We start from the raw sequence: 110,674 nt of genomic DNA, 5'->3' as shown, positions 1-110,674 counted from the left end.
TTCAGCTCACCGTTGCGAGGTCCCGTATAATACGTCTTCCTCATTCAGAGTCAAGCAATTATTTTTCGCTTTTCTCTGTTGGCGTTCATCTCTGAACCCCGCTAACCCGGCGGCCTGTAAGCCGTTGTTCCGTGTCAGTGGAGGCGCATTATAGGGAGTTCTCAGACGTTGACAACCCCTCTTTTAAAAAAAACGTTCAACCGTCTCTTTTTTGCGCAAAATGGTGCTATAGCGCCAGTTTTTCGAGCGTTTCGAAGCCATAACGTTGTAAAACGGGTAAAAGTTGCTCAGTTTCTGCAGTCAATGCCATGCAGTAAGCGATATTCGCATCAGAAGATTTTGCATTTGGCGCTTCATTTTCAAGTAACCATGCTGTTCTTCGTGCAATGGCCGCTCCGGAGTCCACCAGGCGAGTCCCTTCCGGTAACGCGGCAAGCAGTTCATCTTTTAATAGCGGGAAATGAGTACAACCCAATACCACGGTATCTGGTGGTTCAGCCATACGCAGCCACGGGCGCAATATGCGCTGTAACTCTTCCAGCGGCACCGGTTGACCGTGCAGCTTCGCTTCTGCGATTTCGACCAGCTCGGCAGAACCCAGCATGGCTATCTGGCACTCATTGGCAAAGCGCTCAATCAGCTCACGCGTATAAGGACGCTTTACCGTCCCGCGCGTTGCAAGCAAGCCAACCACACCATTGGCCGTCAAACGAGCCGCTGGTTTAATCGCAGGGACCACGCCGACCACAGGGAAGGGAAACTTCTCGCGCAGGGCAGGAAGAGAGACAGTACTCGCCGTATTACAGGCAATAATTGCCAATGCCAGGGGGTAGCGTTGTTGTACGGCCGTGACGATTTCCACTACGCGCTCGACAATAAAGTCTTCGCTCTTCTCTCCGTACGGGAATGCCACGTTATCGAAAGCGTAGATGTAATGAAGGTCCGGCAGGAGATGCCGAACCTCATCATAGACCGACAGCCCACCGACGCCGGAGTCAAACACCAGCACGGTAGGGCGTGGATCAGAAGGTGTAGCTGCCAGACAAGGTGTACTCCCGTCCTGCAGTTTGATAGCCATAAACTGTCTCGTAATCTTTATCGAACAGGTTGGCTATTTTACCACGAACTGTCAGATGAGAGGTGACAGGATATGAAGCTGACAGATCTAAAAGGCTATAAGATGGCATGCGGCGCTGCACGCTCGAGAACTGATTCGAGTTGTTGTTATAGCTTTTACCGAAATATTGATAGGACAGATCCATATCAAACCCGAACATGGCCCAGTCCAGCTGATACTTATATTGCTGGCGAGAGCGGTGTGCCAGAACCTCGTTATCAGAGTCTCGACGCGGATCCAGATATTCAGCGCTCAGACGGTGCGTCACCGGGCCTGTTTCAAAGTCACCGCTCAGCTCTACGCCTTTAATCGTAGCGGACTGGGTATTGAAATAGGTCCCCGTGAAGCCAAAATCAGGGGAGTAGTAATCGATCAGATCCTTAATCTTGTTCTGGTAAGCGGCCAGGCGCCAGTTAACAGGCCCGGTTAACCCCTGAACGCCCACTTCGAACTGACCCGATTTTTCCGCTTTCAGATCTGGATTCGAGGTGATGAATAGACGGCTCTGGCCATACATCTGCCCCAGCGTCGGTGCCTGGAACCCCGTTCCGTAAGAGACAGTAAGCTGGTAGTCAGGTACAAATTCCCAGCCTGCGGCCGTCTGCCAGGTGCCATTCCAGCCAAACTGTTCGTTATCGTCCCCACGAACGGAGCCTTCCAGCGTCACCGTGTCCAGCTTCTGCTGAGCAGTCAGGTAATAGCCGGTATTGTCACGCTTATAATCATCGGAATTACTCAGATCCTCTGACGTCAACTTCTGCTGTTGCCAGTCAATGCCCGCGCTTACCGTGCCGTAGCCTACCGCCAGGCTGTTACCCCACTGGACGTTTTTCTGCGTCATATTGTCGAGCGATGTGCCGGCGTTATACATCCCTGACACGCTGGAGTAGTTGTAATCTTTGTATTTCTGATAACTCCCCGTCAGTTGGGTCGAGTAATTATCATGGCTCCATGCCAGACCGGTTTCATAGGTGTGGTTATAAACCTGGCGTTTATCACTCCCCCCCGCATAGCCCGCGTCATAGGCTGTGTTATTGCTATAGCCATAACCACGAACGAACCCGGAAATCTCCTGAGTAAAATTATGATTCAGGCCCGCCCAGAAGGTTTTGTTACGGAAACCATCGTCATCGCGGTCACCGGAGTAGGTAGAGGTGGGCTGGACATTAAATCCCTGGGTCTCGGTGAAGGAGCCCGCGATCGTCGCCAGCGTCGCTTCGCCCAGCTGTTGGCGCACAGTAGCATCGTACTGCTGATAATGATGAGACCCCATACTCGCCTGAACTTTGCCGCCAGGCTGTGAATTCTGGGTGATAATATTGACGACGCCACCAATCGCATCGGCACCATAGACTGCCGAACGTGGCCCGCGAATCAATTCAATGCGCTGAACAAGAGAGAGAGGGAGTTGGCTAAAATCAGAAATCCCCGTGATACCGGATTTTGCCAGCGGAATACCGTCAATTAAAACCAGCGTATGGCGAGCTTCCGCCCCGCGAATATAGACGTAGCTTGATTGCCCCATCCCGCCGTTCTGTGCAATTTGCACGCCGGGTAAACGACGCATCACATCAATAAGATCTTTAGACTGCCAGCGGTCGATATCCTCACGGGTTACGATATCCGTTGAGGCTAAGACAGAGTTAACAGGTTGCTCGAAACGGTTTGCCGTCACCACCATCGTGCTGGCGTTATCTTGCGCCCAGCCCGAAAATGCCGTGACGGACAGCGCCGTACACAGCGATATTTTTTTAATCATTGTATAAAGCATCCACAATATAAGAAGGATGCCGCAGGCCTCATCTATAGCACGCGATGATGAAACCAAATGCGACGTGATCCCGGCAGGTCTTCGGGCTGGGTGGCGTTATATGGATGAAGACTTCCCATTTTCACAGTGTCTACAACATTCATCCCGCCAATCCTTACCGCTGCGCGTCAGCTCCAGATTTCCACTGGATTCCCTTTTCACTCATTGAGACCGGAAACAGAATGCTACAATTAGACACGTATAGATGTCCAGATAGCTATTAGCCATTAAATCTGGACATCCCCTGCACAATCCCTACAATCCCCGCGTAATTCATTCTCACTCAGGACGCATCATGACCCCCGAACACCTCCCGACAGATCAGTACGACGCGCAACTGGCCGAGAAGGTCGTCCGCCTGCAAAGTATGATGACCCCTTTTGCAGCGCCCGTTCCCGAGGTGTTTCGTTCGCCGGTCAGCCACTATCGTATGCGCGCCGAATTTCGTATCTGGCACGATGGTGACGATCTGTATCACATCATTTTCGACCAGCAGACCAAATCCCGAATTCGCGTGGACACGTTCCCCGCAGCGAGTGAATTAATTAATCAATTAATGACGCTGATGATTGAAGGGGTACGTAATAACCCGGTGCTACGTCATAAACTGTTCCAGATTGACTATCTGACCACGCTAAGTAATCAGGCCATTGTTTCACTGCTGTATCACAAAGCGCTAAACGATGAGTGGCGTGAGCAGGCAGAAGCTCTGCGCGACGCGCTGCGGGCGCAAAACATTAACGTCCACATTATTGGCCGTGCTACCAAAACCAAAATTATGCTCGACCAGGATTACGTCGACGAACGTCTGCCGGTTGCAGGTAAAGAGATGATCTACCGCCAGGTTGAGAACAGCTTTACTCAGCCGAATGCGGCTATGAACGTACAGATGCTGGAATGGGCATTGAATGCGACGCAAGGGTCAACGGGCGATCTGCTTGAGCTTTACTGTGGTAACGGTAACTTCTCGCTGGCGCTGGCACGCAACTTTGAACGGGTGCTGGCAACCGAGATTGCTAAGCCGTCCGTGGCGGCGGCGCAGTACAACATTGCAGCGAACCATATTGATAACGTGCAGATTATCCGCATGGCCGCAGAAGAATTTACGCAGGCGATGAATGGCGTGCGTGAATTCAACCGCTTGCAGGGCATTGATCTTAAGAGCTACCAGTGCGAGACGATTTTTGTCGATCCCCCACGTAGTGGGCTGGACAGTGAAACGGAGAAGATGGTGCAGGCGTATCCGCGTATCCTCTATATCTCCTGCAACCCGGAAACCCTCTGTAAGAATCTGGAAACGTTAAGCCAGACGCACAAGGTTGAACGTCTGGCTCTGTTTGATCAATTCCCCTACACCCACCATATGGAGTGTGGTGTGTTACTGACGGCTAAATAAAACGCTTACTCCGGCAAGTGATGCTTGCGGCTACGCATTTTGATGCCAATCCAGAACACCAGCGCGACAGAGAGTACGGCCGGCAGGAAGTTAGAGCCGATGTCCGGATACTCTGCGCGCACCACGGTGCTATAGAGCAAGACGCCCAGGACAAAAAACGCCGCTGATAGCGCCGGAAGCCCGACCGGCATGGTGCGATTTTGATAACGCTGATGCAGGCAGTACACCGTGAGTACCAGCGCAATCATAGGGAAGATCGAGAATGGCACAATGGAGCTAAAAATAGCGGCAAAAGAACCATTGATAGACAAGCCAGCGATCAATGCCAGCAACAGCGTACCTTTATCCTGACCAGAATGTTTCATTACTCACCTTCGTCGATTTGATGTGCCATCTTTTCTTGTTCACGGCGATACCAGTAATACGCGCCTTTGGAGATCATCCGCAGCTGTAATACCAGTCGCTCTTCGAGTTGCTTACGTTGTTCAATACCCACATCCAGTGCTTCAGCACCTGCACTGAAAACAATCGTGACCATCGCCTCGGCCTGCGCTTCCGTGAAGGCACGCGGCATATGATTTTCGAGTTCAAGATAGTCGGCAAGTTCCGCGATGAAATGCTGAATTTCACGCGCGACGGCGGCACGGAACGCGGCCGAAGTACCGGAACGTTCACGCAACAGCAGACGAAATGCGTTGGGATTGTTGCCAATAAATTCCATAAAGGTAGAGACCGAGGTGCGAATGACACTACCGCCCTTGGCAATACGCTGGCGCGCCTGGCGCATCAGCTGACGCAGCATCAGGCCGCTCTCATCCACCATGGTCAGTCCCAGCTCATCCACATCTCGGAAATGACGATAGAAGGACGTTGGCGCAATTCCGGCCTCGCGCGCCACTTCGCGCAGGCTCAAACTGGCAAAACTCCGCTCAGCACTCAGTTGACTGAATGCCGCTTCCACCAGCGAACGCCGGGTTTTCTCTTTTTGTTGTGCTCTTACGCCCATCACGATAATTGAATCCTTCCAAAGCCCTGCTGGCACTATACCAGAGTTTAAAATTAATCGATTTGCCTGGCTTTGTTAATGATTGTTTACGCGCGGTTTGTGCTCCACTGCGCGAAAAAAGCACAACGATAATTGGGTTACTCTGGCAATGATGTTATGATTCTGTTGCTTTTATGTATAAGAACAGGTAAGCCTTGCCATGCCACATTCCTACGATTACGACGCAATAGTTATTGGTTCCGGCCCCGGCGGCGAAGGCGCTGCTATGGGACTGGTTAAACAGGGAGCCAGAGTAGCGGTGATAGAGCGCTACCATAATGTTGGCGGCGGTTGCACCCACTGGGGCACCATCCCTTCGAAAGCCCTCCGCCACGCCGTTAGCCGCATCATTGAATTCAACCAAAACCCTCTTTACAGCGACCATTCCCGACTTCTTCGCTCCTCTTTTGCCGATATCCTGAATCATGCCGATAACGTGATTAACCAGCAAACACGGATGCGTCAGGGTTTTTATGAGCGTAACCATTGCGAGATCTTGCAGGGGAATGCCCATTTTGTGGATGAACACACACTGGCGCTGGAGTGCCACGACGGCTCTGTCGAGACCCTCACAGCAGAGAAATTTATTATCGCCTGTGGCTCCCGCCCGTACCGTCCGGCAGATGTCGATTTCTCGCACCCACGCGTCTACGACAGCGACTCCATTCTCAGCCTGCATCATGAACCTCGCCACGTTATCATCTATGGCGCAGGGGTGATTGGCTGTGAATACGCGTCAATCTTCCGTGGCATGGATGTGAAAGTTGATCTCATCAACACCCGTGACCGTCTGCTGGCGTTCCTCGATCAAGAGATGTCCGACTCCCTCTCCTATCATTTCTGGAACAGTGGAGTAGTGATTCGCCACAACGAAGAGTACGAGAAAATCGAAGGCTGCGACGACGGGGTGATCATGCACCTGAAGTCCGGCAAAAAGCTGAAAGCGGATTGCCTGCTCTATGCTAACGGCCGTACCGGTAATACCGACTCTCTGGCGCTGGAAAACATCGGCCTCGAGACCGACAGCCGTGGCCAGTTGAAGGTCAACAGCATGTACCAGACCGCGCTACCGCATATCTACGCGGTTGGTGATGTCATCGGCTATCCGAGCCTGGCATCTGCGGCCTACGATCAGGGGCGCATTGCCGCTCAGGCACTGGTAAAAGGTGAAGCGACGGCGCATCTGATTGAGGATATTCCGACCGGCATTTATACCATTCCAGAAATCAGCTCTGTGGGTAAAACCGAACAGCAGCTGACCTCTATGAAGGTGCCTTACGAGGTCGGTCGTGCCCAGTTTAAACATCTGGCGCGGGCGCAGATCGTGGGGATGAGTGTGGGTACGCTGAAGATTTTGTTCCATCGCGAGACGAAAGAGATCCTCGGCATTCACTGCTTTGGTGAACGCGCCGCGGAAATCATTCATATCGGCCAGGCCATCATGGAGCAGAAAGGGGGTGGTAACACTATTGAATACTTTGTTAACACCACCTTTAACTACCCGACCATGGCAGAAGCCTATCGGGTCGCTGCACTCAACGGTTTAAACCGCCTGTTTTAACGCATTATCGAAATGGCCATCCATCGCCCCTCGGATGGCCTCTGCCAGCTGCTCATAGCGGCTGCGCAGCGGTGACCCCGGACGATATACCAGACCAATAGTGCGGCGCGGTTCAGGCTTAATGCACGGCAGATAGACCACGCCGTCACGTTTGCGCTCACGCGGTACGGCCAGCGCCGGCAGCAGTGTAATACCGCTTCCCGCCGCCACCATGTTGCGCAGCGTCTCCAGGCTGGTTGCGCGGAAGTGAGTATCTTCATCCGCCCCCGCCTCGAAACAGAAGCCCATTGCCTGATCGCGCAGGCAGTGACCGTCTTCCAGCATCAGTAGCTTTTCCCCGGCCAGATCGGCCATCGGCACGCGATCGCGGTTCGCCCACGGGTGATCTTCATAGATCGCCAGCATCATTGGCTCATCAAACAGCGGCACCTCGATAAAGGCTTCGCTCTCTTTCACCAGCGCCAGGATGGCACAGTCGAGCTTGCCACTATCCAGCTGCGCCAGCAGCTGATGGGTTTGCGCTTCGTGGAGATACATTTCGAGTTTCGGGAAGGTCTGATGCAGCAGCGGAATAATCTGCGGCAACAGGTACGGGCCAACGGTAGGGATCAGGCCAATATGCAGCGGGCCGGACATGGTTTCCCCCTGCTGGCTTGCCATTTCCTTGAGCACTTTGACCTCGCGCAGCACGGTACGCGCCTGATCCACCAGCAGAAGACCTGCCTGAGTGAACAGCACTTTACGACTGGTGCGCTCCAACAGCATCACGCCAAGCTCATCTTCCAGTTTGCGGATCTGGCCGCTCAGCGTAGGCTGGCTAACGTGGCAGGAGTCAGCCGCCCGGCGAAAATGACGATGCTCAGCTAACGCCACCAGGTATTCAAGATCACGAATATTCATTATTCATCCTCCGTCGCCACGATAGTTCATGGCGATAGATAGCATAGCAACGAACGATTATCCCTATCAAGCATTCTGTTGAATAATACACCACATAGACGAGGCGGTACGTGTTTGACCCTTGACGTCCCCGCCCGTCAAACGAGTTTCTCTCAAACTCGAACAACTAAAGCCAACGTGAACTTTTGCGGACCCCGTGGTCCGCATTTTTTTTGCGTAAAAAAGCCCGGGGATAAAAGCAAAATGGCAACCGAAGCTGCCATTTTAGTGTTTGCACCCTCTCCCCGTGGGAGAGGGCCGGGGTGAGGGCACCAGCCCGCATTAATCAGACCAGGCGGTTTTTCGCATCGGCAATGGCCTGGGCCACCTGCTTCGGCGATACGCCGCCTTTGGCCGCACGCTTATCCAGGCACGACTGCAGCGCCAGAATCGGATAAACATCCTCTCCAATCACCGCACTGAATTTTTGCAGGTCAGTCAGGGGCAGATCCTCCAGCGGTTTCCCCTGACGGATCGCTTCGACCACCGCTTCGCCCACAATGTGGTGCGCTTCACGGAAGGGTACGCCTTTCGCTACCAGGTAATCTGCCAGCTCGGTCGAGTTGGCATAACCCTGCTGAGCCGCCTCCTGGCAGCGCGGACGTTTCACCTGAATGCCGTCCAGCACCAGCGCGCCCATATGCAGGCAATCCAGCCAGGTGTCGAGCGCGTCGAACAGCCCTTCTTTGTCTTCCTGCATATCTTTGTTGTACGCCAGCGGCAGCCCTTTCAGGGTCATCATCATGCCGGTCAGCGCGCCCTGCACGCGGCCGCACTTGCCGCGGATCAGCTCCAGCGCATCCGGGTTTTTCTTCTGCGGCATCAGAGAAGAGCCGGAGGTCACGCGGTCTGACAGCTCAACAAACCCGGCTTCACCGGAGTTGAAGAAGATGAGGTCTTCGGCAAAGCGCGACAGGTGAACCATCCCGATCGAAGCATTGGAGAGCAGCTCCAGCACGTGGTCGCGGTCAGAGACGCTGTCCAGGCTATTACGGGTGGCGGAGGCAAAGCCCAGCCAGCCTGCCAGCTGTTCACGGTCAATTTCATAAGCGGTGCCAGCCAGCGCACCGCTACCCAGCGGGCTAACATCCAGACGTTTCAGCGTATCCTGCAGACGGCTTTCATCACGTGCCAGCATCTCTACGTAGGCCAGACACCAGTGAGCAAAAGTCACCGGCTGCGCGCGCTGCAGGTGGGTATAACCCGGCATCACCGCGTCCTGGTTGTTCTGCGCGGTCTCCACCAGCGCGCTCTGCAGCTGACGGGTCGCGGCCAGCAGCTCAGCGACGGTCTCTTTACACCACAGCTTCAGATCGGTCGCCACCTGGTCGTTACGGCTACGGCCGGTGTGCAGTTTTTTGCCCAACTGGCCGACTTTGTCGATCAGCTTGCCTTCCACCCAGCTGTGTATATCTTCGGCATCACTCTGGAGGATTTGCTGTGGATCCAGACGCACCTCTTCCAGCAGATTATTCAGCGCCTCTTCCAGCTGCAGCTGTTCGTCTGTGGTCAGTACGCCCACGGTGACCAGCGCTTTGGACCAGGCCACAGAGCCGACGATATCCTGTTCGGCCAGGCGGTAGTCAAAGCGCAAAGAGTCGTTGAACTGTTTGAAACGTTGATCCGCTGCCTGTGTAAAACGCCCACCCCAAAGTGCCATAACATGCTTCCTTTATTCGTTAGTTCTGCCGGGTGTCGCGTCGCGTTCCCGGCCTGCGGTAAATCAATAAATGGTTATGCCAGAATACGCGTGCCAATCGGCGTGCCATTGAACAGCGCCGGCAGTTGCTCAGCGTGGCGCCAGGAGGCGATATCTACCGGGCGGCCCAGCGTGCGGGCAGCATCCAGCGCCGCGTTCACTTTCACAATCATGCCGTCGGTGATAATGCCCTGGTCAATCAGCTGCTCGGCTTTTGCTGCGGTCATCTCCGCGATGCGCTGGCCTTTGCCGTCCAGAATGCCGCTCACGTCAGAGAGCAGGATCAGGTCTGCGCCCAATGTTGCCGCCAGCGCGGTAGCTGCCTGGTCTGCGTTGACGTTCATCAGCTCGCCCTCTTCGGTCACGCCGATAGAGCTCACCACCGGCAGGAACCCGCCTTCCAACAGAGTGTTGATCAGCTTAGGCGAACCAGGCTGCGCCAGTCCAACGTGGCCGAGCTCTTCATCGAGCTGGGTCACTTTTACGCTGTCGCCATCGCCCAGATAAAGGCCAACGGAAGCAATGTGATGCTTCTTCGCCCACGCCAGCAGCGTTTTATTGGCCGTCCCCGCCAGCGCACCGGTAATGATGTCAATCTGGTCGGCAGGGGTAACGCGCAGGCCGTTTTTCTTTTTCACCGGCAGGTTGAGCCCTTTCATCAGCTCATCCACTACGCAGCCGCCACCGTGCACGATCACCAGCGGACGCTGATGCGACTCACGGTAGTTCACCAGCGCGGTAAAAAGACGCTCCAGCGCTTCTTCACTATCCAGCAGTACGCCACCGAGTTTGATAATTAATGGATTCATCATCACACCTTAAATAAGAGACTGCGTTTCAGGGAAGCCGAAACGAATATTGGCACACTGCATGGCTTGCGCGGCAGCGCCTTTAAGTAAGTTATCCTCTGCCGCCACCACAATGAGATGCTCGCCCTGGACGGCAAAGCCGATATCGCAGAACGGCAGGCCGACGACGTTTTTCAGCGCCGGCACGCCTTTGTCATACAGACGCACCAGCGGTTTATCTGCATAGGCATGCGTAAAGGCCTCTTTCACCTGTTCTTGCGTCACGCCCGGCTGCAGGCGGCAGGTAATGGTTTCGAGGATCCCACGCGGGAAGCTGCCCAGATGCGGAGTAAAAATCACCTCTGCGCCCAGATGGGTGGTAATTTCCGGATGATGGCGATGATTGAACACGCCGTACGGTTGCAGGCTCACTTCACAGAAGCTGTTAGAGATGGCGGCTTTGCGCCCGGCTCCGCTCACGCCACTGGTGGCATTGATCACCGGCCACTGGGTCAGATCCAACAGATGCGCGTCGATCAGCGGTTTCAACGAAAGCTGTGCTGCAGTCGGATAACAGCCCGGCACGGCAATCAGATTAGCTTCTTTTACTTTCTCTGCGCTCCACTCCGCCAGACCATACACTGCTTTTTCAAGCAGATCCGGGTGCTGATGCGTGAAACCATAATATTTCTCATAGAACCCGGCGTCATTAACGCGGAACGCGCCAGAAAGGTCGAACACCACGCAGCCGGCCGCCAAAAATTGCGGTGCCAGGTCGTGGCTGACCTCATGTGCGGTGGCTAAAAACACCACGTCCACGCCGTCGGTAAATTCACTGATGTCGGACATCGGCTGCAGCGGCAGATCCACGATGCCCTTAAGCTGCGGATGCAAATCAGAAATTAATTTTCCGGCATCATTGCTTTGCGCTGACACGGTCAAAGCGGTTATGGTCATATGAGGATGGCGATTCACGTAGCTAACCAGCTCTGCGCCCGCATAGCCGCTAGCACCTACAATCAGCGTATTCAACATCGGGTTCCTTTATGCTCAACGTTAGTGTATTTTTATTCACATTTATTGCATGAATATTGATACTATCACGACCTAAGGTATGTCAACAATGAAAATGAATTTGCCACCATTTATCGAGATTTACCGCGCCCTGATTGCCACACCGTCAATCAGTGCAACGGAAGAAGCGCTGGATCAAAGTAATGAGACTTTAATCAATCTGCTTGCAGGCTGGTTCAGCGATCTCGGCTTTAAGGTGGAAGTTCAGCCCGTTCCCGGTACGCGCAACAAATTCAATCTGCTGGCCAGTACCGGCCAGGGCGCTGGTGGTTTATTACTGGCCGGGCATACCGATACCGTACCCTTTGACGATGGCCGCTGGACACGCGATCCCTTCACCCTGACCGAACATGAGAACAAACTCTACGGGCTGGGCACCGCCGACATGAAAGGCTTCTTCGCCTTTATTCTCGACGCACTGCGTGACGTGGACGTGACGACGCTTAAAAAGCCGCTCTATATTCTGGCGACCGCCGATGAAGAGACCAGCATGGCGGGGGCACGCTACTTCTCCGAAAACACCGCAATCCGCCCTGATTGCGCTATTATTGGCGAGCCCACCTCCCTGCAGCCGATTCGCGCCCATAAAGGCCATATCTCCACCGCGGTACGCGTGATGGGTCAGTCTGGCCATTCGAGCGATCCGGCGCGTGGAGTAAACGCCATTGAACTGATGCACGATGCCATTGGCCGCATCATGACGCTGCGTGATGACCTGAAGGAGCGTTATCACTATGATGCCTTCACCGTTCCTTACCCAACGCTGAATCTTGGCAGCCTGCACGGCGGCGATGCGTCTAACCGCATCTGCGCCTGCTGTGAGCTGCATATGGACATTCGTCCGCTACCGGGCATGACGCTGAGCGATCTCGACGGCCTGCTGAATGAAGCACTGGCCCCGGTAAGCGAGCGCTGGCCGGGCCGTCTGACGGTCTCTGAGCTGCATCCGCCGATCCCTGGCTACGAATGCCCGCCTGACCACCAGTTGGTTGAGGTGGTGGAAAAGCTGCTGGGTGAGAAAACCGACGTGGTGAACTACTGCACCGAAGCGCCGTTTATTCAGACCCTGTGCCCGACGCTGGTGCTTGGCCCGGGTTCCATCAACCAGGCCCACCAGCCGGATGAGTATCTGGAAACCCGCTTTATCAAACCTACCCGCGAATTAATAACCCAGGTTGTGCATCACTTCTGCTGGCATTAAAACTGCCTCTTCACCCTGCTCTCTTCCCAAAGTGACGAGGGTATTTGAATACCCTCTCCCCGTGGGAGAGGGTTAAGTGAAGGGAAATTTCCCGCGATCTCCATCACATTCTCATAAGCATCTCTTATCTGACACAAAGCGAATTAAATTTCGTAAATTGCCTGCATTTTTTCGTTTGCTGAACCGTTTTCGCAGCAATTGACGACGGGGGTTTTACGTGGCTTTATAAAGGGAGATGACAAAATAATGTCCGTCAGATTGCTGAAAGGGCATAAACAAAAATGATGGGGTGACTGGGTTTTTATGAACGAACAATATTCCGCGTTGCGTAGTAATGTCAGTATGCTCGGCAAGGTGCTGGGAGATACCATCAAGGATGCCCTGGGCGAGAACATTCTCGACCGTGTTGAAACTATCCGTAAGTTGTCGAAATCTTCCCGCGCAGGAAACGAGGCCAATCGTCAGGAGCTGCTCACAACGCTGCAGAATCTTTCTAACGATGAACTCTTGCCCGTTGCCCGCGCGTTTAGCCAGTTCCTGAACCTGGCGAACACCGCAGAGCAGTACCACAGCATTTCGCCGCATGGCGAAGCGGCCAGCAACCCGGAAGTGATTGCCCGCACGCTCAGAAAACTCAAAGACCAGCCCGATCTCAACGAAGCGACCATCAAAAAAGCGGTTGAATCACTGTCGCTGGAACTGGTGCTCACCGCCCACCCGACCGAGATCACCCGTCGTACGCTGATTCACAAAATGGTGGAAGTGAATAACTGCCTTAAGCAGCTCGATAACAAAGATATTGTCGATTACGAGCGCAACCAGCTGATGCGCCGTCTGCGCCAGCTGATTGCCCAGTCCTGGCATACCGATGAAATTCGTAAGCACCGCCCAAGCCCGGTAGACGAAGCCAAATGGGGCTTTGCGGTGGTGGAAAACAGCCTGTGGGAAGGGGTACCTAACTACCTGCGCGAGCTGAACGAACAGCTGGAAGAGAACCTCGGCTACCGCCTGCCGGTCGATTTCGTACCGGTGCGCTTTACCTCCTGGATGGGCGGCGACCGCGACGGTAACCCGAACGTCACGGCGGATATCACCCGCCACGTGCTGCTGCTGAGCCGCTGGAAAGCGACCGACCTGTTCCTGAAAGATATCCAGGTGCTTATCTCCGAACTGTCGATGGTAGAAGCCACTCCGGAACTGCGCGAGCTGGCCGGTGAAGAAGGTGCCAGCGAGCCCTATCGTTACCTGATGAAAAAACTGCGTGGACAACTCATGGCAACGCAGACCTGGCTTGAAGCGCGCCTGAAAGGCCAGCGCCTGCCGAAACCAGAAGGGCTGTTGAGCCAGAATGAACAGCTCTGGGAGCCGCTATACGCCTGTTATAAATCCCTGCAGGCCTGTGGAATGGGCATCATCGCCAACGGCGAGCTGCTCGACACCCTGCGCCGCGTGAAGTGTTTCGGCGTGCCGCTGGTACGTATCGACGTGCGTCAGGAGAGCACCCGTCATACCGAAGCGCTGGGCGAACTGACCCGCTATCTCGGCATCGGCGACTATGAAAGCTGGTCAGAAGCCGACAAACAGGCATTCCTGATCCGTGAACTGAACTCCAAGCGCCCGCTGCTGCCACGCAACTGGGAGCCAAGTAACGACACCCGCGAAGTGCTCAATACCTGTAAAGCGATCGTGGATGCACCGAAAGGATCGGTGGCCGCCTACGTGATTTCAATGGCGAAAACCCCGTCCGACGTGCTGGGTGTTCACCTCCTGCTCAAAGAAGCCGGTATCGACTATGCCCTGCCGGTGGCGCCGCTGTTTGAAACCCTCGACGACCTGAACAACGCCAACGACGTGATGACCCAGTTACTGAATATCGACTGGTATCGCGGCTTTATTCAGGGCAAGCAGATGGTGATGATTGGCTATTCCGACTCCGCAAAAGATGCGGGTGTGATGGCGGCATCCTGGGCGCAGTACCAGGCGCAAGATGCGCTGATCAAAACCTGTGAAAAAGCGGGCATTGAACTGACCCTGTTCCACGGTCGCGGTGGTTCTATCGGACGTGGCGGCGCACCTGCGCATGCGGCGCTGCTCTCTCAACCGCCAGGCAGCCTGAAAGGGGGCCTGCGCGTCACCGAGCAGGGCGAAATGATCCGCTTCAAATATGGTCTGCCAGAGGTAACCATCAGCAGCCTGTCGCTCTACACCAGCGCCATTCTGGAAGCCAACCTGCTGCCACCGCCGGAGCCGAAAGAGGCCTGGTGCCGCATCATGGACGAGCTGTCAGATATCTCCTGCGAGATGTACCGCGGCTACGTGCGAGAAAATAAAGATTTTGTGCCTTACTTCCGTTCCGCCACGCCTGAGCAGGAACTGGGCAAGCTGCCGCTGGGTTCACGTCCGGCTAAACGTCGCCCGACCGGTGGAGTCGAGTCGCTGCGTGCCATTCCGTGGATCTTCGCCTGGACGCAGAACCGCCTGATGCTTCCGGCCTGGCTGGGTGCGGGCGCGGCGCTGCAAAAAGTGGTGGAAGATGGCAAACAGAGCGAACTGGAGAGCATGTGCCGCGACTGGCCGTTCTTCTCTACCCGCCTGGGTATGCTGGAGATGGTCTTCTCGAAAGCCGATCTGTGGCTGGCAGAATACTACGACCAGCGTCTGGTAAAACCCGAGCTGTGGACGCTGGGTAAAGAGCTGCGTGAACTCCTGGAAGGCGATATCAAGGTGGTACTGGATATCGCCAACGACTCTCATCTCATGGCAGACCTGCCGTGGATTGCCGAGTCCATCCAGCTACGCAATATCTACACCGACCCGCTGAATGTGCTGCAGGCAGAGCTGTTATACCGCTCCCGTAGAGCCGAGGAAGAAGGTGCGGAACCGGATCCCCGTGTCGAGCAGGCCCTGATGGTCACCATTGCCGGCGTGGCGGCAGGCATGCGTAACACAGGCTAATCAATAACTTAGGTACCCTCGTGCTATTGTGCGAGGGTTACCTGAAATTTTTCTGTCATAAACAATTCGAATTCAATATATTTTGCCTCTCTTTTATCCCCTTAATGGGTTTCATCCGGCTTCAGGCGGTCTAAATCGCTCTGCTTCAGGTTCCCTTAAGGTTTAGTCGCTACGTTGGCGATACGTTTAAAGACAGGCAACCATCATGCAACTCTCCTCCTCCCAGACTAAACCTGCGTTTAGCTGGAAAGCCCTGGCCTGGGCGCTGCTCTATTTTTGGTTCTTTTCTACATTACTTCAGGTAACCATTTGCATCAGCGGCTACAGCGGCACCAACGGTCTGCGCGATTCGCTGCTATTCAGCTCGTTATGGCTTATCCCGGTCATACTCTTCCCGGCCCGTATTCGTGCCATTGCGGCAGTCATTGGCGTCGTGCTGTGGGCAACCTCGCTGGCGGCACTGAGTTATTACGTCATTTATGGGCAGGAGTTCTCGCAAAGCGTACTGTTCGTGATGTTTGAATCGAATGCGAACGAAGCCAGTGAATATCTGAGCCAGTACTTCAGTCTGAAAATTATTCTCGTGGCGCTGGCCTATACCGCGACGGCAATTTTCCTGTGGACACGCCTGCGCCCGGTGTATGTTCCTTCGCCATGGCGCTGGGTGGTTCCTTTTGCCTTGCTGTATGGTCTGATTCTGCACCCGATTGTGATGAATAGCGTCATCAACAATAAGCCATTTGAAAAAACGCTCAACGGCCTGGCATCCCGTATGGAGCCGGCAGCGCCGTGGCAGTTTATCTCGGGGTATTATCAGTATCGTCAGCAGTTAACGTCACTGAATAGTCTGCTCAATGAAAATGATGCCCTGCCGCCGCTGGCTAATTTTAAAGACAGCTCGGGCGATGCACCGCGCACTTTGGTGCTGGTGATTGGGGAATCCACCCAGCGTGGCCGCATGAGCTTGTATGGCTATCCGCGTGACACCACGCCGGAGCTGGATGCGCTGCACAAAAGCGATCCTGGTCTGACGGTCTTTAATAATGTGGTGACGTCTCGTCCCTACACCATTGAGATCCTGCAACAGGCGCTGACCTTTGCCAACGAGAAGCACCCGGACCTTTACCTGACCCAACCGTCGCTGATGAACATGATGAAACAGGCCGGGTATAAAACCTTCTGGATCACCAACCAGCAGACGATGACCGCCCGTAATACCATGTTGACGGTCTTCTCTAAACAGACCGACAAACAGTTCTATATGAACCAGCAACGTACCCAGAGTGCGCGTGAATACGACACCAACGTGCTGGCGCCGTTTAAAGAGGTGATGGCAGACCCGGCACCGAAGAAATTCATCATCGTGCATCTGCTTGGAACCCATATTAAGTACAAGTTCCGCTACCCGGAAGACAAAGGCTACTTTGACGGCAAAACCGATCATCTGCCGGCGGGTCTAAGCCCGGAGGAGCAAGAGTCTTATAACGATTATGATAATGCCAACCGTTATAACGACATGGTCGTCGCCAGCCTGATCAAAGATTACAAAGCGACGGATCCGAACGGCTTCCTCCTTTACTTCTCCGATCATGGTGAGGAGGTGTATGACACGCCGCCGCACAAGACACAGGGTCGTAACGAAGACAATCCAACGCGTCATATGTATACGGTACCGTTCCTGCTCTGGACGTCAGAGAAGTGGCAAGCCGCACATCCACGCGATTTCTCGCAGGATGTTAACCGTAAATACAGCAGCTCTGAGCTGATTCATACCTGGTCAGATTTAGCGGGCCTAACCTATGACGGATACGATTCTACGCGTTCCATCACCAGCCCGGCATTCAAAGAGACCACCCGCTGGATTGGCAATCCGTATAAGAAAAATGGACTGATTGACTACGATAGCCTGCCGCATGGCGATCAGGTCGGAAACCAGTAACCTGTACAAAAGGCCATCCAGTCAGGGTGGCCTTTTTTTATTCCCAATCTTTTCCCCTTTAGATGTAGCGCAACAAATGCTCGCCTCCCCGGCGGTAGAGTCAGTTTTAACTCACTGCAAAACGCGTTTGTCACCTCACTCTCTAAAGGAGACATGTTATGGACCGTATTATTCAATCGCCAGGCAAATACATTCAGGGCGCTGATGTGCTCTCCCGCCTCGGTGACTACCTGAAACCGCTGGCTCCCCGCTGGCTGGTGGTCGGCGATAAGTTTGTGCTGGCGTTTGCCGAAGAGACTATCCGTCAGAGCTTTAACGAGGCTGAACTGCAGGTTGAGATTGTGCCGTTTGGCGGCGAATGTTCGCAAAATGAAATTGATCGCCTGCGCAAGCTGGCACAAGGGGCAGAGTGCCAGGCCGTGCTGGGCATCGGCGGCGGCAAAACCCTGGATACTGCAAAAGCACTGGCCCACTTTATGGATGTGCCCGTCGCCGTCGCCCCTACCATCGCCTCAACCGATGCGCCATGCAGCGCGCTCTCCGTTATTTATACCGATGAAGGCGAGTTTGACCGCTACCTGATGCTGCCTCATAACCCCAATATCGTCATTGTGGATACCCGCGTGGTGGCCGGTGCCCCGGCACGTCTTCTGGCAGCCGGTATTGGCGATGCGCTGGCCACCTGGTTTGAGGCGCGGGCCTGTTCACGCAGCGGCGCCACCACCATGGCGGGCGGCAAATGTACGCGTGCCGCGCTGGCGCTGGCCGAACTGTGCTACAACACGCTAATTGAAGAGGGCGAAAAAGCGATGCTGGCCGCTGAACAGCACGTAGTTACGCCGGCGCTGGAGCATGTAATTGAAGCCAACACCTACCTGAGCGGCGTGGGCTTTGAAAGCGGCGGTCTGGCTGCCGCTCACGCCATCCACAACGGCTTAACGGCCCTGCCGGATGCGCATCACTATTATCACGGCGAAAAGGTGGCATTTGGGACATTGACTCAGTTGGTGCTGGAGAACGCACCGGTAGAAGAGATCGAAACCGTCGCGGCGCTGTGCCACAGCGTCGGCCTGCCCATTACCCTGGCACAGCTGGATATCAAAACCGATATCCCCGTGAAAATGCGCCTGGTGGCTGAAGCAGCCTGCGCTGAAGGCGAAACGATTCATAACATGCCTGGCGGAGCGACGTCGGATCAGGTTTATGCCGCGCTGCTGGTGGCAGACCAGTATGGCCAACGCTTCCTGCATGAGTGGGAATAAACGTCTGATATAAAAAATCCCCGCCGAAGCGGGGATTTTTTTATGACGTCGGTTTACTTCAGATCGAAACGGTCAAGGTTCATGACGCGTCCCCAGGCCGCCACGAAGTCGTTCACAAACTTCTCGTGACCATCGCTGCTGGCGTAAACTTCTGCCAGCGCGCGCAGTACGGCGTTTGAGCCGAACACCAGGTCCGCGCGAGAGGCGGTATATTTCACCTCGCCGCTGGCGCGGTCGCTGCCGGCAAACAGCTCGTTAGAATCGTCGGTCGCTTTCCACTGTGTCCCCATATCCAGCAGGTTGACGAAGAAATCATTGCTGAGCACGCCCGGACGATCGGTAAAGACACCGTTTTTGCTGCCGTCGAAGTTGGCGCCCAGCACGCGCAGGCCGCCTACCAGTGCGGTCATTTCCGGCGCCGTTAGGGTCAGCTGCTGCGCTTTATCAATCAGCAGGGACTCGGTGGTGGAAACATCAACCTGCGCACGATAGTTACGGAAGCCGTCGGCAATCGGTTCGAGCAGGTTAAACATCTCGATATCCGTCTGATCCTGACGAGCATCCACGCGGCCCGGCGTAAACGGCACAGTAACGTAAACGCCCGCCGCTTTCGCAGCCTGCTCAACGCCCACCACACCCGCCAACACGATGATATCGGCCAGCGACGCTTTATTCGCACTGCGCTGGATGGCTTCCAGCGCCGGTAAGGCACGCACCGCTGCGGCGTTCACATCCCAGTCGCGCTGCGGAGCCAGCGCCAGGCGTGCACCGTTCGCACCGCCGCGTTTATCACCACCGCGGAAGGTGGACGCAGAGGCCCAGGCCACGGAGACCAGTTCGCTCACCGGTAGACCCGCAGCGGCAATCTCTGCCTTCAGGGCGTTGATATCTTCCTGCGTCGGGTTATAGATCGGCTTCGGCAGGGGATCCTGCCAGATAAGCTCTTCTTTTGGCACTTCCGGCCCGAGATAACGTGAAATCGGCCCCATGTCGCGGTGCGTCAGTTTGAACCACGCCCGCGCGAACGCTTCGTTAAAGGCCTGCGGATCGTTCAGGAAGCGACGGGAAATTTTCTCGAATTCCGGATCAAAGCGCAGGGTCAGATCGGTTACCAGCATGGTTGGTTTGCGCTTTTTCGACGGGTCGAACGGGTCCGGCATCACATCCGGTGCGTCGACAGCTTCAAACTGGATCGCCCCTGCCGGGCTGCGGGTCTGCACCCACTCATATTTGAATAAGTTCTCGAAGAAGTAGTTGCTCCACTGGGTCGGCGTTTGTGACCAGATGACCTCCAGCCCGGAGGTAATAGCGTCTGCGCCAATACCGGTGCCGTGCGTGCTGGTCCACCCCAGGCCCTGCGCTTCGATTGGGGACGCCTCAGGATCGGTGCCCACGTGCGTGGCTTCCCCGGCGCCGTGGGTTTTACCCAGCGTGTGCCCCCCGCCGATCAGCGCGACGGTCTCTTCATCGTTCATCCCCATGTTGCCAAAGGTCGCGCGAATAGCCGCCGCCGCTGACAGCGGGTCACCGCTGGCATTTGGCCCTTCCGGGTTAACGTAAATCAGCCCCATTTCTGTCGCCGCTAACGGGCGCTTCGCCAGTGCTTCCGGGTCACGGTGCTTGAGCCAGGCCGTTTCATCACCCCAGTTCACATCCAGATCCGGCTCCCAGACGTCTTCACGCCCGGCGCCAAAACCAAAGGTACGGAAGCCGGAATTCTCCAGCGCCACGTTCCCGGCGAGGATAAAGAGATCGGCCCAGGAGATTTTCTGGCCATATTTTTGTTTGATTGGCCACAGCAGGCGGCGCGCTTTATCCAGGCTGACGTTATCCGGCCAGGAGTTCAGCGGCGCAAAGCGCTGCTGGCCACGTCCGGCGCCGCCACGTCCGTCAACAGAACGATAGGTACCTGCACCGTGCCAGGCCATGCGAATAAAGAGTCCCGCGTAGCTACCCCAGTCGGCAGGCCACCAGGGTTGGGAGTCAGTTAGCAGTGCTTTGAGATCGCCTTTCAGGGCAGAGTAATCAAGTTTGCTAAATTCTTTGCGGTAGTCGAAATCTTCACCCAAAGGGTTCGAACGACTGGAGTGCTGATTAAGAAGATCGATGCGGAGTTGTTTAGGCCACCATTCTTTATTGCCCGTGCCCGCACCCGCGCTATGGTCAACGCCGCCCTGATGGAACGGGCATTTACCCATAGATGACGCTTTATTAGTATCGTCTGACGTGCTCATCGCTGTGCTCCCTTTAGAGTGTTACCGTTACGATATACACCACCAGCGATAAGAGATAGTTGAATTGATCCACAGATTCGATAGTTAATTCCTTTTAACTTATCGCCCGCTTAAAAACCTTGCAAAATATTGGGATATTTTAAAGATTACGCCGGACGAACGCCCAGCGTGTGGCAGATGGCGTAACTCATCTCCGCACGGTTCAGGGTATAGAAGTGGAAGTCTTTCACCCCTTCCCGGCTCAAGATCTTCACCATATCCATAGCGATACTTGCCCCCACCAGCTTGCGGGTTTCTGCATCGTCATCCAGACCTTCGTACATTTTGGACATCCAGTGTGGAATGCGCACGTTGGTCATGTCGGCAAATTTCTTCGCCTGCTTAAAGTTAGAGACCGGCAGAATGCCCGGAATGATTTCAACGTCGATACCCGCAGAGACGCAGCGGTCACGAAAGCGCAAGTAACTCTCTACATCGAAAAAGAACTGAGTGATGGCACGACTGGCACCGGCATCCACTTTGCGCTTCAGATTCAGCAGGTCCGCCTGGGCGCTTTTCGCTTCCGGATGCACTTCCGGATAAGCCGCAACGGAGATATCAAAATCACCGACCTCTTTCAGTAAGGCAACCAGATCGGTCGCGTACATCTCGGGTTTACCGCTTCCCGGCGGGAGATCGCCGCGCAGGGCAACGATATGACGAATACCGTTGTTCCAGTAATCTCTGGCAATCGCACTCAGTTCTTCGCGGGTGGCGTCGATGCAGGTCAGGTGCGGAGCGGCTTCCAGACCGGTTTGCTCTTTAATGCCTTTGATGATGCTGTGCGTACGGTCACGCTCACCGGAGTTAGCCCCATAGGTTACGGAGACAAACTTAGGCTTCAGGCTGCTAAGGCGATCGATAGAGGCCCACAGGGTTTGCTCCATTTCACTGGTGCGCGGCGGGAAAAATTCAAAAGAGACATTAATCTGGCCATTTACTTCTGCCAGGCTCTGATTCAGGGCTTCCCGCTGGTTGGCGTGAAAAAAGCTCATACCTTACCTCATCAATCGCGTGTGGTTGTTTGTTATGCTTTGAACTTCTATACGTTTAGACGTCCAGATGTAAAAATGACGGAAAAGTGGAGTGGCGTCAACAGAAATAATCATCATTGACGGTGAGGAATACTCAGGGGAGATGAAGGGAGTTCATGGTGGGGTTTGGGTGCGGTCTGTCCACCCTCACCCCGGCCCTCTCCCTCAGGGAGAGGGAGAAGATGGTTCCCTCCCCTGGCGGGGAGAGAACCTGCAAGATTACAGCAGCTGCGCCAGACGGTTGATATCTGACTGAATGGCACCAGCGGTGACATCGCGCCCCGCGCCAGGCCCACGGATCACCAGTGGGTTATCGCGATACCAGCGGCTTTCAATGGCAAAGACGTTATCACATGGCAGCAGCGCCGCCAGCGGATGCTCCGGACGCACGGCTTCTACCCCGACGCGGGCTTTACCGTTGGCATCGAAGCGCGCCACGTAGCGCAGCACCAGCCCCATCTCACGCGCGGCTTCCAGACGTTGCACCATTTGCGCGTTCAGCTCGTCACCGTTCTCGAAGAAGTGATCGACAGAGCCCTCCTCGCATCCAGCAGGCACAAGCGATTCGACACGTACGGCGCTGGGTTCGATATCGTAGCCCGCTTCGCGCGCCACAATGACCAGTTTACGCATCACGTCTTTCCCGGAGAGATCGACGCGCGGATCCGGTTCGGTCAACCCCTGCTGCCATGCCTGATCCACCAGGTCCGTAAAGGGCACGGTACCGTCAAACTGCAGGAACAGCCAGGAGAGCGTACCGGAGAAGATGCCGCTGACAGCCAGGATGCTGTCGCCGCTTTCAATCAAATCACGCACCGTGTGGTTCACCGGCAAACCGGCCCCCACGGTGGCGTTATAAAGCCAGTGGCGACCCGTTTTTTCAAACGCATCGTGGATTTGGCGATATTTATCGGTATTGCTCGCCCCGGCCAGTTTGTTCGCGCTAATCACGTGGAAACCGTGGCTGGCAAAATCCAGGTACTGATCGGCCAGCTGCTCACTGGCGGTGACGTCCAGCACCACTAAATCGTCATACGGATGCGCTCGCATCCACAGGAAGAGCGACTCTTCATCCTGCTCGACCGCTTCGTCGTTGAAGAACGCGAGCGCCCGGCTGGCATCCAGCCCTTCGTAGTTCAGCAAGCTACGGCGGCTGTCCACCACCCCCGCCAGCACAAATTCGAAGCCGGTACGCGCCGACAGGGTTGTCTGCTCGCGAGCAAACAGCTCAAGCCAGCGAGAACCGATGTTACCTTTGCCGAACAGTACCAGGCCAATACGCTTTTCCGCGCGGAACAGCGAGGTGTGTAGCCCCTGAATCAGACTTTCGGTCGGCCCTTTACGCAGCACGGCAACCAGGCTAATGCCCTCTTCCGACTGCCAGGTGAACTCCACCGGCTGGCCTTTCAGTTGCTGCCAGAAACGGTGGCAGTGCAGCGGGTTGCGGGTGACGCCCGCACCGACCATCGCTACCAGCGCCAGCCCCTGGCGCAGACGAAGTTCGCCCGGCAGGCCTGCTTCATCCAGAATTTTTAAGGCGCTGTCCGCCACTTCTGCGGTATAGCAGAACTGCAGCAGCTGACGGTCGTTATGCACGCCAACGGCCAGCGGACGCACCTGGGCACGCTTCAGAACCAGATCGATATCTTTATGCGCCAGCTTAAAGTCCTGCCCCGCCGGCACCTGGAACTCAATCAGGCAGATATCATCATGGCTGGTCACAATACGTGCGCCGGTACCGGAGGCCAGCACGCGTTCGATGCGGGTAGAGCCCTGATCCGGGGTGTAGCTGCAACGGAGTTGTAGATCGATATCGCTGCCGGAAACCGGCTGCAGGGTGCGCGCATGCAGAACCGGTGCGGCCAGACGCGCCAGCTCGCTGGCTTCGTCCAGACGCAGAAGCGGCAGCAGACAGGCGTCTTTAACTTTACGCGGGTCGGCACTGTACACGCCGGCGACGTCGCTCCAGATGGTGACGCGGTTAACCCCCGCCAGCGCACCGATTTGGGTTGCCGAATAGTCAGAGCCGTTACGCCCCAGCAGCACGGTTTCGCCCGCGTTGCTGCGGCTGATAAAACCGGTCACGACGATGCGTTTACCCGGATGCTGTACCAACAACTGTTGCAGCAGCGGATAGGACAAGCCTTCATCCACCTGCGGCTGCGCAGCGCGTTCGGCGCGCAGGAAGTCACGCGCATCAAGCCAGGCGGCTTCAAGACCTTGTTGTTCCAGAACGGCCGCCATTAGCCGCGCAGACCAGACCTCGCCGTGGCCAACCACTTCAGCGTAAACCGCATCGGTCACGCCGCTATCCAGCAAGCCGGCCAGACGTTCGAGATCGTGAATGAAGGTACTGATCAGGCCATCCGCCACCTCGGCAGGCAGCAAACCGGCGATCAGTTCGCTCTGGTAACGGCGTAATGACTGTTGTACCTGATGCGCAGAGAGACGATCGGTCTGGCTTAATTTCAGCCAGCTAATCAACTGGTTGGTGGTGCTGCCCGCCGCAGAGACAACCATCATGTCCCCCGGCATCGAATATTCCGCCATGATCCCCGCGACCCGCAGGTAACATTTCACATCAGCAAGACTACTACCACCAAACTTGTGCAGTTGACGACCCTTCGCCCCTGCCTGCGCTATCACACTCATGATTACCCCTTGGCTGCGACCCGGAAGCCATTTTCCAGATCGGCAATTAAATCTTCACAATCTTCAATACCGGTTGAGATGCGTAGTAGCGTCTCAGCGATCCCGGCGGCGGCACGCGCTTCTGGCGCCATGCCAGCGTGGGTCATTGTTGCGGCGTGGGAGATTAAGCTTTCAACGCCCCCTAATGATTCCGCCAGCGTAAACAGTGACAACCCGCTCAGGAAGCGACGCAGCGTCTGCTCGTCGCCATCCAGTTCAAAACTTAACATCGCACCAAAGCCCTTTTGTTGACGGGCCGCAATCTCGTGTCCCTGATTTTCCGGCAGCGACGGGTGATAGAGCTTTTTCACCAGCGGCTGGGTCTTCAGGAAATCGACAATCGCCTGGGCATTACGCTGCGCCACTTCCATACGCGGCGACAGGGTGCGCAGTCCACGCAGCAGCAGGTAGCTGTCAAACGCACTGCCGGTGACGCCGATGTTATTCGCCCACCATGCCAGTTCGGTGACAAGCTCAGGATCCTTTGCAATCACTACCCCGGCGACCACGTCAGAGTGGCCGTTCAGGTATTTAGTACATGAATGCAATACCAGGTCCGCACCCAGCGCTAACGGATTCTGCAGCGCAGGACTGAGGAAGGTATTATCCACTACAGTTATCGCTCCCGCATCCCTTGAGAGCTGACAAATTTGTGCAATATCGACGACGCGCAACAGCGGATTGCTTGGACTTTCCACTAAAACCAGCTTTGGCTTCTCTGCCAGCGCCTGTTTTAGCGCCTGCTCATCCCCCTGATCGACAAACAAGACGCGGTAGCAACCCCGTTTTGCCAGGCTGTCAAACAGACGGTAACTGCCGCCGTAGCAGTCGTGCGGGGCCACCAGCAGATCGCCAGGTTTCAGGAACACCGTGGTGACAAGATGAATAGCCGACATGCCAGTATTGGTCAGTACCGCGCCGGCGCCGCCTTCCAGTTCTGCCAGCGCACGCTGGGTGACATCACGCGTAGGATTGCCACGACGCGAGTAGTCATGCGCGCGCGGTTCATTAAATCCGGTGAAGTTATAGGTACTGGAGAGATGAATCGGCGGGACGACGCAGCCATACTGCTCGTCGTCATTCAATCCGCTACGCACTGCAATGGTGGCCTGTTTACGCGTCATGGTGAAGGCTTCCTGGCTTAATGGATGAAAAGTCAGGCATCAGAGTAAACATTGATTATATGGACGTCAATACATCTGGACATCTAAACTTCTTTGCGTATAGATTGAGCAATACGCAAATAGCCGTTAAAATTATATGCTTTAGCGCATAACGCAGAGGCAATATCCGTGTCACAGCGGCGTCTCTACGGTAAACTACGCGGGATTATGGCCCCGGCCCCGGCAGTCGCTGCGGCATTGGCCTCATATTAATGACTTAGAGGATTAAAGGTATCTCATGGCTGAATGGAGCGGCGAATATATCAGCCCATACGCTGAGCACGGTAAGAAGAGTGAACAAGTAAAAAAAATTACGGTTTCCATTCCTCTGAAGGTGTTGAAGATCCTCACCGATGAACGTACGCGTCGTCAGGTGAATAACCTGCGTCACGCCACTAACAGTGAACTGCTGTGCGAAGCGTTCCTGCATGCGTTTACCGGTCAGCCCTTGCCTAACGATGAAGATCTGCGCAAAGAGCGCAGTGATGAAATTCCGGAAGAGGCGAAGGTGATCATGCGTGAACTGGGCATCGACCCGGATACGTGGGAATACTAAGGCAGCCAGGCTGAATCAGCCCTGACGATAAAATGCGATCCCGCTGAGCCGACTCAGCGGGATGGCTTCTTAGAAGTTGTAGCCTAAGCCCATACGAAAACGGGTTTGACGATCGTCGGTTGTCGCCGTGTTGTATCCGGACGCGACATTGCCCACCTCTGCAAAGGGCACCCAGGAATCTATTTTATAGGCCACGCGGAAGTTATATTCGTAATCCTCTTTTTTATTATTATATAGATTTTCATTATCTGCGAACTTATAGAGGCCGTTAAGTTCGAGCATGACATTATCGATATTATAACCCAACCAAATTTCTGGGCGATAAACCATACGGTCATCTCGCCCCTGCGCATTACGCCGCGTATATTCCGTACGGTAGCGAAATGCTGTCCACCAGTTCTCATTTATAGCGTACTGTACGCGTAAATAGGGTTTATAAATTGCCATGTCTTCGCCCATCTCCACGGCAATGCCCGGTTGCCAGAGTAAACCTTGCCAGCCAAACTGATAACTCGCCGTATATTCACTGCTATTACTTTCCATATTATTGAGCGCGTCGTTTGACTGCTTATTATCAGAACGTGCGACACCCTCGACCGCCACGCCAAAGCCCGTTCCAAAGCGGTGTGACATGTACACGCGGTCGTAGTTACGTCCATCATCATAATACTCGTGGCGGTAATCTACATACCCTGCCTGCGCCGCGCACGATAGAAATGGAAGCAGTAATAAAAGTGGCTTCATTTTCATAACAATTCCCTCGAAGTCTATATTCAATCCTGAATGCCATCGCTAAAAAATGGCAAAATAAAAACAAGACACGAGCGAAGTGTAGAATTACCCGAAGCGGGAAACCTTTTATATTTGGACACCCAGAATAAATGCGTGGCAAAGAGATCAAGAAAACAGAGATAAATATCACCCTCTGTTAAAGAATAAGCCAGACAAATATTTGAGTGGGAAATATAAAAAGAGAGTAATGGAAAATAATGATTTTTAATTTAAATAAAAAGAAGTTAATTATTCAGTCAGTATATTGCAGGCATAAAAAAAACCGCCCGTAGGCGGTTTCTTCTGGAAGCTTATTTCGCGCCCGGGATGCTGAAACGCTTGTTGAAGCGGTCAACACGGCCACCGGTTGCAACATCACGCTGCTTACCAGTGTAGAACGGGTGGCATTTACCGCACACGTCCAGGTTCAGATCGTGGCCCACGGTGGAGCGGATCTGGATAGCGTTACCGCAAGAGCAGTTTGCAGTAATCATTTCGTATTTCGGGTGAATATCTTTTTTCATGGGAGAACCTCAGTAAAGGCCGCGTCGCTCTTCCAGCCCTAACGCCAGACACCACGCGATGTTGAATGTAAGTTCTTTGGCGTAAAGTACACCAAAGGCGGCGAATCATACAGAATTTAACCAGGCGATGCAAACTGATCCGCACGCCGCCTTTCACTAATGTGTATACTAACGCGCCACTTTTCAAGTCAGGAAGATTCGATGCCCGTTGCTCACGTTGCCCTGCCCGTTCCGCTTCCCCGCACCTTTGATTACCTGCTGCCCGACGGCATGGTTGCTCAGGCTGGCTGCCGCGTGAACGTGCCGTTCGGTAAGCAGCAGCGGGTAGGGATTGTGGTCTCAGTCAGTGAGCAAAGTGAGCTGCCGAGAAGCGAACTGAAAAGCGTGGTCGAGGTACTGGACGACGAACCCGTCTTCTCCGCCAGCGTATGGCGGTTACTGCTCTGGGCCGCCGATTATTACCACCATCCGCTGGGCGACGTGCTCTTCCATGCGCTACCGATCCTGCTGCGACAGGGCAAAAATGCCCGCCATGCCCCTCAGTGGTACTGGTTTGCCACCGAGCAGGGTCAGGCGGTGGATATCAACAGCCTGAAGCGCTCGCCAAAACAGCAGCAGGCGTTGGCAGCATTGCGTCAGGGGCGTATCTGGCGCCATCAGGTTGAAGATCTGGAATTTAATGACGCCGCGCTGCAAGCGCTGCGTAAAAAAGGGCTGTGTGAACTGGCAAGTGAAGCCCCGGCCATTCAGGACTGGCGTAACGGCTTCTCCGTGGCGGGTGATCGACTGCGGCTTAATACCGAGCAGGCGACGGCGGTAGGCGCTATTCATAGCGCATCGGATCGCTTCTCTGCATGGCTGCTGGCAGGCGTGACCGGCTCAGGTAAAACAGAAGTTTATCTTAGCGTGCTGGAAAACGTCCTTGCTCAGGGCAAGCAGGCGCTGGTGATGGTGCCGGAGATCGGCCTGACGCCGCAAACCATCGCCCGCTTTCGCGAGCGTTTTAATGCGCCGGTTGAAGTGTTGCACTCCGGCCTGAACGACAGCGAGCGTCTCAGTGCCTGGCTGAAGGCGAAAAATGGTGAAGCGGCGATTGTTATTGGTACTCGCTCTTCTCTGTTTACCCCTTTCAAGAATCTGGGCGTCATTGTTATCGATGAAGAGCACGACAGCTCTTATAAACAGCAAGAGGGCTGGCGTTATCACGCCCGCGACCTGGCGGTGTACCGTGCCCATAGCGAGCAGATCCCGATTATTCTTGGCTCCGCCACGCCCGCGCTGGAAACCCTGCATAATGTGCGCCAGCGTAAGTACCATATGCTGCGCCTGACCCGCCGCGCGGGGAATGCCCGACCGGCAACGCAGCATGTGCTCGATTTAAAAGGTCAGCAGGTGCAGGCGGGATTAGCACCGGCGCTGATCGCGCGTATGCGTCAACATCTGCAGGCGGATAACCAGGTCATTCTGTTTCTCAACCGTCGCGGTTTTGCGCCGGCACTGCTGTGCCATGATTGCGGCTGGATCGCCGAGTGCCCGCGCTGCGACCACTATTATACTCTGCACCAGGCGCAGCATCATTTGCGCTGCCACCACTGCGATAGCCAGCGGCCAATACCACGCCAGTGCCCCTCTTGCGGCTCCACACATATGGTGCCGGTAGGGTTAGGCACCGAGCAGCTTGAGCAGGCGCTCAGCCCCTTTTTCCCGAATGTACCTATCTCACGCATTGACCGGGACACCACCAGCCGTAAGGGTGCGCTGGAGCAGCACCTGGCCGAAGTACATCGCGGCGGTGCCCGCATTTTGATCGGCACCCAGATGCTGGCGAAGGGGCACCACTTCCCGGACGTGACGCTGGTTGCGCTGCTGGACGTGGATGGCGCGCTCTTCTCGGCGGATTTCCGCTCTGCGGAGCGCTTCGCCCAGCTGTACACCCAGGTGGCGGGACGTGCAGGACGTGCGGGTAAACAGGGCGAAGTGGTGCTGCAAACTCACCATCCCGAGCATCCGCTGCTGCAAACCTTGCTGCAAAAGGGCTACGACGCCTTTGCCGAGCAGGCGCTGGCAGAGCGGCAATCGCTGCAGTTACCGCCATGGACCAGCCATGTCATTATCCGGGCAGAAGATCATAATAATCAGCAGGCTCCCCTGTTCCTGCAGCAGCTACGGAATCTGTTGCAAGCCAGCCCGCTGGTAGACAATCAGCTCTGGATCCTCGGGCCGGTACCCGCCCTGGCGCCAAAACGCGGCGGACGCTATCGCTGGCAGATTTTGCTTCAGCACCCCTCTCGTATTCGCTTACAACACATCGTCAGCGGAACCTTAGCGCTCATCAATACCTTACCTGAAGCGCGCAAAGTGAAGTGGATGCTGGACGTCGATCCCATCGAAAGCTGAACCGCAATGAGAGGGGGATCGTAAAATTCAATGTGCATCACACTTTTTATGAAAATTCTGTAACCGATTCCATAAACTATCTGATAAAAAATGGGGTAATTCAGTAGATCGGTGATGCGCCTGTGAGGAGAAGACGTTGAAGTCCAGGAAAGAGGTTGCTCCGGCGACCATGAAAGATGTTGCCATGAAGGCGAAAGTCTCGACGGCAACCGTATCCCGCGCATTAATGAACCCCGATAAAGTCTCTCAATCTACGCGTAATCGCGTAGAACAGGCGGCTCTCGAGGTAGGTTATCTGCCTCAGGCAATGGGACGTAACGTCAAACGTAACGAATCCCGCACCATTCTGGTCATCGTGCCGGATATCTGCGATCCCTTCTTTAGCGAAATCATTCGCGGTATTGAAGTCACCGCTGCGGCGAAAGGCTATCTGGTGCTGATTGGCGATTGTGCTCATCAAAATCAGCAGGAAAAGACCTTTATCGATTTGATCATTACCAAGCAGATCGACGGCATGTTACTGCTCGGCTCACGCTTGCCTTTCGATGCCAGCATCGAAGAGCAACGCAATCTGCCGCCGATGGTCATGGCTAATGAATTTGCGCCTGAACTGGAGCTGCCGACGGTTCACATTGATAACCTCACCGCCGCCTTTAATGCCGTGAATTATCTGCAAGAGCTGGGGCATAAACGCATTGGCTGCATCGCCGGGCCAGAAGAGATGCCGCTGTGTCACTACCGCCTGCAGGGATACGTCCAGGCGCTGCGCCGTGCGGGCGCAACGGTGGATCCCCACTACATCGCCCGCGGCGATTTTACCTTTGCCGCTGGCGGGCTGGCGTTAGAGACGCTGCTGGCGCTGCCGGAACCGCCAACGGCGGTCTTCTGCCATAGCGATGTGATGGCGCTGGGGGCGCTCTCCTGTGCCAAACGCCAGGGTCTGCGGGTGCCCCAGGATCTCTCCATCATTGGTTTTGATAACATCTCCTTGTCTGAGTTTTGCGATCCGCCGCTCTCAACCGTGGCCCAACCTCGCTTTGAGATTGGCCGTGAAGCGATGCTCCTGCTGCTCGATCAGCTGAATGGCCAGACGGTCAGCAGTGGATCGCGTTTACTGGATTGCGAATTGATCGTTCGCGGTTCTACGCGGGCGCTGACGTAAATCAGACTCCCTTATCTGGTCAAAGGCCCGTCGCTTAAGTAACATGACGGGCTGACAAACGAATAAATACAGCGAAACGATAGTGGCACAACGAGATTATGTACGTCGCGGCCAGCCGGCACCTTCGCGACGCAAAAAGAGTAGCCCAAAGAAACAGCAACGGAACCTGCCTGCTGTCTCGCCTGCGATGATCGCAATTGCCGCGGCTGTCGTGGTGGCTTTTATTGGCGGCCTGTACTTTATTACGCATCATAAAAAAGAAGAGACTGAGGCGCTTCAGGGCAGCAAAGTCGCCGGAAACGGCCTGCCGCCAAAACCTGAAGAGCGCTGGCGTTATATCAAAGAGCTGGAAAGTCGCCAGCCAGGCGTGCGTGCGCCAACCGAACCCTCCGCCGGAGGGGAGGTGAAGAACGCCGATCAGCTCACGAACGAACAGCGTCAGCTATTGGCTCAGATGCAGGCCGACATGCGCCAGCAGCCAACGCAGCTGAACGAAGTCCCGTGGAATGAACAAACGCCCGCGCAGCGTCAGCAAACGTTGCAGCGTCAGCGTCAGGCTCAGGTCCAGCAGCAACAACAGCAGCAGCAGTGGTCGCAAACCCAGCCGGTACAGCAGCCTCGCACGCAGCCGCGCGTGACGGAACAGCCTTATCAGCAGCCGCAGCAGCAAACGCGCACGGTACAGACGCAGCCTGCCCAGCAGCCAAAAGCGCAGCCGCAAAAGCAAGCGGCCCAGCCGTATCAGGATTTGCTGCAAACACCGGCGCATACCACCGCACAGCAGCCGAAAACGCAGCAGGCCGCACCGGTTACCAAAGAGACCGAGGCGCCGAAGCAAACGGCTGAGAAAAAAGATGAACGTCGCTGGATGGTACAGTGTGGTTCGTTTAAAGGGGCAGAGCAGGCGGAAACCGTACGTGCTCAGCTGGCGTTTGAAGGATTTGATTCACGCATCACCACCAATAACGGCTGGAATCGCGTGGTAATCGGCCCGGTGAAAGGCAAAGAAAATGCCGATGGCACCATTTCCCGTCTGAAAGTCGCGGGCCACACAAACTGTATCCGACTCGCATCCGGGGGTTGAAACCCCCAAAATCTCCCCCATCTATCATTCTATTCAGCCCTGAGCACTGGCTCAGGGCATCTGTTTCCCGAATTTGTAACCAGGGGGTCTGCTCGTGACAACAATAGTAAGTGTACGCCGTAACGGCCAGGTGGTGATTGCCGGTGATGGCCAGGCCACGCTGGGTAATACCGTCATGAAGGGCAACGTGAAAAAAGTTCGCCGTCTGTATAACGACAAAGTGATCGCCGGTTTTGCGGGCGGTACTGCGGATGCCTTCACGCTGTTCGAGCTGTTCGAACGTAAACTGGAAATGCACCAGGGTCATCTGGTGAAAGCCGCCGTTGAGCTGGCGAAAGACTGGCGTACCGATCGTATGCTGCGCAAGCTTGAAGCGCTGCTGGCAGTGGCGGATGAAAACGCGTCGCTGATCATCACCGGTAACGGTGACGTCGTGCAGCCAGAAAATGATCTGATTGCTATCGGCTCTGGCGGTCCGTATGCCCAGGCCGCAGCCCGCGCACTGTTGGAAAACACCGACATGAACGCGCGCGATATCGCTGTGAAGGCGTTGGATATTGCAGGTGATATCTGCATTTATACCAACCACAACCACACCATTGAAGAATTACCGTCTAAAGCGTAAGGATCGCCCATGTCTGAAATGACCCCACGCGAAATTGTCAGCGAACTGAACAAACACATTATTGGCCAGGACAACGCTAAGCGCTCCGTGGCGATTGCCCTGCGTAACCGCTGGCGCCGTATGCAGCTTGACGAAGATCTGCGCCACGAAGTGACCCCAAAAAACATTCTGATGATCGGCCCGACCGGTGTCGGTAAAACCGAAATCGCTCGTCGTCTGGCAAAGTTGGCCAATGCGCCGTTTATCAAAGTCGAAGCGACCAAGTTCACCGAGGTGGGCTACGTAGGTAAAGAAGTGGATTCCATCATCCGCGATCTGACCGACTCTGCGATTAAAATGGTGCGTGTGCAGTCCATCGAGAAAAACCGTTATCGCGCCGAAGAGATGGCCGAAGAGCGTATTCTCGACGTTCTGATCCCACCGGCGAAGAACAACTGGGGCCAGGCAGAACAGCCTCAGGAGCCCTCTGCAGCACGCCAGGCATTCCGTAAAAAACTGCGCGAAGGCCAGCTGGATGACAAAGAGATTGAGATCGATCTCGCTGCGGCACCGATGGGCGTTGAAATCATGTCTCCACCAGGCATGGAAGAGATGACCAGCCAGCTGCAGTCTATGTTCCAGAACCTGGGCGGCCAGAAACAAAAACCGCGTAAGCTGAAAATCAAAGACGCCATGAAGCTGCTGATTGAAGAAGAAGCGGCAAAACTGGTTAACCCGGAAGAGCTGAAGCAGGACGCGATCGACGCCGTTGAACAGCACGGTATCGTGTTTATCGATGAGATCGATAAAATCTGTAAGCGCGGCGAATCCTCCGGCCCGGATGTTTCTCGCGAAGGCGTACAGCGTGACTTGCTGCCGCTGGTGGAAGGCTGCACCGTCTCCACTAAGCACGGCATGGTGAAAACCGACCATATTCTGTTTATCGCCTCCGGCGCATTCCAGGTGGCGAAGCCCTCTGATCTGATCCCGGAACTGCAGGGTCGTCTGCCAATCCGTGTAGAACTGCAGGCGCTGACCACAGAAGATTTCGAGCGCATCCTGACCGAACCTAACGCCTCTGTAACCGTACAGTACAAGGCGCTGATGGCGACCGAAGGGGTGAATATCGAATTCACCGAAGACGGTATCAAACGTATCGCTCAGGCCGCATGGCAGGTGAACGAAACCACCGAAAACATCGGTGCACGTCGTCTGCATACCGTGCTGGAGCGTCTGATGGAAGATATCTCTTACGATGCCAGCGATCTCAATGGTCAGAGTATTACCATTGATGCCGACTATGTGAGTAAGCACCTTGATGCTTTAGTAGCAGATGAAGATCTGAGCCGTTTTATCCTATAATCGCGTTCATTGCATTTTCATCACAAACGATGGGGCTGAAAAGCCCCATTTTTATTGGCACATAATAACGATGACTGAAATCAGCCGTACGCAAGCCTGGCTAGAAAGCCTGCGCCCAAAGACTCTCCCCCTCGCCTTTGCTGCCATTGTGGTAGGCACGGCCCTCGCGTGGTGGCAGGGTCATTTTGATCCTCTTGTTGCCTTGCTGGCGTTGATTACCGCTGGCTTACTGCAAATTCTCTCTAACCTCGCCAACGACTATGGCGATGCCGTAAAAGGCAGCGACAAACCCGATCGTATCGGACCTTTGCGCGGCATGCAGAAAGGGGTCATTACTCAGGAACAGATGAAACGGGCCCTGATTATCACCGTGGTGCTGATTTGTCTGTCCGGGCTGGCGCTGGTTTCGGTTGCATCAAAAACCTTTAGCGATTTTATCGGCTTTCTGGTGTTAGGTTTGCTCGCCATTATCGCGGCCATTACCTACACGGTCGGCACCCGACCTTATGGCTACATTGGTCTGGGCGATATTTCAGTGCTGGTCTTTTTCGGCTGGCTGAGCGTAATGGGCAGCTGGTATCTGCAGGCTCATACGCTGATTCCTGCCCTGTTCTTGCCAGCGACCGCCTGCGGTCTGCTGGCGACGGCAGTGCTGAATATTAATAACTTGCGTGATATCGACAGCGACCGCGTGAACGGCAAAAACACCCTGGCGGTGCGTTTAGGCCCGGTGAATGCCCGTCGCTACCACGCCTGTCTGCTGATCGGCGCGCTGGGTTGCCTGGCGTTATTCAACCTGATTTCGCTGCAGAGCGTGTGGGGCTGGCTGTTTATTCTGGCGGCGCCGCTGCTGATTAAACAGGCGCGTTATGTCATGCGCGAACAACGTGCAGAGGCCATGCCGCCGATGCTCGAACGTACTGTAAAAGGGGCGTTGCTGACTAACCTGTTGTTCGTTATCGGTATTGTGCTCAGTCAGACGCTGAGTTAACTGACAAATATCAATTAACAATTGATGATTTTGCCAACAATGCCTTTCGCGCGATATACTGAAATCACTCGCAGCAACAGAGCGTTAAGCCTATGAAATACGATACCTCCGAGCTTTGCGACATCTATCAGGAAGATGTCAACGTCGTAGAACCTCTGTTCTCCAATTTTGGTGGACGGTCGTCATTCGGCGGTCAAATCATCACGGTGAAATGTTTCGAGGACAACGGGTTGCTGTATGATCTGCTCGAACAGAACGGCCGTGGCCGTATTCTGCTGGTCGATGGCGGTGGCTCCGTACGTCGTGCCCTGATCGATGCCGACCTGGCGCGTCTTGCTACGCAGAACGAATGGGAAGGGATTGTGGTCTACGGCTCCGTGCGCCAGGTGGACGATCTGGAAGACCTGGATATCGGCATCCAGGCTATCGCAGCCATTCCGGTGGGGGCAGCGGGTGATGGCATCGGCGAAAGCGATGTTCGCGTCAATTTCGGCGGCGTCACCTTCTTCTCTGGCGATCATCTGTATGCCGACAATACCGGGATTATCCTTTCTGAGGATGCCCTGGATATTGAGTAATTAAAGCGTCTTATCGCTTTTAACATGCTCCATAAAAAAACCGCCAACAGCAATGTGGCGGTTTTTTTTGACCCTCGGGATTCGCGGTCCGTCAGGAAGTCTTGCAGCCTTTAACCAGGAATTTTTAGCTTACCTTCCTTCGCAACACAGACAACCCCTTCGACCCTTTATAAAATCCTAATGGTTTTTTACTACTTTAACGTCACGGCTGATGCTCACTATGATGCAGCGTCCGTTACCGCATTTCGCAAATGGGCATCGGTCCAGGGAAAGGTGTACTCACGACCGTAAAGCAGCTTTTAACCGGGCTTGTGTCCACTGGCTTATCACCGGTGGTGAACAGTGGAGCGGTCAGTAGCAAGGACCGCATAATGAAACGCTATGTATGTATCGCGTTCATTGTCGCCAGCGTATTCGTTGTAAAAGTGATGAACCCAATGTGTTTGTTGCTTTTACAGCGATAGTGGAAGACAAGTAGCGTTAAGGCCGCCCTAAGGCGGCCTTTTTTATCTCTATTTCCGAGGGAATTACACTTCTTCCATACGTCCCAGAAGTGCCTGCAGACGATCCTGCCAGCCACTCTGCTGTTCGCGCAGCTGGTTGTTTTCACGCTCCAGCTCTTCACGACCGTGCTGTGCAGCCTGAACATCCTGCGCCAGCGCGTTGTTTTTTTCTTTCAGCTCTTCGATTTCCATCTGCAGCAGCGTGATGGTGTCAATCGCCTGCTGTACTTTCGATTCCAGTTTCTCAAACACTTCTAAAGACATGATCCTACCTCTCCTGAATTGCAAGGCGACGCTTCAATGTAAACGCGCAAGACATATGTTCCGATTGTATGGAGCGCCGTCGCCCCTGTCCAGCGGCAAGCCGCGTAGATCGCGGTTTGACACACTTTTCGGCCTCGTCCTGGTGCATTCGCGTCACCTACCCCTTAATTGTTAATACTTTAGTTAACAAAATGGTCCATCTCATACACCAGACTTATCCTTAAATGCGCTTCATGGCGCGAAAACGCTCATTTTATTGACGCAGCACACACATTTTAAGTTCGATATTTCTCGTTTTTGCTCGTTAACGATAAATTAACACTGTGTCTACAGGACATGGTGGTCAGCGCTAAGCTGACCGCGCTAACAATAACCATTAATTATTCTTCAGGATCCGATTATGAGTGAAACATCAACCTTAAAAGGCCAGTGCATTGCCGAGTTCCTTGGTACCGGGTTGTTGATTTTCTTCGGAGTGGGATGCGTCGCTGCACTGAAAGTGGCAGGTGCCAGTTTCGGGCAGTGGGAAGTCAGTATTATCTGGGGTCTGGGTGTGGCGATGGCCATTTACCTGACTGCAGGGGTATCTGGTGCACATCTTAATCCGGCGGTGACCATCGCGCTGTGGCTGTTTGCGTGCTTTGATGGACGCAAAGTGGCTCCGTTTATTCTTTCGCAATTTGCCGGCGCGTTTTGCGCAGCGGCATTAGTTTACGGGCTTTATTACAATCTTTTCATCGACTTCGAGCAGACGCACCACATGGTGCGCGGCAGTGCCGAAAGTCTGGATCTGGCGGGAATTTTCTCCACTTATCCGAACCCGCACATCAATTTCGTGCAGGCCTTCGCGGTTGAAATGGTGATTACCGCTATTCTGATGGGCGTCATTATGGCGCTGGGTGATGATGGCAACGGCATTCCACGCGGGCCGCTGGCACCGCTGCTGATTGGTTTGTTAATTGCGGTAATTGGTGCCTCAATGGGGCCACTGACCGGCTTCGCCATGAACCCGGCGCGCGATCTGGGACCCAAAACCTTCGCCTTCTTTGCGGGCTGGGGCAGTGTGGCCTTTACCGGTGCTAAAGACATTCCTTACTTCCTGGTGCCGCTGTTCGGCCCTATCGTCGGGGCTTCTCTTGGGGCGTTCGGCTATCGTAAGCTGATTGGCCGCCACCTGCCGTGCGACACCTGCGTAGTTGAGGAGAAAGACACCGCCTCTGCTACTGAATCAAAAGCTTCGCTGTAATCTGACTACGGGACTCTAAACATGACCGACAAAAAATATATCGTTGCGCTCGACCAGGGCACTACCAGCTCCCGCGCTGTCGTAATGGATCATGACGCGAATATCGTCAGTGTTTCACAGCGCGAATTTGAACAAATTTACCCGCGTCCAGGCTGGGTGGAACACGACCCGATGGAGATCTGGGCATCACAAAGCTCTACCCTGGTAGAAGTGCTGGCGAAAGCCGATATCAGTTCCGATGAAATTGCCGCGATCGGCATTACTAACCAGCGCGAAACCGCCATTGTCTGGGAGCGCGAGACCGGTAAGCCGATTTACAACGCCATCGTCTGGCAGTGCCGTCGTACCTCCGAGATCTGCGAAAAACTGAAGCGCGACGGCATGGAAGAGTACATCCGCAGCGCTACTGGCCTGGTGGTTGACCCTTACTTCTCTGGCACCAAGGTGAAGTGGATTCTGGATCACGTAGAAGGCTCACGCGAACGGGCAAAACGCGGTGAATTGCTGTTCGGCACCGTCGATACCTGGCTTATCTGGAAGATGACTCAGGGGCGCGTTCACGTTACCGACTACACCAACGCCTCGCGTACCATGCTGTTTAACATTCACGATCTGGACTGGGACGACAAGCTCCTGGATGCGCTGGACATCCCGCGCGCCATGCTGCCGCAGGTGCGTAAATCATCAGAAGTGTACGGCCAGACCAATATTGGCGGTAAAGGTGGCACCCGTATTCCTATCGCCGGCATTGCCGGGGACCAACAGGCGGCGCTGTTTGGCCAGCTGTGCGTCAAAGAAGGAATGGCGAAGAACACCTACGGCACCGGCTGCTTTATGCTGATGAACACCGGCGAGAAGGCGGTGAAGTCTGAGCACGGCCTGCTGACCACCATCGCCTGCGGTCCACGCGGCGAAGTGAACTACGCCCTTGAAGGGGCCGTGTTCATGGCAGGGGCATCCATTCAGTGGCTGCGCGACGAAATGAAGCTCATCAGCGATGCCTTCGACTCAGAATATTTCGCCACCAAGGTGAAAGACACCAACGGCGTGTACGTGGTGCCGGCATTTACCGGGCTGGGCGCCCCTTACTGGGACCCGTATGCCCGCGGTGCGATTTTCGGCCTGACGCGTGGCGTGAACTCGAACCACATTATTCGTGCCACGCTGGAGTCCATTGCCTACCAGACGCGCGACGTACTGGAAGCGATGCAGGCTGACTCCGGCATTCGTCTGCACGCGCTGCGTGTCGATGGCGGCGCGGTTGCCAACAACTTCCTGATGCAGTTCCAGTCCGATATCCTCGGCACCCGCGTAGAGCGCCCGGAAGTGCGTGAAGTGACTGCGCTGGGTGCGGCGTATCTGGCAGGTCTGGCCGTCGGCTTCTGGCAGAACCTCGATGAGCTGCAAGAAAAAGCGGTAATCGAACGTGAATTCCGCCCGGGTATCGAAACTACCGAGCGTAACTACCGTTACAGCGGCTGGAAAAAAGCGGTGAAACGCGCTCTGGCGTGGGAAGAGCACGACGAGTAATCCTCTATTCCCTCTCCCATGGGGAGAGGGTCAGGGTGAGGGGCGCAGACCGCACCGGTCTCCGCCCCCCTTCCCACTCTGTGATAAACTTCGTGCAATTCCTTTTGATTGTACGAGTCCCTCATGAAACGTGAACTTGCTATCGAGTTTTCCCGCGTCACCGAAGCTGCCGCGCTCGCAGGCTATAAATGGCTGGGCCGTGGCGACAAAAATACCGCCGACGGCGCTGCCGTCCACGCGATGCGCATTGTACTTAACCAGGTCAACATCGACGGCACCATCGTAATTGGCGAAGGTGAAATCGACGAAGCGCCCATGCTCTACATCGGCGAAAAGGTCGGTACCGGCAATGGCGACGCGGTTGATATCGCCGTCGACCCGATTGAAGGCACCCGCATGACCGCCATGGGGCAGGCCAATGCGCTGGCTGTGCTGGCCGTGGGGGATAAGGGCTCGTTTCTCAATGCGCCCGATATGTACATGGAAAAGCTGATTGTGGGTCCAGGGGCAAAAGGCGCCATTGACCTCAATCTGCCGCTGGAAGATAACCTGCGTAACGTCGCCGCCGCGCTGGGAAAATCTCTCAGTGAACTGACCGTTACCATCCTCGCGAAACCGCGTCACGACGCCACCATTAAGCAGCTACAGCAGCTGGGCGTGCGCGTTTTTGCCATTCCGGATGGCGATGTGGCCGCGTCGATCCTTACCTGCATGCCTGATAGCGAAGTGGATGTCATGTACGGTATTGGTGGCGCACCGGAGGGGGTCATCTCTGCAGCCGTCATTCGCGCGCTGGATGGCGATATGCAGGGCCGCCTGCTGGCACGTCATGATGTGAAGGGCGATACTGAAGAGAACCGCCGTATCGGCGAAGAGGAGCTGGCCCGCTGTGCCACAATGGGTATCCAGGCCAACGCCGTACTGCGGCTGGATGACATGGCACGCAACGACAACGTTATCTTCTCGGCAACCGGCATTACCAAAGGCGATCTGCTGGATGGCATAACGCGCAAAGGCAATATGGCCACAACCGAAACCCTGCTGATCCGCGGTAAATCACGCACCATCCGCCGGATCCAATCTATTCATTACCTCGACCGCAAAGATCCAAACGTCCAGACGCATATTCTGTAAACCGTTTGATCAAACGAGCTTTCCAGCCGCAACAGGCTGGAAATCTCCGCGATGAGGAAGGAAGATAAAGACAGATATTTGCACAGGAGAAGACCATGGCGGAGTGGGTAACAGCGAAAGTCACCAGGAACACGTTCTGGACCGATGCACTATTTAGTCTTACCGTTCATGCCCCTGTTCACCCCTTTAAGGCCGGGCAATTCGCCAAGCTGGGGCTGGAGATCGACGGCGAACGCGTGCAGCGCGCCTATTCTTACGTTAACGCGCCTGACAATCCCGACCTTGAGTTCTATCTCGTCACCGTTCCCGATGGCAAGCTAAGCCCTCGCCTCGCGGCGCTGAAACCGGGCGATGAAGTGCTGATTGTGAGTGAAGCGGCGGGTTTCTTTGTCCTCGAAGAGATCCCGGACTGCGACACGCTATGGATGCTGGCAACCGGCACGGCCATCGGCCCTTATCTCTCTATTTTGCAGTACGGCCAGGATCTGGAGCGCTTCAAAAATATCGTGCTGGTGCATGCCGCTCGCTATGCCGCAGATTTGAGCTATTTACCCCTGATGCAGGAGCTGCAAAAGCGCTACGAAGGGAAGTTATCCATTCAGACCGTCGTCAGCCGCGAAACGGTTGCAGGCTCGCTTACCGGACGCGTACCGGCGTTAATCAAGAGTGGTGAACTGGAGAACGCCGTTGGCCTGCCGATGACGGCGGAAACCAGCCATGTGATGCTGTGCGGCAATCCGCAGATGGTGCGCGACACCCAACAATTACTGAAAGAGACCCGGCAGATGGCGAAACACCTTCGCCGCCGACCGGGCCATATGACCGCAGAACACTACTGGTAATCAGCGAAACTTCACGTCCTGCGTCTCTTTACCATACTTATTCTCGCTCTGGGTGCCCACAAAGGCGCCCAGGTCGATAATGATCATGACAAAGAGAATGGTCGGTAACAGGCGCCCCACCACCCAGGGTAACATTGACGGCAGCATCGACCAGTTTCCCGCCAACAGCATCCACGCCAGTATCACCAGCAACGCCCATAGCCCAGAGCGACCGCGATCGTGCAGACGTTTTACCACCACCGATGCCGTAGGCCAGAGCAGGCACACCAGCGCAAAGGCCGCAGTCTGGGTCGTCAGCCAGGCGTTATACGCTGCGGCAAATAAGATCAGCATGGCGGCAATCCACGCGCCAATCCAGATCCAGAAATCACGGCGGCCTATCCGCCCTTTGAAGGAGAACAACCACTGCTGTAGGGTCATGTAAGATTCCTGATTATTATCGCGACGCGTAGTTTAACCTGGAGCCGCATCTTTTTGACAAGCCAGGCGGATACCGTTTTAATCGTGTGCAGTAATAATTTGGGGTTTTATCGATGAAGATGTGGTTTCACCTTGTTTGGCTCTCTTTAACGCTGCTTAGCGCGGGCTTTTCCGTAAGCGCTGCCCAAACCCCTGCGCCCGCGACTGCACCCTATGTCATGCCTGGGGCGCCCTCTTTTGATCAGTCCATTAGCCAGTTCCGCGAAACCTTTAATAGCAACAATCCTAAGCTGCCGCTCAATGAATTTCGCGCCATCGATGGTGCGCGCGATACGCCCAATCTCACCCGTGCTGCCAGCAAGATAAACGAGAACCTGTACGCTTCCACGGCGCTGGAACGCGGTACGCTGAAAATCAAAAGTATGCAGGTGACCTGGCTTCCCATTCAGGGGCCAGAGCAGAAATCGGCAAAAGCGAAAGCGCTGGAATACATGGGTGCCATACTGCGGGCCTTTACCCCGGCGCTGACCAAAATTCAGAGCCAGCAAAAGTTGCAAAAGCTACTCACCGCCGGCAAGAGCAAACGCTATTACGCCGAGACAGAGGGCGCGGTTCGCTATGTTGTGGCAGATAACGGTGAAAAAGGCCTGACCTTCGCCGTTGAACCGATTAAGCTGGCGTTATCTGAGTCACTTGGCGGGGCTAATTAATGACGAAAAGCAAAGCCTTTCGGGTGAAAATCTCTATACTGATTCACAGACCATGCTGCCCGGAAGGGTGGCCATATTCCTTAATTCGCTGACTAAGCGTGGAGAATTGAAATGCGACATCCTTTAGTGATGGGTAACTGGAAACTGAACGGCAGCCGCCACATGGTAAACGAACTGGTTGCTAACCTGCGTACAGAGCTGGCTGGCGTGACCGGCTGTGCTGTTGCAATCGCTCCGCCGGATATGTATCTGGACCTGGCTAAACGCGCTGCTGACGGCAGCCACATCGTGCTGGGCGCGCAGAACGTTGACGTTAACCTGTCTGGCGCATTCACCGGTGAAACGTCCGCTGAAATGCTGAAAGATATCGGCGCGAAATACATCATCATTGGCCACTCTGAGCGCCGTACCTATCACAAAGAGTCTGATGAGTTTATCGCTAAGAAATTCGCTGTGCTGAAAGAGCAGGGTCTGATTCCGGTTCTGTGCATCGGCGAAACCGAAGCAGAAAACGAAGCGGGCAAAACTGAAGAAGTTTGCGCACGTCAGATCGACGCGGTGTTGAAAACTCAGGGCGCAGCGGCCTTTGAAGGCGCGGTTATCGCTTACGAGCCAGTCTGGGCGATCGGTACTGGCAAATCCGCAACGCCTGCACAGGCTCAGGCAGTTCACAAATTCATTCGTGACCACATTGCCAAAGCCGATGCGAAAATCGCTGAGCAGGTAATCATTCAGTACGGCGGTTCCGTGAACGCAGCGAATGCGGCAGAGCTGTTCACCCAGCCGGATATCGACGGTGCGCTGGTTGGCGGTGCCTCTCTGAAAGCAGACGCCTTCGCAGTGATCGTGAAAGCGGCTGAAGCAGCAAAACAGGCCTAAAAGCCTTTTTCCTCTCCCCCAACGGGGAGAGGAAACCTAGATTTTCCCCAGCAGGCTAAACCACAGATAATCCAGCGGCAGCAGAATCAGCCAGGTTGCCAACGCCAGCGCAATACAGAGCAACATCCCCGCCTTTGCCGGCACTTTTCCCAGCCCCATCGCAACCACAATCGGCGACGCCTGATACGGCAGCAGCGGCGTGGAGTAGCCCAGCACCTGAATCATAATCACCGACAGCAGCGGAAAGCCGGTGGCATCTGAGAAACTCTGCGCCAGGGTGGTATAGAGCGCAGGAACGCCGTTAGCGGTCATGATAAAGTTCAACGCGGTAGTAATGCCCGTCAGCGCCAGGAAGCTGGTGAAGGGGCTCTCTTTGTCCAGCGGCATCACCTGCAATAGCGCCTCGCCGACCGCGTTGCCGATACCGGTTTGAGTGACGGTGATCGCCAGACCCAGGATACCCGCCACATAGATGCAGGTGCGCATATTCACTCCGGCAGAAAACTCTTCACCGGTGATAAAACCAACACGCGGAAGCATCACGATCACGGCCGCCGCCAGCCCGGTCCAGGCGGGCCCAATGCCGTGCCAGCTCTCGCTTACCCACATCACCAGTACAGCTGCCAGTAGCCATGCCAGCCGCTTCTCATCTCGTCCCATGGGCTCTGACGGCGCCAGATCCTGGGGCGGCTTTGGCGCACCGGGGAACAGCCAGCAAATGAGGCCGATCAGAATCACCCCTTTCAGAATCCCAAGCACCGGGGTATGCAGTAGCAGATACGGCACATAGTTGAGGTGGATGCCATACGATCCCTCCGCCGCGCCGCTCATTACCAGGTTCGGCACGTTAGCAGGCAGGATGGTCGCCGAAAGCTGGAAGGTACCAAAGCCCACCGCCAGCGCCAGGCCAAACCATGCTCGTGAACCGTCTGCAATCCCCGCGCGCTTCGCCATCGCCGCCACAATAGGCATCAGCAGCGCAATACGGCCCATGTTGGAGGGCATCACGAACGCCAGCGCATAACTTAATAGCACCACGCTCGCTACCATCAGCATCCAGGAGTCGGTCAATTTAGTCGAGAGTGCTCTCGCCGCCCTGTCTGCCAGACCGGTTTTGCGGATAGCGACACCAAGCACAAATCCGCTGAAAACCAGCCAGAAGGCCGACGAAGCGAAACCGCCAAAAATAACCTCAGGCGGCGCGATTTTGGCGGTCATCGCTGCGGTAAAGAAGAGCAGCGCGGTAATAAATTCTGGTAGAAGGGAGGTGGCCCAGAGCACGATGGTGATGCCAACAATGATCGAGGGCAGGAACAGAGGGTGAGTAAACCAGAGCGACATACCTGTCTCCTGTCGTTTTTTTCAGCAAGTCTACGGCGACAGGCAGCCAGTGACAACGCTATTTATGGTGGGGTCACTGCAGAATATCGCATTGATGATCCTGTAATTCTTCCGCGGATGCGCGGTTAAGCAGTAGCAGATTGCGTTCGGTCGCCAGCAGGACAAAGGAGCCGTCAGCCTGCTGTGCCATCGCCAGTGCAAAACGCCCCATATGGTTGCGTGCTTCCGGCACCTCTTCCGCCAGCATCAAAAAGGGGCTGCGTTTGACCAGTTCGTTTTCCGTCACCCGACGCGCCAAGTAGTCGTGCCCCGCCAGCCCGCCGGGAAAGGGAAGCCATTGAGTACTGATTTGCGCCTGATGCGTATCAAGCTTGATGCGCACGTCCGGGCGCAGGCAAGAGATATGAATATGGAAGTGGTTTTGCGTACGCCCGGTTGGCGAATTAATGGTGAGCGAGACGGCGCTGGCGGGCACCTCCGCACCGCGTTTACGGCTCATAAAATTGCGCGCCTGCCATGCCAGCCAGAAGAAATTAGGCGTATGGGGCTCCAGCAGCAGCGGGCTTTCGGTACCCTTGATGCGATATGTGGGCATCAGCAGATACTGTAAGGGACCGTTACGATCTTTGAATACCACGTAGCCTGCATCCGTTTTCACCTGCTCGCAGGGCGCGGGCTGGCGATGCTGCTGCTGATTGGGTACGCACTGCTCAAGCACGATGTGGCGAAGGGCATCCGGGTTGCCCGCCTTCATCCAGAACCCAACGCCTGCAGCGCCGACAATGACCACCAGCACCAGTAAGATAAGCCCTGCTCTTTTCATCTCGCGTTCTCTGTTTTGACCAGAAGAAGAGAGTAACGCAAAAAAGTGACCAATAAAAAACCCGGCGGATTTCTCACGCCGGGTCATCGCCTTTTCCGCCAGATCTTAGCGTTTGCTGATCTGGTCGAAGGTACCACCGTTGGAGAAGTGGTCCTTCTGCGCCTTCGCCCAGCCGCCGAACACATCGTCAATGGTGAAGAGCTTCAGTTTCGGGAAGGTGCTTTCATATTTCTTCGCCACCGCCTCATCACGCGGGCGATAGTAGTTCTTCGCCGCAATCTCCTGCCCTTCCGGGGTGTAGAGATATTTCAGATAGGCCTCCGCTACCGCTTTGGTCCCCTTCTTCTCGACCACTTTGTCGACCACAGAGACGGTCGGCTCGGCCAGAATTGACTCGCCCGGGGTCACAATTTCAAACTTGTCTTTACCCAGTTCGTTGGTCGCCAGCAGGGCTTCGTTTTCCCAGGCAATCAGCACATCGCCAATACCCCGTTCAACAAAGGTGTTGGTTGCGCCACGTGCGCCGGAGTCCAGCACTTCCACGTTTTTAAACAACGCCTTCACGAAATCCTGCGCTTTTGCCTGGTCATTGTTGTTGTGATGAAGGGCATAACCCCACGCAGCCAGGTAGTTCCAGCGTGCGCCACCGGAGCTTTTCGGATTTGGCGTGATAACAGAAACGCCCGGTTTAACCAGATCGTTCCAGTCGTGAATCTGTTTCGGGTTACCTTTGCGTACCAGGAACACGATGGTAGAGGTGTAAGGGGCGGAGTTATCCGGCAGGCGTTTGATCCAGTTCTTATCAATACGACCACGCTCTGCAATGGCGTCCACGTCATAGGCCAGCGCCAGGGTGACCACGTCGGCTTCAATACCGTTGATGACGGACGTAGCTTGCTTACCTGAGCCACCGTGAGACTGACGGATCACGACATTATCGCCAGTTTCCTGTTTCCAGTGTGCCGCGAAGGCCTTGTTGTACTGTTCGTACAGTTCACGCGTCGGGTCGTACGACACGTTCAGTAACTGGATATCCTTAGCCAGAACGCTGGTCGAAGCCAGCAATAATGTTAAACCTACGCTCCACTTATTCATCGCCCAACTCTCTAATGTGATATTTGATGAGTGAAGCGTGCCAGAAAGCGGACCATTGATTAAAGAATAAAAAAAGATTGGTTATAGCGGTGAGGAATAAAAGCCCTCTCCGGACGGAGAGGGCCAGAGGATTAATACAGTTTTTTCGCGCAGTCTAACCAGTCACCTTTGAACGGACGCTTCATATTTTCAATTGCGTCGATGATGTCATGGTGAACCAGTTTTTCGTTCTGAATACCGACGCAGCGGCCACCGTGGCCCTGCAGCAGCAGATCGATCGCATATGCGCCCATGCGGGACGCCAGGATACGGTCGTATGGCCCTGGGGAGCCGCCGCGCTGGATGTGGCCCAGTACGGTCGCACGGGTTTCGCGCTTGGTTTCGGTTTCGATGTACTTCGCCAGTTCATCTACATCACAGATGTGCTCAGTGATGGCTACGATGGCGTGCTTCTTACCTTTCGCGATACCGGCTTTGATTTCTGCTACCAGGTCTTCACGGCTGAATTCCACTTCCGGCACTACGACGAACTCACACCCCCCCGCGATGGCCGCAGCCAGCGTCAGGTCGCCACAGTAGCGGCCCATCACTTCAACGATGGAGATACGCTGGTGGGAAGAAGAGGTGTCACGCAGGCGGTCAATCGCTTCAACGACGGTGCCCAGTGCGGTGAAGAAACCGATGGTGTAGTCGGTACCTTTAATGTCGTTATCGATGGTGCCCGGCAGACCGATGCACGGGAAGCCCATTTCAGTGAGACGTTTTGCCCCCATGTAGGAGCCATCGCCCCCGATAACAACCAGTGCGTCCAGGCCGCGCTTCTTCATGTTTTCGATCGCCACTTCACGGATGCGATCATCGCGGAACTCAGGGAAACGTGCAGACCCCAGGAAGGTGCCGCCACGGTTAATCATATCGGACACGCTGTAGCGGTCGAGTTGCACCATGCGATCTTCATACAGGCCCAGATAACCATCATAGATACCAAAAACTTCCAGACCTTCCGTCAACGCTGCACGGACTACACCACGAATTGCCGCGTTCATGCCCGGCGCATCACCGCCGCTTGTCAACACACCGATTTTCTTAATCATGACTACCTCTGAACTTAGGAATGCAAAAATGAAATCTGTTGCCGGAAGACGTCTGGCGACCAATTTATACTGCAAATAGTATATCAATCACTTCCGGCTGAATTGATTCAGGTCAGACCCAATGGCGGTAATTTATCCACAAAATGCTGGCCTGGCTCACTTTTTTTACAACGAATTACGAAAGCTCAAATGGTCATTGCCTGACCTGGGTACGACTGAGCAGGGATCCTGATGAATAATGACATCTGAGCCCGGGAAACGCTGCAAAATCGCCTGCTCGACCTGCTCAGCCACCAGATGGGCCTGAACAAGCGGCAGGTTATCTTCCATTTCCAAATGAATCTGTATAAAGCGGGTCGGCCCTGACTGCCGCGTGCGAAGATCGTGCGCCCCGCTGACGCCAGGCCAGGAGATCACGATTTCAAAGATTTCTTGCCGTTCTGCGTCGGGAAGTGCCCGGTCCAGAAGCGCTTGTACCGCTTCGTAGCCCATGCGTAACGCACAATATAAAATATACACCCCGATACCTAACGCGAATATTGCATCGGCCCGGTGCCACCCGTACCAGGCGAGACCGAGTGCAATAAGAATAGCGCCATTCATCATAACATCAGACTGATAATGAAGCATATCTGCCCGTACCGCCTGGCTTTGCGTTTTTCGCACCACCCAGCGCTGGAACGTAACAAGAACCAATGTGCTAATAAGCGCGATAACCGTCACCCCAACGCCTACGCCCGGATCTTTCATCGGCGTTGGGTTGAAAAGATGCTGGATGCCGGTCAAAAAGAGAAACAGCGCCGAACCCGAAATAAACATACTTTGCGCCAGCGCGGCAAGGGATTCTGCCTTACCGTGGCCAAAGGTATGTTCTTCGTCTGCGGGTTGCAGCGAGTAGCGCACCACCAGAAGGTTGGTGAGCGAGGCGGCAATATCCACCAGCGAGTCTACCAGTGCCGCCAGAATACTGACCGAGCCGGTGTACCACCACGCGAAAATTTTTATCAGCAGTAATCCCGACGCCATAATCGTCGCTGCGATTGCCGCCCGGCTTACAAGCCGTCCATAGGATTGATTCATAAACACTCCTGTCATGACATGCCGCTAGTATAACGGATGCAGGGGAGCCAATAAGATGAATAAAAAGTTAACGCGCGCGAATTTCAGGCAAAAAAAACCCCCACATCATGTGGGGGAAGACAGGGATGGTGTCTATGGCAAGGAAAACAGGGTTTACTGGTTGCTACGGGTATTGCTACTGAAAAACGTTGAGTCGGAACTCTTCTGCATCCGTGCAACCTCACGCAACTGATCCATCCGTTGCTGATGTTTCTCGTTCAGAACCGCTTGCTGCTCGGGCGTTAGCAGATGGAACATTTGGTTGCGGACCCGGGCCATCTCGACCTGGCGAGCAACCTGCTCTTGCGCCATCTTTTCTGCCTGAACGCGCACAGCGCTTTCATCAAAATTTTCTGCGGTGACAAGGCGGTGCATTGTCTCCATTTCGCTAACATTAACAGGGGGCTGGTCATGTCTTGCCCTCTGCATCAGATCTCGCATCTGTTGACGCTGATGTTCGGTTAAACTTATGCCGTCAAACATATGGCTTTGGCTGCTGGGTTGCGTAATGCCCTCACTGGAGGACTTGTTATCGCCGGTGATGACTCCAGCCGCCTGGCTTAAAGCACTAAACGCCAGTGTTGAGGCCATGACGGCAGCGGTAACTTTGCGCATCACTTGCTCCCAAAATCTTTCGTGTCGCGATTCAACGAGAGACAGTCTACGATTCAGGCTGCAAACATGCGTCAGGGGGTGTAAAACAACGTAAAGTCATGGATTAGATAGCCTTGATGACGTAATTTCTGCCTCGGAGGTATTTAAACAATGAATAAAATCCTGTTAGTTGATGATGACCGAGAGCTGACATCCCTGTTGAAGGAGTTGCTCGACATGGAAGGCTTTGATGTACAAGTTGCCCATGACGGGGAACAGGCGCTGGGTCTCCTTGACGATAGCATTGACTTGCTTTTGCTCGACGTCATGATGCCGAAGAAAAACGGTATCGACACCCTTAAAGAGCTTCGCCAGACACACCAGACACCCGTTATTATGCTGACCGCGCGCGGCAGCGAACTTGACCGCGTCCTCGGCCTTGAGTTGGGCGCAGACGACTATCTACCGAAACCGTTCAATGACCGTGAACTGGTGGCCCGTATTCGCGCGATTCTGCGCCGTTCACACTGGAGCGAGCAGCAGCAGAATACCGATACCGGATCGCCAACTCTTGAAGTGGACTCCCTGAGCCTGAATCCAGGTCGCCAGGAAGCGAGCTTTGACGGTCAGGCGCTGGAGTTGACCGGTACCGAATTCACCCTGCTTTATCTCCTGGCGCAACATCTGGGCCAGGTGGTATCGCGTGAACATCTTAGCCAGGAAGTGCTGGGTAAACGTCTCACACCGTTCGATCGGGCCATTGATATGCACATCTCTAACCTGCGCCGTAAGTTGCCAGAGCGTAAGGATGGGCATCCGTGGTTTAAAACCCTGCGTGGCCGTGGTTATCTGATGGTCTCCGCTTCATGATAGGCAGCTTAACCGCCCGCATCTTTGCCATTTTCTGGCTGACGCTGGCACTGGTTTTGATGCTGGTCTTGATGCTGCCTAAGCTCGATTCCCGCCAGATGACGGAGCTCCTCGATAGCGAGCAACGTCAGGGCATCATGATTGAGCAGCACGTAGAAGCGGAGCTCGCTATTGATCCGCCCAATGATTTGATGTGGTGGCGCAGGCTTTTTCGCGCTATTGATAAATGGGCGCCGCCCGGCCAACGTCTTCTGCTGGTGACCAGCGAAGGGCGCGTGATCGGTGCGGAACGCAGTGAAATGCAGATCATTCGCAACTTTATTGGCCAGGCAGATAACGCCGACCATCCGCAAAAGAAAAAATATGGTCGGGTCGAGATGGTGGGGCCCTTCTCCGTACGTGACGGGGAAGATAACTACCAGCTTTACCTGATTCGTCCTGCAAGCAATTCCCAGTCCGATTTTATTAACCTGCTATTCGACCGGCCGCTTCTGCTGCTCATTGTCACGATGCTGGTCAGCTCGCCGCTGCTGTTGTGGCTGGCATGGAGTCTGGCTAAACCTGCACGTAAGTTGAAAAATGCGGCCGATGAAGTGGCGCAGGGTAACCTGCGACAGCACCCTGAACTGGAAGCGGGACCGCAAGAATTCCTGGCGGCAGGGGCCAGTTTTAACCAGATGGTGACGGCGCTTGAGCGGATGATGACCACCCAGCAACGCCTGTTATCTGACATCTCCCATGAGCTACGCACGCCGCTGACGCGCCTGCAGCTCGGAACCGCCCTGCTTCGCCGCCGTAGCGGAGAGAGCAAAGAGCTGGAGCGTATCGAAACGGAAGCGCACCGTCTGGATAGCATGATCAACGACCTGCTGGTGATGTCTCGCAATCAGCAGAAAAATGCGCTGGTGAGCGAAAAGGTGAAGGCCAATCACCTGTGGCATGAGGTGCTGGACAACGCCGCCTTTGAAGCTGAGCAGATGGGCAAGTCGTTTACCGTTAACTTCCCGCCCGGACCCTGGCCGCTGTACGGTAACCCCAACACGCTGGAAAGCGCGCTGGAGAATATCGTGCGTAACGCCCTGCGTTACTCGCATACGAAGATTGAGGTGGCCTTCTCGGTGGATAAAGACGGCATTACCATTAACGTGGATGATGACGGCCCGGGCGTCAGTCCGGAAGATCGCGAACAAATTTTCCGTCCGTTCTACCGTACCGATGAGGCGCGCGATCGCGAGTCTGGCGGCACGGGGTTGGGTCTGGCGATTGTCGAGACCGCGATGCAGCAGCACAATGGCTGGGTGAAAGCCGACGACAGCCCGCTGGGCGGTCTGCGGTTGACGCTGTGGCTGCCGCTGTATAAACGTTCGTAGCTCCCCCCTCACCCTAACCCTCTCCCCCCAGGGGAGAGGGGACTACCCGGTGCGTTTTTTTCACCTTCGCCCCCCAGGGGAGAGGGGACTGCCCGGTGCATTTTTTTTCACCTTCGCCCCCTTGGGGAGTGGGGACTGCCCGGTGCGTTTTGCTCACCTTCGCCCCCCTGGGGAGTGGGGACTACCCGGTGCGTTTTTTTCACCCTCGCCCCTTTGGGGAGAGGGCCGGGGTGAGGGGCCGTTACCTCCCCCACAATCTCCGCGAATTATCCTCGATCTTCCCGCTAATACGGCGCTTCTGCATCGTTCTGGTCCAGCTGGTGGACAATCCTGCCGCCGACAGCAGACGATGGTACTGCTCATCGTCAAACGGCATATGCCAGGCGATCGCGCAGGCATCGTACACCGACACATCACTCACGCGGGAAACGAGTTCCAGTGGGGCATCCGTCAGCACTTTCCCCGCCAGCACCACCCGGTAGAGCCAGCCGGTTTTACCGGCACTTTGCAGCCGGGCGGACATATCCTCTATGCCAAAATGGTAGTTCAGTTTGAAGCACGGCGAACGCGGCTGCGTCACCTGAATCAGGGCATCACCCCAGCGGAAGATATCGCCGATAAAGACGTTTTGTTCGGTCAGCCCTTCGGTAGAGAGGTTCTCGCCAAACGCGGGGGCGACGAAGCGCTCCGCCTGCCCGGGGAATTCGTTCATCCAGAAAGCATAATGCTCGCGCGGATAGTGGCACAGCGCGCGCTCCGGCCCGCCGTGAATTTTCTTTTCAGCCTGCTCATCACCCACGAGACCGCGCTCGGTTAAGCTCAGCTCGCCGTCCACCTGTACTTTGGCGATAGCGCTGGGGCGGCTGCCTTCGTACTCCGTTACCTTGCCTGTAAACACGTTGACCGGGTAGTGCATCTCTACTCCTTCAGATACAAAAAAAGCGAGTCATCAGACTCGCTTCTCATTCAGGTCAATGCAACCTTATTTTTTAGCAGCGAAACGCGCAGCCGCTTCGTCCCAGTTCACGACATCCCAGAAGGCTTTGATGTAGTCAGGGCGACGGTTCTGGAACTTCAGGTAGTAAGCGTGTTCCCACACGTCCAGACCCAGGATTGGGAAACCGGATGCACCAGAGATCGCTTCACCCATCAGCGGGGAGTCCTGGTTAGCAGTAGAAACTACCGCCAGTTTGTCGCCTTTCAGCACCAGCCACGCCCAGCCAGAGCCGAAACGGGTCGCAGCGGCTTTTTCAAACTCAGCTTTGAAGTTGTCCACGGAACCGAAGTCACGCTCGATAGCGGCTTTCAGGTCGCCCTGCAGGGTAGTGCCAGTTTTCAGGCCTTTCCAGAACAGGCTGTGGTTAGCGTGACCACCTGCGTTGTTACGCAGTACGGTCTTTTTGTCGGCTGGCAGCTGGTCCAGTTTGGTGATCAGCTCTTCAACCGGCAGGTTAGCGAACTCTGGCAGGCTTTCCAGCGCGGCGTTCGCGTTGTTCACGTAAGTCTGGTGGTGTTTAGTGTGATGGATTTCCATCGTCTGCTTGTCGAAATGCGGTTCCAGTGCGTCATAGGCATACGGCAGGGATGGCAGTGTATAACTCATAATCCTCTCCATTAGTGTCGGGCGGCACAGCTGTTAATGCCGCGTAAGCAGTTGGTTCATTATAGTTAATTAAATGATATTGAAAATGATTATCAATGCCGCACTCTTTGTGCGGTTATTAATTTATTATAAATGACTGAATGACGGGGCGATCATGCCGCCTTGCGGCTGCGCTGGCGCCACTGGACCGGCGTCATGCCCACTTCGCGGTTGAACACCACGGAAAAGTAGTTACTGTCCTCAAAACCGCAGCGCATCGCCACCTCACTCACCATCAGTTCCGTGTGCTGCAACAGGTATTGTGCGTGGCAGATCCGCAGCTGGCGCAGGTAATGATTAACCGTCATACCGGTCTGCGTGCGGAACTGCTGACGCAATGCCCGCTCGCTGCACTGCTCCTGCTCGCAGAACTTCTCCAGCACAAAGCTGCGGTTCAGGCTGCCCGCCAGAGCGGTGATGAGTTTGTCGAGCAGCGCTTCCTGCTCATTCGCTGAAGGGTGATCAGTGGCGTAACGAAAGCGCTTAAGCGTCATCACCAGCTGCGCGAAAAGGAGTTCAGACATTGAGTTAGCAAGGGGATCACTCTTCTGGCTCTCTTGCTCCAGTTGGGCAATCACCTGTCGAACCTGAGTCACGCCGTTACTGCTCAGTCGCCAGTGCGGTTCGCCGCGCGCCTCAGTAAAACGCGGAATAGCCGCCGCCCAGTCGACGTTGAGCTTCAGCCTTTCAGGGCAGTAGATAACGTTCTGCAACACCAGGTCGTTAACAGAAGCGTAGGAGTGTTTATCTTCGGCGCGAATGTAAAACAGGTCACCGCGGGTGATGCGATAAGGACGGTCATTAAGCACGTGAAGCCCGTTGCCTCGCCAGACCAAAACCATTTCGCAAAACTCATGGGTATGCTCGGCAAAGACATTTTGCGGGTAGCGATCCGCCACAGCAACGGCCTGGCCGGCACCGGCAAAAAAGTCGGCTTTGCGAAGGATCAACTGAGCGGCCACGGTACACCTCAACGACTAATAACCGCTTATTATCGGCCATTTACGCTGAAAAAACGGTGATTTTCCTCGCGTTACTGAAGCGGCGTATCCCGGCCCTGGCGAATGTCGCGCGGGGACCAGTTAAATTCCCGGCGAAATAGCGTTGAAAAATGGTTACTGTCGCCGAAACCGCAGCGATAAGCGATATCTGTCACGCTCTCATCGGTGTGGCGCAACAGATGACGCGCCTTAATCAGGCGTAAACGGTTGAGATAGCGCTGTGGCGTCGACCCGGTGTGCTGTTTCAGCTGGCGATGCAGGGTGCGCAGCGAAAGCGAAAAGTTATCTGCCAGCGTTTCCCAGCACACATCTTCGGCAAAATGGTCTTCCAGCCACGCCATCAGCTGATTAAGACGCTCATCGTTATTGCCCGCCTTTTCCATCAGGCTGCTACGGCGCAGCAGGACCAGCAGCTGCATAAACAGCAACTCATAACTGGCGATCGCATGGGTATCCCCGCCAGCGTCCATCCTCTCCATCTGGCTTACCAACTGCCTCACCTGCTGTAAGGTGGACTGGTTAACACGCCAGTGCGACGGATAATGGCCGTCCTGCTCCTGCGGCAACAGCTTATTCAGTCCCGACAGAAACTGGAACGCCTCTGGCGAACGGTAGAGAACATTGGTCAGGCAGAGGTTGTCGGTATGTTCATATAAATGCCGATCATGATCGCGCACAAAGCAGACGGTACCGCCGCTAATGGTGTAGGGCTGGCCGTTGAATACGTGTATGCCGGTGCCGTGTTCCACAATCACAATCTCATGAAAATCATGATGGTGTTCTGGAAACGCCGCCTGAGGAAGCCGTGGCTCGATCGCGACTGGCGAACCTCCAGAAGGGAAAAAATCCACGCTGTGCAGTACGGTCATAACGGCCCCTACGAATGAGAAATGTTCTCAAAATAGTAATTAAGCCCCTGCGAACTCACCTTAAATTTTTGACAGCAAAGTGCGCAAAGCCTGTCGGTTTTTTAAGAAACGCGCGGAAAGATCGGGAAATGCGGTCAGGGTCACATCTCCTGAATTCCCGGGGATAACTGGAAACTGTGAACTCTCTCACGTTCACCTTCGCTTTCTTGCCAGCTGCCGATTTTGCCTGTCAGTGGCAAGAAGGTCTGTTTTTCTTCCCTTTCTTACACTCTCCGCTAATGACTTAAGAAAGGATCTGACCATGACTGTTCGCCATTGCGTGGCTGTCGATTTAGGTGCCTCCAGCGGCCGCGTCATGCTGGCCCGCTATGAACCTGCTCAGCGCACACTTTCGCTACGCGAAATCCACCGCTTTGTGAACTGCCTGCAGAAGCAGGACGGTTTTGATATCTGGGATATCGATAGCCTGGAGGCGGAAATCCGTACCGGCCTGAATAAGGTATGCGATGAGGGTATGCGTATCGACAGTATCGGCATTGATACCTGGGGAGTGGATATCGTGCTGCTGGGCCACAACGGTGAGCGCGTTGGCCTGCCTGTTTCATATCGTGATGCCCGTACAGACGGCGTCATGGCTCGTGCCGTGGAGCAGTTAGGTAAAGCCGACATCTACGGCCGCAGCGGCATTCAGTTTCTCCCTTTCAACACCCTGTATCAATTGCGTGCACTGGTGGAGCAGCAGCCAGAGCTGACGGCACAGGTTGCCCATGCGCTGATGATCCCGGACTACTTCAGCTACCGGCTGACCGGGAACATGAACTGGGAGTACACCAATGCCACTACCACGCAGCTGGTGAATATCAATTCTGATACCTGGGATGAGAACCTGTTGAACTGGACGGGGGCATCTCCCCAGTGGTTTGGCACCCCGACTCACCCGGGCAACGTGATTGGCCAATGGGGCAGCCCGCAGGGCAACGCTATCCCGGTGGTGGCCGTCGCCAGCCATGATACCGCCAGCGCCGTGATTGCAGCGCCGCTGGCCGATCAGGATGCGGCGTATCTCTCTTCCGGCACCTGGTCGCTGATGGGCTTTGAGAGCAAAACCCCCTACACCTGCGAGAAGGCGCAGGCGGCCAATATCACTAACGAAGGCGGCGCCGAAGGGCGCTACCGGGTGCTGAAAAATATTATGGGGCTCTGGCTGCTTCAGCGGGTGCTGAAAGAGCAGGCCATCAGCGACCTGCCTGCGCTGATTGCAGAGACCGAAAGGCTGGCACCCTGCCGCTTCCTGATCAACCCCAATGATGATCGTTTTATCAATCCGGCAAACATGAGCAGCGAAATTCAGAGTGCCTGCCGTGAAAGCCATCAACCGGTGCCTCATCTGCCGGCTGAATTAGCGCGCTGCATCTTCGACAGCCTCGCCCTGCTCTATGCCGACGTACTGAGCGAACTGGCGGCACTACGCGGCAAACCGTTTAGCCAGTTGCACATTGTGGGCGGCGGCTGCCAGAACGCGCTGCTGAATCAGCTTTGCGCCGACGCCTGCGGGATCACGGTGATTGCCGGGCCGATTGAAGCCTCTACGCTCGGCAATATCGGTATCCAGCTCATGACCCTGGATGAGCTGCGTAGCGTCGATGAATTCCGAACGCTGGTCAGTCACAACGACAATCTCACCACGTTCACCCCTAATTCCTGCCATGAAATTGCCCGCTACCGGGCACAGTTTCAGCAAAACCGACTGACAAAGGAGCTTTGCGCATGACCACTCAATTAGAACAAGCCTGGGAACTGGCTAAACAGCGTTTCGCCGCCGTGGGCGTGGATGTCGAGGAGGCGCTCCGTCAGCTCGATCGTCTGCCGGTCTCCATGCACTGCTGGCAGGGCGACGACGTCGCAGGCTTCGAGAACCCAGGCGGCGCACTGACGGGTGGTATTCAGGCAACCGGCAACTATCCGGGTAAAGCCCGCAACGCCGGGGAGCTGCGCGCGGATCTGGAGTTGGCCCTGAGCCTCATCCCCGGGCCTAAGCGCCTTAACCTGCATGCCATCTACCTTGAATCCGACGAGCCCATCGCCCGTAACAAAATCAAGCCGGAACACTTTAAAAACTGGGTGGAGTGGGCAAAAGCAAACAAGCTGGGTCTGGATTTTAACCCCTCCTGCTTCTCCCACCCGCTCAGCGCGGATGGCTTTACCCTTGCCCATATTGATGACGAGATTCGCCAGTTCTGGATCGAGCACGTGCAGGCCTGCCGTCGTATCTCGGCTTACTTCGGCGAGCAGCTTGGCACGCCATCGGTGATGAACATCTGGGTCCCGGACGGCATGAAAGACATCACCGTCGACCGCCTCGCGCCGCGTCAGCGTCTGCTGAATGCGCTGGATGAGGCGATCAGCGAGAAACTTAACCCGGCGCACCACATCGACGCCGTAGAGAGCAAGCTGTTCGGCATTGGCGCAGAGAGCTATACCGTGGGCTCCGGCGAGTTCTACATGGGTTACGCCACCAGCCGCCAGACGGCATTGTGTCTGGATGCCGGCCACTTCCACCCAACCGAAGTGATCTCCGACAAAATTTCCGCCGCCATGCTCTACGTGCCGCGCCTGCTGCTGCATGTAAGCCGTCCGGTACGCTGGGACAGTGACCACGTCGTGCTGCTGGATGACGAGACCCAGGCCATTGCCAGCGAGATTATCCGCCACGACCTGTTCGACCGCGTACACATCGGCCTCGACTTCTTTGATGCCTCTATCAACCGCATTGCGGCATGGGTTATCGGCACCCGCAATATGAAGAAAGCCCTGCTGCGCGCCCTGCTGGAGCCAACTGCGGAGCTGAAGAAACTGGAAGCGCAAGGCGATTACACCGCGCGTCTGGCGCTGCTGGAAGAGCAAAAATCACTGCCATGGCAGGCCGTCTGGGAGATGTACTGCCAGCGCAATGACACGCCGGCAGGCAGCCAGTGGCTGAATAACGTGCGGGCGTATGAGAAAGACGTGCTGAGTCAGCGCGGATAACTGCCCCCTCACCCCTACCCTCTCCCCAAAGGGGAGAGGGTGTTCAAATTCCCTCGCCCCTTTGGGGAGAGGGTTAGGGTGAGGGGTGTTACCTCACCGCGATAACTGGAAAAGAAAACTATGCAGACCATCACTAACGCCTGGTTCGTCCAGGGCATGATTAAAGCCACTTCCGATGCCTGGCTGAAAGGCTGGGATGAGCGCAACGGCGGTAACCTGACGCTGCGTCTTGATGACGCAGATATCGCGCCGTTTGAAGCGGATTTTCACCAGAATCCGCGCTATATCGCGCTGAGCCAGCCTATGCCTTTGCTGGCGAATACCCCTTTTATCGTGACCGGTTCCGGTAAGTTCTTCCGCAACGTACAGCTCGACCCGACCGCAAACTTAGGCGTGGTAAAAGTGGACAGCGACGGCGCGGGGTACCACATTCTTTGGGGGCTCACAAACGAAGCGGTGCCAACCTCAGAGCTGCCGGCACACTTCCTCTCCCACTGCGAGCGCATTAAGGCGACTCATGGCAAAGACCGGGTGATCATGCACTGCCACGCAACGAACCTGATCGCCCTGACCTATGTGCTGGAAAACAATACCGACTTCATTACCCGCAAACTGTGGGAAGGCAGTACCGAGTGTCTGGTGGTATTCCCGGACGGGGTTGGCATCTTACCGTGGATGGTACCGGGCACCGATGAGATCGGCGAAGCCACTGCGCAAGAGATGCAGAAGCATTCGCTGGTGCTGTGGCCATTCCACGGGGTATTTGGCAGCGGCCCAACGCTGGATGAAACCTTCGGTCTGATCGACACCGCCGAGAAGTCCGCAGAAGTGCTGGTAAAAGTCTATTCCATGGGGGGGATGAAACAGACCATCACCCGGGAAGAGTTGATTGCGCTGGGCAAACGTTTTGACGTCACCCCTATGCAGTCGGCGTTAGATCTCTACAAATAAGAACATCGCGCCCCGCTCACAGAGACGGGGCGAAACTTACCTGCAATCCCTACAACTGACTCAAGTGGAGTAAAAGCAATGAAAATAAAGACAAGCTTGATCCTCACCGTTGCCGCGCTGGCGTTGTCCGGTTCCGCTCTGGCGGAAGTTAAAATTGCCCTGGTGGCAAAATCGTTAGGTAATGGGTTCTTCGAAGCCGCCAACGTGGGCGCGCAAGAGGCAGCCAAAGAGTTAGGTGATGTTAAAGTCATTTATACCGGGCCGACCACCACCACCGCTGAAGCGCAGATCGAAGTGCTGAACGGTTTGATCGCCCAGGGGGTGGATGCGATCGCTATCTCCGCCAACGATCCTGATGCGCTGGTGCCGGTGCTGAAAAAAGCGATGCAGCGCGGTATTAAAGTCGTTTCCTGGGACTCTGGCGTGGCGAAAGCCGGTCGTCAGATCCACCTGAATCCTTCCAATAATGCCCTGATCGGCGAAACCAACGTGAAGCTGGCAGCCGACGCGCTGAAAGCCCTGAACGTGGAAAAAGGCGAAGTGGCCGTACTGAGCGCCACCCCCACCTCAACCAACCAGAATACCTGGATTGCCGAGATGAAAAAGGTGCTGCCACAGTACCCGTCCGTCAATCTGGTGACCGTGGCCTACGGCGACGATCTTTCTGATAAGAGCTATCGCGAAGCGGTGGGCCTGCTGAAAACGTATCCGGATCTGAAAGTGATCGTCTCGCCCTCCTCCGTAGGTATTGTCGCCGCCGCCCAGGCGGTGAAAGACCAGGGCAAGATAGGCAAAGTGTACGTCACCGGTTTAGGTCTGCCGTCTGAAATGGCGGGCGCGGTGAAATCGGGCGCCAGCAAAAGCTTCGCTATCTGGAATCCGATTGACCTTGGCTACGCCGCTACCTATCTGGCGGATGACCTGGTGAAAGGCACCGCCACCAAAGGCGAAGCCAGCATGGGCAGACTGGGCAAAGTGAAGCTGGATGCCGATGGCAACGGCGCCATGGCTGAGCCGTTTGTTTACGATGCCAGCAACATTGATAAGTTCTCGAAGATTTTCTAATCCTTTCTCCCTCTCCCTGTGGGAGAGGGTTGGGGTGAGGGCATCAGGCCGCACTTCCCCTACCCTTCTCCCGAGGTGAGGGGGGATAAATATGGAGAACTATCATGACACCACTCCTCCAACTGAAGGGCATCACCAAGGTCTTCCCCGGCGTGCGTGCCCTTGAGAACGTTCAGCTTGAGCTCTGGCCAGGTAAAGTCACCGCCCTTATCGGCGAAAATGGCGCGGGCAAATCCACGCTGGTGAAAGTGATGACCGGCATTTACCAGCCTGAAGAGGGCGAAATTCTCTACAAGGCAATCCCTATTCAGCTCCCGACGCCGGAATCTGCGCACAAGGTCGGCATTACGGCAATTCATCAGGAAACCGTCCTGTTCGATGAACTCTCGGTCACCGAAAACATTTTTGTCGGTCAGTACCTCTATAAAGGTCTTTTTAAAAAACTCGACTGGTCAGAGATGCACCGCCGCGCGCAGGCCATCCTCACCCGTCTGGAGGTACAGATTGACCCACGAGCTACGCTAAAAACCCTGAGCATCGCCCAGCGGCACATGGTGGCGATCGCCCGCGCGCTGTCGTTTGATGCGCAGGTGGTGATCCTCGACGAGCCGACCGCGGCCCTGTCGCAGCACGAAATCCTCGAGTTTTATCAGATCGTGGAGCGCTTAAAGCAGGACGGGAAAGCGATCCTCTTCATCTCGCATAAATTCGACGAAATCTTTGAGCTGGCCGACCATTACACCATTCTGCGCGATGGGGTGTATGTCGGTTCCGGCGCGATGAACGACATCACCGAAGAGCGGATGGTCGCCATGATGGTGGGCCGCGCCATCACTCAGACCTTCCCCAAAGTGGAGTGCGAAAAGGGCGAGACGGTGCTGGAGGTGAAAAACCTGTGCCACCCCACCGAGTTTGCCAACATCTCCTTTACCCTGCGCAAAGGCGAAATCCTCGGCTTTTACGGGCTGGTTGGCGCCGGGCGCACCGAGCTGATGCAGGCCCTCTCTGGCGTCTCGCGCCCCTCCTCCGGTGAAATCGTCCTGAAGGGTAAAACGCAGCATTTCCGCCAGCCGTCGGACGCCATCAAAGCCGGCATCGTCTGCGTGCCGGAAGAGCGCCAGAAGCAAGGGGCGATCATTGAGCTGTCGATTGCGCAGAACATCAGCCTGCCGCAGCTTGGCAAAATGAACCCCAACGGGGTGCTAAATCATGATCGTGAATGGCAGCTGGCGGATGAGTACGCCAGACGTCTGCAGGTGAAAGCCTTTAGCTGGAAACAGCCGGTTGAAACGCTTTCCGGCGGGAATCAGCAGAAGGTGGTGATCGGCAAATGGCTGGCGACACATCCTGACGTGATCATCCTCGATGAGCCAACAAAAGGCATTGATATTGGCTCCAAAGCCGCCGTTCATCAATTTATGTCCGAGCTTGTCGGTCAGGGTCTGGCGGTGATTATGGTCTCGTCAGAACTGCCGGAAGTGATGGGTATGGCCGATCGCATTATCGTCATGCACGAAGGGCTGATGGTGGCGGAGTATCAGGCAGGGGGCGCAACGGCAGAAACCATCGTCAGCGCCGCCAGCGGTGCAAAACAGGAGGCCGCATAATGGTCAGGCAACTGCTGAAACACCGTGAAGCGCTGCTGGGCGCGGTGATCATTTTGATGATCGTCGCCATTGGCAGTCGCGTGCCCTCGTTTATCGCCCCGGGAAACCTGGTGGAGATGTTTAACGATACCTCCATCCTCATCATTCTCGCCCTCGGCCAGATGATGGTGCTGCTCACCAAAGGCATCGATCTGTCGATGGCGGCTAACCTGGCGCTGACCGGCATGATCGTCGCGCTCATCAATTTCCATCATCCGGATGTGCCCGTCTGGGCGCTGCTAATTCTGGCCACGGCGCTCGGCCTGCTGATGGGCATGATCAACGGGCTGCTGGTGTGGAAGCTCGGTATTCCAGCCATTGTGGTGACGCTGGGTACGATGAGCATCTATCGTGGGATTATCTTTTTACTTTCTGGCGGCGGCTGGGTGAACTCCAATCAGATGGGGGCAGATTTCCTCGGCCTGCCGCGTGCGGCGGTGCTGGGCTTGCCCGTACTGAGCTGGTGTGCGATTGCCGCGCTGTTGCTGGTGGGCTATTTCCTGCGTTACAGCCGCACCGGGCGTGCGCTCTACACCGCGGGCGGTAACGCTACGGCGGCCTACTACACCGGCATCAACGCCGGGAAGATGCAGTTTGTCAGCTTCTGCCTGTCCGGTGCGCTGGCAGGGTTCTGCGGATATCTGTGGATTTCCCGCTTCGCCGTGGCCTATGTCGACGTGGCTAACGGCTTTGAGCTGCAGGTGGTGGCCGCATGCGTGATTGGCGGTATCAGCACGATGGGCGGCACCGGTCGCGTGCTCGGCTGCCTGTTCGGCGCGCTGTTCCTCGGGGTAATTAACAATGCCCTGCCGGTCATCGGCGTGTCCCCGTTCTGGCAGATGGCCATTTCCGGCACGGTGATTGTGATTGCGGTGCTGCTCAACGAGCGCGGCAATAAACGCAAAGGGCGGTTAATTCTGCGCGATGCGGCGCTGGCGCGCCAGAAACTGGCGGTGAAATCATGAGCAAAATTATGACCACTGAAGAGATGAAACCGACCCCACCCTCGACGGGTTTTTTCCAGAAACTGCTGTGTTGGGAAGGGTTCTTGCTGGCGGTCACGCTGGCGGTATTTGTGGTGAATGCCCTCGCATCGCCTTATTTCCTCGATATCTGGAACCTGTCTGACGCCACTTTTAACTTTACCGAAAAAGCGATCATCGTGCTGCCGATGGCGATGTTGATTATCGCCCGCGAGATTGACCTCTCCGTGGCCTCTACCATTGCGCTGAGCTCTACGGTGATGGGCTTTTGCGCAGCGGCGGGCGTAGATACTCCGTTGCTGGTCTGCGTGGGGCTGGGCGTCGGGCTGCTGTGCGGCCTGTTCAACGGCTGGCTGGTGACGCGCTTTAACTTATCTTCCATTGTCATCACCATCGGCACCATGAGCCTCTATCGCGGGATCACCTACATCCTGCTGGGCGATCAGGCACTGAACAGCTATCCGGAGAGCTTTGCCTGGTTTGGGCAGGGTTACGTCTGGGGCGCACTGTCGTTTGAGTTCGCGCTGTTTATCGTGCTGGCGGCGGTGTTTGCCTTTGTGCTGCATCGCACCAACTTTGGTCGCCGGACCTATGCCATTGGCAATAACCCGACCGGCGCATGGTATTCCGGCATTAACGTGAAGCGTCACAACCTGCTGCTGTTTGCTCTGGTGGGGCTGATGGCGGGTCTCGCCTCGGTGTTACTTACCTCGCGCCTGGGCAGCACGCGCCCGACGATTGCGATGGGCTGGGAGCTGGCGGTAGTGACCATGGCGGTGCTGGGCGGTGTAAACATTCTGGGCGGATCCGGCAGCATGGTGGGGGTGATTATCGCCGCCTTCCTGATGGGGCTGGTGACCTTTGGCCTGAGCCTGCTCAACGTGCCGGGGATTGTGATGTCGGTGATTATCGGCGCGATGCTGATTGTGGTGATCTCACTGCCGATTATCACCCGGCGAATTATGCAGCGGAGACGGATTTAATTTCCCCCTCACCCTAACCCTCTCCCCAGGGGAGAGGGAACTCGCTGGTGCGGCCATTTAACCTCTCCCAAAGGAGAGGAACGGGGTGAGGGGAACGGATTACCCAAAAATCATATTAAGGAGAATTATCATGAGCTTTATGTTGGCGCTTCCCAAAATCAGCCTGCATGGCGCAGGCGCAATCAGCGATATGGTCAACCTGGTGGCGAGCAAGCAGTGGGGTAAAGCCTTGATCGTGACCGATGGTCAACTGGTGAAGCTTGGCCTGCTCGACAGCCTCTTTGCCGCGCTGGACGCCCATCAAATGTCATATCACCTGTTTGACGAGGTGTTTCCCAATCCGACGGAAGCGCTGGTGCAGAAAGGGTATACCGCATACCAGGAGGCGGAATGCGACTACGTGATTGCCTTCGGCGGCGGTAGCCCCATTGATACCGCTAAAGCGATTAAAATCCTTACCGCCAACCCTGGCCCCTCTACCGCTTATTCCGGCGTCGGGAAAGTGAAAAACGCAGGCGTGCCGCTGGTTGCGATCAACACCACCGCAGGCACCGCAGCGGAGATGACCAGCAACGCGGTGATTATCGATTCCGCACGTCAGGTGAAAGAGGTGATTATTGATCCGAACATCATCCCGGATATTGCCGTGGACGATGCCAGCGTGATGCTGGGTATTCCGGCGTCCGTTACGGCCGCCACCGGCATGGATGCCCTGACCCACGCCATTGAAGCCTACGTCTCGGTCGGCGCGCACCCGCTCACCGACGCCAACGCGCTGGAAGCGATTCGCCTGATTACCCTGTGGCTGCCGAAAGCGGTCGACGAGGGCCATAATCTTGAAGCCCGCGAGCAGATGGCGTTTGGTCAGTATCTGGCTGGCATGGCGTTTAACAGCGCCGGTCTGGGTCTGGTTCATGCCCTGGCGCACCAGCCAGGCGCCACGCACAACCTGCCGCACGGCGTGTGTAATGCCATCCTGCTGCCGATCATCGAAAACTTTAACCGCCCGAATGCCGTGGCCCGCTTTGCCCGCGTGGCGCAGGCGATGGGCGTCGATACCCGCACGATGAGCGACGAAGCGGCCAGCATGGAGGCCATCCATGCCATTCGCGCCCTGAGCGCTCGCGTAGGTATCCCTTCTGGTTTCAGTAAACTGGGGGTAACGAAGGCGGATATTGAGGGCTGGCTGGATAAAGCGCTCGCCGATCCCTGTGCGCCCTGTAACCCACGAACCGCCAGCCGCGACGAAGTGCGCGAGCTCTACCTGGAGGCATTATGATCCGCAAAGCCTTTGTGATGCAGGTTAACCCTGACGCACATGACGAGTACGAACGCCGCCACACGCCCATCTGGCCTGAGCTGGAGGCGGTGCTAAAAGACCACGGCGCGCATCACTACGCCATCTTCCTTGATAAGCAACGCAACCTGCTATTTGCGACCGTGGAGATTGAATCGGAAGAGCGCTGGAACGCCGTCGCCCATACCGACGTCTGCCAGCGCTGGTGGAAACATATGCGTGACGTTATGCCCGCTAACCCGGACAACAGCCCGGTGAGTACGGAGCTTAAAGAGGTGTTCTACCTCGAGTAACGACCGGTGCTGCCGCCATCGCGGCAGCACCGCTTTTCAGCTTACCTCCACGGAACTCCCCTGCACCGCCGCAGGACGCGAATGGGTAAGGGTAAACGCCGAGATTGCCGTTACCGCCAGGACAAAGCAGCCCAGCATCAGATAGGTATCCTGGAAGCCGATCCGGTCATACATATTGCCGGCGAATGCGGAGAGGAAGATTGCTGCCAACTGTTTGGCAAAATTGAAGCCAATCAGATAGATGGTGGCCGACAGGCGAGTATCAAAGACGCCGGTAATATATTTAAACGCCCCCACCAGCAGGAACGGCACCTCCAGCGCGTGAAGCATCTTCAGTGCCACCACCTCCACCGCCGTAGTGGCGAATGACGAGCCGATAATACGCGTAGCCATGATCACCCCGGCAATCAGAAGGGTGTTTTTCGCGCCAATGCGGTTAATGATCCACGGCGAGCAGAACATGATGATGGCGTTGCAAAGTTCCCCTGCCGTCGTGGCAAAGCCAAACGCCCGCGTGCCCGCTTCAGGGGTCGCAAAGAACGTTTTAAAGAAGGTGGCAAACTGCTGATCAAAGACGTCATAGACGCAGGCCACGCCAATCACATACAGAATAAACATCCACATTTTGCGCTGACGGAACAGGTTCACCACGGTCTTAAGGGTAATCTGCGGCTGGTTGGCGCCCAGGGCATTCATCACCTGCGCCGTCTGGTTTGGTTTTGGTTTGGCGACCACTAACAGCAGCATGAGCAAAAGCGCCGCGCCGGACCCCATCCAGAAGACAAGCGACGGATCGATGCTGAATAGTATCCCGCCCGTCGAGGCGCACAGTCCCCAGCCCAGACAGCCGAACATACGCGCTTTGCCATATTCGAAGAAGCTGTTGCGGCTCACACGCTCAATGTAGGCCTCAATCGCCCCCGATCCCGCCGAGAAGACGAAACCGATATACAGCCCGCCGCTAAGCGCCCCCAGCCAGATATTGGTTTTCAGGAGCGGAGCAAATACGTAGAGGAAAAAGGGGGCAAACAAGAAGAGCAAGATAGCGATGATCCACAGCAGGTGTTTTTTCAGCCCCAGCTTGTCGGAAATCACCCCCAGCACGGGCTGGAAAGCGATCGCAGAGAGCGAGATGCAGGAGAAAACAATCCCGGTATGGGTTTTATTCAGACCGATGATATCCGACAGCCAGATAGGCAGAAACGGAAAGCAGGTGGCCATAATGAAGAAGTAGAGAAAAAAGAACGACCCGAAAATCCAGAAATTAGGGTTGTCTTTGTGGGTACAGGCAGTCGTGTTCATTATTTTTATCCTCAACCGGGGGCCGCCTTCACGGCCCCTCACCTTTACACGCGTTCAACGCCAATCAAAATGGCGGTTTCTGGATCGAGCACCGGCAACGCAATCCCTGCCTGCATCAACCATTCGCCGCTTACCGTTTGCGGCGCGTCCATCCATGCCGGAAGTTTGCGCATCGTATGGCCCCCCTCGCCCGTCAGGCGGATGTTAGGGTGATCGAGAAGCGTAATACGATACTGTGCGCCCGCTTCCAGCCCCGGCATGCGCAGCGGCATCATCAGGGTGTAGTCCGGCATGCGGAGCTGGCTGATGATAAACAATCCCTGCCCCTGGTCCTGGCTCACTATACCGGTAGCCAGCGTCGTGGCATCGGGCATATCGATCCGCCACTGGGTGCCGGTGTGGATCACCTCGCGCCACTGTTTGTACAGCGCGGCGTAATGGCGATAGCCTTCGCGCTCCTGCTCGTCCACCGCTAGCGGATCCAGCTCCAGCCCCATGTGGCCAAAGAGCGCCGTCAGGCCACGAAACGCGATGCTGTGCTGTCGGAAAGTGGCATGGCATTTATGATGACCGATATGCGCGCCCATCACCTCTGGCGGGAAGAAGTAACTCATGCCGCGCTGAATGGTGTTCCGCTCCAGCGCATCGTTATTATCCGACGCCCAGAAACGGTGGCAGCGGGTCAGAACTTCATAGTCGATACGCCCGCCACCTGACGAGCAAGATTCAAATTCGATATGCGGGAACCGCTCGCCCAGGACATCCAACAGGCGATAGAACTGACGGGTTTGCGCGTCGGCAGCCGCCTTGCCATTGTGGCCTGGCTGAACCAGCTCGCGGTTCATGTCCCACTTCACGTAATCCACCTGATGCTCGCCCAGCAGCCAGCTCATGCGTTCCAGAAGATAGTCAAAGGCCTGAGGAATGTTGAGGTTCAGTACCAGCTGATGGCGGCCCGTGGCCTGTTCATAGCCCGGCAGCGCCAGCACCCAGTCAGGGTGGGCACGATAGAGATCGGAGTTGGAGTTGATCATTTCCGGCTCAACCCAGATGCCAAACTCCATACCGAGCGCCTTAACGTGACGCACTACGGGAGTTAAGCCGTCCGGGTATTTTTTCTCGTCGAGGTACCAGTCCCCCAGCGCGGCATGGTCATCGTTACGCCCTTTAAACCAGCCATCGTCGATGATAAAGCGCTCCACCCCCAGCGCGGCAGCGTCGTCAGCCATGCGCATGATGTAAGCCGGGTCGTGATTAAAGTAGATCCCTTCCCAGGTGTTGAGGTGTACCGGACGCGGTTTGTTATCCGGGAAACGAATAATGTTTTCACGCAAATAGCGGTGGAACTGCTGGCTCATGCCATTCAGCCCCTGCGCGGAGTAGCTGGCGTACAGGTTCGGCGTCCAGAGGGTTTTCCCCTCGGCAATCGCTATCTCGCCGGGCAGATAGAGCGCCTCCGCCTGCAGATAACGCCGCCCGTCGGTTTTCACTTCGGCACGCAGACGGTGGTTACCACTCCAGCCGAGGTGCACGCCCCACACATCGCCCTGCATTTCATTGAAGGACGGCGTGCCGGTAATCAGCGCCGGGAAGTGTTCATGAGAGGTTTTGCCGCGGCGGTTTTCAATGACAAAGCTGTCATGTTCCAGCCGCAGGCGGTGAGGCTGGAACTCGCGGATCCAGCGGCCATGAAACGCCATGACCTCCTGCGCCCGCTCTGCCACCGGTAGAGTAATAGCCAGTCGATCCACTTGCCACGCCTGCGGCCGCAGGTTGGTCACGCCGTGGCGCACCCGCAGTACACCGCTCTCCTCCAGGTCAATCTCACTGGTCAGGCGCAGACCGGCGTGAGTATCTTCTGCCGCGATAGTCAGACTTTGGCCCTGCTGGGTGACGGCGGTGGTGGTAAAGACCGGCGAGCCATCCATCCCCTGACGATGCCCCTCAATGCCCGGGGAACCAAATAACCCGTGACCCAGTTCGGCCATCAGGGTTACAGGGGAGTCAACATCCAGTCTTCCATTGGCAACAGGACGGGAAAGCGTGGCCGCATCCTGCGGCGAAAAGTGGCGAAGGTGCGGCCCCCAGTAAAGAATCTCGGCGAACGGGTGGGTTTTTATCACCACATCCACCGTCTCGCTTACGAGTCGTAAAATGGCATCTTGCATCAGACATCTCCAGTCATCGGGATGATCTGAGTCTTGATCCGAAACGTTTCGGATACAAACTTAAACGTTTCGGTTTTGTGATCGGGTTTAGAAATTTAGAGAAATTAGGCGGTTTCGCCCGGTGAGAAGGCGGGTTGCCACAACACCTGTAATCTGGCGATATCCTCGCCGCTGATCAGCTGACGAACCATATCGGCAATCTGTCTGCCCACCCCTTCACGGGTAGACTGGATCACTGCCGCCACCTCGGTAGTGACAATGCTGTCCTGCGGTAAACCGTCGTAAACAATCAGCGCCACAGGGTTGTCGCCCGTTAATCGTCCCCTCTGGGAAAGCGCCATCGCGGCCCCATCGCCGTGGGTATTACAGTCGGTAATAATCGCCGTTGGCGGTTCGGGTAAGGCCAACAGATCGCAGGTGGCGGTATACCCCTCGCGTCGGGAAGGAGGCATAGCGCGCAGCCATTCATCTGAGAGCCCCGCCTCCTGCAACGCATCAAGATAACCCTGGCGGCGCTGAGTGATAAAGGCCTGGTTATTACTCTCTCCCAGGAATGCGATACGCCGGTGGCCTTTGGCGATGAGCCAGCGGGTGGCCTGGTGGGTACCGGCATAGTTATCGAAATCAAACCAGGCGTAAGGCTGCGGTAGCTGGCTGCGGCCGAGGGCAAGGAAGGGGAAATTTGCCGCCTGCAGTTGCTCAAGACGCGGGTCGCGATCGAGGGTATGCGCCACGATTAACGCATCCACCCGGCGGCTCTGCACCATGCGCATATAGCTGTGTTTATCGGCCAGATCGTCATCGGCAATCAGCAGCAGGTCAATCTCATGTCGCGCCAGTTCGTGGCTAATTTCGCCGACCATATCCATAAAAACGCTGTTATTGAGCGGAACAGGATGTACCGGGAAGACCAGCCCAACCGCATCAATTTTGCCCATCTTCAGACGACGGGCAAAGGTATTGGGCCGGTAACCACGACGCTGAGCTTCCGCTTCCACGCGCGCACGCGTCTCGCGAGAAACGTCATCATATCCGTTGAGGGCACGACTCACGGTGGTGACCGAGAGCCCGAGTTCTTTGGCGATGGCTTTAAGCGACATGATTATCCGTGTCTTGAAAGTTAGTTCTGTTCCGCCACCATAAGCGCAAACGTATCTGGCTCAAGGGCTTTAAAAATATGCGGCCGATCGGCGGGATAACAAATGTAATCCCCTTCGCCCAGCTCTTCCGGCGCATCGGTCAGGCCCACCACTGCCCGTCCCTGAGTGATAACAATATGCTCAACCGAACCGGGTGGATGCGGATGCGAAATACGGTCTGCGCCCGGCTGAGCCGCCAGCATATAGATATCACGTCGTGCGCCTGGCGGGCAGGTGGCTAACAAAATTGCCTCATAGTTTGCCTGCTCGGCAATCACTTTCGTCCCTTCTCCCCGGCGAATAACCTGGGTAATAGGTTGCTGTGGCTCAAGCAAGCGCGCAAAGGGAATATCCAGTGCCACACAAAGTGACCATAAGGTCTCCAGACTGGGATTGCCGTTTCCGGACTCCAGCTGCGACAGGGTAGATTTGGCGATCCCGGCGCGGCGAGCAATTTCCGCCAGAGAAAGTCCGGTTCGCATACGTTCCCGCACCAGGCTTTTGGCGATTACGCTTATTGGCTGCGTCATAAAACGGCCTCGTGTTCTATAAATCGAACGAATCGTTCATCTTGATAAACTACAATGATGCGTTCATTATAATGGATATACGTTCGATATGGCTAAAATTGTATGAAACCACATTTCTCCTGCCTGAAAGGCGACACGATAAAGGCCATTCTGCTGGTTTGTCTGGCTGTTGGCGTTGTAGGGATGTCTTACGGCTCGTTGGCAATGGCGTATGGCTTCCCCCTCTGGGTACCGTTTTTGCTCTCCATTTCCGTGCTGGCGGGCGCCTCTGAATTTATGTTTATCGGGATTGTGGCCAGCGGCGGCAATCCACTCGCTGCCGCTGCCGCGGGTCTTCTGGTGAACGCGCGCCATGTGCCTTTTGGCGTTACCGTGCGCGAGCTGGTGGGCCAGCGCGGCGCGAGCTTGCTGGGTTGTCACATTATGAATGACGAGAGCGTGGTATTTGGCCTGTCACAAAAAACGCCAGAACAGCGCAAAGCGGCCTACTGGCTCTGCGGGCTGGGTGTGGCAATTATCTGGCCGCTGGGCACCCTGCTGGGGGCGATGGTCGGCAAACTGCTGCCAGAGCCGGAAACCATCGGGCTGGATGCAGTGTTTCCGGCCATTTTACTGGCGTTAGTGGTTCCCGCCTTTAAAAACCGCACCACGCTTATTCGTGCCTTTAGCGGGGCGGCGTTGTCGCTGGCTGCGGTACCCTTTGCGCCGGTGGGCCTGCCCGTCTTGCTCTCTCTGTTTGGCCTCGCCACGAGGAAGAAATAATGGAAAACATGACCGTCTTTATTCTTGGTATCGCCCTGCTGTCGGCGGGCACCTACCTGATGCGGCTTGGCGGGGCGAAACTTGGCAGTCGGTTAGCGTTATCTGAACGCTCCCAGGCGCTGCTGTCGGATGCAGCAACCGTATTGCTGTTTTCGGTGGCGCTGGCGACCACCTTCTATGAAGGAGAGCACTTTTCGGGGATGGCGCGGGTGTTGGGCGTGGCCTTTGCGGTATTCCTTGCCTGGCGCAAGGTGCCGTTGATTTTCGTGATCATCGCCGCGGCGGTGGTAACAGCGTTATTACGCCTGGCAGGCATAAACTAAAAAAGCGCCCCGGGGGCGCTCTTTCGACAAATGCTTTGCTCTTATTTATTCAGTTCTGCAGTCATGTGCACGCGGTTACCGGCGAAGGCCTGGGTAATGGTGTAAGAAGACGCACCGGCCTGCTGTGCCTGGGCGGCGATTTTCGCTTCAGCGCCGTCGATGGTACTGGCGGAGGCGGTAACCGACTGGGCAGCGAAAGAACCGAAAGAGGTAGTCAGAGCGATTACTGCAACAAAAGTTTTGATGCTTTTCATGATATAAACCCTTTAAGTTAGTTGTCTGTGTAAGGCGCCGTGCCTTGATGTGATAAATAATAGGCCTGAACATCAACAACTGAAAGCGGAAGGATTTGCTTTAATAAATCAAAATTACTGAACAATAAATCAGCGGATCGCCAAAACAAAAAAAGCGCCCCGGGGGCGCTCTTTCGACAAATGCTTTGCTCTTATTTATTCAGTTCTGCGGTCATGTGCACGCGGTTACCCGTGAAGGCCTGAGTGATGGTGTAAGAAGACGCACCGGCCTGCTGTGCCTGGGCGGCGATTTTCGCTTCAGCGCCGTCGATGGTGCTGGCGGAGGCGGTTATTGACTGGGCTGCGAAAGAACCGAAAGAGGTAGCCAGAGCGATTACTGCAACAAAAGTTTTGATGCTTTTCATGATATAAACCCTTTAAGTTAGTTGTCTGTGTAAGGCGTTGTGCCTTGATGTGATAAATAATAGGCCCTTACACGGACTACTGAAAGCGGAAGGATTTGCTCACAATATTCAAAATTACTGATTAACAATTAAGCGCTGCGGATGGGTATAGATTGTGGCTCTTCCCGGTTTGCAGAACCCTACCAGCGTCAGGTTGCAACGCTCGGCCACCTCTACCGCCAGGGTGGTGGCAGCGGATACCGCAAACACGATCTCAACGCCGCACATGGCCGCTTTTTGCACCATCTCGTAGCTGGCGCGGCTGGAAACTAACGCAGCTCCCTGCTGCCAGGCTTCACTCTCATTCACTCTGCGGCCCAGCAGTTTATCCAGTGCCACATGGCGTCCGACATCTTCATGCCCACCCGCGATCTCACCCGACGGCAATACCCAGGCGGCGGCATGTGTGCATCCGCTTAACTGCCCTATCGGTTGCACATCGTTGAGATGGTGGAGAGCATGATCAAGGTGAGTGAGTTCAAAACGCTGCGTAAAAGGCAGCGGCACCACGGGTTTGCCAATATCGTTAAGCTGTTCAACACCGCATACGCCGCAGCCGGTTCGCCCTGCCAGCGCACGTCGGCGCTCTTTGAGTCCCATAAAACGGCGGCTTGAGAGTTCGATTTGCACCTCAAGGCCGTTACAGGCCGGGACGACGTCCATGCCGTAGATCTCCTGCGGGTGCGTAATGATACCTTCCGATAATGAAAAACCGATGGCGAAAAGCTCCAGATCCTTAGGAGTGGCCATCATCACCACATGGGAAATGCCGTTGTAAACCAGTGCAACGGGTACCTCTTCTGCCAAAAAATCGGGGATCGCATCGTTAATATGAGGGGGTCTGTATACCCGTTGCTCAACCACGCCAGCAGGCAGCGATGAGGGGCGGATATCACGATTCGGTTTTGACACAACGTATTTCCTGAGCAACCACGAGGGAGAAGCCTGCTATTGCACCATAAAGTGCAGGCCTCGCGCATAGTATGGATCAACTTTTCAGCCTCCATTTATCCTCAGTTTACCTACTCCGTTCGGAGTGACACAACCCGGACGCATAAACATCCCCATAACATCAGGGGTTAATTTTGTGACTAATGTCACGCTTTATAATCAATATAGTGATAATACGTTCACTTTGTTTTAACGCCGTTGGAACAGGCGTACCGACATTGTGGTATTCTGGTCAAACCCCTCGTGTAAATGAGGGATTAACGCAAATTTTCTCATTTGCGGTTAATTCTTAACCGCAAAATAAAACTACAAAGCAATGTCGTAATGAACCAAGGAGTGACCCATGCAGGTCAGCAGAAGGCAGTTCTTTAAGATCTGCGCTGGCGGTATGGCAGGCACAACGGCAGCCGCGCTGGGCTTTGCCCCCGGCGTAGCGCTGGCGGAAACACGGCAGTACAAACTGCTGCGCACCCGCGAAACCCGTAATACCTGTACGTACTGCTCCGTCGGCTGTGGGCTGTTAATGTATAGCCTCGGCGACGGTGCCAAAAACGCCAAAGCATCTATTTTCCATATTGAAGGTGACCCGGATCACCCGGTCAACCGTGGCGCGCTATGCCCGAAAGGGGCAGGTCTGGTGGACTTTATCCACTCCGAAAGCCGTCTGAAATTCCCGGAATACCGCGCGCCAGGCTCCGATAAATGGCAGCAAATTAGCTGGGAAGAGGCGTTTGACCGCATCGCGAAACATATTAAAGAAGACCGCGATGCTAACTTTATTGAGAAGAACACAGACGGCGTCACCGTTAACCGCTGGCTTTCCACCGGAATGCTGTGTGCCTCGGCCTCCAGCAACGAAACCGGCTATTTAACCCAGAAATTCACGCGTGCACTCGGTATGCTCGCGGTCGACAACCAGGCGCGTGTCTGACACGGACCAACGGTAGCAAGTCTTGCTCCAACATTTGGTCGCGGTGCGATGACCAACCACTGGGTCGACATCAAGAACGCCAACCTTATTGTGGTGATGGGCGGTAACGCCGCTGAAGCGCACCCTGTCGGGTTCCGCTGGGCGATGGAAGCCAAAATCCACAACGGTGCGAAACTGATTGTGATCGATCCCCGCTTTACGCGTACAGCGTCAGTGGCGGATTTCTACACCCCTATTCGTTCAGGTACTGACATCACTTTCCTGTCAGGCGTATTGCTGTACCTGATGACCAACGAAAAATATAACCGCGAGTACACCGAAGCCTATACCAACGCCAGCCTGATCGTGCGTGAGGATTACCACTTCGAAGATGGCCTGTTCAGCGGTTACGACGCCGAAAAACGCAAATACGACAAAACCAGCTGGAACTACGAGCTGGATGAGAACGGCTTTGCGAAGCGCGATAAGACCCTGCAACACCCGCGCTGCGTGTGGAACCTGCTGAAAGAGCACGTCTCCCGCTATACGCCAGAAGTGGTCGAAAACATCTGCGGAACGCCAAAAGCGGACTTCCTGAAGGTGTGCGAGCTGATCGCCGAAACCAGCGCGAAAGACAAAACCGCGTCGTTCCTGTACGCACTCGGCTGGACGCAGCACTCCATCGGCGCGCAGAACATCCGTACCATGGCGATGGTTCAGTTGCTGCTCGGTAACATGGGGATGGCAGGCGGCGGCGTGAACGCCCTGCGCGGTCACTCCAACATTCAGGGTCTGACCGACCTCGGCCTGCTGTCGCAGAGCCTGACCGGTTATATGAACCTGCCAAGCGAAAAACAGACAGATTTGCAAACCTACCTGACGGCCAGCACGCCAAAACCGCTGCTCGAAGGCCAGGTGAACTACTGGGGCAACTATCCGAAGTTCTTCGTCTCGATGATGAAAGCCTTCTTCGGTGACAAAGCGACGGCGGAAAACAGCTGGGGCTTTGACTGGCTGCCGAAGTGGGACAAAGGCTACGACGTGCTTCAGTACTTCGAAATGATGCACCAGGGCCAGGTCAACGGCTACATCTGCCAGGGCTTTAACCCGGTGGCGTCGTTCCCGAACAAAAACAAGGTTGTCGAGTCCCTGTCGAAACTGAAGTTCCTGGTGACAATTGACCCGCTCAATACTGAAACCTCGACCTTCTGGCAAAACCACGGCGAGTCAAACGACGTCGATCCGTCAAAAATCCAGACCGAAGTGTTCCGTCTGCCTTCGACCTGCTTCGCGGAAGAGAACGGCTCTATCGTTAACTCCGGGCGCTGGCTGCAGTGGCACTGGAAAGGGGCGGACGCCCCGGGCATTGCCATGAACGACGGCGAGATCCTGGCCGGTATCTTCTTACGCCTGCGTAAGATGTACGCCTCTGAAGGCGGCGCGAATCCAGAGCCGGTGCTGAACATGACCTGGAACTACTCCACGCCGGAGAACCCATCCCCGGAAGAGGTGGCGATGGAGAGCAACGGTAAGGCGTTGGCGGACGTTATCGATCCTGCCACCGGTGTGGTTCTGGCGAAGAAAGGCGATCAGCTCAGTACCTTCGCGCACCTGCGCGACGACGGCACGACGTCCAGCGGCTGCTGGATCTTTGCCGGGAGCTGGACGCCGAAAGGTAACCAGATGGCCAACCGCGATAACGCCGACCCATCGGGCCTCGGCAATACGCTGGGCTGGGCATGGTCGTGGCCGCTGAACCGCCGCATTCTCTATAACCGTGCCTCCGCTGACCCGCAGGGTAACCCGTGGGATCCGAAGCGTCAGTTACTGAAGTGGGACGGCGCGAAGTGGGGCGGCGTGGATATTCCGGACTACAGCACCGCCGCACCAGGCAGCGATGTTGGGCCGTTTATCATGCAGCCTGAAGGGATGGGACGTCTGTTTGCTATCGATAAGATGGCGGAAGGGCCATTCCCGGAACACTACGAGCCGTTTGAGACGCCGCTGGGCACCAACCCGCTGCACCCGAACGTGGTCTCTAACCCGGCCGCACGTATCTTCAAGGGCGACTTTGAGGCGCTGGGTAAAAAAGACAAGTTCCCGTACGTGGGCACCACTTACCGTCTGACCGAGCACTTCCACTACTGGACCAAGCACGCGCTGCTTAACGCTATCGCGCAGCCAGAACAGTTTGTGGAGATCGGCGAGAAGCTGGCGAACAAGCTCGGCATTGCCCATGGCGATACCGTGAAAGTCTCCTCTAACCGTGGCTATATCAAGGCCAAGGCGGTGGTGACCAAGCGTATTCGCACGCTGAACGTTCACGGTCAGGAAGTGGATACCATCGGTATCCCGATTCACTGGGGTTACGAGGGCGTGGCGAAGAAAGGGTTTATTGCGAACACCCTGACGCCGTTCGTCGGTGATGCGAACACGCAGACGCCGGAGTTTAAGGCCTTCCTCGTGAACGTGGAAAAGGTGTAACGGAGACGACCTATGGCTTATCAATCTCAAGACATTATCCGTCGTTCCGCGACAAACAGTTTCACGCCCGCGCCTCAGGCGCGGGACCACCAGCAGGAAGTGGCAAAGCTTATCGACGTGACCACCTGTATCGGCTGTAAAGCCTGTCAGGTGGCCTGCTCGGAGTGGAACGATCTCCGCGACGAAGTGGGGCACAACGTTGGGGTGTACGACAACCCGGCAGACCTGACCGCCAAGTCCTGGACGGTGATGCGTTTCTCGGAAGTGGAGCAGAACGACAAACTGGAATGGCTGATCCGCAAAGATGGCTGTATGCACTGTGCGGATCCAGGCTGCCTGAAAGCCTGTCCGTCGGAAGGGGCTATCATTCAGTATGCCAACGGCATCGTCGACTTCCAGTCCGAGCAGTGCATTGGCTGCGGCTACTGCATCGCAGGCTGTCCGTTCGACGTGCCGCGACTGAACCCGGAAGACAACCGTGTCTACAAATGCACGCTGTGCGTTGATCGCGTTACCGTCGGCCAGGAGCCGGCATGCGTGAAGACCTGTCCAACGGGGGCTATCCACTTTGGTTCCAAAGAGGATATGAAGACGCTGGCGGCAGAGCGCGTGGGCGAGCTGAAAACCCGTGGTTACGACAACGCGGGCCTGTACGATCCGGCCGGGGTGGGCGGGACGCACGTCATGTACGTGTTGCACCACGCCGACAAGCCGAATTTGTATCATGGTCTGCCGGAGAACCCGGAAATCAGCGCCACGGTGAAGTTCTGGAAAGGCATCTGGAAACCGCTGGCAGCGGTCGGGTTTGCTGCCACCTTCGCAGCGAGCATCTTCCACTACGTCGGCGTCGGTCCGAACCGCGCGGAAGAGGAAGACGACAACCTGCATGAAGAGAAAGACGAGGTGCGCAAATGAGAAAACGTGACACCATCGTGCGCTATACCGCGCCGGAACGCATCAACCACTGGGTCACCGCCTTCTGCTTCATGCTGGCGGCGATAAGCGGACTGGGATTCTTCTTCCCGTCCTTCAACTGGCTGATGCAGATCATGGGAACACCACAGCTGGCGCGTATACTGCACCCGTTTGTTGGCGTCATCATGTTCGCGTCGTTCATCATTATGTTTTTCCGCTACTGGCACCATAACCTAATCAATCGGGATGATATCTTTTGGGCGAAGAATATTCGTAAGATCGTCGTCAACGAGGAAGTAGGTGATACCGGGCGTTATAACTTCGGCCAGAAATGCGTATTCTGGGCGGCGATTATCTTCCTGGTCCTGTTGTTGGTCAGCGGTGTGATCATCTGGCGTCCGTACTTTGCGCCTGCTTTCTCAATCCCGGTTATCCGATTCGCGCTGATGCTGCATTCATTTGCCGCAGTGGCGTTAATTGTGGTTATCATGGTGCATATTTACGCCGCCCTCTGGGTGAAAGGCACCATTACCGCGATGGTGGAAGGATGGGTAACCAGTACGTGGGCGAAGAAACATCACCCGCGCTGGTACCGTGAAGTCCGCCAGAAACAGGAAAAGTCATCTGAATGAGTATTCGCATAATCCCGCAAGATGAGCTGGGTTCGAGCGAGAAACGCACGGCGGATTACATTCCGCCGTTGTTATTCCCCAGACTCAAGAACCTCTATAACCGCCGCGCAGAGCGTCTGCGCGAACTGGCCGCGAGCAACCCACTGGGCGATTTTCTGCGCTTTGCGGCGCTGGTCGCCCATGCGCAGGAGGTGGTGCTGTACGACCATCCGCTGCAGATGGACCTCACCGCGCGCATTAAAGAGGCCAATGCGCAGGGCAAGCCGCCGCTGGATATTCATGTCCTGCCGCGCGACAAGCACTGGCATAAGTTGCTGCATTCGCTGATTGCCGAGCTGAAGCCGGAAATGAGCGGCACGGCGCTGGCGGTCATTGAGAACCTGGAAAAAGCCTCTGACCTGGAGCTGGAAGAGATGGCGAGCGCGCTGTTCGCCTCTGACTTCTCGCTGGTCAGCAGTGATAAAGCGCCGTTTATCTGGGCCGCGCTGTCGCTCTACTGGGCACAAATGGCCAGCCTGATTCCGGGCAAGGCTCGGGCCGAATACGGCGAAGCGCGCCAGTTCTGCCCGGTGTGTGGCTCTATGCCGGTCACCAGCATTGTGCAAATTGGTACCACGCAAGGGCTGCGTTATCTGCACTGCAACCTGTGCGAGACCGAGTGGCACGTGGTGCGTATCAAATGCAGCAACTGCGAGCAGACCCGCGATCTCAACTACTGGTCACTGGAAAACGAAGAGGCGGCGGTGAAAGCTGAAAGCTGCGGCGACTGTGGCACTTACCTGAAGATTCTGTATCAGGAAAAAGACCCGAAAGTTGAAGCCGTAGCGGACGATCTGGCAACGTTAGTGCTGGATGCGCGAATGGAGCAAGAAGGCTTTGGTCGCAGCTCGATTAACCCGTTTATGTTCCCGGGTGAAGGGGAGTAGCTTCCTGTAACAGCGCCGGGCGGCACAGAGTTGCCCGGCCTACAGGTGGTAAGGTGCCCTGAAAAATCCTGACTATTGCGTGAAATTAACGGGCAATTTTTGCTCTGCGCCGTGGCCAGAATAATGGCATCCGGCAGTTTCATTCCATGCTTCTCGCAGAGCATGACATTTCAGCCTGGTGGCGTTAGCCATTAAGGCGCTACTCTTCCTCGTTCCCGCCCTCTTCGTATGCGCCGTAAGGCTTCGCAGGCAGAACAATGTAAGTGCCTTCAAATACCGCGCCCGGGGTTTCATCGCCGAAAAGCTCGACCTGCATCTGCACGCGAGCTTTGCGGCCACGCGCCAGGCGGTCGAGATCGCCGCCGAGGGCGCCCAGATCGGCCACTGCGCTTGGCTTGCCGCTAATTGGCGCACTGTAGCGAATGTGGGCGTCTGCCAGGATGATGGTGCCGCCGAGGTGACGCTCACGCAGCATCAGCCAGATCAGTCCCCAGCCGGTGAGCGTTGCCAGCGAGAACAAGCTCCCGGCAAACAACGTATGGTGCGGGTTCTGGTTGCCGGTTTCCGGCATGGTGGTGATGAATTTTTGCCCGGTATACTGCTGGATACGTACGCCCATCTTTTCGCTGAGGGGGATATGTTGATACCAGGCCTGCTGCAGTTGTCCGCACCAGTCGGCACGGTGAAGAATATCGTCCAGGGTAGCGATAGGTTTGATCATCAAAAAGTGGCGGATCGGCGTGGTTTGCGGCGCGGTAATTTCGCCCTGATTAACAAAACCAAGCTTGGCGAAGAACTCCACGGCATCTTCGCGGGCGCTACAGGTGACGCGCTTAACCCCTTCCTGACGCGCAACGGACTCCAGGGTCATTGCCATCAGCGTGCCTAGCCCCTTGTCCTGAACGGAGGGGTGCACCGCCATAAAACGAATGGAGGCTTCATAATCTGCGTTGATATACAAACGCCCGACGGCGACCAGGTTACCCTCTTCATCGACCACCATCTGATGGTGCGCCATGGCATCCCAGGCATCGCGCTCTGAACCTTTCGGCTGATGTAACGGCTTGCGCAGCATCTCCCAGCGGAACTGGTAATAGACCTCTAACTCTTCTTCCGTTTGCGGTACTCGAAGGTGATACATAGGTGTACTCTCTCTTGTTAACCGCGGCCACGCCGCCAGTTGGCTCATACCTGCAGCCAGAAGGTGACAGGGCCATCGTTCACCAGCGAAACCTGCATATCTGCAGCGAATCGTCCGGTTTGCGTATGCATGTCTTGTTGGCGACAACGTTCAACAAAGTATTCATAGAGTGCTTCAGCACGATCGGGCGCAGCGCCTTTAGAAAAACTTGGGCGCATACCGCGCTCGGTATCGGCCGCCAGCGTAAACTGGGAAACGACCAGCACGCTGCCGCCTGCCTGCTGCACGTTGAGGTTCATCTTCCCGTCGGCATCGCTGAAGATGCGGTAACCCAGCACACGTTCACATAAGCGGTTGGCTTTTTGTTCGTCGTCATCCTTTTCGACACCTAACAACACCAAAAGTCCTGGGCCGATTTCACCCGTCACCTCGTCCTCCACGGTGACGCTGGCACGGGTTACGCGTTGAATCAATGCAATCATGGTTGGTCTGCTTCTCGTTGTTTTTCAGCCAGTGCTTCTTGTTTGAGTTCGCGGTAGACCCCGAGAGTGACAGTTATTTCGGCGCCTAGCAAGACGATACACCAGGTCCAGTAAACCCAGACAAACAAAATGGGGATCACTGCCAGTACGCCGTAAATCAGCTGGTAAGACGGGAACATCGTGATGTAAAGGGCAAAGCCTTTCTTACCCAATTCGAAGAGCACAGCCGCCACCAGCGCCCCCACGACAGCATCGCGGTTTGGCACGCGGGTCGTTGGCACGACGCTATAGAGCAGCCAGAAAGAGAGCCACGAGAGGATAAGGGGAAAGATCCGCAGCACATCATCAATCATACTGTTGAGATCGCTGGCCCAGCGTAGCGAGAGCAAATAGGAACTTATCGCCAGACTGGCACCCGCCAGCAGCGGCCCAAGGGTTAAGATCATCCAGTAGACGGCGAAAGAGTAGACCTTAGGGCGTGCTTTCTTACTTCTCCAGATAGTATTCAGCGCACTATCAATGGCATACATTAACAGTAATGCCGTAACGATCAGCCCGCATGCCCCTACCGCGGTCATCTTGCTGGAATTAGCGACAAACTGCTCAATATAATTCTGGATGACATCGCCGGTGGCGGGAATAAAGTTCGCAAAAACAAAATGCCGAAGTTGCAGGCTCACGTCCGAAAACATGGGAAAGGCGGAAAACAGGGCAAAAATAACGGCCACCAGCGGCACCAGAGACAACAGTGACACGTAGGCAAGGTTTCCCGCCAGGGTAGTCATGTTGTCCTCATCGATACGGTGCCAGAGGAGTTTTATCCAGGCCCGGAAAGGCCGAGTGTGGTGGTCCGCTTTTTGATGAACAGTTTTTAACATAACAGCTTCGCAAAGTAGTTCGGTATCGTCTCTTTTCCGGTCACCAGAATGGAAGTCATACCACACTGGCTAGCGCCCTCTATATTATCGGCGTTATCGTCAAAAAAGACGGCATCGCTGGCCGTGAAACCTTCTGCCTGCAGCACTGCCTGGTAGATTCGCGCTTCCGGTTTGCGCATGCCCATCTCCTGGGAGAGGTAAATGTGGTCTGCTGCGGCCTTCACTTCCGGATATTCGTCAGGCCAGAAGGTGGTATGCAGGCGGTTGGTATTCGACAGAATAACGACCCGATGTCCCTGTTCGCGAAGTTTATGCATGATGTCGATCACATCCGGGCGGATCGCGACAAATACCGCCTGCCACCCGAGTGAAAACTGTTCATAACTGAGGGGCAACTCCATTTCATGGCACAGTTTTTCAGCGAAGAGTTCGTCGCTAATTTCGCCGCGCTCATGCTGATGGAAGCTTTCGCCCATCGTGAAATTTTGCTTTAACGTCGCCAGCGGGACACGGCTCAGATCGCTCCATGCGCCCAGCACCCGATTAAAATCGATATCGACGATTACATTTCCTAAGTCAAAGATATAAAGCATGTTTATCTCCTTTTCGCCGTGAAAAGTAACTGTAGCGGGAAAGAGAAGGTTTGGCTATGCGCCAGATTCAGCTTAGAGAAAGGCACAGCCCGACCAGAATGTCGGGCCGTGAGAGGTATTAACCCGGCAGTGGGTCGCTCACGACAACCACTTCGACTTTGCTGGATCTGAGATGGGTTTGCAGCGCGGCACCCGGGCCTTCGTCGGTGAAGAGCGCTGTCGCCTGTGCCACGTTGCCAATCTCGACCGCAGCCGAGGCGTGGTACTTGGTGTGATCGGCCGCCAGCAAAATGTGTCGGGCGTGGGCCATCATCGTTTTCACCACGCTGGCCTCGTTGACATCAAACTCCAACATCGCACCGTCCTGCTCAATCGCCCCGACGCTGGTGACCAGGTAATCCGCCCGAAAGCCCGAGACAAACGCCGTGGCGGCAGCCCCGATGATGCCCCCGTTATGCGGGCGCAAGGTCCCGCCCGGCACCATCACCTCAAAGCGCGGATTTTTGTAGAGAATGTGCGCCACCCGCAGGCTGTTGGTGATGATGCGCAGGTGGTTATGGTTGAGCAACGCCCGCGCAACGTGCTCCACCGTTGTACCAATGGTGATAAACACGGTAGACCCATCGGGAATGTAATCGGCTATGGCTTCGGCAATGGCCCGCTTCTCTTCCGTCAGGGAGACTTCGCGCTGTTCAAAGGCCGTGTTGACCACGCTTGACGCCCGCCCCGCGCCACCGTGATGACGCGTGATCAGCCCCTGCTCGCTCAGCTTACGAATGTCCCGTCGTATCGTCTGCGTCGAGACATCCAGCAGCTGCGCCAGTTCATCGATGTTCATATAGCCACGTTCAGCGATAAGCGTAAGCAGCCGATCGTGACGCGGGTTACCGGTCAATTCGGTAAGGCTCATGGGTTGTCCTTTGAAAACCATCACGTTGAGCATTTTATACAAAAAGTGACAAGAAAGAGCGGGTTTGATCACAGTCGGGGATCCCCGCACGTCCACCGGGGCGGGTACACTTCAGCGCCGCGACCGCGCTGGCAAAGCGCACGGCGTCCTGTGCAGGCGCGCGCTGCGCCAGGCTGACCGCCAGCGCACCGTGAAAAACATCCCCCGCGCCCGTGGTATCCACCACATCCACGCTGAATCCTGGCTGATGGCAAAGCTGCCCACTCTCCAGCCAGTAGCACCCTTCACTGCCCTGGGTCACGTAAATATGACCATTTGTGAGCATTTGTGCTTGTTTAAGCGCCTCTACGGTATTCTCCCGCTGCGCTAAACGCCGCAGGCCCGGTGCGGAAAAGGCCGCATGGTCGCTTAGCGCAATCAGCTCCGCAATGTCCTGCGGCGTGACGTCCGCATCAAGCAGGGTTGGCACCCCCAGCTGGCGCGCCAGGGTGAACGCCTGCCTGGCACCGTCGTGCCAGCGCACGTCCGCCAGCACCATATCCCACTGTGAAAAATCGATATCTGCAAGCCAGTCCGCGTCTGGCGGAAGGTCAGGGCTGGGGTAGTTAGCGATAATCCGCTCCCCGTTCGCATCCACCAGTACCGCCGATTGCGAAGAGCGCGCCCCCTTCACCACGCGGGTAAAACGCGTCTTCACCCCCAGGGACTCCAGCTCCGCAAGCAGGCGGTTGCCGGTATCGTCATCACCCACCCGGCCAATAAAGTCCACGCTTGCCCCGAGCTTCGCTGCAGCCACCGCCGCCGTTGCCGCCGGGCCGCCGCCCACTTCCGTATAGTTTTGCGCGACATACTTTCCCCCTTCTTTCGGCAAATCATCGAGATACCAGATGCGATCCAGCACGGTAATGCCGACACAAACGATGCGAGTCATGGTCAATCCTTATGCGTTTTCTGATGCTCTCATTTTAATTTCACCAAATGTTTAAAAAGTGACCCGTGTCAATTTTTCGACTATAAATTACAAATACGATCAAAAACAGACAACAAAAACGCGCAATACTTGACACGATGTGACAGGAGAGAGAGATGTCAGCAATCGCATTTATCGGTTTAGGGCAGATGGGCGCGCCAATGGCGAAGAATCTGCTGAAGCACGACCATTCGCTTTGCGTCTTCGACGTGAACCCGCAGGCCGTACAGGCGCTGGTGGAGTGCGGCGCGCAGGCAGCACAAACGCCTGAACAGGCAGCAAGAGGGGCCGAGTTTGTCATCACCATGCTGCCAAACGGCGACCTGGTGCGCTCGGTGCTCTTTGGCGAGCAGGGCGTGTGTGAAGGGTTATCCCGCGACGCGCTGGTCATTGATATGTCCACCATTCACCCGCTGCAAACCGACGCCCTGATCGGCGAAATGGCTGAGTCAGGTTTCAGCATGATGGACGTTCCCGTCGGACGCACCTCTGACCATGCCATCGCCGGGACATTGCTCCTGCTGGCAGGCGGCACGGCGCAGCAGGTTGAGCGCGCCACCCCAGTGCTGATGGCGATGGGCAACGAGCTGGTCAATGCGGGAGGTCCGGGCATGGGGATCCGCGTGAAGCTTATTAACAACTACATGAGCATCGCCCTTAACGCGCTTTCCGCCGAGGCGGCCGTACTGTGTGAAGCGCTCGGCCTCTCCTTCGATGTCGCGCTGAAGGTGATGAGCGGTACACCAGCGGGTAAAGGCCACTTCACCACCTCCTGGCCGAACAAGGTACTGAAGGGCGATCTTACGCCCGCCTTCATGATCGACCTGGCGCATAAAGATCTGGGGATCGCCCTGGATGTCGCAAACCAGCTGCACGTTCCGATGCCGCTGGGTGCCGCATCCCGCGAGGTCTACAACCAGGCGCGCGCCGCCGGACGCGGGCGCGAAGACTGGACGGCCATTCTTGAACAGGTTCGAGCATCCGCCGGGCTGAAAAAAACACACTGACAGGAAAGGATTGAGAAATGACGACGTACACCCTGAACGATATCACCCGGCCTTCCGGCGGTTTTGCAATGCTGGCCGTTGACCAGCGCGAGGCGATGCGCCTGATGTTTGCCGCGGCGGGTGCCCCGGTGCCGGTCAGCGACCAACACCTGACCGATTTTAAGGTCAACGCGGCCAAAATCCTCTCGCCGTATGCCTCTGCGATCCTGGTCGACCAGCAGTTTTGCTATCGCCAGATCGTCGAGCAGCAGGCGGTGGCCAAAAGCTGCGCAATGATTGTGGCCGCCGACGAGTTTATTCCGGGGAACGGTATTCCGGTCGACAGCGTGGTGATTGATAAAAATATCGACGCACAGGCGGTTAAACGCGACGGCGGCAAGGCGCTGAAACTGCTGGTGCTCTGGCGCAGCGACGAAGATCCGCAGCAGCGTCTGGAGATGGTGAAGGCGTTTAACCAGCTGTGTCACGACAACGGATTGCTGAGCATTATCGAGCCCGTTGTTCGCCCGCCGCGTCGCGGGGCCACCTTTAACCGCGAACAGGCGATTATCGAGGCGGCAAAAGAGCTCGGCGACAGCGGTGCCGACCTCTACAAGGTGGAGATGCCCCTGTTCGGCAAAGGTTCTCAGCAGGCGTTGCTGACCGCCTCGCAGAAGCTGAACGAGAACATCGCCATGCCGTGGGTGATCCTCTCCTCCGGCGTGGACGACAAACTCTTCCCCCGCGCGGTACAGGTTGCCATGCAGGCGGGCGCATCCGGTTTCCTTGCTGGTCGGGCCGTCTGGTCGTCGGTGGTGGGTCTGCCGGACACCGAAATGATGCTTCGCGATATTTCTGTACCGAAATTGCAGCGTTTGGGTGAGATCGTCGACGAAATGATGGCTCGCCGTTAAGAAAGGAGCTGAACATGAAATGGTTTAACACCCTGAGCCACAACCGCTGGCTTGAGCAAGAGACCGACCGCATTCTCGATTTCGGTAAAAATGCCGCCGTGCCGACCGGCTTCGGCTGGCTGGGCAATAACGGCCAGGTGCATAGCGATATGGGCACCCACCTGTGGATCACCGCCCGCATGCTGCACGTTTACGCGGTTGCCGCCAACATGGGGCGTCCTGGCGCGTATGCGCTGGTTGAGCACGGCATCAACGCCCTGAACGGCCCGCTGCGCGACAGTCAGCACGGCGGCTGGTATGCCTGCGTTAACGATGAGGGCGTGATCGACGCCTCCAAGCAGGGTTATCAGCACTTCTTCGTGCTGCTGGGTGCGGCAAGCGCCGTCACCACCGGCCACCCGCAGGCGCGCCCGCTTCTCGACGAGGCCATTGCGGTGATCGAGCGCTACTTCTGGAGCGAAGAGGAGCAGATGTGCCTCGAATCCTGGGATGAAGCGTTCAGCAAGACCGAAGATTACCGCGGCGGTAACGCCAATATGCACGCCGTGGAAGCCTTCCTGATCGTCTATGACGTGACGCACGATCGTAAATGGCTCGACCGCGCCCTGCGCATTGCCTCGGTGATTATTCACGACGTGGCGCGCAAGGGAGACTATCGCGTTAACGAGCATTTCGACACTCACTGGAACCCGATCCGCGATTACAACATCGATAACCCCGCCCACCGCTTTCGCGCCTACGGTGGCACGCCGGGCCACTGGATCGAGTGGGGCCGCCTGATGCTACACCTGCGCGCCGCGCTGGAAGCCCGCTTTGAAACGCCGCCAGCGTGGCTGCTGGAAGATGCGAAAGGCCTGTTCCACGCCACCATCCGTGATGCCTGGGCGTCCGACGGGGCCGATGGTTTTGTCTACTCCGTGGGCTGGGACGGCAAGCCTATCGTGCGCGAACGCGTGCGCTGGCCGATCGTCGAGGCGATGGGCACGGCTTATGCGCTCTATACGGTCACCGGCGAGGCACAGTACGAGGCGTGGTATCAGACGTGGTGGGATTACTGCATCAAATACCTGATGGATTACGAAAACGGTTCGTGGTGGCAGGAGCTGGATACCAATAACGAAGTGACCACCAAAGTCTGGGACGGCAAGCAGGATATCTATCATCTGCTGCACTGCCTGGTGATCCCCCGCCTGCCGCTGGCACCGGGCTTAGCCCCTGCTGTCGCCGCCGGTTTGCTGGACAGCCTGGCTAAATAATAAAAACGGAGTTTATATGCGTACCCTACACAGTATTGATTTAAAGAAAACTGAAACAGGTTTCACCCTGCGCTGGCAGGACCGCCTGATTGTCTCCCACTCCGCCGATGCGCCCTGCCTGTGGATCGGTGCGGGTAAGGCGGATATAGAGATGTTTCGCGGCAACTTCAGCATCAAAGACAACCTGAATGAGAAGATCGCGCTGACCGAAGCGACGGTGACGCAGCAAGAGGCGGGCTGGGCGATCCGCTTCACCCGCGGCGACACGGTGAGTGCCACGCTGCGGATCGGTGTGGATGCAGAAGGTCGCCTGGAACTCAGGCTGCAAAACGACGCCACCAGCCATAACCGCATCTGGCTGCGGCTGGCAGCGCAGCCGGAGGATCATATCTACGGCTGCGGAGAGCAGTTCTCCTACTTTGACCTGCGCGGCAAGCCGTTCCCGCTGTGGACCAGCGAGCAGGGCGTGGGGCGTAACAAGCAAACTTACGTCACCTGGCAGGCCGACTGCAAAGAGAACGCCGGGGGCGACTACTACTGGACCTTCTTCCCGCAACCCACCTTTGTGAGCACCCAGAAGTACTACTGCCACGTCGATAACAGCTGCTACATGAACTTCGACTTCAGCGCGCCGGACTACCATGAGCTGGCTTTCTGGGAAGATAACGCCACGCTGCGCTTCGAATGTGCAGAAACCTACGTCGATCTGCTAGAAAAACTCACCGCCCTGCTGGGCCGTCAGCCGGCACTGCCGGACTGGGTTTATGATGGCGTGACGCTCGGCATTCAGGGCGGCACCGACGTGTGTCAGCAGAAGCTCGACGCCATGCGTAACGGCGGCGTGAAGGTGAACGGTATCTGGGCGCAGGACTGGTCCGGCATTCGCATGACCTCCTTCGGCAAACGCGTGATGTGGAACTGGAAGTGGAACAGCGAGCTTTATCCGCAGCTGGATACCCGCATTCCGCAATGGAAACAGGAAGGCGTGCAGTTCCTCTCCTACATCAACCCGTACGTCGCCAGCGATCGCGACCTGTGCGAAGAAGCAGCGAAACGCGGCTATCTGACGAAAAACGCCGAGGGTAAGGATTACCACGTCGAATTCGGCGAGTTTTACGCGGGCGTTATCGACCTGACCAACCCCGAAGCCTATGACTGGTACAAAGAGGTCATCAAAAAGAACCTGATTGAACTGGGCTGCGGCGGCTGGATGGCCGATTTCGGCGAGTATCTGCCGACCGACACCTTCCTGCATAACGGCGTAAGCGCGGAAATTATGCATAACGCCTGGCCTGCGCTGTGGGCGAAATGTAACTACGAGGCGCTGGAGGAGACCGGCAAGCTTGGCGAGATCTTGTTCTTTATGCGCGCGGGCTATACCGGCAGCCAGAAGCACTCGGTGATGATGTGGGCGGGCGATCAGAACGTCGACTGGAGCCTCGATGATGGCCTGGCTTCGGTTGTTCCCGCGGCGCTCTCGCTGGCGATGACCGGCCACGGCCTGCACCACAGCGATATCGGCGGTTATACCACGCTGTTCGGGATGAAGCGCAGCAAAGAGCTGCTGCTGCGCTGGTGCGATTTTAGCGCCTTCACGCCGATGATGCGTACCCACGAAGGCAACCGCCCTGGCGATAACTGGCAGTTCGACGCCGACGCCGAAACCATCGCCCACTTCGCGCGGATGACCAGGGTCTTCACCACGCTGAAGCCGTATATCAAAGCCGCGGTTGCGCAGAACGCTAAAACGGGCCTGCCGGTGATGCGCCCGCTGTTCCTGCACTACGAAGACGACGCGCGCGCCTACACGCTGAAGTATCAATACCTGCTTGGCCGCGATCTGCTGGTGGCACCCGTTCACGAAGAGGGCCGCACCGACTGGATCCTCTACCTGCCACAGGACACCTGGGTGAATGCCTGGACGGGAGAAACCTGTCAGGGCGGTGACGTTACCGTCGAAGCCCCGCTCGGCAAAACTCCGGTCTTCTATCGCCAGCAAAGCGAATGGGCAGATCTGTTTAGCACCTTACGTCATATCTGATAAGGCTCGCCCGCAGGGAGACCTGCGGGCAGACGGAGAACAATAATGAGTCAACATACTTCTGATCCGGCAACCCTACGCCTGCCGTTTAAAGAAAAACTCGCCTACGGGATGGGCGATCTCGGCTCTAACATCCTGCTGGATATCGGCACGCTGTACCTGCTGAAGTTTTATACCGACGTGCTGGGCCTGCCTGGCACCTACGGCGGCATTATCTTCCTGATCGCCAAGTTCTTTACCGCCTTTACCGATATGGGCACCGGGATCATGCTCGACTCCCGGCGCAAGATCGGGCCGAAGGGCAAATTCCGCCCGTTCGTGCTCTATGCGGCGTTTCCGGTCACGCTGCTGGCGATTGCAAACTTCGTCGGCACGCCGTTTGAGATAACCGGCAAAACGGTGATGGCGACGGTGCTGTTCATGCTGTACGGCCTGTTCTTCAGCATGATGAACTGCTCTTACGGCGCCATGGTACCCGCCATTACCAAAAACCCGGACGAGCGCGCCGCGCTGGCGGCCTGGCGTCAGGGCGGCGCGACGCTGGGCCTGCTGCTGTGTACCGTCGGCTTTGTCCCGGTGATGAACCTGATTGAAGGCAATGATCAGCTGGGCTATATCTTTGCCGCCACCCTGTTCTCGTTGTTCGGGCTGTTCTTTATGTGGTGGTGCTATAAGGGCGTGACCGAGCGCTACGTCGAGGCGCAGCCCGCTAACCCCGCACAAAAACCGGGCCTGCTGCAGTCGTTTCGCGCCATCGCCGGCAACCGCCCGCTGTTTATTCTCTGTATTGCCAACCTCTGCACGCTGGGGGCCTTTAACGTCAAACTCGCCATCCAGGTCTACTACACGCAGTACGTTTTGAACGACCCGATCCTGCTGTCGTACATGGGCTTCTTCAGCATGGGCTGTATTTTTATCGGCGTGTTTATGATGCCCGGCGCGGTGCGTCGTTTCGGTAAGAAAAAGGTCTACATCAGCGGGCTGATGATTTGGGTGGCCGGCGATCTGCTCAACTACTTCTTCGGCGGCGGCTCGGTGAGCTTTGTGGCGTTCTCATGCCTGGCGTTCTTCGGCTCCGCGTTTGTGAACAGCCTGAACTGGGCGCTGGTGTCCGATACCGTGGAGTACGGCGAGTGGCGCACCGGCGTGCGCTCCGAAGGGACGGTCTATACCGGGTTTACCTTCTTCCGTAAGGTTTCCCAGGCGCTGGCGGGCTTTTTCCCGGGGATCATGCTGACGCAAATCGGCTATGTGCCCAACGTGGTGCAGTCTGACGGAACGGTTGAAGGGCTACGGCAGCTGATATTTATCTACCCGAGCCTGCTGGCGGTCATCACCATCGTGGCGATGGGCTGCTTCTACAACCTCAACGAGAAGATGTATGTGCGCATCGTGGAAGAAATTGAGCTGCGCAAACGTACGGCCTGAATGACTTGAGCGCGCGCCCTGCGGGGCGCGCAGAGGATCGACCATGACACATACTCCTGATCCGTTAACCCTGAAGCTGAGCCTGCGCGAGAAGTGCGCCTATGGGATGGGCGATTTTGGCTCGAATCTGATGCTCTGTATCGGCACGCTGTATCTGCTGAAGTTTTACACCGATGAGCTGGGCATGCCCGCCTTCTATGGCGGCATTATTTTCCTGGTCGCGAAGTTTTTTACCGCCTTTACCGACATGCTGACCGGGGTGCTGCTGGATTCCCGGCGTCATATCGGCGCGAGGGGCAAATTCCGGCCATTCATTCTGTATGCCTCTGTGCCGGTGGCGCTGGTTGCCACGGCGCAGTTTATGGCCAACGATTTTAGCCTGACGGTGAAGACGGCCCTCGCCACCGTGCTCTTTATGATGTTCGGCCTGTGCTATAGCCTGATGAACTGCTCTTACGGCGCGATGGTTCCGGCCATCACCAAAAACCCGAACGAGCGGGCGCAGCTTGCGGCATGGCGTCAGGGCGGCGCGACGGTGGGGCTATTACTCTGCACCGTCGGCTTTATGCCCATTCAGGCGCTGTTCGTCAGCCAGCCCTCCCTCGGCTATCTGGTGGCCGCACTGGTGTTTGTCACCGGCGGTTTGTTCTGCATGTGGTGGTGCTACAGCGGCGTAAAAGAGCGGTATGTCGAGATCTCGCCCGATCACCATAAACCCGGGATCCTGAAGTCCTTCTGCGCCATCTTCCGCAACCCACCGCTGCTGGTGCTGTGCATTGCTAACCTCTGCACCCTGGCGGCGTTTAACATCAAGCTGGCGATTCAGGTCTATTACACCCAGTACGTGCTTAACGATCTGCATTTGCTGTCGTGGATGGGCTTTTTCAGCATGGGCTGCATTCTGATTGGCGTGTTTCTGGTGCCCGGTGCCGTAAAACGCTTTGGCAAGAAGCCGGTTTATCTGGGCGGACTGGCGCTGTGGGCAGTGGGCGACGTGCTGAACTTCTTCTGGGGGACCAGCTCGCTGCTGTTCGTGCTCTTTTCCTGCATGGCCTTTTTCGGCACGGCGTTTGTGAACAGCCTGAACTGGGCGCTGGTGCCGGACACCGTCGATTACGGCGAGTGGAAAACGGGCATTCGCGCCGAAGGATCGGTCTATACCGGCTACACCTTCTCACGCAAAATCTCCGCCGCCCTCGCCGGGTTCCTGCCGGGCATTATGTTGACGCAAATTGGGTATATTCCTCATGCCGTGCAGAGCGCTGGCACGCTGCTGGGATTGCGTCAGCTTATTTTCCTCTGGCCGTGCGGCCTGGCAATCGTTGCCGCCGTGACCATGGGGCTGTTTTATAAACTCAACGAAACGCGCTTCGCGTTAATCATCGAGGAGATTGGAAAGCGGAAAAAACAGTCAGCGAATACCCCTGAGACAACCCCTAACAATAAAGCGTCAGCAGTCACTTTATAACAATAAATCCGGCCCGCAGTTCCTTCCTGATAATCAGGAGGGAGGCCTTTCTGTACTTGATACATGGACAAATTATGAAAAGAATCATCACTGTACTGATTGTGTCGTCTGTGTCCTGCCCGGTATTTGCCGGGGCGTATGTTGAAACCCGCGAAGCCTACAATACGGCCTCTGAGCTTCACGAGGTGATCCTGCGCGCGGGATATAACTTCGATATGGGCGCGGGGCTGATGTTCACCAACGCCTATAACGTGGGGAAATGGGACGAACTCAAGCACAGCTATAACGAAATAGAGGGGTGGTACCCGCTCTTTAAACCGACCGACAAACTCACCTTTCAGCCCGGCGGCCTGATTAACGACAGTAGTGCCGGTTCGGGTGGTGCCCTTTATTTTGACACTAACTATAAATTCACGGACGGGTTTAATCTGACGTTCCGCTATCGCTATAACCATAATAATTACGATACGCCGGACGATAACGGGCTTATGGATAAGAATGACACGCACGAATTCGCCAACTACTGGAATTTCAGGCTTACGGATGCGTTTTTCTACACCTTTGAACCGCACTATTTTCAGCGGGTGAATGATTACCACAGCAAAAACGGCAAGGATCATCATTGGGAAATAACGAATAAGTTCAGCTATAAGCTCGACAGAAACTGGCTGCCGTATCTCGAACTTCAGTGGCTGGATAGATGGAATGATTACAACCGGGAGCAGTATCGAATCCGTTTGGGATTACGCTACGCGTTCTAATAAAAAAGCCGCTGATCTCTCAGCGGCTTTTTAGTGTCCATCAGTGAAGATTAATCTTCTTTCGGACCGCGCATTGCGCGTTTACGGTCGTTCTCAGTCAGGTGACGTTTACGGATACGAATTGACTGTGGAGTCACTTCTACCAGTTCGTCATCATCGATGAACTCCAGAGCTTGCTCCAGGGTCATCTTGATCGGTGGAACCAGAACCGTCGCTTCGTCAGTACCGGACGCACGCATGTTGGTCAGTTTCTTACCGGTCAGGCAGTTTACAGTCAGGTCGTTAGAACGACTGTGAATACCGATGATCTGGCCTTCGTAAACTTCCGCACCGTGACCCAGGAACAGCTTACCGCGGTCCTGCAGGCTGAACAGGGCGAACGCAACCGCTTTACCCTGACCGTTAGAGATCAGAACGCCGTTGTTACGCTGGCCAACGTCGCCTGGACGAACGTCGTCGTAGTGGCTGAAGGTGGAGTACAGCAGACCGGTACCTGAAGTCATGGTCATGAACTCAGAACGGAAGCCGATCAGGCCACGGCTTGGGATCACGTAGTCGAGACGTACGCGGCCTTTGCCATCTGGATTCATGTTTTTCAGGTCGCCTTTACGCTCACCCAGAGCCTGCATCACAGAACCCTGGTGCTGCTCTTCAACGTCCAGCGTCACGTTTTCGAACGGCTCTTGTTTACGGCCGTCGATTTCGCGGAAGATAACTTTAGGACGGGAAACCGCCATTTCGAAACCTTCACGACGCATGTTTTCGATCAGAACTGACAAGTGCAGCTCACCACGACCGGAAACGCGGAAGGCGTCCGCATCAGGGGTCTCTTCAACGCGCAGCGCAACGTTGTGCACCAGCTCTTTGTTCAGGCGGTCAAGGATCTGACGAGAGGTAACGAACTTACCTTCTTTACCACAGAACGGAGAGGTGTTGACGTTGAAGAACATGGATACGGTCGGTTCATCAACGGACAGGGCTGGCAGCGCTTCAACTTTCTGCGGATCGCAGATAGTGTCGGAGATGTTCAGCTCGCCCAGACCGGTGATGGCAATGATATCGCCAGCTTCAGCGATGTCGCTATCGATACGCTCCAGACCCAGGTGAGTCAGCACTTTGCCCACTTTACCGTTACGGGTTTTGCCTTCGCTATCGATGATAGTGACTTGCTGGTTAGGCTTAACTTTACCGCGCTTGATACGACCAATGCCGATAACGCCAACGTAGTTGTTGTAATCGAGCTGAGAGATCTGCATCTGCAGGGTGCCGTCGAGATCAACGTTTGGTGCAGGAACACGGTCAACAATTGTCTGATACAGCGGGGTCATGTCTTCCGCCATATCTTCGTGGTCCAGACCTGCAATACCGTTCAGCGCGGAAGCATAAACGATAGGGAAGTCCAGCTGTTCGTCGGTCGCGTCGAGGTTAACGAACAGGTCGAATACCTGATCTACAACCCAGTCAGGACGCGCGCCAGGACGGTCAACTTTGTTGATAACAACAATTGGCTTCAGACCATGGGCGAACGCCTTTTTGGTCACAAAGCGCGTCTGCGGCATTGGGCCATCCATTGCGTCAACGACCAGCAGAACGGAGTCTACCATGGACATTACACGCTCAACTTCACCACCGAAGTCGGCGTGGCCTGGGGTATCAACGATGTTGATACGGTAGTCATTCCATTTGATGGCGGTGTTTTTGGCGAGGATGGTAATCCCACGCTCTTTCTCCAAATCGTTGGAGTCCATCACACGCTCTTGAGTTTCGGCACGAGCATCAAACGTACCGGACTGCTGCAGCAGCTTATCAACCAGGGTAGTTTTACCATGGTCAACGTGCGCGATGATGGCGATGTTACGCAAATTTTCGATCACAACTTTGCCTCAGGCATTTAGAAATAGCGCGTTATTGTACACGGATTAATCGCACTACAAAACAGGATCACAAACATCCCCCGCAAACAAGTATTGCAGAGATGCTTTGTGATCACTTTCACGGAGCGGTAAAAGGGCACTTTAACGTAAATTGCACCAATATGGTGCTTAATGTTCACATTGAAGCACTATACTGGTGCAACATGACCATCATGGTGCAGCCCTTTTGCACTATAGTGCGCATGATAACGCCTTTTTGGGGTGTTTTAAAAGTTGGCACAGATTTCGCTTTATAAAAAACATGGCATCCAGCCAGTACAAACAGAAATTGAAGACCTCGTTACCACGACGACAATGACCAATCTGGAGAGTTAAGTATGTCCGCTGAACACGTTTTGACGATGCTGAACGAACATGAAGTGAAGTTTGTTGATCTGCGCTTCACCGATACCAAAGGTAAAGAACAGCACGTCACTATTCCTGCTCATCAGGTAAACGCCGAATTCTTTGAAGAAGGCAAAATGTTTGACGGCTCCTCCATTGGTGGCTGGAAAGGCATTAACGAATCCGACATGGTTCTGATGCCAGATGCAACCACTGCGCTCATTGACCCGTTCTTCGAAGAACCAACCCTGATCATCCGTTGCGATATCCTCGAACCAGGCACGCTGCAGGGTTACGACCGCGACCCGCGCTCCATCGCGAAGCGCGCTGAAGAGTACCTGCGTTCCACCGGCATCGCAGATACCGTTCTGTTTGGGCCAGAGCCAGAGTTCTTCCTGTTTGACGACATCCGTTTCGGCGCGACCATTTCAGGTTCCCATGTTGCTATCGATGACATCGAAGGCGCATGGAACTCCTCCACCAAATACGAAGGTGGTAACAAAGGTCACCGTCCTGGCGTGAAAGGCGGTTACTTCCCGGTTCCTCCGGTCGACTCTTCACAGGACATCCGCTCTACCATGTGTCTGATCATGGAAGAGATGGGCCTGGTGGTTGAAGCACACCACCACGAAGTGGCAACGGCTGGCCAGAACGAAATCGCGACCCGCTTCAACACCATGACCAAAAAAGCGGACGAGATTCAGATCTACAAATACGTTGTTCACAACGTGGCACACCGCTTCGGTAAAACAGCGACCTTTATGCCAAAACCGATGTTTGGCGATAACGGTTCCGGTATGCACTGCCACATGTCTCTGTCCAAGAACGGTACCAACCTGTTCTCTGGCGACAAGTATGCTGGTCTGTCCGAGCAGGCGCTGCACTACATTGGCGGTGTGATCAAACACGCTAAAGCCATCAACGCCCTGGCGAACCCAACCACCAACTCCTATAAGCGTCTGGTCCCAGGCTACGAAGCGCCGGTTATGCTGGCCTACTCTGCCCGTAACCGTTCTGCTTCTATCCGTATCCCGGTTGTTGCCTCTCCGAAAGCGCGTCGTATTGAAGTGCGCTTCCCGGACCCAGCGGCTAACCCATACCTGTGCTTCGCCGCGCTGCTGATGGCTGGCCTGGACGGTATCAAGAACAAGATCCACCCTGGCGAAGCCATGGACAAAAACCTGTATGACCTGCCGCCAGAAGAAGCGAAAGAGATCCCACAGGTTGCCGGTTCTCTGGAAGAAGCCCTGCAGGCGCTGGACGCAGACCGTGAGTTCCTGACCGCGGGCGGCGTGTTCACCGATGAAGCTATCGACGCTTACATCGCGCTGCGCACTGAAGAAAACGACCGCGTGCGTATGACTCCGCACCCGGTTGAGTTCGAGCTGTACTACAGCGTTTAAGTTAGAGATGAAAACCTGGCGAATTTCTTGTCATAAAACGAAAGACGCCAGAAGATTTTTTGTTGCCGTGGAAACTTTCAGCCCATCTTCGGATGGGCTTTTTTCACCACCAACAACCTGATTTGACGAGTTTTTTACCGCGAAAACGCTATACTGCACTAAAAGAGTGCAATCAACGTCAGGAGACTGCTGAATGGCAACTGGCACGCTGCCCGATGCTGGGCAGATCCTCAATTCACTGATTAACAGCATCTTACTGGTCGATGATGAGCTGGCTGTTCATTTCGCCAACCCAGCGGCACAGCAGCTGCTCGCCCAGAGTTCACGCAAACTGTTCGGCACCCCGCTGCCGGAACTCTTAAGTTATTTTTCGCTGAATATTGGTCTGATGCAGGAGAGTCTGCAGGCGGGCCAGGGCTTTACCGATAACGAAGTGACGCTGGTGATTGACGGGCGCTCGCATATTCTCTCCCTGACCGCCCAGCGGCTGCCTGAAGGATTAATTCTGCTTGAGATGGCGCCGATGGATAATCAGCGTCGCCTGAGCCAGGAACAGCTTCAGCATGCGCAGCAGGTTGCCGCCCGCGATCTGGTGCGGGGATTGGCCCATGAAATCAAGAATCCGCTTGGCGGACTGCGGGGTGCTGCGCAACTGCTCACCAAAGCCCTGCCCGACCCTGCGCTGGCGGAATATACCAATGTCATCATTGAGCAGGCAGACCGTCTGCGTAATCTGGTGGACCGTTTGCTTGGCCCGCAGCAGCCCGGTATGCACGTCACGGAGAGCATTCACAAGGTCGCCGAGCGCGTGGTGAAACTGGTCTCTATGGAGCTGCCTGAAAACGTCACTCTGGTGCGGGATTACGATCCCAGCCTTCCCGAACTGCCACATGATCCGGACCAGGTTGAGCAGGTTCTTCTCAATATTGTGCGTAATGCCTTGCAGGCATTAGGACCTCAGGGCGGTGAAATTGTGCTGCGTACGCGCACGGCGTTCCAGCTAACGCTGCACGGGGTGCGCTATCGTCTGGCCGCGCGGATTGATGTGGAAGATAACGGCCCAGGCATTCCTTCCCAGCTGCAGGACACGATCTTTTACCCCATGGTAAGCGGTCGCGAAGGTGGCACCGGGCTGGGCTTATCCATTGCCCGTAATTTGATTGATCAGCATTCCGGCAAAATTGAATTTACCAGTTGGCCGGGTCATACCGAGTTTTCGGTTTACCTGCCGATTCGGAAATAGAGGGTTAAGTTATGCAACGAGGGATAGTCTGGGTAGTTGATGACGATAGCTCCATCCGCTGGGTGCTTGAACGCGCGCTAACCGGCGCAGGGTTACATTGCACAACCTTTGAAAGCGGCAACGACGTGCTCGACGCACTCACCACCAAAACCCCGGATGTGCTGTTATCTGACATCCGCATGCCCGGCATGGACGGGCTGGCGCTGTTGAAGCAGATAAAGCAGCGTCATCCAATGCTTCCGGTCATCATAATGACCGCACACTCGGATCTGGACGCAGCCGTTAGCGCCTATCAGCAAGGGGCCTTCGACTATCTGCCCAAGCCGTTTGATATTGATGAAGCCGTGGCGTTGGTTGAACGCGCGATTAGCCATTATCAGGAGCAGCAACAGCCACGTAACACGCCGGACTTTGGCCCCACCACCGATATCATTGGCGAAGCGCCCGCAATGCAGGATGTGTTCCGCATTATTGGTCGTTTGTCGCGCTCCTCTATCAGCGTGCTGATTAACGGTGAATCGGGTACCGGTAAAGAACTGGTCGCACATGCTCTGCATCGCCACAGCCCGCGGGCAAAAGCCCCCTTTATCGCCCTGAACATGGCGGCGATCCCCAAAGACCTGATTGAGTCTGAACTCTTTGGTCACGAAAAAGGAGCCTTTACCGGCGCAAATACTATTCGTCAGGGGCGATTTGAGCAGGCCGATGGTGGCACGCTCTTCCTGGATGAGATCGGCGACATGCCGCTGGATGTACAGACACGTTTACTGCGCGTACTGGCTGATGGCCAGTTCTATCGCGTGGGCGGCTATGCCCCGGTGAAGGTGGACGTGCGTATTATTGCGGCCACCCATCAGAATCTGGAGATGCGGGTGCAGGAGGGCAAATTCCGTGAGGATCTGTTCCACCGCCTGAACGTCATCCGTGTACACCTGCCGCCGCTGCGTGAGCGTCGGGAGGACATTCCACGTCTGGCGCGTCATTTCCTGCAGGTTGCGGCCCGTGAACTGGGCGTTGAAGCGAAGTTGTTGCACCCGGAGACGGAAGCGGCTTTAACGCGTCTGGCATGGCCTGGTAACGTGCGTCAGCTGGAAAATACCTGTCGCTGGCTGACGGTCATGGCAGCGGGCCAGGAAGTGCTGATTCAGGATCTGCCGCCTGAGCTGTTTGAAGCGCCTGTTCCGGAAAGCGCCGGCGGCCAGACATTGCCCGACAACTGGGCAACGCTGCTGGCCCAGTGGGCTGACCGTGCGCTGCGATCCGGTCATCAAAATCTGCTTTCCGAGGCGCAACCGGAGATGGAACGTACTCTGCTCACCACTGCGCTGCGTCATACCCAGGGGCATAAGCAGGAGGCGGCACGCCTGCTGGGTTGGGGACGCAATACGTTAACGCGCAAGTTAAAAGAGCTGGGAATGGAGTAGTACGCGTACCGATTGTAAAAATGGGCAGTCAGGTGCAATTTGCTGCATTTTTATACTTTACTGTTCCGATGAGTTGGGTATGATCTCGCCCGAAAATCGGGGAGAGTCATCATGCTGGAATCAATTATCACTATGGCGGCAGGGAGCATCGAGGCGGGTGCAGCTGCCGGCCATACGCCACAAACCGCAATCGCTGCGGTGCTCTGTGCGGCACTGGTTGGGCTGTTTAGCTGACCGAAACCCCTCTCCCCCTGGGAGAGGGGTACATATCAAATGACGCGCGAGAACTGCTGTAGACGCGCTTTCTGACGCAAATACGCGTCGAAACACATGCAGATATTACGAATCAATAAACGCCCTTTCGGCGTCACTTCAATTGCGTGCTCGTTAACATCCACCAGCCCATCTTTCGCCAGCGGTGCGAGCAGACTCATATCTTCTGCAAAGTAGTCGCTAAATTGCAGATCCCATTGCGCTTCTACCTCACTAAAGTCGAGACGGAAGTTGCAGATAAGTGCTTTGATCACATCACGACGGATGCAGTCGTCACGCGTTAACGCGATGCCGCGCCAGAGCGCATTACCGGTTTCATCAACCTGCTGATAATAGAGCTTTAACTCTTTCTGATTTTGCGCGTAGCAGTCACCCAGCATGCTGATTGCCGAGACCCCCATCCCCAGCAGATCGGTATCGCCCTGCGTGGTATAGCCCTGGAAATTACGGTGCAGTACCCCTTCGCGCTGAGCAATTGCCAGCTCGTCATCCGGGCGGGCGAAGTGATCCATCCCGATAAACTGATAGCCGGTTTCGGTCAGCGAGGCGATGGTTTCCTGCAGGATATCCAGCTTCTGCTGGGCAGAAGGCAGATCGGCCTCTTTAATTTTGCGCTGAGCGGCAAACAGCGTCGGCAGGTGCGCATAGTTGAAGACACTCAGACGGTCCGGGTTAAGTTCGCCCACGCGCTTCAACGTGAAGGCGAAGCTTTCAGGCGTTTGCTTAGGCAGACCGTAAATCAGATCAATGTTGGTCGAGGTAAACCCGATATCACGCGCGTGGTTGAGCAGGGCAAAGATAAAGTCTTCGTCCTGCTCGCGGTTAACCAGCCGCTGGACCTCTTTGTTAAAGTCCTGCACGCCCATACTCAGGCGGTTGAATCCTTCAGCGCGGAGGTGATCCAGCACATCCAGCTCAATTTCGCGCGGGTCAACTTCAATTGAGATCTCTGCGTCATCGATGAAAGCGAAGTTATTACGCAGTAGCGTCATCAAACGGCTAATCTGCGCTTTATTCAGATAGGTTGGTGTGCCGCCGCCCCAGTGCAGCTGAGTGACGTGACGACCCGCAAACAGTGGCGCACGATGCACAATTTCTTGTTCCAGGGCATCCAGATACTGATCGGCTTTATGCTGCTGGCGGGTAACAATTTTATTGCAGCCGCAGAAATAGCAGAGCTTGTGGCAGAAAGGAATATGAACATACAGGGAGAGCGGGCGCTCAGGATAACGCGCAACAGCCTGCAAAAAATCGGGTTCTTTGAACGCGTCTGAAAACTCAAGCGCGGTCGGATACGAGGTATAACGTGGCCCGGAATAGTTATATTTCTGGATCAGGGCCAGATCCCAGTCGATGGTTGGTACAGACATGCTCACTCCCTCCGTTGGTGTCGCGTTCGTTTACGGCGGCCCGGCCTGGTTCCTGTAGGCGCCAGCATCCGGGTGCGCAGCCACTTCTGTCGCCGCGACAACCGCCGTAGTTTAACGAATAACCACACCAGATAACATACAACCGGAAGGGTTATAAGCAGGACAACTGTACCTGCCGGGTGCAAATGTTAATTTCCACCTTTCAGAAGACGCATCATATCTTCTTTCTTTTCTTCTTCTTCGTCTTCTTCTTCTTCGTCGTCGTAAGACAGACCAAGCTTCTGCATCAGTTCGTCGATGCGGTCCAGTTTAGCATCTACCCAGGACTGCTCTTCGGCGGTCAGGGCTTCACCCTCTTCAAGACGTTCCAGCAGCGCGTCCAGGCGCTCATCGTTCTCCAGCATATCCAGCTCAGCCTGCGGTGAAAGCATAGGTTTCTCGCTCTTTGGTTTGTGCTGCTTAGTGACTGGGGTGTCGGTCACGCCCAGTGGAATGGGAGTTTTACTGCCAATACGCGGATCTTTCTGCTGTTTGTTTTTCGCAGAAGAACCGGATGCACCGCTTCCGCTGGCACGACTGCCCGCAGCATGACCACGATGCTTTTTATCGCGCTTACGATCGCGTGCTTCCTGATTCAGTTCTTCACGCGTTTTGCGTCGGGCTTTTGCGGGGCGCTTAGCACCTGCTGCAGAGGTCGGTTTTTTCATGGTGTTTTGTCTTTTACGTCGTTTTCTTCAGTATAGAATTGCGGCGAAATCTAGCAGAAAGCAAGCAAAGAAAAAAGGCGACAGAGCAATCTGTCGCCTTTTTTCCTGACTCTTACCCTTATCGGGTCTCACGTTCCGTGTATGCCTTCAACAAACCCTGTTTTTCCGTTAGCAGATACCGTCCGTGATATGTTCCCTTTCCTTTTAAACGCCTCCAGGCGTTCGTCATCCTGACTATCCTGAGTCTTCGCCTCCTGGCGCTCCTGACCCTTATCCTTAAGTCCGTATCCTGTTGGCATCCTCGCCGTTGAGAGATACTTTACCGTCCTGAAGTAAACTAACAAGCCACTCGCGTTATTTAACGCTTAATTTCAGAATTGGCTGAATACCTAATCACCTGATTTTAATCATTTTGATTTTCATATGCCCTACGATTTCTCTGAAATCTCCCATAGGCTGAATGGCATATCTCTTACAAATTTTATGGTTTTTACTTACAGAGCCAGTGCCAATGGGAAAAGCCTTTTTGTTCTGTTCAGGTATAATCCCCCTCAACGTTACGAATTTCTGGAGACAACCACGTGACCAAGCTGAATTATCACCAGACGCATTTTGTTCTGAGTGCGCCTGATATCCGTCATTTGCCTGCTGATACTGGTCTTGAAGTGGCATTTGCCGGCCGGTCAAACGCGGGGAAATCCAGCGCCCTGAACACGCTGACCAATCAAAAAAGCCTTGCCCGTACTTCTAAAACGCCGGGGCGTACGCAACTTATTAACCTGTTCGAAGTGGCGCCAGGTAAACGCCTGGTCGACTTGCCTGGCTACGGCTATGCAGAAGTTCCGGAAGAGATGAAGCTGAAATGGCAGCGCGCGCTCGGTGAGTATCTGGAAAAACGTCTGTGCCTGAAAGGGTTAGTGGTACTGATGGATATCCGTCATCCGCTTAAAGATCTCGATCAGCAGATGATCAACTGGGCCGTCGAGAGCGATATCCAGGTGCTGGTTCTGTTAACCAAAGCTGACAAGCTGGCCAGCGGAGCACGTAAGGCGCAGCTGAATATGGTGCGTGAGGCTGTACTGGCCTTTAACGGCGATGTTCAGGTTGAAGCGTTTTCTTCTCTGAAGAAGCAAGGCGTGGATAAGCTGCGTGAGAAGTTAGATAGCTGGTATAACGAGCTGGAACCCGCGACAGAAGCGGAAGAGTAATAATCAGCGCGGCGATGTCCGCGCTTTTTTTTGGCTCAAATATTTTCTTTGCCCCAATAAAAAACGCCCCAGTCATTACTGACTGGGGCGGCTAAAATATTCAGCCAAATCCGATTACGTGAAGTAAAAGGTCTGAAAGATAGAACATCTTACCTCTGTACCCTACGTCGTTAACTCTACTCTTTTTTGGGTTATAGACAAAGCACTTTTTGTAGTTTTTTTTCATTCTTTACATAGGTAAATCGAATGATCGTCACAAAAAGTTCTTAGTTATGTTGCTTACTTACAGGAAATTCCCTTTTCCCCCAGTATGTTTAGTGAGCTTGATCCCAGTTTTCGCCACTTCCTACTTCCACCAGCAGCGGAACATCCAGTTTCATGCTGTTTTCCATCAATTCATGGATCTTATGCGTTGCCGCCTCGAGATCGTCTTTGTGTACCTCAAAGACCAGTTCATCGTGTACCTGCATGATCATATGCACCCGCGGCTTTTCCTTTTCCAGCCACGCATCGACGGCGATCATCGCGCGCTTAATAATATCCGCTGCGGTGCCCTGCATCGGGGCGTTAATCGCCGCACGCTCTGCGCCGGCACGACGCGCCGCATTGCTGGATTTGATATCCGGCAGGTACAGGCGTCGGCCATCGAGCGTTTCGACATAGCCTTGCTCTTTCGCCTGGGCGCGGGTGCGTTCCATGTACTGCAGCACGCCAGGATAACGTTCAAAGTACAAATCCATATACCGCTGGGACTCTTTACGCGGAATGTTCAGCTGACGCGACAGGCCGAATGCGCTCATACCGTAGATCAAACCGAAGTTGATCGCTTTAGCGCTGCGACGCTGTTCGTTCGTCACGCTCTCCAGCGGCAGACCAAAGACTTCGGCGGCCGTTGCGCGGTGAATGTCCTGGCCTTCAGCAAACGCCGTCAGCAAGCCTTTATCACGCGACAGATGCGCCATAATACGCAGCTCAATTTGCGAGTAGTCCGCTGAGACGATCACGTAATCTTCCGGAGCAATAAATGCCTGGCGAATACGTCGCCCCTCTTCGTTACGTACCGGGATATTTTGCAGGTTAGGATCGGTGGAGGATAGACGACCTGTCGCCGCCACCGCCTGGTGGTACGAGGTATGCACTCGTCCGGTTTTGGGATTGATCATCAACGGCAGCTTGTCTGTATAGGTCGACTTCAGCTTCGCCAGCCCGCGATATTGCAGAATCACTTTCGGCAGCGGGTAGTCCAGCGCCAGCTCCTCAAGCACCTCTTCTGACGTCGATGGTGCGCCGCCCGGCGTTTTCTTCAGCGGTTTTATTCCCTGCTTCTCAAACAGGATGGTCTGCAGCTGTTTAGGCGAAGAGAGATTAAACGGCTCGCCGGCGAGCTCATGGGCTTTTTGCTCGAGCTCCGTCAAGCGCTGCGCCAGCTCGCCAGAATGGTTATGCAGTACCGTTGGGTCAATTTTGACGCCGTTGCGTTCAATACGGGAAAGCACCGGCACCAGCGGCATCTCTACATGCTGGAATACGTTCATTGGGCCTGCCTGCTTTTGCAGTTTTGGCCACATTTTCAGATGCAGCTGCAGGGTAACGTCCGCATCTTCTGCGGCATAACGGCCCGCTTCTTCAAGCGCAATCTGGTTAAAGGTAAGCTGATTCTTGCCCTTACCGGCGATCGCTTCAAAGGTGATGGTTTGATGCTTCAGCCAGCGGTCAGATAGCGAATCCATATCATGACGGCCCGCCACGCTATCCAGAATGTAGGATTCCAGCATGGTATCGAAGGCGATACCGCGAAGCTCAATACCGTAATTCTGCAGTATGCCACGGTCATACTTCAGGTTTTGCCCGACCTTCAGCGCTTTGTCATCTTCCAGAATAGGTTTCAGTAGTTCAAGAACACGTTCGCGAGAGATCTGATCCGGGGCATCCAGGTAGTCATGTGCCACAGGAACATAGGCCGCAATGCCCGGCTCCGTCGCAAACGACAGGCCTACCATATTGGCTGAAATGTTATCGAGACTATCGGTTTCGGTATCAAATGCGAAAACCGGCGCGTTTTTTAATTTCTCGATCCAGGCGACCAACCGTGACTCTTCGAGAACCGTTTCGTAGTGTTCAAAAGAGAGCGTCACGGCTTCTTCTTCTGCCTGCTCTTCAGCATCGACCATAATTGTCTCTTTCGGCTTCGCCGCGGGTTTTGCCCCTTTCGCCTGCAGCCATTTACCCGCTTCTACGTCTGCGCTCCAGCGTTTGAATTCATACTGTTTAAACAGACTCAGCAGTTCGTCTGCTGCAGGCTGTTGTACTTCAAGCTGTTCGCAGCCCAGCTCTAGCTCTACGTCGGTTTTAATGGTGGCCAGCTTATAAGAGAGATAAGCCACCTCTTTGTTATCGGCAAGCTTACCCGCCATGGTTTTCGCACCACGGAAGGTGAGACCGGCAATTTTGTCCGATTCTGCGTAGAGCGTATCCAGCCCGCCTAACCCCTGCAGCAATGCCTGGGCGGTTTTCTCACCCACACCCGGTACGCCGGGAATGTTATCCGAGGAGTCGCCCATCAGAGCGAGGAAATCGATAATCAACTCTGGCGGTACACCATATTTTGCGACCACCTCTTCTGGCCCCAGAATCGTGTTGGTCATGGTATTGATGAGGGTGATCCCTGGCGTAACCAGCTGCGCCATATCTTTATCACCCGTACTAATCAGAACCGGACGACCCATTTTTTCGGCTTCACGCGCCAGGGTACCAATCACGTCGTCTGCTTCAACACCCGATACCGCCATTAAAGGCAGACCCATTGCTTTGACCATCTTGTGCAGCGGTTCAATTTGCGCGCGCAGATCGTCTGGCATTGGCGGACGGTGAGATTTGTAGTGCTCAAACAGCTCATCACGGAAGGTTTTACCCTTGGCATCAAAGACCACAGCCGCGTGGCTGGGTTGATACTGCATGATTAAACTGCGCAGCATGTTCAGCACGCCGTACATTGCGCCGGTAGGCTCTCCGGCGCTGTTGGTCAGAGGAGGAAACGCATGATACGCCCGATACAGGTATGAAGAGCCGTCGACGAGAATAAGAGGGTTTTCTGGGATCTGAACCATAGTGTCCGTGCCTTTGAGTAATTTATGGATAAAGGATGCCACATCAGGATGAAAACATCAGTTTTTCAGGCCTAATACAGACAAAGATTTTGCGATCGTCGGGATCGTTCGCAAAACCCGCCTGTGGATAAGTTTGTGTGTAGTTTCTGGCAGCCTGGATAACTCTCCGTATCCGCGATCCTTATAAATATATTAATCATTATTTATCAGTTGCTTATATTTCGATCCCGGACAGATTAACGGACCTGGCGACTATTTACTCCATGTGGATATTAACTACGCCAGCCTAAATAAACAGAATAAACCTCCGCTACAACAGCGTTTTCCTCACTGCCCCACGTTAAACCACCGTTCTTTTGCCTGATTTCTGGTAAAATCAGCGCCCTGCGCCTGCACTAGAGGGCGATACTCACGTAACTCTTTGAAAATACTAATCATGTCGAGACTGCTCGCTGCGATAATACTGTTGATCAGTGTCGCATTAACTATTCTGCTCACCATCGCCTGTTCTGTGCCGATCATCATTGCCGGCGTCATTAAATTGCTAATGCCGTTACCGGGCGTATGGCGCGCAGTCTCTACTTTTTGCAATTTCATGATGTATTGCTGGTGCGAAGGATTAGCTGTTCTGCTCAAACTCAACCCCCATTTAAAATGGGATGTGCAGGGCCTTGAGGGGTTAAACAAGAAAAACTGGTATTTGCTCATCTGCAACCATCATAGCTGGGCAGACATCGTAGTGTTGTGTGTGCTCTTCCGCTCGCATATTCCCATGAACAAGTATTTTCTTAAGCAGCAGTTGGCCTGGGTTCCTTTTCTGGGCCTGGCATGCTGGGCGCTCGATATGCCTTTTATGAAGCGCTATTCGCGCAGTTATCTTATTCGCCATCCTGAACGGCGTGGACAGGATGTCGACACTACCCGGCGTTCTTGCGAAAAATTTCGTGTTCATCCCACAACTATCGTGAATTTTGTGGAGGGATCGCGCTTCACTGAAGAGAAGCAGCAGCAAACGCACTCTCCTTATCGTCACCTACTGGCGCCCAAGGCAGCAGGCATCGCTATGGCTGTCCATGTCCTGGGCCAGCAGTTCGATAAGTTGCTTAACGTTACGCTCTGTTATCCTGAGAATGATCAGACGCCTTTCTTTGACATGCTAAGCGGTAAGCTGACACGCATTGTAGTACGTGTGAATCTGATGCCTGTGGCGGAGGAACTGCACGGGGATTATGTTAACGACAAGAATTTTAAACGCCGTTTCCAGCTCTGGCTGAACACGTTATGGAGCGAGAAAGACGCGCTTATAGAGAACCTCAAAGCAGAATATAAAAAAGCCGGTCATTGACCGGCTGTTTTTTTACTTTTTCTCTACCAGGTATTTCACCGTATCAGCATATTGCTGTACGAAAATATCCATGCTGCTGGTGTCCATGCCCTGCATGTTCAGCTGATATTTACCGTTAACATACATTGCCGGAACGCCGCGCAATTGCATGTCGGCAGCAGCCTTTTCCTGCTGAGCTACAAGGGATTTCACCACGAAGCTATTCCAGGCCGCGTCGTACTCTTCGCCTTTCACGCCCGCGTCTACAAAGACTTTACGGATATCGGCAGTTGTCTGCACGGTCTGCGTTTTCTGCACCGCTTCGAACATTGGCGCAGTGATTTTATCTTCCACGCCCAGCGCCATCGCTACGGCCCATGCCTGCGTCAAATCTTTACCCAACGGGCCAAGAAACTCGACATGGTATTTGGTCATTTTGGTGCCTTCTGGCAGTTTTTTCTTCACGTTATCGGAAACGTGGAGAACCTGCTCGAACTCATAGCAGTGCGGGCAGTAGAAGGAGAAGAACTCAAGCACCTGAGGTTCTCCGGCGACAGGCTTTTCAAGGGTGATGTACTGTTTGCCATCGGTGAACTGCGCTGCCGATGCGCTAAATGCCAGAATCATACCTGCCAGCGCCAGCCAAATTTTTTTCATGATCACTTATCTCCTGGATGTGTCGGATTAATACATGGGCGTTAATTGTAAAGGGGGTTCCTGAAGAACCTTCACTTGTTCAACAAAGGTGGAAATCTGATTACGCCAGTAATCTTCGCCGGTAAGCCACGGGAAGTTTCTGGGGAACGCGGGATCGTCCCAACGCCTGATTAACCATGCGAGATAATATACAAAACGCATGGCGCGTAAAGGCTCAATCAGGGCAATTTCATCTGAATCGAACGGCGTAAATTCTTCATATGCTTCGATAATAGTTTCAAGCTGCATACGCTGCTCGGCTTTATCGCCGTTCAATAACATCCAGAGATCCTGAATGGCCGGGCCCATACGGGCGTCATCGAGATCGACAAACAACGGGCCATCTCGCCAGAGAATATTCCCGGCATGACAGTCCCCATGCAGTCGCAGCGTATTGACGTTGTCGTCCCAGCGCGCAGAGACAGCAGCGATAAGTTTATCCGTCGCGCTAAGGAAAGATGCTTTCAGGGCGGAGGGGATCAGCGAGGAGGTCTCGAAGACCTGCCGCGGTTCGTGCAGATATTCCTGCGTACCGATAGTCGGGCGAACGTTAAACGCTTTTTTCTGCCCCGTCTGATGGATTCGGCCGAGATAGCGCGCCACCCACTCCATCTGATCGATGTTATCGGCTTCAAATTGTCTGCCACCAAGACTGGGGAAGACGGCAAAAGAGAAGCCCTGATGCGTTAATAGCGTTTGGTTAGCGAAGGCAAGGGGGGCGGCGACCGGTACCTCATCAGCCAGCAGATCGAGCGCAAACTGATGTTCTTCCTGGATTTGCTCAGCAGTCCAGCGCTGTGGGCGGTAAAACTTCACCACGAAGCGCTGGCGATCCTCGTCCTGAAACTGGTAGACGCGATTTTCGTAGCTGTTTAAGGGAGTAAGTCCGGAGTCCACACGAATGCCCTGTTCAAACAGTGCATCCATAATGGTATCCGGATGTAAGGTCTGGAAATTGAAAGCCTGGTCGTTCATCCGATCATCCGGAAATTATACGAATGATTCAGGATATCATTTAACGACGCAAACGGTGGTGCCTCTTACAAGCTTTTACTCTTTAATTATGCCGCGCGCACGCAACAAAGCGGTTTTGAAATCCTCTTCATAATCTTTCTTAATCCCCGGAATTGCCGCGTCTTTTTCGCTATCACGCATTTTTAAGTGATAGATCAGAATGTCGTCAGAAAGGTCGGTCAGCTCGCCCTCAAAACCTGACTCCTGAGCCAGTTTCTGTAAAAATTGCATCAGGTTCAGCTCTGGCTCTTTTTGCCAGGCTGGCTGGAGAAGTTCAATGACTTCGTTGAGACGTTTACATTTCATGATGATGCTCCTTTCGTTTAGAGTGACACGTTAGCAGGGTCAATCCCACAATAAAAGAGGCGATATTAGTGAGCCAGGTGAGTAATATCTGCGGCGTGATCCTTGCGGGGGGCAAAGCTTCTCGCATGGGCGGGATCGATAAAGGTCTACAAAGTCTAAACGGCAAACCGCTATGGCAGCATGTCGCGGACGCATTGCGTCGCCAGGTCGCGACGCTGGCGATCAGTGCCAACAGGAATCTCGACATTTATCAATCCAGTGGGTATCCGGTTTATCAGGATCGGTTGCCTGGTTTTCCGGGTCCCCTTGCCGGCATGTTATCGGTGATGCAGCAGTCACAGGCGGAGTGGTTTCTGTTCTGCCCCTGCGATACCCCCTTCATTCCTGCCAATCTGGTGGAACGCTTTCTATCTGCAGCAGCAGACGCGCCGGTTGTCTGGGCGCATGACGGTGAGCGTGACCATCCCGCCGTGGCATTGTTACACCGCAGATTAATAGCACCACTAGAGGATTACCTGACGGCTGGAGAGCGGCGTGTCATGGTTTTCCTGCGTCAATCCGGAGGGCACGCAGTGGATTTCAGCGATCTGAAATCGTCATTTATCAACATCAATACCATTGAAGAGATCATTAAGCATCAGGGGACGATATGACACCGATTCTGGCCATCGCTGCCTGGAGCGGCACAGGTAAAACGACACTGTTAAAAGCACTGATCCCGGCACTATGTGCCAGAGGGATCCGGCCAGGTCTGATTAAACACACGCATCACAATATGGATGTAGATATACCGGGTAAGGATAGCTATGAGCTACGCAAAGCCGGGGCATCGCAAACGCTGGTCGCCAGTAATAACCGTTGGGCGTTGATGACCGAAACACCGAGCGCAGAGCCACTGGACTTGCATTACCTGGTGAGCAGAATGGATCATTCTGTATTGGATCTGGTGCTGGTCGAGGGGTTTAAACATGAAGCCGTACCGAAGATTATTCTTTTCAGAAGTAATGCCGGGCACAGTCTTAGCGAGCTAACGCTGGATAATCATGTTATCGCTGTAGCCAGCGATATTCAGCTGGATCTGAAGGTTCCATTGCTGAATTTGAATGACACAGACAGTCTGGTGTCGTTTATTGAGACGTGGTTAGCAGCGCAATAACCCGCATTTTGCGAATTATGACGTTATAAGAACGCAAAAAGCCCATCCTTC

The 110,674-nt window shown here is 55.2% G+C and carries 98 protein-coding genes, 1 pseudogene and 1 riboswitch; of the genes and pseudogenes, 52 read left to right on the top strand and 47 right to left on the bottom strand.

The features are described from left to right. Window positions 1-226 precede the first annotated feature (226 nt). Together murI and btuB are read right to left on the bottom strand one after the other, a co-directional pair. Complete coding sequence (gene murI, locus B2Q93_RS03900; protein WP_040078055.1) at window positions 227-1,078, bottom strand: glutamate racemase; 852 nt, start codon at window positions 1,076-1,078, stop codon at window positions 227-229. Continuing rightward, a complete protein-coding gene (gene btuB, locus B2Q93_RS03895; RefSeq protein ID WP_040078054.1) occupies window positions 1,023-2,876 on the bottom strand; it encodes a TonB-dependent vitamin B12 receptor BtuB in 1,854 nt (617 codons plus the stop codon). Before btuB ends, murI begins: the two co-directional genes overlap by 56 nt. 67 nt (window positions 2,877-2,943) lie before the next feature. Beyond that, a riboswitch (cobalamin riboswitch) is annotated at window positions 2,944-3,118 on the bottom strand. A 104-nt stretch (window positions 3,119-3,222) separates the two neighbouring features. Between btuB and trmA the strand changes: the two genes are divergently transcribed. Beyond that, window positions 3,223-4,323, top strand: a complete 1,101-nt coding sequence (trmA, locus tag B2Q93_RS03890; RefSeq protein ID WP_286931835.1) for a tRNA (uridine(54)-C5)-methyltransferase TrmA — start codon at window positions 3,223-3,225, stop codon at window positions 4,321-4,323. Between the two features lie 5 nt (window positions 4,324-4,328). On the opposite strand, the gene B2Q93_RS03885 is transcribed toward trmA, so the two are convergent. Together B2Q93_RS03885 and fabR are read right to left on the bottom strand one after the other, a co-directional pair. After that, on the bottom strand, window positions 4,329-4,688 hold the full coding sequence (locus B2Q93_RS03885) for a YijD family membrane protein (RefSeq protein ID WP_046886226.1): 360 nt from the start codon (window positions 4,686-4,688) through the stop codon (window positions 4,329-4,331). Beyond that, the gene (gene fabR / locus B2Q93_RS03880; protein WP_040078051.1) at window positions 4,688-5,332 is read right to left on the bottom strand and encodes an HTH-type transcriptional repressor FabR; all 645 of its coding nucleotides are present in this window, start codon (window positions 5,330-5,332) and stop codon (window positions 4,688-4,690) included. The genes B2Q93_RS03885 and fabR overlap by 1 nt, the downstream gene beginning before the upstream one ends. A gap of 196 nt (window positions 5,333-5,528) precedes the next feature. Between fabR and sthA the strand changes: the two genes are divergently transcribed. Further along, the gene (sthA, locus tag B2Q93_RS03875) at window positions 5,529-6,929 is read left to right on the top strand and encodes a Si-specific NAD(P)(+) transhydrogenase (protein WP_040078049.1); all 1,401 of its coding nucleotides are present in this window, start codon (window positions 5,529-5,531) and stop codon (window positions 6,927-6,929) included. Here the strand turns inward: sthA and oxyR are convergent. From oxyR to argC, 4 genes are all read right to left on the bottom strand, one after another. Continuing rightward, on the bottom strand, window positions 6,912-7,829 hold the full coding sequence (gene oxyR, locus B2Q93_RS03870) for a DNA-binding transcriptional regulator OxyR (RefSeq protein ID WP_040078048.1): 918 nt from the start codon (window positions 7,827-7,829) through the stop codon (window positions 6,912-6,914). The two genes, sthA and oxyR, sit on opposite strands and share 18 nt — an antisense overlap. Window positions 7,830-8,154: 325 nt before the next feature. After that, the gene (argH, locus tag B2Q93_RS03865; protein ID WP_286809619.1) at window positions 8,155-9,528 is read right to left on the bottom strand and encodes an argininosuccinate lyase; all 1,374 of its coding nucleotides are present in this window, start codon (window positions 9,526-9,528) and stop codon (window positions 8,155-8,157) included. A 74-nt stretch (window positions 9,529-9,602) separates the two neighbouring features. Beyond that, window positions 9,603-10,379: an acetylglutamate kinase gene (gene argB, locus B2Q93_RS03860; protein ID WP_006808651.1), complete on the bottom strand. Its 777-nt coding sequence runs from the start codon at window positions 10,377-10,379 to the stop codon at window positions 9,603-9,605. 6 nt (window positions 10,380-10,385) lie between these two features. Beyond that, entirely contained in the window at window positions 10,386-11,390 is a 1,005-nt protein-coding gene (argC, locus tag B2Q93_RS03855) for an N-acetyl-gamma-glutamyl-phosphate reductase (RefSeq protein WP_040078044.1), read from the bottom strand. A gap of 88 nt (window positions 11,391-11,478) precedes the next feature. Here argC and argE point away from each other — a divergent pair, with 88 nt between their 5' ends. The 4 genes from argE to gldA all read left to right on the top strand — a co-directional run bounded on the left by argE (window position 11,479) and on the right by gldA (window position 18,786). Then, a complete protein-coding gene (gene argE, locus B2Q93_RS03850) occupies window positions 11,479-12,630 on the top strand; it encodes an acetylornithine deacetylase (RefSeq protein WP_207292625.1) in 1,152 nt (383 codons plus the stop codon). A gap of 303 nt (window positions 12,631-12,933) precedes the next feature. Then, window positions 12,934-15,585 carry a phosphoenolpyruvate carboxylase gene (gene ppc / locus B2Q93_RS03845; RefSeq protein WP_286931834.1) on the top strand — a complete coding sequence of 884 codons (2,652 nt, stop codon included), beginning with the start codon at window positions 12,934-12,936 and terminating at the stop codon, window positions 15,583-15,585. Between the two features lie 205 nt (window positions 15,586-15,790). Next, window positions 15,791-17,524 (top strand): phosphoethanolamine transferase CptA, encoded by a 1,734-nt coding sequence (locus tag B2Q93_RS03840; protein WP_286772204.1) that lies wholly within the window; start codon window positions 15,791-15,793, stop codon window positions 17,522-17,524. A gap of 158 nt (window positions 17,525-17,682) precedes the next feature. Next, a complete protein-coding gene (gldA, locus tag B2Q93_RS03835) occupies window positions 17,683-18,786 on the top strand; it encodes a bifunctional L-1,2-propanediol dehydrogenase/glycerol dehydrogenase (RefSeq protein WP_286931833.1) in 1,104 nt (367 codons plus the stop codon). A gap of 53 nt (window positions 18,787-18,839) precedes the next feature. Here the strand turns inward: gldA and katG are convergent, their stop codons facing one another. The 4 genes from katG to metB all read right to left on the bottom strand — a co-directional run bounded on the left by katG (window position 18,840) and on the right by metB (window position 25,908). Continuing rightward, window positions 18,840-21,020, bottom strand: coding sequence for a catalase/peroxidase HPI (gene katG, locus B2Q93_RS03830; RefSeq protein WP_286931832.1), 2,181 nt, complete (start codon window positions 21,018-21,020; stop codon window positions 18,840-18,842). Window positions 21,021-21,166: 146 nt separating this feature from the next. Then, the gene (metF, locus tag B2Q93_RS03825; protein WP_040078036.1) at window positions 21,167-22,054 is read right to left on the bottom strand and encodes a methylenetetrahydrofolate reductase; all 888 of its coding nucleotides are present in this window, start codon (window positions 22,052-22,054) and stop codon (window positions 21,167-21,169) included. 258 nt (window positions 22,055-22,312) lie between these two features. After that, window positions 22,313-24,745 carry a bifunctional aspartate kinase/homoserine dehydrogenase II gene (locus B2Q93_RS03820; protein ID WP_046886218.1) on the bottom strand — a complete coding sequence of 811 codons (2,433 nt, stop codon included), beginning with the start codon at window positions 24,743-24,745 and terminating at the stop codon, window positions 22,313-22,315. A 2-nt stretch (window positions 24,746-24,747) separates the two neighbouring features. Further along, window positions 24,748-25,908: a cystathionine gamma-synthase gene (metB, locus tag B2Q93_RS03815; protein ID WP_040078034.1), complete on the bottom strand. Its 1,161-nt coding sequence runs from the start codon at window positions 25,906-25,908 to the stop codon at window positions 24,748-24,750. 277 nt (window positions 25,909-26,185) lie between these two features. Here metB and metJ point away from each other — a divergent pair, with 277 nt between their 5' ends. After that, on the top strand, window positions 26,186-26,503 hold the full coding sequence (metJ, locus tag B2Q93_RS03810) for a met regulon transcriptional regulator MetJ (RefSeq protein ID WP_007369220.1): 318 nt from the start codon (window positions 26,186-26,188) through the stop codon (window positions 26,501-26,503). Window positions 26,504-26,572: 69 nt separating this feature from the next. On the opposite strand, the gene B2Q93_RS03805 is transcribed toward metJ, so the two are convergent. Further along, entirely contained in the window at window positions 26,573-27,253 is a 681-nt protein-coding gene (locus B2Q93_RS03805) for an oligogalacturonate-specific porin KdgM family protein (RefSeq protein WP_233804036.1), read from the bottom strand. Between the two features lie 332 nt (window positions 27,254-27,585). Next, window positions 27,586-27,798, bottom strand: a complete 213-nt coding sequence (gene rpmE / locus B2Q93_RS03800; protein WP_040078031.1) for a 50S ribosomal protein L31 — start codon at window positions 27,796-27,798, stop codon at window positions 27,586-27,588. A gap of 201 nt (window positions 27,799-27,999) precedes the next feature. Here rpmE and priA point away from each other — a divergent pair, with 201 nt between their 5' ends. The 7 genes from priA to rraA all read left to right on the top strand — a co-directional run bounded on the left by priA (window position 28,000) and on the right by rraA (window position 35,976). Beyond that, a complete protein-coding gene (gene priA / locus B2Q93_RS03795) occupies window positions 28,000-30,195 on the top strand; it encodes a primosomal protein N' (RefSeq protein ID WP_046886216.1) in 2,196 nt (731 codons plus the stop codon). Window positions 30,196-30,331: 136 nt separating this feature from the next. After that, the gene (cytR, locus tag B2Q93_RS03790; RefSeq protein ID WP_212478597.1) at window positions 30,332-31,357 is read left to right on the top strand and encodes a DNA-binding transcriptional regulator CytR; all 1,026 of its coding nucleotides are present in this window, start codon (window positions 30,332-30,334) and stop codon (window positions 31,355-31,357) included. Between the two features lie 82 nt (window positions 31,358-31,439). Beyond that, a complete protein-coding gene (ftsN, locus tag B2Q93_RS03785; RefSeq protein WP_046886214.1) occupies window positions 31,440-32,441 on the top strand; it encodes a cell division protein FtsN in 1,002 nt (333 codons plus the stop codon). Between the two features lie 94 nt (window positions 32,442-32,535). After that, entirely contained in the window at window positions 32,536-33,066 is a 531-nt protein-coding gene (hslV, locus tag B2Q93_RS03780) for an ATP-dependent protease subunit HslV (protein ID WP_003862036.1), read from the top strand. 9 nt (window positions 33,067-33,075) lie between these two features. Further along, the gene (gene hslU, locus B2Q93_RS03775; RefSeq protein ID WP_233804039.1) at window positions 33,076-34,407 is read left to right on the top strand and encodes an HslU--HslV peptidase ATPase subunit; all 1,332 of its coding nucleotides are present in this window, start codon (window positions 33,076-33,078) and stop codon (window positions 34,405-34,407) included. Window positions 34,408-34,471: 64 nt separating this feature from the next. Continuing rightward, window positions 34,472-35,398, top strand: a complete 927-nt coding sequence (menA, locus tag B2Q93_RS03770; RefSeq protein WP_207293890.1) for a 1,4-dihydroxy-2-naphthoate polyprenyltransferase — start codon at window positions 34,472-34,474, stop codon at window positions 35,396-35,398. A gap of 92 nt (window positions 35,399-35,490) precedes the next feature. Continuing rightward, on the top strand, window positions 35,491-35,976 hold the full coding sequence (gene rraA / locus B2Q93_RS03765; RefSeq protein WP_046886212.1) for a ribonuclease E activity regulator RraA: 486 nt from the start codon (window positions 35,491-35,493) through the stop codon (window positions 35,974-35,976). A 527-nt stretch (window positions 35,977-36,503) separates the two neighbouring features. Here rraA and zapB read toward each other — a convergent pair. Beyond that, the gene (zapB, locus tag B2Q93_RS03760) at window positions 36,504-36,743 is read right to left on the bottom strand and encodes a septal ring assembly protein ZapB (RefSeq protein ID WP_040078018.1); all 240 of its coding nucleotides are present in this window, start codon (window positions 36,741-36,743) and stop codon (window positions 36,504-36,506) included. Window positions 36,744-37,143: 400 nt separating this feature from the next. Between zapB and B2Q93_RS03755 the strand changes: the two genes are divergently transcribed. From B2Q93_RS03755 to fpr, 4 genes are all read left to right on the top strand, one after another. Next, window positions 37,144-37,989 carry an MIP/aquaporin family protein gene (locus B2Q93_RS03755; RefSeq protein WP_286931831.1) on the top strand — a complete coding sequence of 282 codons (846 nt, stop codon included), beginning with the start codon at window positions 37,144-37,146 and terminating at the stop codon, window positions 37,987-37,989. 21 nt (window positions 37,990-38,010) lie between these two features. After that, a complete protein-coding gene (gene glpK, locus B2Q93_RS03750) occupies window positions 38,011-39,519 on the top strand; it encodes a glycerol kinase GlpK (RefSeq protein ID WP_040078016.1) in 1,509 nt (502 codons plus the stop codon). Between the two features lie 123 nt (window positions 39,520-39,642). Beyond that, window positions 39,643-40,653 (top strand): class II fructose-bisphosphatase, encoded by a 1,011-nt coding sequence (gene glpX, locus B2Q93_RS03745; protein WP_286931830.1) that lies wholly within the window; start codon window positions 39,643-39,645, stop codon window positions 40,651-40,653. A 95-nt stretch (window positions 40,654-40,748) separates the two neighbouring features. Next, a complete protein-coding gene (gene fpr / locus B2Q93_RS03740; RefSeq protein WP_046886208.1) occupies window positions 40,749-41,495 on the top strand; it encodes a ferredoxin--NADP(+) reductase in 747 nt (248 codons plus the stop codon). On the opposite strand, the gene B2Q93_RS03735 is transcribed toward fpr, so the two are convergent. Beyond that, window positions 41,496-41,915: a DUF805 domain-containing protein gene (locus B2Q93_RS03735; protein WP_040078013.1), complete on the bottom strand. Its 420-nt coding sequence runs from the start codon at window positions 41,913-41,915 to the stop codon at window positions 41,496-41,498. A 113-nt stretch (window positions 41,916-42,028) separates the two neighbouring features. Here B2Q93_RS03735 and B2Q93_RS03730 point away from each other — a divergent pair, with 113 nt between their 5' ends. Further along, window positions 42,029-42,625, top strand: a complete 597-nt coding sequence (locus tag B2Q93_RS03730) for a DUF1454 family protein (RefSeq protein WP_286931829.1) — start codon at window positions 42,029-42,031, stop codon at window positions 42,623-42,625. A 111-nt stretch (window positions 42,626-42,736) separates the two neighbouring features. Then, window positions 42,737-43,504 carry a triose-phosphate isomerase gene (tpiA, locus tag B2Q93_RS03725; RefSeq protein ID WP_040078010.1) on the top strand — a complete coding sequence of 256 codons (768 nt, stop codon included), beginning with the start codon at window positions 42,737-42,739 and terminating at the stop codon, window positions 43,502-43,504. 36 nt (window positions 43,505-43,540) lie between these two features. On the opposite strand, the gene B2Q93_RS03720 is transcribed toward tpiA, so the two are convergent. The 6 genes from B2Q93_RS03720 to cpxP form a co-directional block, all read right to left on the bottom strand. After that, a complete protein-coding gene (locus B2Q93_RS03720; RefSeq protein ID WP_207292637.1) occupies window positions 43,541-44,845 on the bottom strand; it encodes an SLC13 family permease in 1,305 nt (434 codons plus the stop codon). 73 nt (window positions 44,846-44,918) lie between these two features. Continuing rightward, a complete protein-coding gene (locus B2Q93_RS03715; protein ID WP_207292638.1) occupies window positions 44,919-45,668 on the bottom strand; it encodes a CDP-diacylglycerol diphosphatase in 750 nt (249 codons plus the stop codon). 105 nt (window positions 45,669-45,773) lie between these two features. After that, on the bottom strand, window positions 45,774-46,763 hold the full coding sequence (locus tag B2Q93_RS03710) for a sulfate ABC transporter substrate-binding protein (RefSeq protein ID WP_207292639.1): 990 nt from the start codon (window positions 46,761-46,763) through the stop codon (window positions 45,774-45,776). A 131-nt stretch (window positions 46,764-46,894) separates the two neighbouring features. Then, window positions 46,895-47,857 (bottom strand): 6-phosphofructokinase, encoded by a 963-nt coding sequence (pfkA, locus tag B2Q93_RS03705; protein WP_040078006.1) that lies wholly within the window; start codon window positions 47,855-47,857, stop codon window positions 46,895-46,897. A gap of 165 nt (window positions 47,858-48,022) precedes the next feature. After that, entirely contained in the window at window positions 48,023-48,937 is a 915-nt protein-coding gene (gene fieF / locus B2Q93_RS03700) for a CDF family cation-efflux transporter FieF (protein ID WP_040078004.1), read from the bottom strand. Between the two features lie 153 nt (window positions 48,938-49,090). Further along, complete coding sequence (cpxP, locus tag B2Q93_RS03695) at window positions 49,091-49,591, bottom strand: cell-envelope stress modulator CpxP (protein ID WP_040078003.1); 501 nt, start codon at window positions 49,589-49,591, stop codon at window positions 49,091-49,093. A gap of 150 nt (window positions 49,592-49,741) precedes the next feature. Here cpxP and cpxR point away from each other — a divergent pair, with 150 nt between their 5' ends. Then, window positions 49,742-50,440, top strand: coding sequence for an envelope stress response regulator transcription factor CpxR (gene cpxR, locus B2Q93_RS03690; RefSeq protein WP_040078001.1), 699 nt, complete (start codon window positions 49,742-49,744; stop codon window positions 50,438-50,440). Beyond that, complete coding sequence (gene cpxA, locus B2Q93_RS03685; RefSeq protein WP_040078000.1) at window positions 50,437-51,810, top strand: envelope stress sensor histidine kinase CpxA; 1,374 nt, start codon at window positions 50,437-50,439, stop codon at window positions 51,808-51,810. The genes cpxR and cpxA overlap by 4 nt, the downstream gene beginning before the upstream one ends. Before the next feature lie 241 nt (window positions 51,811-52,051). Here cpxA and yiiM read toward each other — a convergent pair whose 3' ends face one another. The 4 genes from yiiM to rhaS (B2Q93_RS03665) all read right to left on the bottom strand — a co-directional run bounded on the left by yiiM (window position 52,052) and on the right by rhaS (B2Q93_RS03665) (window position 55,322). Beyond that, window positions 52,052-52,726, bottom strand: coding sequence for a 6-hydroxyaminopurine reductase (gene yiiM / locus B2Q93_RS03680; protein WP_046886202.1), 675 nt, complete (start codon window positions 52,724-52,726; stop codon window positions 52,052-52,054). A gap of 66 nt (window positions 52,727-52,792) precedes the next feature. Further along, a complete protein-coding gene (sodA, locus tag B2Q93_RS03675) occupies window positions 52,793-53,413 on the bottom strand; it encodes a superoxide dismutase [Mn] (RefSeq protein ID WP_003861999.1) in 621 nt (206 codons plus the stop codon). 152 nt (window positions 53,414-53,565) lie between these two features. Next, on the bottom strand, window positions 53,566-54,414 hold the full coding sequence (gene rhaR, locus B2Q93_RS03670) for an HTH-type transcriptional activator RhaR (RefSeq protein WP_207292640.1): 849 nt from the start codon (window positions 54,412-54,414) through the stop codon (window positions 53,566-53,568). A 71-nt stretch (window positions 54,415-54,485) separates the two neighbouring features. Further along, window positions 54,486-55,322 (bottom strand): HTH-type transcriptional activator RhaS, encoded by an 837-nt coding sequence (gene rhaS, locus B2Q93_RS03665; RefSeq protein ID WP_286809608.1) that lies wholly within the window; start codon window positions 55,320-55,322, stop codon window positions 54,486-54,488. 301 nt (window positions 55,323-55,623) lie between these two features. Here rhaS (B2Q93_RS03665) and rhaB point away from each other — a divergent pair, with 301 nt between their 5' ends. The 9 genes from rhaB to rhaM all read left to right on the top strand — a co-directional run bounded on the left by rhaB (window position 55,624) and on the right by rhaM (window position 65,567). Then, on the top strand, window positions 55,624-57,093 hold the full coding sequence (gene rhaB, locus B2Q93_RS03660; protein ID WP_286931828.1) for a rhamnulokinase: 1,470 nt from the start codon (window positions 55,624-55,626) through the stop codon (window positions 57,091-57,093). Next, window positions 57,090-58,349 (top strand): L-rhamnose isomerase, encoded by a 1,260-nt coding sequence (rhaA, locus tag B2Q93_RS03655; RefSeq protein WP_207292642.1) that lies wholly within the window; start codon window positions 57,090-57,092, stop codon window positions 58,347-58,349. The genes rhaB and rhaA overlap by 4 nt, the downstream gene beginning before the upstream one ends. Before the next feature lie 120 nt (window positions 58,350-58,469). Further along, complete coding sequence (rhaD, locus tag B2Q93_RS03650) at window positions 58,470-59,300, top strand: rhamnulose-1-phosphate aldolase (protein ID WP_040077991.1); 831 nt, start codon at window positions 58,470-58,472, stop codon at window positions 59,298-59,300. Window positions 59,301-59,378: 78 nt separating this feature from the next. After that, entirely contained in the window at window positions 59,379-60,365 is a 987-nt protein-coding gene (rhaS, locus tag B2Q93_RS03645; RefSeq protein WP_286931827.1) for a rhamnose ABC transporter substrate-binding protein, read from the top strand. A gap of 104 nt (window positions 60,366-60,469) precedes the next feature. After that, complete coding sequence (locus tag B2Q93_RS03640) at window positions 60,470-61,972, top strand: sugar ABC transporter ATP-binding protein (protein WP_040077989.1); 1,503 nt, start codon at window positions 60,470-60,472, stop codon at window positions 61,970-61,972. Continuing rightward, on the top strand, window positions 61,972-62,976 hold the full coding sequence (locus B2Q93_RS03635) for an ABC transporter permease (protein ID WP_286809605.1): 1,005 nt from the start codon (window positions 61,972-61,974) through the stop codon (window positions 62,974-62,976). The genes B2Q93_RS03640 and B2Q93_RS03635 overlap by 1 nt, the downstream gene beginning before the upstream one ends. Further along, complete coding sequence (locus tag B2Q93_RS03630; RefSeq protein WP_207292645.1) at window positions 62,973-63,977, top strand: ABC transporter permease; 1,005 nt, start codon at window positions 62,973-62,975, stop codon at window positions 63,975-63,977. The genes B2Q93_RS03635 and B2Q93_RS03630 overlap by 4 nt, the downstream gene beginning before the upstream one ends. A 130-nt stretch (window positions 63,978-64,107) precedes the next feature. Beyond that, window positions 64,108-65,256, top strand: coding sequence for a lactaldehyde reductase (fucO, locus tag B2Q93_RS03625; RefSeq protein ID WP_286809604.1), 1,149 nt, complete (start codon window positions 64,108-64,110; stop codon window positions 65,254-65,256). Continuing rightward, on the top strand, window positions 65,253-65,567 hold the full coding sequence (gene rhaM / locus B2Q93_RS03620) for an L-rhamnose mutarotase (RefSeq protein ID WP_040077982.1): 315 nt from the start codon (window positions 65,253-65,255) through the stop codon (window positions 65,565-65,567). The genes fucO and rhaM overlap by 4 nt, the downstream gene beginning before the upstream one ends. A 36-nt stretch (window positions 65,568-65,603) precedes the next feature. Here the strand turns inward: rhaM and B2Q93_RS03615 are convergent, their stop codons facing one another. The 4 genes from B2Q93_RS03615 to B2Q93_RS03600 form a co-directional block, all read right to left on the bottom strand. Continuing rightward, on the bottom strand, window positions 65,604-66,869 hold the full coding sequence (locus B2Q93_RS03615; protein ID WP_046886193.1) for an MFS transporter: 1,266 nt from the start codon (window positions 66,867-66,869) through the stop codon (window positions 65,604-65,606). A gap of 44 nt (window positions 66,870-66,913) precedes the next feature. Next, on the bottom strand, window positions 66,914-69,037 hold the full coding sequence (locus B2Q93_RS03610) for an alpha-galactosidase (protein ID WP_286809603.1): 2,124 nt from the start codon (window positions 69,035-69,037) through the stop codon (window positions 66,914-66,916). Between the two features lie 104 nt (window positions 69,038-69,141). Further along, window positions 69,142-70,137, bottom strand: coding sequence for a LacI family DNA-binding transcriptional regulator (locus tag B2Q93_RS03605; protein WP_207292649.1), 996 nt, complete (start codon window positions 70,135-70,137; stop codon window positions 69,142-69,144). Between the two features lie 20 nt (window positions 70,138-70,157). Beyond that, window positions 70,158-70,706, bottom strand: coding sequence for a helix-turn-helix domain-containing protein (locus tag B2Q93_RS03600; protein ID WP_046886190.1), 549 nt, complete (start codon window positions 70,704-70,706; stop codon window positions 70,158-70,160). Window positions 70,707-70,808: 102 nt separating this feature from the next. Here B2Q93_RS03600 and B2Q93_RS03595 point away from each other — a divergent pair, with 102 nt between their 5' ends. Both B2Q93_RS03595 and B2Q93_RS03590 read left to right on the top strand, forming a co-directional pair. Beyond that, the gene (locus B2Q93_RS03595) at window positions 70,809-71,468 is read left to right on the top strand and encodes an AzlC family ABC transporter permease (RefSeq protein ID WP_040077975.1); all 660 of its coding nucleotides are present in this window, start codon (window positions 70,809-70,811) and stop codon (window positions 71,466-71,468) included. Beyond that, a complete protein-coding gene (locus B2Q93_RS03590) occupies window positions 71,468-71,791 on the top strand; it encodes an AzlD domain-containing protein (protein ID WP_040077973.1) in 324 nt (107 codons plus the stop codon). Before B2Q93_RS03595 ends, B2Q93_RS03590 begins: the two co-directional genes overlap by 1 nt. 41 nt (window positions 71,792-71,832) lie before the next feature. Here B2Q93_RS03590 and B2Q93_RS03585 read toward each other — a convergent pair whose 3' ends face one another. From B2Q93_RS03585 to fdhD, 3 genes are all read right to left on the bottom strand, one after another. Then, complete coding sequence (locus B2Q93_RS03585; RefSeq protein WP_286809601.1) at window positions 71,833-72,045, bottom strand: YdgH/BhsA/McbA-like domain containing protein; 213 nt, start codon at window positions 72,043-72,045, stop codon at window positions 71,833-71,835. A gap of 191 nt (window positions 72,046-72,236) precedes the next feature. Further along, window positions 72,237-72,449, bottom strand: a complete 213-nt coding sequence (locus tag B2Q93_RS03580; protein ID WP_040077971.1) for a YdgH/BhsA/McbA-like domain containing protein — start codon at window positions 72,447-72,449, stop codon at window positions 72,237-72,239. Between the two features lie 114 nt (window positions 72,450-72,563). Then, on the bottom strand, window positions 72,564-73,400 hold the full coding sequence (gene fdhD, locus B2Q93_RS03575; protein ID WP_233804103.1) for a formate dehydrogenase accessory sulfurtransferase FdhD: 837 nt from the start codon (window positions 73,398-73,400) through the stop codon (window positions 72,564-72,566). Between the two features lie 382 nt (window positions 73,401-73,782). On the opposite strand from fdhD, the gene fdnG reads away from it, so the two are divergent. From fdnG to fdhE, 4 genes are read left to right on the top strand one after another with little or no spacing between them, the layout of a single operon-like run. After that, window positions 73,783-76,833, top strand: coding sequence for a formate dehydrogenase-N subunit alpha (gene fdnG, locus B2Q93_RS03570; RefSeq protein WP_212478581.1), 3,051 nt, complete (start codon window positions 73,783-73,785; stop codon window positions 76,831-76,833). A gap of 12 nt (window positions 76,834-76,845) precedes the next feature. After that, window positions 76,846-77,748: a formate dehydrogenase subunit beta gene (fdxH, locus tag B2Q93_RS03565; RefSeq protein ID WP_010436855.1), complete on the top strand. Its 903-nt coding sequence runs from the start codon at window positions 76,846-76,848 to the stop codon at window positions 77,746-77,748. Further along, window positions 77,745-78,380: a formate dehydrogenase cytochrome b556 subunit gene (gene fdoI, locus B2Q93_RS03560; protein WP_008501832.1), complete on the top strand. Its 636-nt coding sequence runs from the start codon at window positions 77,745-77,747 to the stop codon at window positions 78,378-78,380. Before fdxH ends, fdoI begins: the two co-directional genes overlap by 4 nt. Then, a complete protein-coding gene (fdhE, locus tag B2Q93_RS03555) occupies window positions 78,377-79,306 on the top strand; it encodes a formate dehydrogenase accessory protein FdhE (protein ID WP_286931826.1) in 930 nt (309 codons plus the stop codon). The genes fdoI and fdhE overlap by 4 nt, the downstream gene beginning before the upstream one ends. Window positions 79,307-79,362: 56 nt before the next feature. On the opposite strand, the pseudogene B2Q93_RS21220 reads toward fdhE, so the two are convergent. From B2Q93_RS21220 to B2Q93_RS03525, 7 genes and pseudogenes are all read right to left on the bottom strand, one after another. Next, window positions 79,363-79,476, bottom strand: a pseudogene (locus B2Q93_RS21220) (PIN domain-containing protein); the annotation flags it as partial. A 29-nt stretch (window positions 79,477-79,505) separates the two neighbouring features. Continuing rightward, window positions 79,506-80,447 carry a fatty acid biosynthesis protein FabY gene (gene fabY, locus B2Q93_RS03550; RefSeq protein ID WP_046886185.1) on the bottom strand — a complete coding sequence of 314 codons (942 nt, stop codon included), beginning with the start codon at window positions 80,445-80,447 and terminating at the stop codon, window positions 79,506-79,508. 44 nt (window positions 80,448-80,491) lie between these two features. Next, on the bottom strand, window positions 80,492-80,929 hold the full coding sequence (gene dtd / locus B2Q93_RS03545; RefSeq protein WP_040077961.1) for a D-aminoacyl-tRNA deacylase: 438 nt from the start codon (window positions 80,927-80,929) through the stop codon (window positions 80,492-80,494). Beyond that, complete coding sequence (locus B2Q93_RS03540; RefSeq protein WP_046886184.1) at window positions 80,926-81,807, bottom strand: virulence factor BrkB family protein; 882 nt, start codon at window positions 81,805-81,807, stop codon at window positions 80,926-80,928. The genes dtd and B2Q93_RS03540 overlap by 4 nt, the downstream gene beginning before the upstream one ends. Continuing rightward, complete coding sequence (gene yihX / locus B2Q93_RS03535) at window positions 81,801-82,400, bottom strand: glucose-1-phosphatase (RefSeq protein WP_040077957.1); 600 nt, start codon at window positions 82,398-82,400, stop codon at window positions 81,801-81,803. Before yihX ends, B2Q93_RS03540 begins: the two co-directional genes overlap by 7 nt. A gap of 118 nt (window positions 82,401-82,518) precedes the next feature. Then, window positions 82,519-83,310: a DeoR/GlpR family DNA-binding transcription regulator gene (locus tag B2Q93_RS03530; RefSeq protein ID WP_286931825.1), complete on the bottom strand. Its 792-nt coding sequence runs from the start codon at window positions 83,308-83,310 to the stop codon at window positions 82,519-82,521. Window positions 83,311-83,344: 34 nt separating this feature from the next. Continuing rightward, entirely contained in the window at window positions 83,345-84,241 is an 897-nt protein-coding gene (locus B2Q93_RS03525) for a sugar kinase (RefSeq protein ID WP_286931824.1), read from the bottom strand. Between the two features lie 155 nt (window positions 84,242-84,396). Here B2Q93_RS03525 and yihU point away from each other — a divergent pair, with 155 nt between their 5' ends. The 7 genes from yihU (at window position 84,397) to ompL (ending at window position 93,134) form a co-directional block, all read left to right on the top strand. Beyond that, window positions 84,397-85,287, top strand: a complete 891-nt coding sequence (gene yihU / locus B2Q93_RS03520) for a sulfolactaldehyde 3-reductase (protein WP_233804108.1) — start codon at window positions 84,397-84,399, stop codon at window positions 85,285-85,287. A 17-nt stretch (window positions 85,288-85,304) separates the two neighbouring features. Then, window positions 85,305-86,180, top strand: coding sequence for a sulfofructosephosphate aldolase (gene yihT, locus B2Q93_RS03515; protein WP_006179115.1), 876 nt, complete (start codon window positions 85,305-85,307; stop codon window positions 86,178-86,180). A gap of 14 nt (window positions 86,181-86,194) precedes the next feature. After that, entirely contained in the window at window positions 86,195-87,436 is a 1,242-nt protein-coding gene (gene yihS, locus B2Q93_RS03510; RefSeq protein WP_286931823.1) for a sulfoquinovose isomerase, read from the top strand. Between the two features lie 16 nt (window positions 87,437-87,452). Next, the gene (locus tag B2Q93_RS03505; protein ID WP_286931822.1) at window positions 87,453-89,477 is read left to right on the top strand and encodes an alpha-glucosidase; all 2,025 of its coding nucleotides are present in this window, start codon (window positions 87,453-87,455) and stop codon (window positions 89,475-89,477) included. Between the two features lie 45 nt (window positions 89,478-89,522). Then, window positions 89,523-90,905 carry an MFS transporter gene (locus B2Q93_RS03500; RefSeq protein WP_046886179.1) on the top strand — a complete coding sequence of 461 codons (1,383 nt, stop codon included), beginning with the start codon at window positions 89,523-89,525 and terminating at the stop codon, window positions 90,903-90,905. A gap of 43 nt (window positions 90,906-90,948) precedes the next feature. Continuing rightward, a complete protein-coding gene (locus B2Q93_RS03495) occupies window positions 90,949-92,373 on the top strand; it encodes an MFS transporter (RefSeq protein ID WP_040077947.1) in 1,425 nt (474 codons plus the stop codon). A 74-nt stretch (window positions 92,374-92,447) separates the two neighbouring features. Continuing rightward, window positions 92,448-93,134, top strand: a complete 687-nt coding sequence (gene ompL, locus B2Q93_RS03490) for a porin OmpL (RefSeq protein WP_046886178.1) — start codon at window positions 92,448-92,450, stop codon at window positions 93,132-93,134. Window positions 93,135-93,184: 50 nt separating this feature from the next. On the opposite strand, the gene typA is transcribed toward ompL, so the two are convergent. After that, window positions 93,185-95,008, bottom strand: a complete 1,824-nt coding sequence (gene typA / locus B2Q93_RS03485; protein WP_046886177.1) for a ribosome-dependent GTPase TypA — start codon at window positions 95,006-95,008, stop codon at window positions 93,185-93,187. A gap of 377 nt (window positions 95,009-95,385) precedes the next feature. On the opposite strand from typA, the gene glnA reads away from it, so the two are divergent. The 4 genes from glnA (at window position 95,386) to B2Q93_RS03465 (ending at window position 99,696) form a co-directional block, all read left to right on the top strand. Continuing rightward, window positions 95,386-96,795 carry a glutamate--ammonia ligase gene (gene glnA, locus B2Q93_RS03480; RefSeq protein ID WP_040077943.1) on the top strand — a complete coding sequence of 470 codons (1,410 nt, stop codon included), beginning with the start codon at window positions 95,386-95,388 and terminating at the stop codon, window positions 96,793-96,795. Between the two features lie 193 nt (window positions 96,796-96,988). Further along, window positions 96,989-98,038, top strand: coding sequence for a nitrogen regulation protein NR(II) (glnL, locus tag B2Q93_RS03475; RefSeq protein ID WP_040077941.1), 1,050 nt, complete (start codon window positions 96,989-96,991; stop codon window positions 98,036-98,038). 11 nt (window positions 98,039-98,049) lie between these two features. Beyond that, window positions 98,050-99,462 (top strand): nitrogen regulation protein NR(I), encoded by a 1,413-nt coding sequence (gene glnG / locus B2Q93_RS03470; RefSeq protein WP_046886176.1) that lies wholly within the window; start codon window positions 98,050-98,052, stop codon window positions 99,460-99,462. A gap of 111 nt (window positions 99,463-99,573) precedes the next feature. Further along, window positions 99,574-99,696: a YshB family small membrane protein gene (locus tag B2Q93_RS03465; protein ID WP_154298886.1), complete on the top strand. Its 123-nt coding sequence runs from the start codon at window positions 99,574-99,576 to the stop codon at window positions 99,694-99,696. 35 nt (window positions 99,697-99,731) lie between these two features. On the opposite strand, the gene hemN is transcribed toward B2Q93_RS03465, so the two are convergent. After that, complete coding sequence (gene hemN / locus B2Q93_RS03460; protein WP_263617194.1) at window positions 99,732-101,105, bottom strand: oxygen-independent coproporphyrinogen III oxidase; 1,374 nt, start codon at window positions 101,103-101,105, stop codon at window positions 99,732-99,734. A gap of 188 nt (window positions 101,106-101,293) precedes the next feature. Next, on the bottom strand, window positions 101,294-101,812 hold the full coding sequence (gene yihI, locus B2Q93_RS03455) for a Der GTPase-activating protein YihI (protein WP_046886174.1): 519 nt from the start codon (window positions 101,810-101,812) through the stop codon (window positions 101,294-101,296). Between the two features lie 581 nt (window positions 101,813-102,393). On the opposite strand from yihI, the gene yihA reads away from it, so the two are divergent. Continuing rightward, entirely contained in the window at window positions 102,394-103,020 is a 627-nt protein-coding gene (gene yihA / locus B2Q93_RS03450) for a ribosome biogenesis GTP-binding protein YihA/YsxC (RefSeq protein WP_046886173.1), read from the top strand. Between the two features lie 314 nt (window positions 103,021-103,334). Here the strand turns inward: yihA and polA are convergent, their stop codons facing one another. Continuing rightward, complete coding sequence (gene polA / locus B2Q93_RS03445) at window positions 103,335-106,127, bottom strand: DNA polymerase I (protein ID WP_286931821.1); 2,793 nt, start codon at window positions 106,125-106,127, stop codon at window positions 103,335-103,337. 436 nt (window positions 106,128-106,563) lie between these two features. Here polA and B2Q93_RS03440 point away from each other — a divergent pair, with 436 nt between their 5' ends. Beyond that, complete coding sequence (locus B2Q93_RS03440; RefSeq protein WP_286931820.1) at window positions 106,564-107,472, top strand: acyltransferase; 909 nt, start codon at window positions 106,564-106,566, stop codon at window positions 107,470-107,472. Window positions 107,473-107,484: 12 nt separating this feature from the next. Here B2Q93_RS03440 and dsbA read toward each other — a convergent pair whose 3' ends face one another. The 3 genes from dsbA to B2Q93_RS03425 form a co-directional block, all read right to left on the bottom strand. Continuing rightward, window positions 107,485-108,108, bottom strand: coding sequence for a thiol:disulfide interchange protein DsbA (dsbA, locus tag B2Q93_RS03435; protein WP_046886170.1), 624 nt, complete (start codon window positions 108,106-108,108; stop codon window positions 107,485-107,487). A 27-nt stretch (window positions 108,109-108,135) separates the two neighbouring features. Then, entirely contained in the window at window positions 108,136-109,122 is a 987-nt protein-coding gene (locus tag B2Q93_RS03430) for a serine/threonine protein kinase (protein WP_046886169.1), read from the bottom strand. Window positions 109,123-109,197: 75 nt separating this feature from the next. Then, window positions 109,198-109,467 carry a YihD family protein gene (locus tag B2Q93_RS03425; protein ID WP_046886168.1) on the bottom strand — a complete coding sequence of 90 codons (270 nt, stop codon included), beginning with the start codon at window positions 109,465-109,467 and terminating at the stop codon, window positions 109,198-109,200. 68 nt (window positions 109,468-109,535) lie between these two features. On the opposite strand from B2Q93_RS03425, the gene mobA reads away from it, so the two are divergent. Both mobA and mobB read left to right on the top strand, forming a co-directional pair. Beyond that, window positions 109,536-110,120: a molybdenum cofactor guanylyltransferase MobA gene (mobA, locus tag B2Q93_RS03420; RefSeq protein ID WP_286931819.1), complete on the top strand. Its 585-nt coding sequence runs from the start codon at window positions 109,536-109,538 to the stop codon at window positions 110,118-110,120. Continuing rightward, the gene (mobB, locus tag B2Q93_RS03415; RefSeq protein ID WP_046886166.1) at window positions 110,117-110,623 is read left to right on the top strand and encodes a molybdopterin-guanine dinucleotide biosynthesis protein MobB; all 507 of its coding nucleotides are present in this window, start codon (window positions 110,117-110,119) and stop codon (window positions 110,621-110,623) included. Before mobA ends, mobB begins: the two co-directional genes overlap by 4 nt. Window positions 110,624-110,674 lie beyond the last annotated feature (51 nt).

The organism is Leclercia sp. UBA5958 (assembly GCF_002430365.1).
In the GTDB taxonomy this organism is placed as follows: domain Bacteria; phylum Pseudomonadota; class Gammaproteobacteria; order Enterobacterales; family Enterobacteriaceae; genus Enterobacter; species Enterobacter pneumoniae.
This window is presented reverse-complemented; position numbering and strand designations above follow the sequence as displayed.

What these genes read in the sequence shown, in the direction of transcription:
- murI (WP_040078055.1), bottom strand. Translation starts at nt 1,078, where the DNA reads ATGGCTATCAAACTGCAGGACGGGAGTACACCTTGTCTGGCAGCTACA.
- btuB (WP_040078054.1), bottom strand. Translation starts at nt 2,876, where the DNA reads ATGATTAAAAAAATATCGCTGTGTACGGCGCTGTCCGTCACGGCATTT.
- trmA (WP_286931835.1), top strand. Translation starts at nt 3,223, where the DNA reads ATGACCCCCGAACACCTCCCGACAGATCAGTACGACGCGCAACTGGCC.
- B2Q93_RS03885 (WP_046886226.1), bottom strand. Translation starts at nt 4,688, where the DNA reads ATGAAACATTCTGGTCAGGATAAAGGTACGCTGTTGCTGGCATTGATC.
- sthA (WP_040078049.1), top strand. Translation starts at nt 5,529, where the DNA reads ATGCCACATTCCTACGATTACGACGCAATAGTTATTGGTTCCGGCCCC.
- oxyR (WP_040078048.1), bottom strand. Translation starts at nt 7,829, where the DNA reads ATGAATATTCGTGATCTTGAATACCTGGTGGCGTTAGCTGAGCATCGT.
- argH (WP_286809619.1), bottom strand. Translation starts at nt 9,528, where the DNA reads ATGGCACTTTGGGGTGGGCGTTTTACACAGGCAGCGGATCAACGTTTC.
- argB (WP_006808651.1), bottom strand. Translation starts at nt 10,379, where the DNA reads ATGATGAATCCATTAATTATCAAACTCGGTGGCGTACTGCTGGATAGT.
- argC (WP_040078044.1), bottom strand. Translation starts at nt 11,390, where the DNA reads ATGTTGAATACGCTGATTGTAGGTGCTAGCGGCTATGCGGGCGCAGAG.
- argE (WP_207292625.1), top strand. Translation starts at nt 11,479, where the DNA reads ATGAAAATGAATTTGCCACCATTTATCGAGATTTACCGCGCCCTGATT.
- ppc (WP_286931834.1), top strand. Translation starts at nt 12,934, where the DNA reads ATGAACGAACAATATTCCGCGTTGCGTAGTAATGTCAGTATGCTCGGC.
- B2Q93_RS03840 (WP_286772204.1), top strand. Translation starts at nt 15,791, where the DNA reads ATGCAACTCTCCTCCTCCCAGACTAAACCTGCGTTTAGCTGGAAAGCC.
- gldA (WP_286931833.1), top strand. Translation starts at nt 17,683, where the DNA reads ATGGACCGTATTATTCAATCGCCAGGCAAATACATTCAGGGCGCTGAT.
- katG (WP_286931832.1), bottom strand. Translation starts at nt 21,020, where the DNA reads ATGAGCACGTCAGACGATACTAATAAAGCGTCATCTATGGGTAAATGC.
- metF (WP_040078036.1), bottom strand. Translation starts at nt 22,054, where the DNA reads ATGAGCTTTTTTCACGCCAACCAGCGGGAAGCCCTGAATCAGAGCCTG.
- B2Q93_RS03820 (WP_046886218.1), bottom strand. Translation starts at nt 24,745, where the DNA reads ATGAGTGTGATAGCGCAGGCAGGGGCGAAGGGTCGTCAACTGCACAAG.
- metB (WP_040078034.1), bottom strand. Translation starts at nt 25,908, where the DNA reads ATGACGCGTAAACAGGCCACCATTGCAGTGCGTAGCGGATTGAATGAC.
- metJ (WP_007369220.1), top strand. Translation starts at nt 26,186, where the DNA reads ATGGCTGAATGGAGCGGCGAATATATCAGCCCATACGCTGAGCACGGT.
- B2Q93_RS03805 (WP_233804036.1), bottom strand. Translation starts at nt 27,253, where the DNA reads ATGAAAATGAAGCCACTTTTATTACTGCTTCCATTTCTATCGTGCGCG.
- rpmE (WP_040078031.1), bottom strand. Translation starts at nt 27,798, where the DNA reads ATGAAAAAAGATATTCACCCGAAATACGAAATGATTACTGCAAACTGC.
- priA (WP_046886216.1), top strand. Translation starts at nt 28,000, where the DNA reads ATGCCCGTTGCTCACGTTGCCCTGCCCGTTCCGCTTCCCCGCACCTTT.
- hslU (WP_233804039.1), top strand. Translation starts at nt 33,076, where the DNA reads ATGTCTGAAATGACCCCACGCGAAATTGTCAGCGAACTGAACAAACAC.
- rraA (WP_046886212.1), top strand. Translation starts at nt 35,491, where the DNA reads ATGAAATACGATACCTCCGAGCTTTGCGACATCTATCAGGAAGATGTC.
- zapB (WP_040078018.1), bottom strand. Translation starts at nt 36,743, where the DNA reads ATGTCTTTAGAAGTGTTTGAGAAACTGGAATCGAAAGTACAGCAGGCG.
- B2Q93_RS03755 (WP_286931831.1), top strand. Translation starts at nt 37,144, where the DNA reads ATGAGTGAAACATCAACCTTAAAAGGCCAGTGCATTGCCGAGTTCCTT.
- glpK (WP_040078016.1), top strand. Translation starts at nt 38,011, where the DNA reads ATGACCGACAAAAAATATATCGTTGCGCTCGACCAGGGCACTACCAGC.
- glpX (WP_286931830.1), top strand. Translation starts at nt 39,643, where the DNA reads ATGAAACGTGAACTTGCTATCGAGTTTTCCCGCGTCACCGAAGCTGCC.
- fpr (WP_046886208.1), top strand. Translation starts at nt 40,749, where the DNA reads ATGGCGGAGTGGGTAACAGCGAAAGTCACCAGGAACACGTTCTGGACC.
- B2Q93_RS03735 (WP_040078013.1), bottom strand. Translation starts at nt 41,915, where the DNA reads ATGACCCTACAGCAGTGGTTGTTCTCCTTCAAAGGGCGGATAGGCCGC.
- B2Q93_RS03730 (WP_286931829.1), top strand. Translation starts at nt 42,029, where the DNA reads ATGAAGATGTGGTTTCACCTTGTTTGGCTCTCTTTAACGCTGCTTAGC.
- tpiA (WP_040078010.1), top strand. Translation starts at nt 42,737, where the DNA reads ATGCGACATCCTTTAGTGATGGGTAACTGGAAACTGAACGGCAGCCGC.
- B2Q93_RS03720 (WP_207292637.1), bottom strand. Translation starts at nt 44,845, where the DNA reads ATGTCGCTCTGGTTTACTCACCCTCTGTTCCTGCCCTCGATCATTGTT.
- B2Q93_RS03715 (WP_207292638.1), bottom strand. Translation starts at nt 45,668, where the DNA reads ATGAAAAGAGCAGGGCTTATCTTACTGGTGCTGGTGGTCATTGTCGGC.
- B2Q93_RS03710 (WP_207292639.1), bottom strand. Translation starts at nt 46,763, where the DNA reads ATGAATAAGTGGAGCGTAGGTTTAACATTATTGCTGGCTTCGACCAGC.
- pfkA (WP_040078006.1), bottom strand. Translation starts at nt 47,857, where the DNA reads ATGATTAAGAAAATCGGTGTGTTGACAAGCGGCGGTGATGCGCCGGGC.
- fieF (WP_040078004.1), bottom strand. Translation starts at nt 48,937, where the DNA reads ATGAATCAATCCTATGGACGGCTTGTAAGCCGGGCGGCAATCGCAGCG.
- cpxP (WP_040078003.1), bottom strand. Translation starts at nt 49,591, where the DNA reads ATGCGCAAAGTTACCGCTGCCGTCATGGCCTCAACACTGGCGTTTAGT.
- cpxR (WP_040078001.1), top strand. Translation starts at nt 49,742, where the DNA reads ATGAATAAAATCCTGTTAGTTGATGATGACCGAGAGCTGACATCCCTG.
- cpxA (WP_040078000.1), top strand. Translation starts at nt 50,437, where the DNA reads ATGATAGGCAGCTTAACCGCCCGCATCTTTGCCATTTTCTGGCTGACG.
- yiiM (WP_046886202.1), bottom strand. Translation starts at nt 52,726, where the DNA reads ATGCACTACCCGGTCAACGTGTTTACAGGCAAGGTAACGGAGTACGAA.
- sodA (WP_003861999.1), bottom strand. Translation starts at nt 53,413, where the DNA reads ATGAGTTATACACTGCCATCCCTGCCGTATGCCTATGACGCACTGGAA.
- rhaS (WP_286809608.1), bottom strand. Translation starts at nt 55,322, where the DNA reads ATGACCGTACTGCACAGCGTGGATTTTTTCCCTTCTGGAGGTTCGCCA.
- rhaB (WP_286931828.1), top strand. Translation starts at nt 55,624, where the DNA reads ATGACTGTTCGCCATTGCGTGGCTGTCGATTTAGGTGCCTCCAGCGGC.
- rhaA (WP_207292642.1), top strand. Translation starts at nt 57,090, where the DNA reads ATGACCACTCAATTAGAACAAGCCTGGGAACTGGCTAAACAGCGTTTC.
- rhaD (WP_040077991.1), top strand. Translation starts at nt 58,470, where the DNA reads ATGCAGACCATCACTAACGCCTGGTTCGTCCAGGGCATGATTAAAGCC.
- rhaS (WP_286931827.1), top strand. Translation starts at nt 59,379, where the DNA reads ATGAAAATAAAGACAAGCTTGATCCTCACCGTTGCCGCGCTGGCGTTG.
- B2Q93_RS03640 (WP_040077989.1), top strand. Translation starts at nt 60,470, where the DNA reads ATGACACCACTCCTCCAACTGAAGGGCATCACCAAGGTCTTCCCCGGC.
- B2Q93_RS03635 (WP_286809605.1), top strand. Translation starts at nt 61,972, where the DNA reads ATGGTCAGGCAACTGCTGAAACACCGTGAAGCGCTGCTGGGCGCGGTG.
- B2Q93_RS03630 (WP_207292645.1), top strand. Translation starts at nt 62,973, where the DNA reads ATGAGCAAAATTATGACCACTGAAGAGATGAAACCGACCCCACCCTCG.
- fucO (WP_286809604.1), top strand. Translation starts at nt 64,108, where the DNA reads ATGAGCTTTATGTTGGCGCTTCCCAAAATCAGCCTGCATGGCGCAGGC.
- rhaM (WP_040077982.1), top strand. Translation starts at nt 65,253, where the DNA reads ATGATCCGCAAAGCCTTTGTGATGCAGGTTAACCCTGACGCACATGAC.
- B2Q93_RS03615 (WP_046886193.1), bottom strand. Translation starts at nt 66,869, where the DNA reads ATGAACACGACTGCCTGTACCCACAAAGACAACCCTAATTTCTGGATT.
- B2Q93_RS03610 (WP_286809603.1), bottom strand. Translation starts at nt 69,037, where the DNA reads ATGCAAGATGCCATTTTACGACTCGTAAGCGAGACGGTGGATGTGGTG.
- B2Q93_RS03605 (WP_207292649.1), bottom strand. Translation starts at nt 70,137, where the DNA reads ATGTCGCTTAAAGCCATCGCCAAAGAACTCGGGCTCTCGGTCACCACC.
- B2Q93_RS03600 (WP_046886190.1), bottom strand. Translation starts at nt 70,706, where the DNA reads ATGACGCAGCCAATAAGCGTAATCGCCAAAAGCCTGGTGCGGGAACGT.
- B2Q93_RS03595 (WP_040077975.1), top strand. Translation starts at nt 70,809, where the DNA reads ATGAAACCACATTTCTCCTGCCTGAAAGGCGACACGATAAAGGCCATT.
- B2Q93_RS03590 (WP_040077973.1), top strand. Translation starts at nt 71,468, where the DNA reads ATGGAAAACATGACCGTCTTTATTCTTGGTATCGCCCTGCTGTCGGCG.
- B2Q93_RS03585 (WP_286809601.1), bottom strand. Translation starts at nt 72,045, where the DNA reads ATGAAAAGCATCAAAACTTTTGTTGCAGTAATCGCTCTGACTACCTCT.
- B2Q93_RS03580 (WP_040077971.1), bottom strand. Translation starts at nt 72,449, where the DNA reads ATGAAAAGCATCAAAACTTTTGTTGCAGTAATCGCTCTGGCTACCTCT.
- fdxH (WP_010436855.1), top strand. Translation starts at nt 76,846, where the DNA reads ATGGCTTATCAATCTCAAGACATTATCCGTCGTTCCGCGACAAACAGT.
- fdoI (WP_008501832.1), top strand. Translation starts at nt 77,745, where the DNA reads ATGAGAAAACGTGACACCATCGTGCGCTATACCGCGCCGGAACGCATC.
- fdhE (WP_286931826.1), top strand. Translation starts at nt 78,377, where the DNA reads ATGAGTATTCGCATAATCCCGCAAGATGAGCTGGGTTCGAGCGAGAAA.
- fabY (WP_046886185.1), bottom strand. Translation starts at nt 80,447, where the DNA reads ATGTATCACCTTCGAGTACCGCAAACGGAAGAAGAGTTAGAGGTCTAT.
- dtd (WP_040077961.1), bottom strand. Translation starts at nt 80,929, where the DNA reads ATGATTGCATTGATTCAACGCGTAACCCGTGCCAGCGTCACCGTGGAG.
- B2Q93_RS03540 (WP_046886184.1), bottom strand. Translation starts at nt 81,807, where the DNA reads ATGTTAAAAACTGTTCATCAAAAAGCGGACCACCACACTCGGCCTTTC.
- yihX (WP_040077957.1), bottom strand. Translation starts at nt 82,400, where the DNA reads ATGCTTTATATCTTTGACTTAGGAAATGTAATCGTCGATATCGATTTT.
- B2Q93_RS03530 (WP_286931825.1), bottom strand. Translation starts at nt 83,310, where the DNA reads ATGAGCCTTACCGAATTGACCGGTAACCCGCGTCACGATCGGCTGCTT.
- B2Q93_RS03525 (WP_286931824.1), bottom strand. Translation starts at nt 84,241, where the DNA reads ATGACTCGCATCGTTTGTGTCGGCATTACCGTGCTGGATCGCATCTGG.
- yihU (WP_233804108.1), top strand. Translation starts at nt 84,397, where the DNA reads ATGTCAGCAATCGCATTTATCGGTTTAGGGCAGATGGGCGCGCCAATG.
- yihT (WP_006179115.1), top strand. Translation starts at nt 85,305, where the DNA reads ATGACGACGTACACCCTGAACGATATCACCCGGCCTTCCGGCGGTTTT.
- yihS (WP_286931823.1), top strand. Translation starts at nt 86,195, where the DNA reads ATGAAATGGTTTAACACCCTGAGCCACAACCGCTGGCTTGAGCAAGAG.
- B2Q93_RS03505 (WP_286931822.1), top strand. Translation starts at nt 87,453, where the DNA reads ATGCGTACCCTACACAGTATTGATTTAAAGAAAACTGAAACAGGTTTC.
- B2Q93_RS03500 (WP_046886179.1), top strand. Translation starts at nt 89,523, where the DNA reads ATGAGTCAACATACTTCTGATCCGGCAACCCTACGCCTGCCGTTTAAA.
- B2Q93_RS03495 (WP_040077947.1), top strand. Translation starts at nt 90,949, where the DNA reads ATGACACATACTCCTGATCCGTTAACCCTGAAGCTGAGCCTGCGCGAG.
- ompL (WP_046886178.1), top strand. Translation starts at nt 92,448, where the DNA reads ATGAAAAGAATCATCACTGTACTGATTGTGTCGTCTGTGTCCTGCCCG.
- glnA (WP_040077943.1), top strand. Translation starts at nt 95,386, where the DNA reads ATGTCCGCTGAACACGTTTTGACGATGCTGAACGAACATGAAGTGAAG.
- glnL (WP_040077941.1), top strand. Translation starts at nt 96,989, where the DNA reads ATGGCAACTGGCACGCTGCCCGATGCTGGGCAGATCCTCAATTCACTG.
- glnG (WP_046886176.1), top strand. Translation starts at nt 98,050, where the DNA reads ATGCAACGAGGGATAGTCTGGGTAGTTGATGACGATAGCTCCATCCGC.
- B2Q93_RS03465 (WP_154298886.1), top strand. Translation starts at nt 99,574, where the DNA reads ATGCTGGAATCAATTATCACTATGGCGGCAGGGAGCATCGAGGCGGGT.
- hemN (WP_263617194.1), bottom strand. Translation starts at nt 101,105, where the DNA reads ATGTCTGTACCAACCATCGACTGGGATCTGGCCCTGATCCAGAAATAT.
- yihI (WP_046886174.1), bottom strand. Translation starts at nt 101,812, where the DNA reads ATGAAAAAACCGACCTCTGCAGCAGGTGCTAAGCGCCCCGCAAAAGCC.
- polA (WP_286931821.1), bottom strand. Translation starts at nt 106,127, where the DNA reads ATGGTTCAGATCCCAGAAAACCCTCTTATTCTCGTCGACGGCTCTTCA.
- B2Q93_RS03440 (WP_286931820.1), top strand. Translation starts at nt 106,564, where the DNA reads ATGTCGAGACTGCTCGCTGCGATAATACTGTTGATCAGTGTCGCATTA.
- dsbA (WP_046886170.1), bottom strand. Translation starts at nt 108,108, where the DNA reads ATGAAAAAAATTTGGCTGGCGCTGGCAGGTATGATTCTGGCATTTAGC.
- B2Q93_RS03430 (WP_046886169.1), bottom strand. Translation starts at nt 109,122, where the DNA reads ATGAACGACCAGGCTTTCAATTTCCAGACCTTACATCCGGATACCATT.
- B2Q93_RS03425 (WP_046886168.1), bottom strand. Translation starts at nt 109,467, where the DNA reads ATGAAATGTAAACGTCTCAACGAAGTCATTGAACTTCTCCAGCCAGCC.
- mobB (WP_046886166.1), top strand. Translation starts at nt 110,117, where the DNA reads ATGACACCGATTCTGGCCATCGCTGCCTGGAGCGGCACAGGTAAAACG.